Consider the following 115,343-nt stretch of genomic DNA (forward strand, 5'->3'; position numbering starts at 1 on the left):
GCCGCAACATTTACAACAATAGCTGAGCGAGGACTTTCACAAGTTCCAATAGTTTGACTCACATAATAGGTCGTGGTACCAACAGTCGTGGTAGAAGGAACGGGCTTCGTTGCAGAGGCAGTACCCCCGGTTGCCGCAGTACCATACCAGTTTAAGGTCGCGCCAGAAATGGCAGTTGCAGTCAAGTTGCCCGTTTCACCAACCGTATAATCCAAGGGCGTTGCCACAACAGGCGCAGAAGGGGCAGTATTTACAGTGACAGCAGCACTTGGTGTACCCGTAACAATTGGAGACGGTGCTGTGACCCGAACTTTGTATGCGGCGCCAGCTGGCGTTCCGGCAGGAATAGTTGCAGACAAAGGGCTTGCAGTTCCAGTACCAATTACATTGGGAGTCGTTGGGAATGTTCCGGTTGCATCCGACAACTCAACAGAAAAAGTCGGAGTTCCTGCGACAGCAGCAGAAGTTGTATAAACAACTGTAAAAGAACCTCCCACACAAATGGCTGTTGGCGTTACAGTTCCTGTATTAACCGTTTGAGCAAATGAAGAAGCTACTCCAAGAATAGCGGCAATGCATGTAAAAATTCCTTTTTTAATAAATGTTTTTTTCATGTATATCTCTAAATATCTTTCCACTAACCTTATTTAAAGGTAAAGTTAGAGATATTTTTGAAATACATTTGTAACTGATTAATGAAGAATGCTTTTCCTTTCAAGAAGCGAAGTATATACTACATCGTGAATTTTACGGCGCGTCCGTTGTGTGGTAATACTTGTGTTTTCCGGATCAGGATTGATGCGGTTTGATAAAAATACAAATAACAAATCTTCATCCGGATCCATCCAAACGACAGCACCGGTAAATCCGGTATGTCCAAACGAGTTAACAGATGCTTGCGCGGATACATACGAGCTATTCCCATCAGCTGGTGCTTTATCCCACCCTAACCCGCGGTGATGCGCTTCGTCGTACATTCTTGCAAATAACTGAACCGTTCCCGGCTGGAAAAACAGTTTCCCACCATAACGGCCCTTCCATAAGTCCATTTGGAAAAGTACAGCAAGATTTGTTGCTGTCGAAAAAAGCCCGGCATGTCCGGAAACTCCTCCCAGGATCGCCGCCATTTGATCATGAACGGTACCCTGTAATAACTGACTGCGGAAACGATAATCTTGTTCCGTCGGGGCAATTTGCTTTTCAGGAAAACGGCGTAACGGATTAAATCCGGTAAAATTTAGCCCAAGAGGCTCATAAATATTGGTTGTCACAAAAATATCCAGAGGCTGCCCCGTGATTTTCTCAACAATTTTCTGCAAAGTCAGGAAGCCAAGATCGCTGTATAGGTATCCATATTTTCCGGATTTATCCTTTGTATTATTCATTGGCGATTTAACTACCCATTTCCAGACAGAATCACGCAGAGCAGGTTTTGCGAACAAACGCGGTGCAACCTGAATATTATAAATACTATCCTGTTTCGAACTGTAATATTCAGGCAATAAACCTCCCGCGCTCGTTTTCGTTCTGTCCCACAAAGTTGGATAAAAGGAAACCAGCCCCGAACGGTGCATCAAAAGATCACGAACGGTAAAATTTTGTTTGTTCGTCGCGTGTAATTCCGGCAAATAGTGAGAAGCGCGCTCATCCAGATTAATCAGTTTCCGGTCGTATAATAACATCACCGATTGCAACGTCGCTGCCATTTTTGTCACCGAAGCAACATCATAAATGGTTTCGGAATTAACACGTTCCGGCGTACGGTAACTTAGCCCTCCAAAAGATTTGTCATATACTACTTTCCCTTTTCTGGCAACAACCACCTGGCATCCCGGAAAAACGTGATCGTTCACCGCAGCATTTGCTATTTCATCAATTTTTTTTAGCGTTGCCCCGTTCATCCCCACACTCTCAGGTGTTCCAAAGCTGATTCGGTTAATAGTTTCCGTAGTCACGCCGTCACCAGCTTTATAATTCAGTACCGAAACCGGAAGTCTGCCTTGCGAAGCCAATGCTCCAAAAATAATCTGCGGAACAATTTCCTGCTGGTCCGTACCATCCTGGTTTGCACAAATCAGCGCATCCGTTTCCGGGAAAAACTGGATACTATATGGCGTCCCGAACAAACAAAGAATGACTTTTTTCCCTTGTTGTTTCAATTGCCTTACAAAGTCTGCAGTGCCGGAAGCAACTCCATAATTTCGCTTAGGGTTTGAAGCAATTCCATGTACCGCAACAACAACGGTTTCATAAGGTTGCAGATAATTCAGCATTTCCAGCGTTTGTTCCTGACTGGGCTCTTCAAAAAACGAATAAGGCCGTATGGGCTTATACGTCATCAGCATTTTTTGAAACACTGAGTTAATTCCCTCGCCAATACTCACAGCAGCCATATCCTGACCTTCTATCCCACGAATTGGCAAAATTTCACTTTCATTTTTCACCACCGTCACAGACGCCTCGCCCAACTCTCTGATAAGCTGTTTGCTATCTTCTGTATTCAGATCGTTATATAAATTATTTGTATCAATAGGCCGATACTCTCCAAGGCCAGACCAGTATTTCGCCTGCAGAATTCGTTTCACTTTATCATCCAGAAATTTCTGAGTGATCGTACCCTGGTTTAGTGCATCTTTTATTTTAATGATCGTTTCGGCAACGTTTTCCGGGTATAACAAAACGTCATTTCCAGCAATCAGTGCTTTCAGGTTTACTTCGGCGGCACGTCCTGTTTTCAAAACCCCACGCATATTCATCGCATCTGTAAAAACCAGCCCGCGGAAACCCATTTGTCTTTTTAATAATCCGTTGATCACTTTATCAGAAAGTGAACTTGCTAGCTGCGGAGTATTATCTAATGCAGGAATAAACAAATGACCGCTCAAAACGCCCATCAAACTGTCAGCAATCAACTGACGGTAAGGATAAAGATCCACTTCATTCAACTGTTGCTCTGAATGAGTCAATACCGGTAAAGTGAAATGAGAATCCGCATCTGTATCGCCGTGGCCCGGAAAATGTTTTGCAGTTGCGATCACGCGATTTTGCTGCAGACCTTTCATGTAAGCCACTGCTTTTCTGGTTACGTTTTCCCGATCCTCGCCAAAAGAGCGGATCCCGATGACCGGGTTATTGGCATTACTATTGATATCTGAAACCGGAGCAAAATTAATCTGGATACCCAAACGACGGCATTGTCTGGCAATATCGCTGCCCATTCGATAGATCAGCTCATCATCCTGAATTGCTCCCAAAACCATTTGTTTCGGAAATGAAATGGTGCTGTCCAAACGCATCCCTAACCCCCATTCACCATCGATCCCGATGAATAGCGGCACTTTGGAACGGGCCTGATAATGATTGGTAAGCTGAGCCTGACGAACCGGCCCGCCCTGAAAAAATATCAAACCACCTAAATGATACTCATCAATAAGTCTGTCAATGTAACGGGTCGTTGATTCTTCCCGATTGGAAAACGTGGCGACCATAAACAGTTGACCAATTTTTTGCTCCAGTGTCAGTGAAGCTAATGTACTGTCTACCCATTGATTTTCAGGCAAGACCACAATAGGTTCATGACGCTTTTTAGGAGCACTTTTTACCTGCTTTTCCACAACAGGCTTTATAATTTCCACCAGCGGCTCTCTGGTTTGAATTAATTTCCAGGCAACCGCAACCGTACTAAATACAACAAGAACTACTATACCCGCAACAACACGAAGATGGCTTCCCAACCTTTTTTCCATTTCTTTTTTCCAACTTTAAGAGGAAGTAATATTCAAGCAGTTTTCAGTCGTTGAGTCAAAATATTATTCGATAATCACAATGATAACAATTTTCAACAGCAAAAAATCCGGCTTTAAATTGTTTTAAGGCAATTCTAATTATTTGAAGGCTGTCGGCAATCGGCCTTCGGCTTTCAGGCTTTTACACTTTATTAGATAACAATTAACCCTTTGTCATTAATCATACTGTCAGACTTCGAAAAGTTTCTTCGAGTGATTTCCCTGTCTGTCTTAATGCTTCCAGTGAACTGTCACTTACCACACGTCCTTTGTTGATGATGATCACGCGGTCGCATAAAGCTTCCACTTCCTGCATAATATGGGTTGAAAAAAGAACAGTCTTATTGTGGCCGGCTGTTCGGATCAGCTCCCGGATTTCCTGAATCTGATTTGGATCGAGGCCTGTGGTCGGTTCGTCCAGAATCAAAACGGCAGGATCATGCAGAAAAGACTGCGCTAAGCCTACACGTTGACGATATCCTTTTGAAAGTTGTCCGATCTTTTTTCTTTTTTCAACTTCAAGTCCGCAAAGTGCAATCATTTCCTCCACCCTTGATTTCAACGAAGCACCTCGCATGCCATATAATTTTCCTGAAAATAATAAAAATTCACGTACATACATATCCAGATAAAGCGGATTATGTTCCGGTAAATATCCAATCGCTCTCCGCGCGGGCATAGGCTGCTGATTTACGTCAAAATCTGCTACCGTTGCCGTTCCTGAGGTTGAATTCAAATAACCGGTCAGAATCTTCATTGTGGTGGATTTCCCTGCGCCGTTTGGACCAAGAAAACCTACAATTTCTCCCGGTTTCAGGGAAAAAGAAATCCCGTCTACCGCCCGCTGCGCTCCGTATACCTTCGTAAGATTCGTAACCTGAATTGACATTATAGATTCAATGCGTGAACAATTAAACTTTCAAAAATAATTTATTTCTCCATAACAAATACATAAATGTCCACTGAACCATGATAAATGCAATCACACCACCAACAGCCTGAACAGGTTCGGGGAAAAATTCCAGCCCACCTCCAAAAAGTGCTTCCGCCGTATATTCGAAATTGATATAACGACCAACCATGTAAATCACGATCGAATTCATACCAATCACTACAAAAAAGAATGTCCAGCGACGATAATTCATCACATCAATAATCCAGTAGAACAACGCAAGTAGTAATATACTGCAACCTCCTGCGCAAAGCACAAACGAACTCGTCCATAAATTCTTATTGATCGGAAAAACAATATTCCATAGCTGCGAGATAATTAAACTGACAACTCCCCCTGCAATCAGATACAATACCTTATTATTTTGGGAAAGCTTGGCGGCATCCGTACGCAAAATCTCCCCGGAAAATATTCCCATTAAACCTGTCGCAATTGCAGGAATTGTGGAGATCAGACCTTCCGGATCATGAATTTTGAGGTGTAAACGACCTGGAAGAATCAGTCTGTCAAGATAACTGGTAGGATTACACTCCATCGTCATGGTTCCGACCTCACAGCCTGGAACAGGAAAATACATCATAAAAGCCCAGTAACCCAGCAACAAACCTGCAAACCAAACCCAGCGGCTGGTTTTTCCTGTATATAAATAGATGATCTGCGCAAACATTCCCGCGAGCCCAATACGGCCGAGCACACTCGGATAACGCATGTTATGCCATTCGGTATGAAAAATTCCATTGTTATAAATAATTCCCAGAAGCACAAGAACAATACCCCGCTGAATCACTTTACGAATTAAATCGGAAGCAGGCACTCCCTTTTCCAAACGACTACCCAGGGAAAAAGGAGTTGAGACACCGGCCATGAAAAGAAATGTTGGAAAAATTAAATCGTAAGCACGAAATCCATTCCATTCCGGATGCGTAAGCTGGTGTGCTATTAAAACGGCCCATGACCAGCCGGTAACTTTGGCTAAAACGGCGAAGACATCCTCGCCACCAGAAATCCAAAACATGTCAAATCCACGCAGCGTATCCAGCGATAACAACCGGTGCGAAGTAGAACTTTCTTTCATCGAAAAATCAGGGTGTAGGAAAATAAAATTTGGTACAAACTACTGATAATAAAAGTATTTTTGGCCTCTGCCGAAAACACAATTACAATTACTGGATTCTTATGGAAAAATACTATCAGCAGCCTATCGCAGGCGCTATTTTATTTGAATCGACATATTAAGTACCGGAAAATGAAAGAAGTTTTATTGACTGCTGTCTTTTTTCTATACGGGATATATTCTTTGGAAAACAATCTTCGTTAGTAGCATCAGCATTTCATTCCAAACAAAAAAGTCATCAATGAAAAAATTAATCTTTCTTTTTCTGACCGTAACGGGCTTATTTTTCACAGGTTGTGCATCATCGACGAATCAATCTTCAAAAGATATCGCAGATTATGAAGAAACAACAACTGTTAATCCAAAGCTTAATAATAAGAGGCTTGAAAAAAATCTGGAAAAATTTGCCGAAGATCTTGACCTTTCAAAAAGGCAAGTGAAGCAGATTAAGAAAATCGAGAAGCGCTATGCGAGGAAAGACAGAAAACTGTCGAGAAATGACGAAGCGAAACGACGTGATCACAAACAACTCGCCGAAGCAAAAAGGGAAGAAATTTTGTATGTGTTAACAAACGAGCAGCAACAAAAGCTTGAAGCTCTGGCAAAGAAAAACAGATTTAGCCTGGATCGGATTTTTGGGAAATAAGTCTTCTTAATGCCACGAATGCACTAATTTTTCACGAATAGTCTAAAACCAATTTGGAAAAAATTAGTGTATTCGTGGCAAAAAAACTACTGCAACCTCTCCAAAAAAGCTTGCACCGTCGGTCCTGTTATATCAAACAGTAATCCTGGTAAAATTCCAAGTAAAACAGAAAGAATAGCGAGCGGCACCAAAAGCGCAGTTTCGCGTGTTGTCAAATCTGCCAGAACAATTGAGCTATCCGTTTTATACCAGAATGTTCCGAAAAACATTCGCTGATACGTCCACAGGAAATAAGCCGCGGCAAGAACAATCCCCAAAGTTGAAAGCGCCGGAATCCAGACCGGCAAAGGCCCTGCCTGAAATGCGCCCATCAAAGTGAATAATTCTCCAACAAAACCTGAAAATCCGGGTAACCCCAAAGAGGCAAAGAAGGCAATTCCAGTAAGAATGGTATAACGTGGCATTGGTCCGATAAGTCCGCGGTAATTGTCAATTTCCCGATCGTGGGTACGGTCATAAATGACACCGGCCAAGAGAAAAAGCATTGACGAAAGTACTCCGTGGCTAACCATCTGATAAATAGCTCCGTTAATTCCTTCCGCAGTAAACGCGGCCACACCCAATAACACAAAACCCATGTGTGACACTGAAGAGAATGCGATCATTTTTTTCAGATCGGTTTGTCCCAATGCATTGAAGCCGCCATACACAATTGAAATCATTCCCAGTAAAGCCAGAGGTACCATGCTGTATTGGGCCTCGGCAGGGAAGAATCCATCCACAATCCGGATGAAACCATAGCCTCCAATTTTTAAAAGAATTCCTGCCAGTACGACCGAAATGGGCGTTGGAGCTTCTACGTGTGCATCGGGCAACCATGTATGAACCGGAAACACTGGAAGTTTTACTGCAAAACCAACGAATAAAAACCAGAAAGCGAGTAAACGAACTGGAATACCAAATAAAATAAATTCTGTTTCAGGACTTAAAATCGAGCCGGGAATATAGTTTCCTGCATCAGTTAGGTACGCAAAACGGAAGGTATGAACCAGCTGTTCCGGGGCAATTCTTCCGTCGGCAAGCCATTGTTGAATTTGTAAGATAACATCCGTTTGTACCAGATCTTCCGGACCGATGATACCAACGGCACGAGCCGTTTCCACAGGATCAATTACAGAAAGATATAGTCCGATCATGACGATCAGAATTAATAACGATCCTAAGAATGTGTAAATAAAGAATTTAAGAGCGGCATATTCTCTTCTTGGCCCACCCCATAAACCGATAAGAAAATACATCGGCAAGAGCATAAACTCAAAAAATAGGTAGAAAAGGAAGAAATCCTGTGCCAGAAAACAACCGATAACGCTTCCACTCAAAACAAGGTATAGTGCGAAATAAGCGCGCGTTTTTTGACTGATACTCCATGAACTGATCATCCCCACAAACAATACGACAACGGCCAGGATCACAAGCGGAAAACTGATTCCATCTACCGCAAGAGCATAGTCTATGGAAACAACACCGAGTGAACCAATAGGCAGTGTAATCCAGTCAACGGTTTCGCTCAACTGATAGCCTGTATTCTGATTCTGAAAAAACAGAAATAAAGATAGTCCGGTCAGCAATTCTAAAAGTAAAACGGAAAGTGCGATCAACCTGAAATCGCCCGGACGCTGAGACGGCCAAACAGAAACAGCAACGGCTCCGAATAGTGGAATGGCAATCAGTAAAGAAAGTATATGGTCAATCATTATGTAAACTGAAACAAAAATATATGAGATAAAAGAGCGCAGAACGCTCCAACTATTTTCCTATAACACAATCAACCACAAAATCAGAAGCACGACTCCCAAAGCGGTAACAAGATAATAGGATTGTATTTTTCCATTCTGCAATCCACGGACACCTTGCCCGGCAGATCTAAGTGTAAAAACAGTCAGCTTCACTCCTCCATCAACAATATTTCTGTCTCCCCAACTTAGTATATGAGCAAAAACAACGCTCCATTTCGCGACCCCGTCAACCAAAGCATCGACGATCTGCCGCTCAAATTGTTTTAATCCGCCTGAAATAAAAGCAAATGATTTGATAAAAAACGTGTCTCTTGAAAATTCATTAAGACCAGCAAGCTTTTTCAATACCGGAATTGAGTTTTTAGAATTTCCTGCATAAATCGAAAACGGATCTTCTGATTTTGTTGCACGGAATGCCAGAAAAATAGATAGCAGCGTGACACCTGTTGCTACCAACGGCACCCAAAGGATATGTCCAAATTCTTCTGCTCCTACCAATGCTAAAAACCAACCATGCGAAGCATCAAACGGATTCCATGAAAACCAGATGAAAACAGAAAGTATTGCCAGCAAAGCCATTGGTCCCCACATCATAAAAGGAGATTCGTGCGGATGTACGGATTTAAATATCTGATATCGTTTTTCTCCCAAAAATATCAGCCAGACCTGACGTGTCATATAGTAGGCTGTTACCCCCGCTGAAATCATGATGACTACTGGAAATAAATAGGCCCAGGCCCCGTGTTTTTCCGCCCAGAAAAATGCCTCGACAATTACAGCGTCTTTTGACAAAAATCCTGAAAAAAATGGTAACCCGGCCAGAGCCGACGAACAGATTACAAAACAGATAAAAGTGATCGGTAAATATTCTCGCAGTCCGCCCATGGTACGCATATCCTGCGGATCAAAAGTTTCGTCCGTTTCGGAAGGCGTTACAGCGTGAATTACAGAACCGGCAGAAAGAAATAATCCTGCTTTGAAAAATGCATGAGTAGCTAAATGGAAAAGTGCAGTACGCCAGCTTCCCAGTCCGACAGCAATCACCATCAGCCCTAATTGCGACATGGTAGAATAAGCCAGAACCCTTTTGATATCCCATACCTGCGTCGCCTTTACTGCTCCGATAACCATCGTAATCGTTCCTATGCAGGCAATCACGATTTGAGCTTCGGGTGTAAGTAAAAACGAAATTCTTGCCAATAAAAATATTCCGGCAGCAACCATAGTGGCCGCGTGGATCAGCGCAGATACCGGCGTTGGTCCTTCCATGGCATCGGGCAGCCAGCCAGATAATGGAAACTGCGCCGATTTTCCCATACAACCTCCAAAAAGGCATAAACCGATCGCGGTCAAAATTCCGGGATCGAGTGACTGGATTGAAGCTGCAAGCACCTCAAAGTCGGTAGAACCAATATAGTAAAACAACATTAAAATTCCGGTCAGGAATGCGGCGTCTCCAATTCTGTTTAAAACAAAAGCTTTTTGAGCGGCCCAGACAGCGCGTGGTTTGAAATACCAAAACCCGATTAAAAGATAAGATGACAAACCAACCAGTTCCCAGAAGATGTACATCACCAGCAGACTTCCCGCCAGCACAATACCGATCATCGAGAAAAGAAAAAGCTGTATGAAGGCAAAATAACGGTGAAGATTCTGGTCGCCGTGAAGATAAGACATCGAATAAATTTGCACCAATAGCGCGACAAAATGAACAATGATCAGCATAATTGCCGTCAGCTCATCAAATCTGAAAGATAGATTTATTTTTGTCTGCCCGATGAGAGCCCAGTTGAATGAAACCGTATGGAGCGTGTTGATGTCTGCATAATAAATACTTGTCGCTAGTCCAATGCCCGTTATAAAAGCACCGATCCATCCTGCTGGTTTATTCAGGTTTTTTCCGCCAAGCCACAAGATAAAAAATGCCAGAATTGGTAAACCCAGAAGTAAGGAAGCAGGTACGGTATAAGCAGTTTCTGACATTGAGGTGAGTATTCGTTTAGTCCGGCAAATATCCGGAATTACCGTCCGATTTCAAATTAAGCTAAAGGTCTTTCTCGATATCTTCAAGTTTGTCGCTTTCGCTGCCGTGCAGCACAGTTAACAATTCCTTGATATCGTAAATATTTCTGTTATATGAATTTCCCAGAATAATAATAACCGCTTCGTCTTCCGGACAAATCCAGAACATGGAATTGTATCCTTTCCACCATCCACCGTGATAAATAAATCGGGTCGAGCGATCTGGCTTGACATGCATCCGGAAGCCATAACCATAATTTCTGATCCCGTCACGCTCAAAACTTCTTGGTGTCCAGGCTTCTGTCAAAAGTTTTTTATTGATCAACAAACCGGAGGTTAGCCCTGCATAAAACCTGTAAATATCACCCGTTGTTGAATATAAACCTTTATCACCAACAACATCATCATAATAATCTTTCGCCAGCATCCTGCCATATTGATGGCCAACGGTTCGGTACATCATTGCCGCCTCCGATGTGTCCGTCACCAAAACCGTGTTATTCATGCCTAATGGAGCGAAGATTTCGTTATGCAGATACGTATCAAAAGAAGCGCCGCTTACTTTTTCAACAATTGCTGCCAGGACACAGTAGTTTGTATTGCAATAATTAAAAGAGCGACCCGGTCGGTTATAAGGATGTGGAGTGGGTACCACTTTCGCATACCAGTCCATCACCGTCATATTGGTCGGAAATTTTTTGCCATGCCGAACACTATCCGGGAAAGAATAAATATAATTTGGCAAACCGCTCCGATGGCTTAACAGCATATCCACTTTTACACCATGATATGGAAAGTCCGGAAAAAATCTTTGTACTGAATCTTCCAGATTTACCTTTCCATCCTGAATCAGTTTTAATACCGCAACGGCAGTGAACGGTTTCGACAACGACGCCAGCTGAAATTTAGAATGGCTTTGCAGAGAATCTTTATCTTTCAAATGCGCATAACCGAAAGAGCCCTGATACAAAACCTGACCTTTCTGAACAACCAGTACATTTCCATTAAAACCTGCCCTTCTTTTCCTCCTGAAAATATCTTCTATCTGTGTTATTTTAAGAAGCGTTTTCGCATCAGGATTTCGGATTTCCTTAGGGTCCAGATTCGGGTTGGATTTGGCGTTTCTCTTGAAATTTACAAGATCATGAGACTTGCTGTTACTGACCCAAACCCAGGAAAGTACAATCACTACTACGGCAAATATCGCCGCCCACCACATTTTCGGCTGCACTTTTTTCAACATAGGCTTTTAGCCATTAAGATTTTCTAACGTGATATGCCAACGAAAAACCATTAGCATTTTTTATATTTTGTCTTTTAATTTCAATCTAATCCGGAGCCGACAATCCGGGATATTGCTTTTTCGTTTTCTATTAAAACAATATACAAATCTGAGATTCCCAGGCTTACAAAGATATAAAACAGAAAGTAATGACCCTAACACAGGTTAGATTGATTCCAAAATAACTTAGCACCATACATTTTTCGCGAACTAAAATGACGACTCCCTTAGAGCAAAAATCAACAATCCAAGAGATTCAGACGCGGTTTGACAATGACGTCGAGCGATTTAGTAAACTTGAAACAGGACAACAGGCAACCATCGACGCGCCGTTGGTTCTCGATTTAGTAGCGCAGACAGCTGCTTTACATTTGAAACCAAATGACACAATTCTTGACCTTGGCTGCGGCGCTGGCAATTTTACCTTGCGGGTTTTGCAGGAAATTCACCCGCTGGAATGCCATCTGGTCGATTTGAGTCAACCGATGCTGACCCGCGCCAGCGAACGTATTGAAGCATCCGGCGTCAAGTATGTACAAACATATCAGTCTGATTTGCGCGAGCTGGATTTCGATGAAAATACTTTTGACTGTATTCTGGCAGGAGCTGTTCTGCATCATCTCCGCGATAACGAGGACTGGCAGGAAACATTTGAGAATCTGTATAAATGGCTGAAACCGGGTGGCAGAATTTACGTTTCCGATCTGGTTTCTTTTGATGAACCGGGCGTTCAAAAACTAATGTGGAAACGGTACGGCGATTATCTTGAGTCTTTGGGCGGAACGGAATATAAAGAAAAAGTCTTCGCTTATATAGATAAGGAAGACTCTCCGCGCTCGTTGCCTTTCCAGCTCGGTTTGCTGCGTTATGCCGGCTTTTCTCATTATGATATTCTTCACCGCAATAGCGTTTTTGCCTGCTATTACGGTGAAAAATAATTTCAGGAAGCGCTGATTAAAACTCAGCGCTTTTCGGATATCTTGGGAAAGGGATCACGTCGCGAATGTTGCTCATTCCTGTTACAAACAATACCAGACGCTCAAAACCCAGACCGAAACCGGAGTGAGGTGCCGTACCGAACTTACGTGTTTCCAGATACCACCAGATTGTTTCAGGATCGATTCCTACTTCGTGAACACGTTCCAGCAATTTCTCGTAGTTATCTTCACGCTGACTTCCGCCAATGATTTCGCCGATACCAGGAAAAAGGACATCCATCGCGCGAACCGTTTTCCCATCATCATCAAGCTTCATGTAGAAAGACTTAATTTCTCGTGGGTAATTGGTCAGGATCACCGGTTTTTTGAAATGTTTTTCAACCAGATAGCGTTCGTGTTCGCTTGACAAATCAATTCCCCATCCCACCGGAAACTGGAATTTCTTTTCTTTATGTGGTTTTGATTTTAACAAAATATCAATTGCCTCAGTGTAAGTCAAACGCTCAAATGCATTTTCCACGACAAATTTCAGTTTTTCAAGAAGCGGAATCGAACGTTCATTCTGTGGTTTGTTTTTATCTTCCTCAGCCAGACGATTTTCAAGAAAAGCCAGGTCATCTTTGCAATGTTCCAAAGCATAACCGATCACATATTTGATAAAATCTTCCGCCAGATCCATATTATCTTCCAACTCGAAGAAAGCCATTTCGGGCTCAATCATCCAGAACTCGGCAAGGTGACGTGTAGTGTTTGAATTTTCAGCACGGAAAGTCGGGCCGAAAGTGTATATTTTAGAAAGTGCCATTGCTCCAAGCTCTCCTTCCAATTGTCCGGAAACAGTCAGGTTAGCTTCTCTCCCAAAAAAATCTTCTTTAAAGTTGATCGCACCTTCCTCAGTTCTTGGCAATTTTTCAAGATCCAACGTAGTTACGCGGAACATTTCGCCAGCTCCTTCTGCATCAGAAGCGGTAATAATTGGCGTATGCAGATAAAAAAATCCTCTGTCGTTATAATATTTATGAACCGCAAAAGCCAGTGTATGACGGATACGTAAAATCGCGCTGAACGTATTCGTACGCGGGCGCAAATGTGCAATCTCACGTAAAAATTCCAGCGAATGCCTTTTTGGCTGCAAAGGATATGCTTCCGGATCGGCAACGCCGTAAACGTGCAAATCATCGATTTTGACTTCCACAGCCTGGCCAGAACCCTGAGATTCTACAAGCTGGCCCGTTATTTTTAAACAAGAACCGGTAGTGACAGTCAGTAAAAGTTCAGCAGAGAATTGTCCGGGAGCTGCAACGGCCTGTATATTATGAATGGTTGACCCGTCGTTAAGCGCTATGAAAATCGCATTTTTGCTTTCACGCTTCGTACGTACCCAACCTTTCAGGGTAACGGATTGTCCATCCGGAGTCTGTTGTAATAATTCTTTGATCTGCAAAGGTCCCATCTTAATATAAATTCAATCCTTATATAAAACTCAACTGTAAACTTCCTTTTCCTATTTATGAGGCGCAAAATTACAAAATACCCTACGAAAACCTATTCTAAAACACCAACTTACTTTTATGTTTTGAAAGACATTGACTGAACTGGTTTATGGATTAAATTTGTTTCTTACAAACTATGACTAACACATTTCCAATTTTGAATACCCGTATCGCGACTTTTTTATCCGTAGTATTTCACCCTCTGATCGTTACTACATACCTTTTTGGAGTTCTTTTTTTGATCACTCCCGACCTTATAGGTGTCAGCGCACTGGAACTTACGGGGATAGGCAGTCTATTGCTTTTAATCTTTTTAAACACTTTTGTGGCTCCCACAATTATCATATATTATTTCTATCGTCTGGGGATCGTGAGCACTTTACACGTCGATTCGCTTCGTGAAAGAAGGCTGCCTTACCTGGCTTGTGCAATTATCTATGCCATCGCGACTTATTTATTCGGCTGGCAGCTTCAACCCATTGCCGAACTGGCTCCACAAATTGCGATACTTTTAGGCAGTGTCACAGTATCGATGATTGCGATAGCACTTGTAAGTTTGTCCTGGAAAATAAGTGCTCACGCAACCGGAATGGGCGGAGCCATCGGCATAATTACGGGTATGATCATTCGATTCGATGAACAGCTTTTATTAATTCCGCTCCTAATTATCGTTTTGATCAGCGGTTTTTTACTGAGCGCGAGATTATATTTAAACGCTCATACACCAGCCCAGATCATAGCCGGATTAGCTTGCGGATTAACGATCAGTAGTTTAACGGTCTATTTTTTCTTTTGAAATGGCTGTCGGCAATCAGCTCTCGGCAATCGGCGGCTGACAGTTAAATAGCTTTAGAAAAACGAATTGGCTTACTTTTTGAAGCCGCTGATTTCCAGCCGACCGCTGATTGCTGACAGCCGACTGCCACATAAGAATTATTCATCTCAAACCGATAAGCCATGTACCAGAATCTTCTTTTTGATAATAACGATGGCGTGGTCAGGATTTCTTTGAACAGGCCGGCTGTTCACAATGCTTTAAGTCTTGATTTGATCGGAGAAATTACTGCCGCGATTCAGGAAGCAGAAAAAGATCCTACCGTTCGCGTGATTGTTTTGACCGGTGAGGGGGATAAGGCATTTTGTTCAGGAGCTGATTTGAAAACGGCTATGGAATCGGGGAAATCAGCCGGAGAAATGCTTCGTGACGGATATAACCCGATGATTGAAGCGCTGAGAAATATTCCCAAACCTGTCATTTGTAAATTGAATGGCCTGGCTGTTGGCGCCGGATGCTCGCTCGCTTTGGCTTGCGATATCATTATTTCCAGTGAGGATGCATATTTGAGTCAGATGTTTGTCCATATTGGTTTAATGCCGGACGCTGGTGCATCTTTCTTCCTGCCTAGACTGGTCGGAATGGCAAAAGCTTTTGAACTGGCATCTACTGGCAGAAAAGTTTATGCGCCGGAAGCTGTTCAGATAGGTTTAATCAATAAATCTGTATCCAGAGAAAAATTGGAGGAAGCAGTGGAGGAAGCAGTTTCTTATTATCGCAACGCTCCTACCGCGGCAATTGGTGCGATGAAAAAAGTTTTAAACAGATCTTATGAATCAAATCTGTCTGAAATTCTGAATCTCGAAGCAGAAAATCAGGATATACTATTCAAAACCCGCGACGCGGCAGAAGGGATTTCATCTTTTTTTCAAAAGAAAAAACCTGATTATCAAGGTAGATAAAAAAATATTTCAAAATATTTCAAAAATACTTGCCCCCAGATTTGCATAAATCAAAGTCATCTTCTACCTTTGCAGTCCGATTCAAGGAATGGATTTGTAGCTCAATTGGATAGAGCACCTCACTACGGATGAGGAGGTTTGGGGTTCGAATCCCTACAAGTCCACAGAAAAGCACTTATCAATGATGATAAGTGCTTTTTACTGAAAAGAATAATTCTTGTTTCGGGGAGTGGCGCAGCCCGGTAGCGCATCTGGTTTGGGACCAGAGGGTCGCAGGTTCGAATCCTGTCTCCCCGACAAAAAAGTCTTTGAAATTTTCAAAGACTTTTTTTATGCCCTATTGGAAAAATTGCCAACTCCTAATTGTCAATCTCGCTGGCCAAAGCCAAATCTTTTTGCGCGTCAAGTGCTTCTAATCTTGATATCAGAGAAGCTCTCATATCCCGGTAAGCATCAAGTCCCAACGCAAGCCGTCTTGGTGCGGGTTCAATTTCCACGGAATCTATCATGGCCTGAACCGTTTTATTTACATCACCATTTATTGGAAATGTTCCATTATAAACAGCACGTCGAACGTCACCTGCCGGTGTCTGATCATATACATGCATAGTCGGCGCAGTAGCCATAGCAGTGCCAAAAGAAGTTTTGTGCGCTCCTGGTTCAACAATCGTTACACCAATATTGAAAGGTGCGATTTCTTGCGCTAACGTTTCACAAAAACCTTCCACCGCCCATTTGGTAGTATGATAAAAACTGAAATTAGGATACGTAGTCTGACCTCCTGCCGAAGACAATTGAAGAATACGGCCATATCCCTGAGCCCGTAAAAAAGGTAAAGCTGCCCGTATAACCTGAATGGAGCCGACGATGTTGGTATCTATTTGAAGACGTATCTGATCGTCATTTGCTTCCTCAGCCGCACAGAATAATGCATATCCGGCATTATTGACAATCACATCTATTCTTTCAAATTCTGTAAAAGCTTTGCTCACAACCTGGCGGATTGCCTCTGTATCTGTTACATCCAGAATTTCAACTACCAAATTATTTCCAAAACGCTCTTTGAGATCCTTCAAAGCATCGGCCTTTCTAACCGTTGCAAATACTCTGTTTCCTTGTTCCAATAATTTTTCAGTCAGTACCCGGCCCAAACCTGAGGAAGTACCTGTTATAAACCACGTTTTCATGAATATCATTTTTTTTATAATTACTTCACAAAAGTAGGGCGTGGACCTCCCGGAATTTGACCATTTTCAAACGCATGATGACGTAAATCAAACCAATTGACGTAACGCGGAAGGCGTTTGACCTGTATGTTTTCGAAATGCCTGAGTGAAGTGTGTAGGCTCATCAAAACCCAGACTGTGACTAATTTGACTGATGGGCCAGTTTGAATGGATTAATAATGCCCGGGCCTCCTGCATGATACGCTCGGAAATAAGTTGCGTGGTCGTTTTGCCCGTTTCCAATTTCAAAATCCTATTCAGATAATTGGTATGAACCGCCAGTTTATCTGCAAAAGCCTGTGCATTTCGAAGTTCGATTTGTTGCGACGTCGATACCAGCGGAAACTGATTAGCGAGAAGAGCCTTGAAGGAATTTGTAAGACGTGTAGATGCTGTCTGCGAACGAAATGCCAGTTCCGGGCTCAACTTTAAAGCTTCATGAATGCATTCAAGCACATACAGAAAAAGTAAATCATATTTATGCAAATAGCTAGTTGCCTGTTCCGCAATCATTTTCTGAAATAAACTGATAAACCTATTTTTCTCTTCAATGCTGAGAAGAAAAACAGATTGCGCATCGGAATCAAAAACCGTCCAGTCCGTTGGACGTTGGTATGTATGCATCGGTAAAAAATCTTCGGTAAACATACAGCTATACCCACTGCATGAGCCGCTGTGAACTTCCCAGCGATAAGGCACATCCCTGTTTGTAAAAACCAGCGCGCAAATACCCGGCTCAATTAAATATTCACGATCTCTGTAATAATAGCTGGCATGACCTGTGATCAGTGAGATTTTATAAAAATCTTTACGGCTGTATACTGTCGTTGATTTTAAACTTTCTTCTGAAAAATCATCCAGCCTTACAGCAGCAAAATGGCCTCCGCTTCGCCGATTGCTTACAGCTTGTTCAGGTAAACTCGACGAGTAGTCAGCTAATGTTTGTTGTTGAACCATAAGTAAAAATTACAAACAAATTTCAATACAGAGGCAGCAGTATTCAGTTAGTGAGTGAGTAGAATTTAGATTCAAACATTTTCAGAGTATCTCAATCATTCATCGAACCAGTAACACCGTCCCACTTTTACGAATAACTTCTCCTTCTTTTGTAACCGCTTCCATTTTCCAGACATAAGCACCAGCAGCCACTTTCATGCCTTTCAAACTTCCATCCCATCCTTCATTCAATTGATCTGATGAGAATACTGCCTCTCCCCATCGGTTGTAAATTTTAAGATAATTTAAGGATGCGATATGATTGCTGATTGGTTTCAACAGTTCATTACTATTATCTCCGTTCGGTGTAAAGACATCAGGAAGATTTATCGAGGCTGGCGGAGGTATTGATAATTCAACTCTGCCCGTTCCCGTGCATCCCTGAGGAGAAATGACTGAGACAGTGTAAATTTGACTAAAACTAAGTGTTGCTTTGGGATTGGATATAACCGGATTATCAAGCCCGGTGGGTGGGCTCCACAAATAGCTTACATTAGAAATACCTGTCAACTCATCCGAAGATGCATTTAACTGATAGGCTACGTTTGGTGGAATTGTTGCATCTGGTGTAGTGTTCACCTTGATTTCAGGAATTACCTTAACCTGTACCGTATCTCTTAAAACGCAATTTTCCATGGCTGCCGTTACAATATAATCCGTAGTCTTTGCGGGAGAGGCATATGGATCCTTAGTTTTTGGATCATCAAGCCCAATTGCCGGAGTCCAGGTATATGAAGCAGCATCGCCCGTTGTCACAAGCTGAATTTCCTGACCTGCACATATAGTGGTATCCGCAATTGTTCTAAGGCTGGTACTTTCAATAGCTTTGATCACGATAGACGTATCCTTAACACAGCCATTGTTATCCTTTGCAAAAACCTTATACTTACCTGCCGATAGGTTAAAAGTCTCAGATGACTGGAAATTGATTGAATCCAGTGAATACTGGTAAGGAGAAGTCGCGTTTGAAGCTTTTATGGTCAGAGTCGTTTGATTCTTACATTGATCTGTATCAAGAGCAACTGCAATCTCAGGAACTGAACCAATCGTAATTCTTTTTGTATTCTCAATTTTCGCCCCGCAAGCACTGTTGACGATCGCTAGCGTTACGAATTTTTGCCCGGGTGAATCCCATTTTATCAAAAACGGACCTTTCCCTGACCCACTTATTATTTTCGATGCTCCAAAAGCCCATTGAAAGCCATAAGTGCTCTCGGAAGGAAGCTTTCCTGTATATTCTACCCTTGCATTTCCATTGTTGCATAACGGATTTGGATCAATGAGAAAATCAGCCATAGGATTAATCGTGGAAGTAGCACAGATATCTGCAAATTCCCGAACAATCTCTGATTTCTCTAACGGTTTATTCCTGACAGACAGATACGCAAAATTAGCCTCGCCCGACTCGCAAGAAACAATATTATCATCTCGATAGAAATAAATCGGAGTTCCGGCCTTGCCCACATATTTCTTACCCGCATCATCATAAGTTGAAAATAATGCTCCGTCGGCATATAAGCTGACGAGGCCCGTCGCAGCATTACGGGTTATCGTAATCAGGTAATATGTCTTATCGTTAAAATAAGGACAGGTACCAACAGTACCGCCATCAAGTTCCAAACACCGGCCACTACTTCCCGCAGTGCTTTTGAAATAAATCCCTTCATCCTTTTGTCCGTTTGAAAAGTCTATGATCCGGGTTCTGCCACTTCCCCAATTTGTATTTCTCACATATAATTGAATCGTATAACTTTCTAAGATAGCGCCATCTGCATTAGCGTACCGCAAGCCGTAATTTAGATTACTGTGATAGACTTTTCTTCTGAACCCACAGGTTAAGACGTCTTCAACAAACGCACCTTCAATAGCTGATACTGTACAAGAGCCTGGATTCTTTACTGATACAAGGTTCGGAGCACAGGTAGGTTCGGCAACTTTTAAATCATCTGTGAAACGATAAGCATGTTCCACAGTCTGCGCCTGTGAAGTACTGCATATAAAAATGACAATAATCGCTTTAAAAAAAACCGATTTCATGATGAGGGAGAGCTAAAATGCTAATGTCAAGTAAGAAATATTCGATCCTCTCGAATTATTTCTACATCTTAAAATTACAAGAAAACCTCGCAAATCTAGTCCCGGAAAAAATAATTTATTATAAGGAAAAGCTGAGGACCACCTACGTTTCCTGTTTCAGAGCTTAGCCGATGGCCCACCAGTCCACAGCATTACAGAAGTGCTGTATCTTTGAGAATACAATTCCAAACCGTTATTTAAATTCCCGCTCGGCAATTGCCTTAACGGCGCGTTTTAAAATTTCTTCATCTTCGGTTATCCTTTTAACCATTCTCGCAGCCTCAGCATACACGCTCATAGGATATTTGGGAACAAAATTTTTGTCCATTTCTACCATTGGCACCTTCAACCTGGCATGTTTAATACTTTCCAGATGTTCGATCGATACATAACTAAGCTCCGTCAGGCCCTGTCCAAGATCGCAAAGACCAAAGGCAATATTATTGGTTGAATCCAATTCTGACAAAAGCCAGATTGCCTTACCATACTGTGAATATAATTTTACGACGGGTGCGTGGTCTTTCCCAAGTTCATTCTGAACTTCGTAGGCATTCTGGATCATGACCTCCCTGAGATCTTCTGTTATCATTTTTGACATGGTTCAAATATACTAGCTATGTCAATATTTGACAATTAATAAACACGAGAAACGCAAGCAACTAATTTCCTGACTAATAAAAAAGAGGAAATCACTTGCGTCGATTTCCTCTCGTGCGTCCCGGAAGACAATTATGATAAAAGCATTATCGGATGATATTGGATAATCTCATCATTAAACTTTTCTGAGTTTTTAACCCACCATTTCACCCATTTTTGGTAAGCTTTTTTACGCAGTCTCTTTTTCATATCACAATCAGTTTAAAGTAACACATAAGCTGAATTTGAAATAGAAATCGTAAAAACCCGTAAATTCCTATATCAATTCGTCCCTGCAAATATTTTGAAAACGTCGATTATGCTAATATAACCAGATATTTATCAAATTATTGCACGTCACAAGAAACCCATAGTCACAAAAAAATACAATATTAAAGCCAGTGAATCTCAGGACCATAAAATTCCGGATTTTTCATTCCGCAATTCCCCAAATCAAAATTAATTTTTGATCATTCCTATCAAAAACTGCGCTAGTTTTTCAACCTGCTTTTTGTCTCGTGACAAAATATAGGTTTGCCACAAACCTGTAAAGTTGGCTGCAATAAATTCTGCAAGTAACCTTGGATCTTTATCAGCCGAAATCTCCCCTACTTCCCTGGCATCGGTCAGCAGTTGTTCAAAAAAATTGACAATATCTTTCCAGTTGTTATTGATTATGGAATGAACACTCTGATCAACTGTTGCCAGTTCAAAAGTAGAATTCACGGCCATACAGCATTTTCCGGTGTTCACAGTAGCTTCAACAACACTAAGAATCATATTTTCAACCTTTTCAATGGGGGAAGTCCCCATAGCAGCTTCTTTATGTTCTCTTAATTTTTCAGCAGCATAATTTCCCAAGCATTGTAAATAAAGACTATGCTTGTCGCCATATGTATCATATATACTACCTCTGTTCAGCCCCATAGTCTGTACGAGGTCCTCCATGGACGTAGCGTTGTAACCTTTTTGCCAAAAAAGATCACGCGCTTTTTCCATTCTTTCTTCCGGATCAAACTCTTTCTTACGTGCCATGATGCAAATTTACTATTTAGAACGTTTGTTCCAAAATATTTCAAAATTAAATCTCGCTTACAAAACAATTGTTCCAGGGGATTAGTGCAATAGTTTAAATAATAAAAAAATATCCTCACGTATAGTAACTTATGCCCATTTGCAAGGCACAATAAAAATAAAGATCCGACACCTATTTCGATGCCGGATCTTCTTATTCTTTTGAAACAACTACTTATTATATTTGAGATATGGGAACATAAATTTTCATAGCGAATAATTACGTTATTTATTTTCCAAGCCCCCATTCTTTATTCGGTTTCGGTCCCATTTCAAGTTCCAGCGTTCCCCCTGCCGTTAACTGATCGTGCGTGAAGGAAGGCACATTTAATACTTTTCCATCAAACTTTGCACTTTGGATATATTTATTGACAACCGAACAATTACTCGCGATCATTTTAAATTTCTTGCCATTTGGAAGATCGATCGTCACTTTTTCAAATACCGGGCTTCCTATCGTATACTCTGGTTTTCCGGGCGTGATCGGGTAAAAACCCATGAATGAGAAGACAACGAACGCCGTCATTCCACCTCCATCTTCATCTCCCGGAATCCCAAAAATGTTGTCTTTGAACCACACATCCAGCAAAAAACGAATTCTTTTCTGCGTTTTCCAGGGCGCATCCGTATAGTTGTATAAATAAGGAATATGAAAACTTGGCTCATTCCCCATCGAATATTGTCCAACCAGACCCGTTGCGTCAGGAAATTTACCCCAGAACTCATATTTACTACGCCCCAACCCTTCTCGGTAAAGTTGATCCAGCCCCTCTTCGAAACCTTTTTTACCACCCATCAAACCTATCAGACCATTAATATCATGCTGAACCTGCCACTTGTAGGTCCATCCGTTGTTTTCATCATAAAAATCACGGCCACCCATGCCGCCATCAAATTTGGGATCAATCATAATCCATTCGCCCTTACTGTCTTTGGGAAGGAACATGTTTTTATCTTTGTTCCAGAGATTTTTATAATTATAACCGCGAGCGCTGAATTTTTTAAAATCCTCTTGTTTCCCGAGATCTTTTGCAAATTCTCCCAGCGCCCAATCGTCATAACTTCCGCCCAAAGTCACAGCCACAGCCTGACGTTTTTCAAATGGATCAACAAGTTTCACAGTTTCTTTTTCATTTAAACGCAGTGCCGGAAAATATCCTTTGGTATGATAAATCTCATCCAGCTCACATTTAGCTCCGTTTCTCCAAGGAAGCATCGTTGCTTCCGTAGCATTTTTATACATGCCCGCATAGGCTTTGGAAACATCAAAATTTCTCAAACCCTTACGATATCCATCCAGAAATGTAACCGAAGAATGGAAGCCATTCATACAGGCGTGATCGCCAAAAAGTACTGGAAAAGTAGGCATCCAGCCACTTTGCTCATACATATTTACAAATGAATTAAGCATATCCTCTTCCTGTTCCGGATCAAGGATAATTCGCAGAGGATGGTGCGCCAGATAGGTATCCCAGGTCCAGTCATCCACATAAAAGGGACGGTTGCTGTTATGGATTTTCTTATCAAAACCGCTGTAATACTGATTATCTTCCGAAATATCCACCATCCGTTCGTAGGTGCGGTAAAGCGACGAAAAAAAACTGCGCTTTTGCGCTTCGGTACCGCCTTCGACCTGAATTTGATTGATCACATCCGACCAGGCCTGCTCGCCGTTTTTTCTCAGATCTTCAAAATCAGAGGTTTTTAACTCTTTGTCGAAATTTTTCTTAGCCTGCTCCTGGCTGATGTATGAAATCGCATATTTGAATTCGATTTTTCCGCTTTTGTTCTCAGGAAAATTGATCCAGGCTTTAACTTTTTCGCCTTTCACGGTTTTTTCTGTTAGTGCTTTTTCACCGTTCAGAACTCCGGTTTTCCCATTTTCGCTGAAAACGCCATACATGTAGACAGGAATGTCGTCATGATACGTCTCTGTTCCAACAATTTCGTTGTCTGAAATAAATTTCCACGATCCTTCCCCGCCATTGTACAAATTAAATAAAAGACTTTTGGAAGAATTTGCAGGAAATCCGAAACGGTAAATTCCTGTTTTTTTGCCAGGTGTAAATTCAACCTGAACCTCATCGTCAACCAGATATGTAGCATAATACCAGGGCCGGGTTACTTCAAGATCATGATCATACGCCAGTTTTTCATTGTAATTGACAGAAGTGATCTGCTTACTAAAAGGTTTGATCGAAAATGCCTGTCCCAAGCGATGAGAAACTACGATCAGTGGAAAACTCGTGATCTGATCATCTAAATAATCCTTGCGCTCGGGGAACATTCGAACCATTTGATTTGGCAGCTGGATAGTCGGCCGTGTGGGTTCTAACAACTGACCAACATTTCCTACGCGAAGATCTACATATTTCAGGTTTCCTGAGGCTTCGTTTTTTTGTGCTTTTGAGCTAAAACTTAAACAACAACTAAGTAATAAAATACTGGAAAATTTTAACGTTTTAAAGGATTGGATCATGCTTTAATGAAATTTTATTTACCGCTAAGGTGCTTATGATTTTAAGGAATTATTTTTCAGGAAGTATAGATAGCACATTTGAGGTTAATCTTTTTAATCATCGGAAATCGTTATTAAAAACACTAACTATTGTTTAACTTTAAATCAATAATGTCATATTTGAGACAGATAACCAAAAATGCCAATTACGTGCGATACGATTAAGAAAAGATTAATAATAGATTAACAAAAACCCTAATGATTGCCTGAGGGAAAATTATTTCATTTCTCTCCATCCTTTTCCTATGAAATTCAAATTTCCGTTTCTCTTTTTCGTTTTCCTGATTTTAACTGGCATGGCAAATGTTAGCCTCGCTCAGTCTTACGGGCTTGGTTTTGATAGCTATGAAGTGGTGCAAGATAAAAGAACAGGACTTGATCTGAGCCCTGAAAATACGTTCTGCCTTCAAAAAGATTTTGAATTATCCTTCGACCTTTCCTTTTTACCAGACAAAAAAACCTACTTCGGATACATTGTCCGGCTGATCGAAAGTGACAAACAAAATATTGATATTATTTATGATAACAGCACCGAAAAACAGCACTTCAAATTAGTCGTCGGAGATAAATTCGCACCTTTTTCTTTCGATTTTCCCAATAGCGACCTTTATAAAAAATGGAACAGGATTACTTTAAAATTCAACAAGAAACAGAAAAATGTCCTTGTCGTTTACGGGGACAAAAGTTTTTCCCAGCCACTTAACCTTTCCAGTAACGGATGTTTTAAAATTCTTTTTGGGGCAAACCGGTATAAAGATTTTAAATCGACCGATGTGCCGCCAATGAAAATCAGAAATGTTACCATTTCTGAAGACAACACAGTAAAGTTTCACTGGGCGCTGGACAAAACAGATGGTTCCAAAGCGACTGAAGAAATTCAGGGAAAAGATGCACTGGTATCTAACCCAGTTTGGATAAAAAAACTGCATTATCAATGGAAGCTTGACCGGACATTGACTTTGAAGAATTATACCCGGCTGGGCTTTGACGAAAGTAAAGGTATTCTTCATATTGTTTGCAAAGATTCGCTGATCAGTTATAATGTCGCAGCCAACCGATCGACTTCCATAAAACATGAACCAGGTTTACAGCCGGTTTATGTTGATAATCAGGTACTGTTTGATCCGACAAATAAAAAACTTTACCATATTTACATTGACGAAAAAGAGGTTTCAACTTTTGACTTTCAAACAAATTCATGGGATAAAAGCGCGATAAAACCGGTTCCTAAAACACATTTTGTACATGCAAACAAGTTTTATTCTCCTTCCGATTCGTGTATTTATATCCTTGGTGGTTATGGGCATTTAGCCTATAAAAAGAATGTCCAGCGGTATCATATTCCTTCCAAAACCTGGACGGACCTTTCCCTGAACGATTCTATTTTCACCCCGCGTTACATGGCTGCGCTTGGTGCAGGAAAAAAAGGTGCTTACATTCTTGGAGGATACGGGAGTTCTACCGGGCAGCAGATATTAAATCCGCGAAACTGGTATGACCTTTTATTTTTTAACACAGAAACCAGGACCTTCAAAAAGCTGTATGAGTTGAAACTGCCTAAGGAGGATTTTGTTTTTTGTAATTCGATGATCATTAATGAAAAGGACAATTCTTTTTTTACATTGATCTTTCCAAAAGACAAATTCAACACTGAATTACAACTGATTAAAGGTTCGCTGACCTCACCTGATTTTTCATCCGTTGGCTCCAAAATTCCCTATCAGTTTGTAGATGTCCTTTCTTTTGCCGATTTGTTTTTTGATTATTCAAGCAACCGTTTTGTTGCCGTGACTTTATATCTGGAAGACAACAATCAAACCAAAGTTGCAATTTATTCTTTGAATGCTCCTCCGCTTGCAACCCTTCAACCCGATACGCCCATCGAAGCTGGCGCTGATCCGATTTTCTGGCCGATCGGCGGTTTGTTTGTTATTGCGGCGGCTGCATATGTTTACATGGTTTATTTCCGGAAGAAAAAAGCATTCGCAATCCCGGCGGATTTTCCGGTTATAGCATCTACTTCCGGAGATGCAACAGCGATATCTTCTTCAAGCCAAATTGTAAAAGCTGACGCTTTACCGCTTCATAGCAGCATTTTTCTTTTTGGGAATCTTCAATTGTTTGATGAAGAAGGCCGTGATATAACCAAACAGTTCAGCCCGCTTGTTAAAGAGCTGTTTTTGGTCATCCTTCTTTATTCCATTCGCTGGGAAGGTATCAGTTCGGAGAAATTAAAAGAACTGCTTTGGTTTGACAAATCATCAGAAAGTGCCCGTAATAACCGTTCGGTTAATATCGCAAAGCTGAAAGGTATACTTGAAAAAATGAAGTTTTGCCAGGTTTCGAAAGAAACAGGTTACTGGAAAATCAAGATCGATTATGACAAAATCCATGTGGATTACACATATTATCTCTCGTTGATCAGGAATAAGAAGGATTTGAATAAAGAAAATATTTCGGAGCTGGCAGAAATTACAAAACGGGGAAATTTTCTTTCCAACGTTGAATATGAGTGGCTGGATACGTTTAAGTCAGAAATTTCAAATGAGATTGTCGATACCTATTTACGTTTCGCATCCACAACAAAAATCGCGGACGATCCTGAATTTTTGATTCAACTGGCTAATTATATTTTCTATTTTGATCCGGTTAACGAAGAGGCGATGATTATCAAATGCAAGGCATTGGCACATCTGGGAAAACATTCTCTGGCAAAATCTACGTACGAGAATTTTGCCAGAGAATATAACCGGATCTATGGAGAGGATTTTCAGAAGGATATGCCGGAAGTTTTACATTCCTGAAAGGCTAGTCATATTTCATCTGAATGGCTTTGATTTCGCTTTTGCCTGATTTAGTCCCGGCAACGTTAATTCCTACACGGGGCGCTCTGTCCCAACGAGGTAACCAAGGCGCCTCAATCTGTACAGCATTGATCAGTGAGTCAATTTTCTGGCCCTTGATATCCCAGCTGAATTCATAAAAACGTCCGTACCTCGTTTGCAGTTTTAGCTTGATGTCTTTGTACTTTTCAGGAATTTCCTGTTTTTTAATTACCTCAACAACACCATCTTTAATCTGCCATAGTTCGATATTATCTTTGTGGACACCATAACCAATGGCGTTGTTAGCATCTCCGTAGACAATAATATTCTGTGTTATGTCATTCTTAGAAATCACTTCTGCTGTAAATGTATAGTTCCCTTTTTTAACTGTTAGTCCCAGAAAATTCCCGGTATTGGTGTGGTTGCTGTTCTCAATTTGAAGTGAGCCATTTTGTACAACATAATCTGGTTTCGGAAAACTCACATCGTATACCCACGGTGCCTTCAAGGTATCCTTGTCATAATTGATGAAAAGATTGGAATTAATTACTGCACTTGCTCCGATCGGGGCTTCCGCCTGGGCGGGCGGGGTTTTTCCATAGCGAAACGCAGGCCATTTTGAAGCTTCGTCCCAGACAAGTTCACTCAGAATGCCCTGTCGCCCGGAAAAAGTAAAATCGACTCCGTTATATGCGTGATGCAGATAGAAGTAGCGATTGTCCGGTGTAATTACTACCGTTCCGTGCCCCGGACATTTCCAGGTATCATCACCAAAAAGAACAGGATTTCCTGAATATTTTATCCACGGGCCCTGAAGCTTTTCGGCTCTTGCAAACCCGACCTGATAATCACATTTATCTCCGCAGCAAGCGTTTCCGGAATAAAGCATATACCAGTAATTTCCTCTTTTGAAAATCGCCTGACCTTCTGCCCCACCAGACTCCCAGCCAGCCGGATCAGCTTTAATCAAACTGAATTCTTTGCCAATAACTTTTAAGCCATCCGGCGAAAGTTCGGCGCCGAGGATTTCAATTCCTCTGTCCTTGTCCAAACCATATGCTTTCCAGGTAATGAATAATTTCCCTTTGTCTTCTACGATAAAAGCGTCGATGGCTTCTTTTGTCCATTCAATTATAACGCCATGATCCTTGAAACCTTTCTTCAAATCTTTTGTCGATGCTACACCGATGAAAGATTGTTTGTCGGATTTGCGGCGGGCTGTATAATAAACGTAGAAAGTACCGTTGCGAAAGAACAGTTCCGGCGCCCAGAAACTACCCATCGTCCACTCCGGCAATTCCGCAAAAACAGGCCCAACATATTCCCAATCTATTAAATTCTTTGAACTGTAAATTGGATAGGCGGGTCCCCATTCCGAGGATGTTCCGGCAGCATAATAGGTATCGCCCACACGAATCACAGACGGATCAGCGAAGTCGCCCGAAATAACCGGGTTTCGATAAGTTACGACTGGTCCGGGATTAAGCTTTTGAGCAATAGTATTTCCGGAAAAAATCAGGGAAAGCGAAAACAGGAAAAGGAAAAATTTCATTCTTTCATAGATTGGTTGATCCGGCTAAGAAAACGATTTATTTCAATATTAGAAACCAATGACCACTACTATTTCGACCGAACAGGTTTTTGCATGCTGTACCCGCTCGCACCATGAAACCATTTCGCCCCTTCTCCCGTAAGCCATAAATAAAAATCAGAATCTAAATCTGGTTCAATTCCGACAAACTTCCCATCGCCATTCAAAGGCGTTTGTCCTTCTTTTTTTGTTTTAAAAATAGCAGTTCCCTCGTCAACCTCATCAAACATGGCCACGTATAAAGCCTCTGCACCAGACAATTTTGCTCCTGCAATCTGCTGCCAAAGGAAATCCCCTTTGGCTCTCGGAATCTGATTATACAGCGATTTGTCATTTTTTAAATTACCCCAGCTAAATCCTGGAAAAACCAACGGCGCGTAGTCAATTTTGTTGGTTTTGCACCAGGCAATATCTCCCGGCAAAGTTGTGCCGGCTACGTCAGTATAAGTGGATGCATCATATCTGCCAACGGCCCAAGGCATAATGACGTCTGCTGTTTTGATTAATGTGTGCAGATCAGTTGAGTTTTCGGTATCCTTTGTTAGCGTGCGCCAATAGTACGGAACCCCCAGCAAAATGGATGTTTTCTTCGTCGGGCCTTTGATCGAATCAACGAGTTTCCGGATATCGGCAATAGTATACTTCCGTCCGTCATTAAATCCTACACCCCAGATCGCCAGCAGTGGACGGCCGTGATGCCTCAGATAAGTAGGATTTTTTTTATTGTCATATATTTTGAAAAGCGTCTGTAATTCTTCCCAATCTTTCATAATGAATGCCATATCAGCCGAAGTTGAGCCACTGAGATCATACATTATGCTAATGGCACGTCCGTATTTTTTCGATGCTTTCAGTGCATTCTCTAATACTTTGTTAAAATGTTTTTTCCCGCTTTCTCCCTTAACCTCACTCACAAAACGCTGCATATATACACCGTCAATGTTATGTTCCTTCATCCATTTAAAATGCAGATCAACACTTTCCTCATCGTAAGGACTGTACACTTTTGCATTTTCTCCATTTTGATATTTGAAAGCTGTTGGATATGTTTTGCTATATTCTGTAACGTCTGGCCAGAAATCGATCGAAGCAAAACCCGGCTCAAACTTTCCAGCCTTTTGGTAATGATGCCAGCCACGTCCGGCTCCGTCGCCTTCCGCTGTGAACCAACCCTGATAACCAGCCATTACAAGGCCTTTATAATTTGGAAACAAAACTCCGGTTTGATCATATTTGACCTCTTCAATGGGTATCGGAGTATCTGTTATTTTCTCCTCATTAACTTTGCAGCTGATGGATAAAACAGAAAAAAGGCAAATGAATTTTAAGATTTTCATTATTGAATACTATTAAACTTCAGTTTGTGAAATTATTAAAAGACAAACTGCCGGCCCGGAAATTTCCCGACCGGCAGTTTGTCTATAAAGTTAGTCTTACCGCTTTGGCATAATTAAACTTTGATTCCGGTGCATCAATCAGCGCGCCGACACGGAAGAAATATTGATTCCCTGTTTTCAGATTACTACTGTTGGATGGTACATCGATTTCGAGCCGATAAATTTTGTTTGGGTCGCTAACTGTATTGATTTCCTGGTCTGCCAGAACTGTTCGGATCGGCTCTCCAACGGCTGGCTCCGGATGCGCATACAAACCGATTTTTTTAACCTTATTGATAACCGTTTGTTGTAATTTAAAAGTGGCAACAACCTTGGTTCCAACTTTTTCAATCTTCACATCTTTAACACGAATATAGGGCTGCACTTTAAAGTCCAGTTGTGTTTCACCTTTAACAGTCACTTCCTGCGGCTCGGTCGGAACAAAATTTCCACGTACCGGCGTAATTGTATACGTGTTCGCAAAGATCAGGTTGTTACGATAGGTTCCATCATTTTTCACGATCATGACCTGCTTGGTTTGCGAAGCATATCCGTGCTCAATAAATTCAATGGTGCTGCCACGAATGATATCCTGTTCAACCGGCTCATTGGTTTCCGCATCCAGAAACGTTCCGTACAGCTGAGCGTCGGTAGCCGGATAATTGTCTATTTTACAAGCGATTACAGTCAATACAAGAAGAAAAACAGGTATATATAGTTTTATCTTTTTCATGATTTTCAATTTTAATATTGAGGATTCTGAACCAAACCATTTGAACCAACGCCAGGGATATACCGGTAATATTGTTTGTAATCGAACGTGGCCGGATTCAGGCGCTGGATCGTTTGACGAATGAAAATGTACTTGGCCGGCGAGACCCGTAAATCCAAAACTGGTATCAAGGCATGACGAACAGAGTTATTAAAAAGTGTGTGATACTCACGGCGTCTGACCAGATCCCAGAATCGTTTGTTTTCAAATGCCAGCTCCACGCGTCTCTCGCGAATTACATTGTCAATTGTCAAGGGAATGTCTTTGGTATGACCAGCACGCCGGCGAATATCATTTAAAGCTTTTGCTCCTTCCTCGATTTTTCCCGATCCACTTTCCACAATTGCTTCTGCGTAAATCAAAAGAATTTCAGCATATCGAAAATCAGCCCAATCTGACACGGTCTGATTCCATCCTGGTGCAACATTCACGCCCTCATTCAGGAATTTTTTGAAACTCACTCCCGTCCGGGTATTGTTTCCTCCCCAGGTATCAAAGCCGGAATATTGTGTCCGGTCTGCGGCTCCAAATGGGTAATATGTTTTACCATTTGCAGTGATTGGCTCGCCTCCGAAAAGCTGAGCACTTCCATCCGGCTTAATAAATCCGGCCTGGATAATAATTTTTTGCCCTTTCCAGGCAGTGCCTGGTAAAACAGCCGTAGCCCAGAGCCTGGCATCTTTATCTTTATAAATACCCGCGGGATCATCGTATCGTTTATAATTTTTCGAAGCGCTAAATCCGTTATAGTCATTAATATCATTTCCAGCTTCCGTCGTCATCACCGGCGCACTTTTCCCTGGATCCGTGTAACTTTCATACGCATCGATCAGGTCAAGTGTCGGATTCATACGTCCGGGATGCGGCCAGCCGTTTGCTGTTTGGTTGGGCTGATACCATATTCCGTAATTATGTCCGGTACCTGCCCCTGGCCGGGCAAAACCTTTGATGAAAATCACCTCGTTCAGCGCAATGTTAGGATCTTCAAATAACTTCCTGTAATTCTCTGCGGCTTCTTCCGGCGATGCTGGCGAAGGTTTATAGAGAGAAAACTTGCCGGAGTTTATAAGCGTTTCTGATGCTTCAATAGCAGCTTTATAATATTCGGCAGCTGCTGATTTATCCAGTCCCACAAGTTTTTGATCGACCGCTGTACCTGAGATTGGAGCTCTCTCACCATATTTCGACAAGGAAGCTGCATGCAAAGCTACTCTTGATTTCAATGCATAGGCAACCCATTTCGTGGCTCTTCTCTCGCCGCCCGGCCACGATTCTGCCAAATTCTGAATCGCCACATCACACTCTTTTAAAACAAAATCCCAGGTTTCTTTTTCTGTACTTCTTGGCACTTTCAAAGACTCGACATCGCCTTCGTATTTTTGTACGGACGTTATCAGTGGAACTCCGCCATACCTCTTCGCCAATGCGAAATAAGCATATGCCCGAATAAAAGCACTTTCGCCAACCAACGCCTTGGTCTCATCTTCCGACACGCTTAGCGTCGGAATAATATCAATAAGTATATTTGTATCACGGATCAGCTTGTAACCCTGATCCCACCACTGAAAATCATCGTTACCAATGAAGTCGCCAAACTCAGTGTGAACTGCTTCATCCGTTACCATCGCAGGAGCAAAACCTCCATTATTCGGATCGCCTGTGTTCCAGTTAAAACCTTGCCTGAAAAATGTAAAATCTTCAATAGGAAGCTGGTAATAGAGATTTGCCATGTAAAGCTTCACACCTTCGGGATTGGAAAATAAATTTTCTCCCTGTAATTTGTCCAAAGGCTGTTTGTCGAGTACGTCTCCGCAACTCAGGGAAAACAAAACAGGCAGTAAGAGTATACATCTGAATAATTTCATTTTTTCTACACTTAGAATTTAACGTTAATACCAAAGTTGTAACTTCTCGTGACGGGGTAAGTCAATCCGGCACCAAACAAGCCTTCGATTTTCTCAGGATCAAACGGTTTGACGAAAGGATCTGCCCAGGTGAAAATGTTGTGCGCATTTCCATAGATCCGGACATCATCTATACCAATTTTCTTCAGCCAGCCTAGTTTGAAAGTGTAGCCTAGCTGTGCGCTTTTGAATCGTAGATAAGAAGCATCTTTCCGCCAGGCAGCGCTTTCTGCGTACATGGCGCCAACATTGTAGTTGAAGCGTGAAGCCGGCCACTTTCCTGGAATCCATTGATTATCGTCCGATAGATGCCATCTGTCGTAGAAGTATTCCGGTGTATTTCCGCGAAATGCAAATACTTCTGCATAGACTTCCCGGAAACGTACACTGTATTTGCCGGATCCCTGAAACAAGGCGGTGAAATCAAAACCTTTATAAGAAGCATTCAAGGTAACTCCATAATACATTTTGGGGTCTCCGCCAAAGAATAATGGTATGGCATCATTTCCATCAATTACACCGTTCCCGTCAACATCCTTGTATTTAAAATCACCGGGAAGTTCGCGTGTGTTACCAAGATCGCCATTTTGAATGGGCGCGTAAACAACCTCATCCTTATTCTGAAACTGACCTTCCAACTGATATGCCCAAACGACATCATTCCAGCGATTGGCACCTCCGTTACGCCATTTATCCATACTACTCAAAAAATCGCCTCTTTCAACATAGCGGTTCATGGTCCGGGCAAAATTGAAGTTTCCGGAAATACCATATTTGAAGTCACGGATCTGGCCGCTGTATCCTGCTGTAAATTCGATACCTCTTACCCGGTCGCTGTTCAGGTTTTCATCAGGCAACGTCCCGCCAAAAGTATTTGGCAAAGACACATTTCTTCGCGCCAATAATCCCTTGCGATCTCTCTGATAAATGTCAAAAGTCAGGTCAATTTTATTATCCCAAAGGCCGATATCAATTCCTACATCCTGAATTTTCGATTTGAACCAGGTAAGTTTTTCGTTAACAATTGCTGGTGAAGCTGCTCCCGTAGTATAGTTTCCATTCGTGAATTCATAACCGCCTCCTCCGCTGAGAGAAAAACCTGGCACATATTGAAATGGCGCGCCTGCATCAGATCCAACCAAACCATAAGAACCTCTCAGTTTAAGTGTCGAAATGAATGGAATGTTTTTCATGAACGCCTCTTCGGTTACCCGCCATCCGGCAGAAACAACGGGGAATAATCCCCATCTGCGATCCGGATGATATCGGTAAGAACCGTCGTAACGAGCCGCAACTTCCAGCAGATATTTTTCTTTGAAGTCATAATTCAAGCGCCCAACGTAAGACTGGCTTGCATATTCACTTTCCGAACCACTTGTCGTCTGGTTGTTCAGACCAGCCTGATCGATCTGGTCATTGGTAAAAAAAGCATATTCACGCCCCAAACCAGCCCATCTGTTTTTAGATTCCTGCTGTTCATATACAAGCGTCGCGCCAATGTTATGATTTTTAGCTATAACCGTATTGTAAAAAAGTTGTCCCTGAAACGTTACCCGATTATTGTCAGAATAGTTATTACCGATCCGGGATGGATTACGTTGTTGATGTGCAATATATTTATCAGTCGCAGCTTCATAGGTATACAAATTGTAGCTTTTTGAAACCGACTTCGCCCGGTAATTATTGCTATCATAAGCTACCAGACCTTTCACTTTTAGTCCCGGAACAAAAGGAACGGTATAAGTCAGTGCGAATGTCGATTGGAAAAATTTATTGGCTTCTTCATTGTACCCCGTCAGGTTCCCATCGGCCAGGGCAACCGGGTTATAACCTCCGCTCAATAACGCCGGATATTTTGGATTATCATTGGCGAATGGTCTTTCCGTTGGCAGAGCGATGCGGGTTCCCTTATAAATATTGAAGAAATTATCGCCAGGCTGGTTTCTCTTATCAAAAAGCCCGGACAAAATCAGGTCCGCTTTCAGATTTTTAGTCAGATCGATACCGACATTGGTACGGAAAGTATATTTCTTGTAACCCATGTCACTGCTTTTCAAAAGTCCGTTTTCATTCTGATAACCAAAACTTGTAAAATACGTCGCCGCCCCTTCTCCGCCGGAAGCTGAAATAAAATGCTGTGTCTGTGAAGCCGATTTATTTAAAACCTGCTTATACCAATCTGTACTTTCATAACCGGGTGCTCCGGTCCGAAATTTTTCAATTTCTTCAGACGTGTAGACAGGATTTTCTCCAAGATTTTTGGCGGCATCGTTACGCATTTGAGCCCATTGAAAAGCGTTGGTCATATTGGGAACGTCAGTTGGACTTTGCCTTCCGTAAACCGCGTTATAGCTGAACTTCGGTTTGCCTTTAATTCCCTTTTTTGTGGTAACGATCACAACCCCATTGCCGGCCCGGATACCAAAAATCGCTGCGGAAGCATCCTTTAATACCGAGATACTTTCGATATCATCCGGATTTATTTTTTGGAATTCATAACCTCCGTCACGCGCAACACCGTCGACCACATATAACGGTTCGCCAAATCCGCGGATATTTATACTGGTGCTGAATGAACCGGGTTCTCCCGAATTCTGACGTATCTGGACACCAGCTACTTTCCCCTGAAGACTTTGTGCCAAACTGGTGTGAGTAGTCGTTTTGATCGCGTCCGAAACGATATTGGAAATTGCACCAGTCAATGTCTGCTTGCGCTGCGTACCATAACCAACGACTACAACTTCCTGAAGTTCGCCGGTGCTTGGTTCCAGTTTGATCTGTAGATAGGTTCGGTTTCCTATCTCCACTTCCTGCCTTTTATAGCCGAGAAAACTGACAACAAGTATTGAACCCGATTCAGGTGTTGCAATAGAAAATTTACCGTCGGCGTCCGTAGTCGTTCCTTTCATTGAACCCTTCAAGACAACACTGGCGCCCGGTACAAATTGTCCCTTTTCATCTGCGATTTCTCCGGAAACAGTGACGTCATCCGTACTGGTTGGTTGACTTTGTGCAAAGACCTGACTGCAAAATAACACAGCAAACAGTATCACAATATGCTGTAAAAGTTTAGTGCAGATCTTTATTCCATTTTTTAATAAAGATTGATTTCCCATAGAATTTAATTGGTGAGTAGTAATCCCGGTTAAGAATTATTAAGGCTCGATTTCGTGGAATAAAATTTGTAGTTATTGTTTTTCATACCTGAATTTTGACAATCTGTTCGGCCGAACTATGGAATCAAAGAAAGGGTGAGGCTATTAAGAAATCGTTAATAAATGATTAATAACAGTACTGAAACAATATATTTTTAAATTATATCGATATTTTTTCAATTAAAGGTGGTATCCCGGCGAGAGATCGTACCTTAAATTATATAGTATGGAAGAGGACGATTTGAAATATGATGAGCTTAATCTGGCTGAGGCGAAGGCAATTCAGAACGAACTGCGGGAAAGAACACGAATTGAACCACTTCAGAATGAAATTACGACGATCGCAGGCGCTGACATTTCTTTAAATCGATTCAGTGAAGTAATTTTTGCTGGTATTGTAATGCTTCGTTACTCAGACATGCAGCCGATTGCGTATTCCATGGTAGAGAGTAGGACAAGTTTTCCATACGTGCCAGGGTTTCTCGCATTTCGGGAAGTTCCGGCTCTGGTCCAGGCTTTGGAGCAAATGTCTGTTAAACCGGATGTCATCATGGTAGACGGGCATGGAATTGCCCATCCAAGAAGAATGGGTATCGCCGCTCACTTTGGAGCGCTGACGGGAATGGCCACCATGGGATGCGCCAAAAATATATTGTTTGGAAAATGGCAGGAGCCGGGAATTCAGAAAGGAGAATTTTCGCCAATCATGACAAAAGAAGAAATTATTGGATATGCCTTTCGTTCCAAATTGAAAACCAATCCGGTGTTTGTCTCACCTGGAAATAAGTTGAGCTTACAGAATAGTCTGGATATTATGCAGCGCTGTTCAGGAAGCTACCGCCTGCCTGAGCCGACACGTCGGGCACATGATTTTGTGAATTTATTCCGGACAGGAAAATTAGAAAGCGGATACCATGAATTGAATCCTACACTGCTATTTTAAAGCGATCGTTTTCGAATTCTTTTTTGCAGCACCCGATACTTTTATCTTAAACAGAGTCGGCCAGTTTTTCCCGGTTATATAAAATGCGTTTTCAAAAGGTTGATAAGCAATTCCATTCAAAACGCTGGATCCTGTCTGATCAACTTCACCTGGAATTATATTTTTCATATCCATACTCCCCACGACTTTCCCAGTCGCCAGATCAATTTGAATTATTTTATCTGTTTCCCAGATATTGGCAAATACATAGCCATCGACGTACTCCAACTCATTTATTTTCAAAACCGGACCCTTATTGTCATAAACTTCCAACTCACCGGTTTTTTGAAATTCGGCGTTGAAGTAATATAATTTATTAGAACCATCTCCCATAATGATGCTGGAATCTGTGTGCGTCATTCCCCAGCCTTGTGTATAATAAGTGAATGTTTTATCCAGGGTAAAGTCCATATTATAACGGAATCCAACTCCGGTTGTCCAGGTCAATTGATAAATTTTATCGTTGAAAATGGTTAAGCCCTCGCCAAAATACTGATCCGCAAGCGGTACGGACTTTATAGTTGCACCCGTTTTTAAATCAATTTTTAATAACAAAGATTTTCCATTTTCTCCCGTACTTTCATACAATTCCCCTTTGTAAAATTCCAGTCCTTCTGTGAAACTTGTTTTTTGATGCGGGAATGACGATAAAACAGAATAGGTCATTTCCTTTGGTGAAATATCTGAAAGAAGTTCCACTGACAATGTATCAGCAAAGGTCTCGTTTGACTTCGTAGTTCCGTTCACGATTAATTGCTTCCAGCCTGTCTTTTCAGATACAGCTTTAATTATAACGGAATCAGAAACTTGCTTGGCCCCTGAAACAATGGTTCCATTCCACATCACTTGAAACTGCGCTACGGGCTGTGAAAATCCTATCGAAATAGAATCCCCGATTGTATATCTGGTTCTGGCCAGAACAGCTGTGGCAGCTTTTTGTTCAATTTCCGGACTTGTCTCTGATTTCTTCTCTTGTTTGCAGGAGAAAATAACAAGACATGTTAAAATGACAAGAAGGAAATTTTTGTAACTCGAATTCATAAACGGTGTTTTACAATTTGGCTGCAATATCCGCAAAAAGGCTAAAACCATTTCTTCTTTATTGGGATAAATAAATAGAATGTGCCAAAAAATAGATTTTGATAGAAAAATAAACTTTCCAATATTCCAGCTAATTAATTTTAAGCGCATCTTCGGGTATATCCACATATCACCACTGTCTTCTCTCACGTTTGTATTACTTTTTTAGATACTTGTTAAAATGTGAAATAGTATGGGCAGAGATAATACCGTATACATCAGAAAGAGAACATTTTCCCGACGACCTTACAACAGTTGGCAATGAAGAGAAATCTTGGTGCCCGGCAGAGTCAATTTTTACAACTTTTTTTGTAGCATTAACCTTGCTTAAAAAGTTGAATATAGAATCCTTTTTTGGAATCTTAGGCTGAGGATTACTCTCTAGGCGCAAGTAAGGTACAGATAAGAATGCCTTCTTGAAGAAAGATGTATTGATTGTTTTATCAAAATCTTGATCCTCTGAATTCGAATAACCGTAATGATGGACTTCGGACCCATCAAGTGAGACCATAGCATCTATATCATGACGTTCCTGCATGGCAAGCAGTACCCCAGCCAGCCCTCCCCAACTGTATCCCAAAATACCTATTTTAGTTGTGTCAAATCTATTTTCCTGCTTTAAGTGATTCAAAATTTGATCGGCGTCCCTAACCTGTTCCATCAAATCAGCATTCTTCATCGTCATATCGCCCGGATATCTTCCAATTGAATTTACGCAGGCGACAATGTAGCCTTGCCTAACCAATGACTCAAACAGCAGGTAATTTTCATAGCCCATAGAACCGAAACTTGCGAGGTATAGTATTAGGGGAAATCGTTTAGATACTGCTTTGGCCTGATAAAATGTACTGGTGGGATTTTGTAAAAGAAGGTCTGCCCGAGAACAGCCAAATCCAGTACAAAATGACTTTGCTATGGTTATTGGTAAACTGTCAAACTGCTGAGGAGCACTGTAGAAATTGGCACGATCCTGTAGCAATTCGAGAAAATGAACAAATCGTAGCGTTGAATCCGAAACAACCGACTGAACCGGATACCAGAGATCAATTTCAATTGGCCTAAAATACAACGGATCGCATGGTTCAACCTTCGGTTTGTAGGCTCGGGAACTATCGACAAATGAGATGACCCTGTATCCGACTTTGTAAGCCATTGAACTGTCAGCGGATGTCTGACTCTTATTTTCGTTCGAACTACAGCCCGCAATTATTGCTGTAAGCACACAAAGAAAGAAATGAAGAATTTTCTGCATATGCGCTTATTTGTTTGGTTAAAGATTCAAATTACGATGTCATTAAGATTCGTCAACAATTTTTTGTTAAGTAACTTTCATGGATATCAATTTAATTTTTTAGATGAATTTTTATCTTACACAATTCAAATTTGCACCAATTCTATATATCCTTTTACTTTTAAATATTACCTCTGTTTTAAACAATTAATTTCTAAACCGTTCTTTAGCAAGAAATCCTGCCACCCAAGTTTAGAGCGGCAGGAATTAAACCAAAAATTATTTGCACATCAGGCCTCTCCGCCAGGTCCACCGAAACTAATCGGGAAGTTGAAGGACGGGTCCGCGTCATGATTGCTCTGGATCGGACCGTATTGATCCTCGTATTTTTCAATATTATCTTTTAAAGCAGCGACCAGACGTTTTGCATGTTCAGGTGTAATGATGATACGCGCCTTCACCTTGGCACGGGGAACGCCAGGCATCAGGCGGATAAAATCTAGTATAAATTCGCTGTTTGAGTGCGCAATCATAGCAAGATTGGAGTAAACACCTTCGGCCATTTCTTCCGAAAGTTCTACATTAATCTGCTGCTCGTTTTCTTTGTTGTTGTCTTCCATTGTTAAGGCTTTCGGTAGTTATTCCGGTGCTGGATAATTACTTATGGTTATTCATAGGTTTCAAAAGTGAAAATTACTAAAATAATATAGCATCTAAAAACAAAGAGTCGGTTCCACTTGCGCAGAACCGACTCTTTTATTGTATTAAAATTCCGACTAAACTAATTCACGTTTTTTACGTGATTGTTTTTCGCGGGATTCAGCTAAGGCATCATATTCTTCTTTCGAACCAACAATGATGTCTATGTATTTACGCATACCTGTACCGGCCGGGATTAAGTGACCTACGATTACGTTTTCTTTCAAGCCTTTCAATTCGTCACGTTTCCCGCGAACCGCAGCTTCGGATAATACTTTGGTTGTTTCCTGGAACGAAGCCGCAGAAACGAAACTTTCTGTACCTAACGAAGCTTGTGTGATACCCATCAAGGTAGGTTTCGCCACAGCAGCCTGTGCATCACGCGCAGCGACCAGTTTAAGGTCACGACGTTTCAAGCTTGAATTCTCATCACGTAAACGACGTACTGAAATGATCATACCTGGTTTAAGTGTTTCCGAGCTACCTGCATCTTCAACAACTTTCATGTCAAGTATCTTATCGTTTTCTTCACGGAATACAACGCGGTCAACCGCTTGCATTTCCAGGAAGTTGGTATCACCTGCATCAAGAATTTCTACTTTCTGCATCATCTGGCGTACGATACACTCGATATGCTTATCATTGATCTTCACACCTTGCAGACGGTATACCTCCTGAATTTCATTCACAAGATATTCCTGCACTGCAGTAGGTCCTTTAATCGACAAGATATCAGCTGGTGTAATCGCTCCATCCGATAACGGATCACCTGCTTTAACGAAATCACCATCCTGCACAAGAATGTGTTTCGAAAGAGCAACCATATAGCGGCGCTGTGTACCATCTCTTGATTCGATATGAATCTCGCGGTTACCACGTTTAACACCTCCGTATGAAACAACACCGTCAATTTCAGAAACTGTCGCAGGGTTCGATGGGTTACGTGCTTCGAATAATTCCGTTACACGTGGCAGACCTCCCGTAATATCGCGGGTTTTTCCAACCACACGTGGGATTTTTGCCAAAGGCTGACCAGCTTTGATGTTGGCACCAGCCTTCACAACCAAACGAGCTCCAACCGGAAGGTTATAACCTTTCTCAGTCTGATCTTTCAACAACGTGCTCTTACCTTTCACCACGATAGCCGGGTTTTTAGTTTTATCACGTGTTTCAATGATTACTGATTCCTGGAAACCAGTTTGCTCATCAAATTCTTCACGGTATGTAATTCCTTCTTCAATAGCGTCGAATGAAACAACACCAGTAAATTCAGAAAGGATTACTGCGTGATATGGATCCCAAGTACAAAGTTCCTGTCCTTTTGTTACTTTCTCACCGTCTTTTACAAGAAGTTGAGCACCGTAAGGAACGTTATTAGAGATTAGCAACTGACCTGTTTCAAGGTTAACGATTTTTACCTCACCTGAACGGCCCATTACTACTGTAATTGGATCTCCTTCTGAATTCACAGAATCAACCAAACGCAACTCTTCAAACTGAATTGTTCCGTCAAACTTCGCTTTGATGTTGGCATCAACAGAAATGTTGGATGCCGTACCACCCACGTGGAACGTACGAAGTGTTAGCTGCGTACCTGGCTCACCGATTGACTGCGATGCAATTACACCCACAGCTTCACCGATGTTAACCATGTAAGCTGATGCAAGAGAACGTCCGTAACATTTCGCACAAACACCATTACGTGTTTCGCAAGTAAGTACTGAACGAATTTCTACGCTTTCGATGCTTGTTTCATCAATGTAAGCAGCGATTTCTTCTGTGATTTCCTGACCAGATGTAAGGATGATTTCTCCTGACAAAGGATCAAAAACATCGTGAACACTTACACGGCCCAGGATACGCTCAGATAGAGGCTCAACGATATCTTCGTTGTCTTTCAATGCTGAGATCTGGATACCACGAAGAGACCCACAGTCGTTTTCAACTACTACAACATCCTGCGCTACGTCATGCAAACGACGGGTCAGGTAACCTGCATCCGCTGTTTTCAAGGCTGTATCTGCAAGACCTTTACGTGCACCGTGTGTTGAGATAAAGTATTCCAAAACGTCAAGACCTTCTTTAAAGTTAGAAAGAATCGGGTTTTCGATAATTTCACCTGCACCACCAGCCATGTTTTTCTGAGGTTTGGCCATAAGACCCCTCATTCCACCCAGCTGACGAATTTGCTCACGGGAACCACGCGCACCTGAGTGCATCATCATATAGATGGAGTTAAATCCACCCTGATCCGTTTCCAATTGCTTCATCAACGTTTCTGTGATACGTGAGTTAACACGTGTCCAGATATCGATAACCTGGTTGTAACGTTCGTTTTCAGTGATAAGACCCATCAAGTAGTTACTCCAAACGTTTTCAACGTCTATTTTGGCCTGCTCGATCAGTTTTACTTTTTCGTCTGGTACCATTACATCATTAAGCCCCATTGACAAACCACCTTTGAAGGCCATTTGGAAACCGAGTTCTTTGATCTCATCCAGGAATTGCGCTGTACGGGCAACACCTGCAAGTTTGAATACCAGACCAATGATCTGCTGTAATTTTTTCTTTGTAAGCAGCTCATTAATATAACCTACCTCAGCTGGAACCGCCTGGTTGAACAGGATACGGCCGGCAACTGTGTCGACTAATTTAATTTCAAACGTTCCGTCATCGTTACGTACACGCAGACGGCATTTGATATTGGCATGCTTAGAAAGTTTGCCTTCGTTAATCGCGATGATAACTTCATCCGGACCGTAGAAAATCATTCCTTCACCAATAATTGGATACTCCGGAGTACTTACACGACCTTTTGTTACATAATACAGACCCAAAACCATGTCTTGTGATGGTACCGTAATCGGTGCACCATTCGCAGGGTTAAGGATGTTATGAGAAGAAAGCATCAACATCGAAGCTTCCAAAACGGCTTCCTGACCTAATGGCACGTGAACGGCCATCTGGTCACCGTCAAAGTCAGCGTTGAATGCAGTACACACAAGTGGGTGCAACTGGATCGCTTTTCCTTCGATCAACTTAGGCTGGAACGCCTGGATACCTAAACGGTGAAGCGTTGGAGCACGGTTTAGAAGAACAGGGTGTCCTTTCAAAACGTTTTCCAAAATATCCCAAATCACAGGATCTTTACGATCTACGATTTTCTTAGCTGATTTTACAGTTTTAACAATTCCACGCTCAATAAGCTTGCGAATGATAAACGGCTTGAATAATTCAGCAGCCATATCTTTCGGCAAACCGCACTCGTGCAGTTTCAATTCTGGTCCTACAACAATTACAGAACGACCAGAATAATCGACACGCTTACCAAGTAAGTTTTGACGGAAACGTCCTTGCTTACCTTTAAGCATATCAGAAAGTGATTTCAAGGCACGGTTCCCTTCAGAACGTACCGCGTTCACTTTACGGCTGTTATCAAAAAGCGAATCAACCGCTTCCTGCAACATACGTTTTTCGTTACGCAAAATCACCTCAGGTGCTTTGATCTCGATCAAACGTTTCAGACGGTTGTTACGAATGATAACGCGGCGATACAAGTCATTTAAGTCAGAAGTCGCAAAACGACCACCATCAAGAGGTACAAGCGGACGAAGTTCTGGTGGAATTACCGGAACCATTTTGATCACCATCCATTCCGGGCGGTTTTCAACACGCGTGTTCGCATCACGGAAAGCCTCAACAACTTTCAGACGTTTAAGCGCTTCCGCTTTACGCTGCTGAGAAGTATCAGTTGCAGCCTGGTGACGAAGTTCGTATGAAAGCTCATCCAGTTTGATACGGTTCAAAAGCATTTCAAGGGCATCAGCACCCATCTTCGCGATAAACTTGTTTGGATCCGTGTCCGGAAGCAATTGGTTTTCACGAGGAAGTTTATCGATGATGTCAAGATACTCGTCTTCTGTAAGGAAGTCAAGATAGCTCACGCCATCTTCTTCTTTAACACCCGCCTGAACTACGGCATATCGCTCGTAGTAAATGATTTGATCCAGTTTTTTGGTAGACAATCCAAGCAAATAACCGATTTTGTTCGGTAAGCTACGGAAGTACCAGATGTGTGCAACAGGAACCACAAGTTCAATGTGTCCCATACGCTCACGACGTACCTTTTTCTCAGTAACTTCCACACCGCAACGGTCGCAGATGATACCTTTATAACGGATACGTTTGTATTTTCCACAATGACATTCCCAGTCCTTAACAGGACCGAAAATACGCTCACAGAACAAACCACCCATTTCCGGCTTATAAGTCCGGTAGTTGATAGTTTCAGGCTGGGTTACTTCACCGAATGAACTTTCAAGTATCGATTCAGGTGATGCCAGACTGATTGTCATTCTGGAAAAATCACTATTTAGTTTTTTGTTCTTTTTGAAAGACATAATTAAAGAGTCGTTTGTCTGTTAGTCGAAACTCAATTTGTATTGCATTTCTAAGCAGAGCAGCATTTCTGCCGCTCTGCTTACGACTAAAAATTAGTCCAGCGTAATTTCCAATGCCAATCCACGAAGTTCGTGAACAAGTACATTGAATGACTCCGGAATATTTGGTTTCGGAAGGTTTTCACCTTTTACGATAGCTTCGTATGCTTTGGCACGTCCCACTACATCATCCGATTTCACGGTAAGGATTTCCTGAAGAATGTGAGATGCACCGAATGCTTCAAGCGCCCACACTTCCATTTCTCCAAAACGCTGACCCCCAAACTGAGCTTTACCACCCAACGGCTGTTGTGTAATAAGCGAGTATGGTCCAATCGAACGAGCGTGCATTTTATCATCAACCAAGTGACCCAGTTTCATCATGTACATAAGTCCAACTGTAACAGGCTGATCGAAACGCTCTCCGCTAAGTCCGTTGTATAGATAAGTACGTCCCCAATCCGGCAAACCAGCTTCTTTCAATTCAGCCGCAACTTCTGCTTCCGTAGCTCCATCGAAGATGGGAGTAGCGTAGCGACGACCAAGTTTAAGACCTGCCCATGCAAGAATTGTTTCGTAAATCTGACCGATGTTCATACGAGAAGGTACCCCAAGTGGGTTCAACACGATGTTCATTGGTGTTCCATCTTCAAGGAATGGCATATCTTCATCACGTACGATACGGGCAACTACCCCTTTGTTACCGTGACGACCCGCCATTTTATCCCCTACTTTCAATTTACGTTTCTTAGCGATATATACTTTCGCAAGTTTCACGATACCGGCAGGAAGTTCATCTCCAACTTCAAGAGCAAAACGGTCACGTTTGAAACGGCCCATTAATTCGCTGCGAGCGTTAAGATAATTCTTCAATGCAAGAGAAACCTGGCGGTTTGTATGCGCATCTTCAGTCCATGAATCTGTCAATACATCACCGATCAAGTTTACTTCCTCAACCACTGCATACTGGCTTTCATCACGGTATGGGTTGTTTGCAGGGAACAAGTTTTCAGAGATATTTCTCACGTTGAACTTCATTCCTTTGCTGATCAACTCATCACCAAATTTATGCTTAACACCCTGACTTGTTTTGCCATCTGTAAGAGAAACTAATTTCTCGATAATACGTCCGCGAAGAGATGTCAAATCACGGCCATATTTCTTCATAAGCAACTTCAACTCGTCTTTGTGCTTAGCACGCTCTTCTTTCGTAGGACGAGAGAAAAGTTTAGTATCGATAACAACACCTTTCATAGATGGTGGCGCTTTTTTCGAAGCGTCCTTTACATCACCAGCTTTGTCACCAAAGATTGCACGCAGAAGTTTTTCTTCAGGAGTTGGATCCGACTCACCTTTTGGTGTGATCTTACCAATAAGAATATCTCCTTCTTTTACTTCTGTACCAACTTGTACGATACCGTTTTCGTCAAGATTTTTAACAGTTTCCTCGCTTACGTTAGGAATCTCTGCAGTAAGTTCTTCTTCTCCACGTTTCGTATCACGTACTTCCAATTCAAATTCTTCAATGTGAATAGAAGTAAAGATATCATCACGAACCACTTTCTCAGAGATTACAATCGCATCCTCAAAGTTATATCCCTGCCAAGGCATGAACGCAACAAGAAGGTTACGGCCCAAAGCAAGTTCTCCACCTTCTGTACCATATCCCTGACACAAAGCTTCTCCTTTTTTAACCTGCTGGCCTTTAAGAACCATTGGTTGAAGGTTTAAACAAGTATCCTGGTTGGTACGACGGAATTTTACAAGGTCGTAAGAAACGCTGTCTTCAATAAAGCTGACAAGACGCTCTTCATCCGTTCTTTCGTAGCGAACAACAATTTTCGTTGCATCGACATACTCAATCACCCCGTCACCCTCAGCTACTACCAATGCACGTGAATCCATCGCAACACGCTTTTCAAGGCCCGTTCCAACGATTGGCGCTTGTGGGCGCAACAATGGAACACCCTGACGCTGCATGTTCGATCCCATCAAAGCACGGTTGGCATCATCATGTTCAAGGAAAGGAATAAGAGAGGCCGCAACCGATACAATCTGGTTAGCCGCAACGTCCATGTAAGACGCCTGAGAAGGATCAACCATCGGGAAATCACCTTCAAAACGCGTTTTAATTTTATCTACCGTAAAGTTTCCTTCGGCATCTACCGAGGCGTTGGCCTGAGCGATGTATTTGGAATCTTCTTCTTCGGCAGTCATGTATATAAGCTCGTTCGTCAATTTACCTGAACCATCGATTACGCGGTATGGAGTTTCGATGAAACCCATTCCGTTAACTTTGGCAAATACGCAAAGAGATGAAATCAAACCAATGTTCGGTCCTTCCGGAGTTTCGATTGTACACAGACGACCGTAGTGCGTGTAGTGAACGTCACGAACCTCGAAACCTGCTCTTTCACGCGAAAGACCACCAGGCCCAAGCGCAGACATACGTCTTTTGTGGGTAATCTCAGCCAATGGATTTGTCTGATCCATAAACTGTGATAACTGGTTGGTTCCAAAGAAAGAGTTGATCACAGAAGAAAGCGTACGCGCGTTGATCAAATCAACAGGCTTGAAATCTTCATTATCACGAACGTTCATACGTTCCTTGATGGTACGCGCCATACGAGCCAAACCTACACCGAACTGTGCATAAAGTTGTTCACCAACGGTACGAACACGGCGGTTTGACAAGTGGTCAATATCATCGACAACAGCTTTCGCGTTGATAAGACCGATCAAATACTTAACGATTGAAACGATATCACCAGTTGTCAGAACGCGGACGTCAAGACTTGTGTCAGAACCTAATTTTTTGTTGATACGGTAACGACCAACATCACCAAGGTCATAACGTTTATCACTGAAGAACAAGCTTTGGATTACGTCTCTTGCAGTTTGTTCGTCCGGTGCTTCTGCGTTACGAAGCTGGCGGTAAATTTGCTCAACGGCTTCCTTGTCGGAGTTTGAGCTATCTTTTTGCAGCGTATTATAAATAATGTTATAATCCGCAACATTCATGTCTTCTTTGTGAAGGATCACTGACTTCTGGCCAGATTCCACGATAACTTCGATATCCTCAGGAGTGATTGTTGAATCACGCTCAAGCAATACTTCGTTACGTTGGATAGAAACTACCTCGCCGGTATCTTCATCCACAAAATCTTCTGTCCAGGTGCGAAGTACTCTCGCAGCCAAACGACGGCCAACAGCTTTTTTCAAGTTTGTCGGAGTCGCTCCGATTTCCTCAGAAAGTCCGAAGAGATCAAGAATATCCTTATCAGAACCAAAACCGATGGCTCTTAAAAGCGTAGTAACCGGGAATTTCTTCTTACGGTCAATATATGCGTACATGACATTATTCACGTCAGTAGAGAATTCAATCCATGAACCCTTAAACGGAATAATACGTGCAGAATATAACTTAGAACCGTTTGTGTGCTTGCTCATAGAGAAGAACACACCCGGCGAACGGTGTAACTGAGAAACAATCACACGTTCAGCACCATTGATCACAAATGAACCTCGGTCCGTCATGTAAGGAATATTCCCTAGGAATACTTCTTGTTCAATGGTTTCAAATTCTTCATGATCGGCATCATTACATATCAAACGTAATTTTGCTTTAAGCGGAACTGCATAAGTTAACCCACGATCAATTGATTCATCGACTGAATACTTTGGTGGCTCTAATAAATAATCGATAAATTCGAGCACGAAGTTGTCGCGAGAATCGGCAATAGGAAAGTTTTCAGCGAAAACTTTGTACAATCCTTCATCAGAACGATCTTCTACTGATGTATCAAGACTGAAGAAATCCCGGAATGATTGTACCTGGATTCCCAACAGATCCGGATAATCAATAATTTGATTAATCCTGGAGAAATTTATTCTGGGAGTTGCTTTAATTGTAGCCAAGGCTATGTCTGATTTTGGGTTAGTAGAACGAAAACAAAGCGACGGTGTAACTCTTTACAACACGCAATCGTACTAATTAGTTTTAAAACCTTAATCGTTTGCCTCGTAGAGATTTAAGAATAACAGTCCCTTTTCTTCTTTTCTACGAGTAAAGAAGTGTTTCAGACCAATTATCCGGAAGGAGAATTAGTTTACCGAAAACAGATTTTTATTTTCGGCCATATATACCAAACGAAAAGAAGTGCAAATTGTTTGGTCTATATGAAAAATAGGAAAAGACCTGACGAAAGTCAGGCCTTGTTCCCAAGATTTTATTGATGATTGGTATAAAGCAAATTACTTCACTTCAACTTCTGCACCAGCTTCTTCAAGTTGTTTTTTCAAAGCTTCTGCTTCGTCTTTAGCAACTCCTTCTTTAACTGGTTTCGGTGCACCGTCAACAAGTTCTTTTGCTTCTTTAAGTCCAAGACCTGTAAGATCTTTAACCAATTTCACAACAGCTAGTTTACTAGCACCTGCTGATTTCAAAATTACATCAAAAGACGTTTTTTCTTCTACTGCCGGAGCGTCACCGCCACCTGCTGGACCTGCAACCATAACTGCACCTGCAGCAGCTGGTTCGATTCCGTATTCGTCTTTAAGAATTGCAGCCAATTCGTTCACTTCTTTAACCGTAAGGTTAACAAGCTGTTCCGCGAAAGCTTTCAAATCTGCCATTTTTATTTTTGATTTTGTGATTATACAATAAGATGATTTTAAAAGCTCTGTTTATATACCCGGAGAGCTCAACCTGGTTACTTATATAATTAGTCTTCTTTCTCAGATAAAGTCTTAAGAATACCAGCCAATTTGTTTCCACCGCTTGAAAGCGCAGAGATAACATTTTTGGCAGGCGATTGCAACAGACCGATAATCTCTCCAACCATCTCTTGTTTAGACTTAAGAGCGATCAGAACGTCAAGCTGGCTTTCACCAACGAAAACAGATGAATCGACAGAAGCTCCTTTAAATTTAAGCTTGTCACTACCTGCTTTTTTCTTGAATTCTTTAATCAGCTGTGCAGGAACTTTACCTGACTCCGGGTGAAACATTACACCGGAAAAACCTTTCAAAACTGTGTCGAAAGAAGAATAATCCGTATCTAGTGTTTCTAATGCTTTCTTAATCAGAGTATTCTTAACGACACGATACTCGATACCGCGCTCGAAGCACAGGCCTCTAAGTACGTTAACCTCACTTACAGTCATTCCTGCAGCACTGGTGATATAGAAGTATGGCGTGTTCGAGAATTTCTGACTTAGCTCGTCAATAATTACTGCTTTCTCTTCCCGTGTCATATTATAATCCTGGAATCGTGTTTTTGTCAATAGTCACACCCGGGCTCATCGTTGAAGATAAGTGAATGCTTTTTACGTAAGTACCTTTTGCCGATGAAGGCTTTAGGCGGATCAAGGTGTTAATAACCTCAGTCGCGTTCTGTGCAAGTTGGTCTGGTCCAAAAGAAACCTTTCCTACGCTTGTATGGATGATTCCAGATTTGTCAACCTTGAAATCAATTTTACCTGCTTTAACTTCTTTCACAGCTTTAGCTACATCTGGTGTAACTGTACCTGATTTAGGGTTTGGCATAAGACCACGAGGCCCCAATACTTTACCTAACTTACCCACTTTTGCCATAACACTAGGCATCGTGATTATCACGTCGATGTCAGTCCATCCTTGTTCTATCTTTTGGATAAACTCGTCAAGACCAACGAAATCTGCTCCTGCTTCTTTCGCTTCCGCTTCCTTATCTGGAGTACACAAAACCAATACACGAACTTCCTTTCCGGTTCCGTGTGGCAATGTTACCACGCCACGTACCATTTGATCAGCTTTACGAGGATCAACGCCCAAACGAACGTCAATATCAACAGAAGAATCAAATTTGGTATAAGAAATCGTCTTTAGGACCTCCGCTGCTTGTTCCAAGGTGTAAACCTGGGTTGCGTCGTATTTCGAAAGAGCTTCTTTTTGCTTTTTGGTCAATTTTCCCATGTTCTTAGTTTCTTTAGCGTAATTAAACTACGCTCAGTTGTTTTCTTCCCACGGGGCTTTGCCAGCTACGGTAATACCCATACTACGAGCCGTTCCCGCGATCATTTTCATAGCCGAATCAATTGTAAAGCAGTTTAGATCAGGCATTTTAGTCTCAGCGATCGTACGAACCTGATCCCAAGTAACTGAACCAACTTTTAGACGGTTAGGCTGAGCCGAACCAACTTTTACTTTTGATGCTTCCAGAAGAAGATTTGCGGCCGGGGGAGTCTTAATGACGAAGTCAAAAGACTTATCCTTATAGTACGTAATAACTACCGGCAATACCACACCAGGTTTATCCTGAGTACGGCCATTGAATTGCTTACAAAACTCCATGATATTCAAACCTTTCGATCCTAATGCAGGACCGATTGGAGGTGAAGGGTTGGCTGAGCCACCTTTTACCTGAAGTTTGACGTATCCACCTATTTCTTTTGCCATTGTTTTGGAATTTGTTCGGTTCACTGATCAATTAAACGGCTTACATGCAAGTGGAAGCTTACCCTGCCCGTTCTCTTAATCAATTATCCTTTTCTACTTGTGCGTAACTTAATTCAACGGGTGTATTACGCCCGAATATTTTTACAACTACATTGAGTTTTTTCTTCTCATCGAATACTTCTTCCACCAATCCGATAAATCCGCTGAACGGTCCATCGACAACCTTTACGGTTTCGCCTTTCATGAAAGACATATTTGGTGCTTCTTCGTGGTGCTCTGCTTCGTCAACTCTACCCAAAATCCGGTTAATTTCTGACTGGCGCAAAGGCACCGGTACTTTTGAATTCCCTTCTGCGTTTCCTAAAAAACCGATTACTCCGGGAATACTTGTTATAATATGTAATACTTCTCCTTTTGAAAGATCAGCGGAAATGATAATGTATCCCGGAAAAAAGTTCTTTTCCCTAACCCTCTTCTTACCGTTACGCATTTCGTATATCTTCTCAGAAGGAATAAGAATCTGCGGAACGAATTCTGTGAGCTTCTGCCGTGTGATTTCATTCTCAATGTAGGACTTGATTTTTTTCTCTTGTCCCGACACAGCACGTAATACAAACCAATTTAATCCACTCATACCATTCAGGGGGTGTCGCTAAAAAAAATACCTTAGAAAGACTGATAAAACAGCCTGAGTGCGTTTTCAAAGACAAAGTCCATTATTCCAACCACAAAGGCAAAAATAAGGGATCCAACAAGCACTAATGTTGTGTTCGCCTGAAGCTCGTTAAAGGGAGGCCACGTAACATGCTCGGTCATTTCTTCCCAAGATGCTTTTAGAAACGAAGTAAATTTATCCATTTTTGCTTTTTGCTTATGCACGGGTGGAGAGATTCGAACTCCCATCAACGGTTTTGGAGACCGCTATTCTACCCTTGAACTACACCCGTATTCCGTGCGAACCAATGTTTCGGGCTGCAAAGATACACTTTTTTTATAAAAAACAAGTGCATTTCATAAGAAACGCACTTGTTTTTTAAATTTATCTTGAATTAGTCAAGAATCTCAGTTACCTGACCAGCACCTACGGTACGTCCACCTTCACGAATCGCGAAACGAAGACCTTTTTCCATAGCAATTTTGTTGATCAATTTCACTTCAATTGTGATGTTATCACCTGGCATAACCATTTCAACACCTGCTGGTAGAGAAATCTCGCCAGTTACGTCCGTAGTACGGAAGTAAAACTGAGGACGGTATTTGTTAAAGAATGGAGTGTGACGTCCACCTTCTTCTTTCGAAAGTACGTAAACTTCGCCTTTGAAAGCAGCGTGAGGTTTTACTGAACCTGGCTTACAAATAACCATACCACGACGGATATCTTCTTTGTTAATACCACGAAGCAACAGACCTACGTTATCACCAGCTTCTCCACGGTCAAGGATTTTACGGAACATCTCAACACCTGTTACAGTTGATTTAAGACCTTCAGCACCCATACCCAAGATATCAACAGGCTCACCAGAGTTGATTACTCCACGTTCAATACGACCAGTTGCAACAGTACCACGACCAGTGATCGAGAATACGTCTTCAACAGGCATAAGGAAAGGAAGATCAGTCATACGTGGAGGAATTGGAATGTAGCTATCAACAGCGTCCATCAATTCTTCGATTGTTTTAACCCATTTGTCTTCGCCATTCAATCCACCCAAAGCAGAACCCTGGATAACTGGAATGTTGTCTCCATCGTAATCGTAGAAGCTAAGAAGCTCACGAATTTCCATTTCAACAAGTTCAAGTAATTCCGGATCATCAACCATATCCACTTTGTTCATGAATACTACTAGTTGAGGAACACCTACCTGACGAGCCAAAAGAATGTGCTCACGAGTTTGTGGCATAGGTCCATCAGTTGCAGCAACTACAATGATAGCTCCATCCATCTGAGCAGCACCAGTAACCATGTTTTTCACGTAATCCGCGTGACCTGGACAGTCAACGTGTGCATAGTGACGGTTTGCTGTTGCGTATTCTACGTGCGATGTATTAATTGTGATACCACGTTCTTTCTCTTCAGGTGCGTTATCAATTGATGAGAAATCACGAAGTACTGCTAAACCCTTTTTCGCTAACACAGTTGTGATAGCAGCAGTAAGGGTAGTTTTACCGTGGTCAACGTGCCCGATAGTACCAATATTCACGTGGGGTTTCGAGCGGTCAAACGTCTCTTTTGCCATGTCCTAAGTACGCTTAAAATTTGAATTTATTACGAATTTATTAAACACTATTGATTGATCCCTTTTAGCTTACATTTACCAAGCCCTTCAAAACCAATTAAACTAAATGCAAGGATCAAAATCTTCACTTAAACCAGACCCGTTTTCAAGCCACTTTAAGTTTCAGAATATTTTTAAATATTCTTCCGAGCTATTGAGGGGATTTGAACCCCTGACCTCTTCCTTACCAAGGAAGTGCTCTACCCCTGAGCTACAACAGCAAAATTTCAATTTTTCTAAATGCCACGTTCAGCATTTCAATCTAGTTGCTGATCAACTCGGACAACCCCTGACCTCTTCCTTACCAAGAAAGTGCTCTACCGCGCGGCGGACCGTCCCTGAGCTACAACAGCAAAATTTCAATTTTTCGAAATGCCACGTTCAGCACATTCGCGTGAGAAATTAATCTCAGTTTAAACCACAGCCAAAAGCGACCAGCGAAAGGGCTTCAAAATGAATGTTTTTCGCTGATCGCTTGACGGTGCCTTAATTGAGCGGAAGACGAGGTTCGAACTCGCGACCTATAGCTTGGAAGGCTATCGCTCTACCAGCTGAGCTACTTCCGCATTTGTTTTGTGCCTTTCTTTATTCTGGTAAATCATAAAGAAAACCTTGACACTAACTGTGGGGGCGGATGGATTCGAACCACCGTAGGCATACACCAGCAGATTTACAGTCTGCCCCATTTGGCCACTCTGGTACACCCCCTTTCAACATTTCAACACAACCGTGAAAACCTCTTGTCTCACTTTTGGAGCTGCAAAATTATGTCCTTTTTCAATACGCTGCAACTTATTTGGAAAAATATTTTTAAAAAAATTTAGTGTCTGTTAGAAATAAAAATCTAGCAGACACTAAATCAATAGGTTATACTTAAAATAATTTTATTCCAAAACTTAACATTTTTACGGAAGGCCCATGATTTTTCTTGTAGAGGTCGTTCAAATCGTAGTTCACGAACAAATCAGGAAATCTTCGGATGCCTAGTTCAAAGCCCAAGCCATACCTGACATCATTAGCGAAAAAGTTACGTCGGTCAAAAGTTTTGTCGTCGCTCTCCCTTTCGACAATCTTTGAATAGCTACCCAGGCGGTAGCCGCCATAAACACCGGCTGTGATGTGAGATATGAATGATCGACGAAAGCTTAATGTGGGCATGAGCGACAGATTTACAAATGGAAGCACGTATTTATTTTTCTCTAAGCTTATCTCATTTTGCTCATCATTCAGCAATGGTTCAAAATTTATCATGTCCTGATTTCTGACAATTTTATTATTGCCCTCAAACATCAGGTTGTACCAGGAAAAATCTATTCCAAAATCAAAGCTGAGTCTTGCTTTCTGACCTCTTGCAACCGTTGTAGATGCGATATATCCGAGACTAATATATCTTGAACCAAAAGGTTTTAAATCAGGCATTTCAACCGACGTGCCTGCCATCGTATTTAAAGGCGTATTACTTCCATAGGTATTCAGACCCAAAGCAATATTAAAACCTTTCCGCGGGCTTGAGCCCCAGCTTGGAACATAAGATTTTGCCGTTTGCCCTATTCTGGCGAAATTACCATCCTCGCCGTCATTCACTTCCACGCTACCGCTTTCAATCTCAACTTTCGTATTTCCGTTCCGTATACGCAGGCCCCCACGCTTTCCAATCCGCACATAATTTTTGTCGTCTCCCAAATCCGGCTTATTTTTCAGATAGTCATCACCGCTGAACTCCTCTACTATTAACGTCGTATCCTGTTGTGTGCTGTCCAAACGGATTTTCAGGTCCTTGAGCAAAGCGTTCAAATCATATTTCAGGATTTTCTCCAATTCTCTCTTATTCTCTCCGTAAATAACCATTCTGGTTTTATTACCAAACCTTACGATAATCGAATCATTTTTGGATATTTTTCTGATAGAAGAAGGCACATTATTATTTGCCGATAATTCTGTCAGTGACAGCAGCATAGCAATTACTAAGATGATTTTAATTTTCATGACATAATAGGGTTACCGATTAATTCTTTCTTTCACGTTTTCCTGATATTTTTTCATCATCATTAGTTCGGTCATCTGCTCTTGCAATTATACTTTTAGGATTAAATCCAACATCATCCCAATCAACAGGTTCCGCCTCCCTTACATTTTTAAGCTGACGAAAAACCCGTGACAAACGGGACTTAGATTTGTCTTTACCTTCACTTACAGGCTCCTCAACCTCCACAATAATCGTACGATCTGGCCTTTTTTCTTCTCTGCGCGCCATCTCAACCGTATTTGGCATGACCTTATCAGGAGCAACTGACTGAAGTATTTCTGTTTTTTCAACCTTTAATTCTTCCGTCTTTACAGGCTCAATTTTAGCAACCTGAACCTGAGCAGGGCGTTCAATCTTGTCAATTTCAACCCGACGTTCCAAATTTGGTTTTGTTAGCGGAGCTTCCGTTTTGACTTCCTGTTTTGCCAAAGAGGGTTGTTCTGCCGGCGACGAAATTTTCAATTCTTGTCCCAACAGACCTTTGTCTTTAACAGAAATGGAATCTCCGGGCAGATCTTTCTTCGGAATTATTTGTTCAACCTTGGCGATTTCAGAACTGCCTGGCACCGGAGATGAAATATCATTTTGGCCCTGCCATACAAGATAACCTGTAAGCAATGTCAGAACAACGCTCGCCGCCGCATACCACACCCACGCCACCATTCGCCGCGATTTCGTTTTTTGTCCTTCTCGAATTCGTTTCCAGGCTAATTCAGAAGGTTTTTTCTCCAATGACGCAAGTCTCTTCTGGAAAAGATCATCAACCGGATGCTTTTTCATAATTCAGTTTTTTTTTGAAATCATTTTCCCATGCTCCAACCATCTTTTGCAATAAGGCACGTGCCCGGTGAAGCTGGGATTTTGAAGTACTCTCTGTAATTCCTAACAATTCTGCAATTTCGCTATGCGCATAGCCTTCAATCGCGTATAAATTAAAAACAGTGCGATAGCCAACCGGCAACTGTTCGATCAGATTTAACAACTCCTGGGTTTCGATATTCTGGTCAGCGTAATTGTAATCCGGGATATTTGCAGCCTCGTCAGATAAAATATCCTCAGGCATTTGCTTTCTCTTCCGTAAAAGTCCTAACGCTTCATTAACCATAATTCTCCTGATCCACCCCTCGAAACTGCCCTCGCTGTTGAACTGGTCAATTTTACCAAACACTTTCAGGAAACCTTCCACCATTACATCTTCTGCGGTCATTTCATCACCCAGGTAACGAAAGCATACCCCCAGCATGCGCGGGCCATACTTTTCATACACCTGTCTCTGCGCTCTGGCGTCTTCTTGCCGGAGTGCTTTGATCAGTTGTGCTTCCTGGTTGAAAAATGATAAAATTCGACCCATTCTAATGTTGTTTCACCAGTAAGATGCAAAAGCCTGGCGACGAGGTTGCATGGAACATGATGTTTTTTTTTAATATTTCATTCCTGATAATTTCAGTAAATACTTACCGGTCACAACTAGCTATATATCAACGTTTTAAATAAATTCATACACTAGAAAAATTGTTATTTAAATATATTTGGCATGTTACTGGAAAAAATCACAAAGCTTCATTTAGTTTTATAGCTGATTTGCTAATTATTCCCGATTACCATGTTCGATTCTTCAGCGCCTATTGGCATATTTGACAGCGGCATTGGCGGCATGACTGTCGCGAGTGCGGTCACACGCCTGCTACCAAATGAAAATACCATTTATTTTGGAGATACCGCTCATTTGCCTTACGGCGATAAGTCAACAGCATCCATTCAGGCTTATTCGATCAAGATCTGTAACATGCTTTTACAGCAAAATTGCAAACTTATATTAATCGCCTGCAACTCCGCTTCCGCGGCATCTTTCGAACTCGTTCGTGAATATGTCGGCAGTAAAGCCAAGGTATTAAATGTCATCGATCCTGTCGTCGACTACATCAAAGAGCATTATGACGGAAAAACAATAGGGCTTATTGGAACAAAACAGACTGTTTTATCCAATGTTTACAAAAAGAAAGTGGATGCTCTAAACAAAAATGTCCATCTAAAATCGCTGGCAACACCTTTATTGGCGCCCATGATTGAAGAAGGTTTTTTTGATAATAATATCAGCGAAAGCATAATTGACAGTTATTTGTCAGACCCAACGTTAGATGGCATTGAGGCACTGATTCTAGGCTGTACGCATTATCCCCTTATCAAAAACCAGATCAGTAAATATTACGAAAATGATGTGGAGATTTTAGATACGTCTGAAATTGTTGCGCACTCGTTACGTGCCTGGCTTGAACAACATTATCTGGTCAACGAAAAGGGTACGGGGAAACGCCAGTTCTATGTTTCTGACTACACACTTTCTTTCGAGCAGTCCACAAACATATTTTTCGGTCAGCAAATCCAACTTGAACATTATCCTTTGTGGGAATAATTGTCTGCCACGAATACACTAATGTTCACGAAGAAGATTTGCGAATATTAGTGTATTCGTGGCGAAAAAAATTAGTATAACAAACGAATCGGTCCCAGCAAGCCGGATGGCATCGGCTCCCAGTTATCTGCATTGAATTTTTTATATGTTATATCAACAATATTGATATCATAAAATTTCTTCCACTCAGGAGCCTGCCTGTCGCGCAGGCGCATGTAATTAGCTGAAAGGTTTGTTACTTCAATCTCGATTTTATTTCCCTTTTCTTTTAGTATGTCCGGCATTAGTTTTAACTGAAAGGGAATAGACCACGCCGTTCCAATTTCTTTTCCATTAAGCTTCACCGCAGCAACCTCACGAACATCTCCTAAATCCAGAATAATTGAGTTGGATGACAGCAATTCCTCAGTGACGTCGAAGTCCAGAGAATATCTGGCAGTTCCGGAAAAATACCGGGCCGTATCAGATAATGAAACCCATGACCCCGCTTTGATTAATTTTCCGGAAGCGGGCAGTGATGGTTTCCCTTTCAAAAACTCAATATTCCATGCTCCATCAATCACTAGTTGCTTTTCAGCTTTTGAAATAAACGGACTTTCGGCCTTTTTTACAGAGCTTCTCAAAAAACAGGATTCTCCCGGAAGTAACTTTAAAAAAACCTGACTTTCTCCTTTCTCAGTACGTCTGGACATCGGGACAGATTCATTTGTCAAAGGATCATATCGCTCAATGTCCATACCTAATTTACCGGCATGAATCCACCCTTCTTTGAATGTATCCCCCAGATTAGTGATAAAGTAAAGAGACTTATCAGCCGATTTCTTTCTGATAAAAGTCAATCCCTGCCTGGCCCATTGCTCCTTGACAACTCCATGCTTTTGCAAGGCTGCCAGCCAATCCTTTGACACGATAACACCCGCGTTTTTCGCTTTCAGGTCATTAAGTTTTGTTAAGAATTCCTTCTGCCGTGGGACGTTTAAATGATAGCCAGTAACATTTGTTGGCAAATGTTCTGCGAAAATAATGTTAGCGCCTAATCTTGCCAGCCGGGTCAGCTCATTTAATGTTTCGTCAGGCATATACTTTGAGGGCGGGACTATAATCGTTTTATAGGTTGATTTTCCTGACGACACTTCTCCACTCTTTAAAGCAGATAATCTTGACAACTGTCTGTCTGAAACATAATCAAAAGCGTATCCTTCCTTCCACAATTTCGTAGTGAGTTGTCCAAAAGGTAACTGTAACAACCAGCGGTCCACATGATGCACTTCCAGCAAATGAACTCCTCCACCTGATTTTGCGGGTGTCGACCAGAGATCATGAATAGGGAAATAAACCAGGATATCATTATCCGGCTGACTTTCCTGTAACAGTTTCTGACAACGCTCTACGTATTGATTTAATAATGAAAAGTGCTCAGCAAAATGTGAAGCCGGCCCAAAGTTGGTTGATGCATAGAATAGCCAGCCCGGATAGGTTTCCTTTACCGGCGAATAAGTTGTCCCGTGGTAGAAAATATGATTTATTCCACCCGTAAATAATTCATCAATTTGCGGCTTTACCTGAGACAAAGAAACTTTAAAATGATTCGCAAGCCAGGTACCTGTTTCCGAACTCACTAACTTTTTACCAGAAAAATGTGCCGCAGAAGAAGCAAATTTCATTGCAAGAGGATTCGGCGTACCAAATTGTTTGATCGAATAATCCGAATCGATTCTCAGTCCAGGAATTGCAAATCGGCTTGTGCCGAATGATTCGGTCTCCGGAATATCCGCCTCATCATAAAGATCCAGTAAATTCCCCGGAGATCCATGCGCCTGATATCGCGTCAGAAATCCTTTTTCCTTACTCCATTTCGTCCATTCGTGCGCGTAACGCTCCCGAAGAAGTTCCGATAAAGTCTGGTGATAATCTATTTTGACTAAAACAGATTCTGACTTTCCTGTCGTATCAGTCAAAAGTGTTGGCTCATTTTGCAGATCATACCCCCTGCGCTTTTTAAATTCTTTCAAAAAATCATCTGTCCAGTTCGCTCCATATGCTTCATAAGAGTCCATGTACATCGCGCGGGGCAATTCTTTTGCATGTACAAAAGCAGAATCAAAACGTACCAGATAATCGGCCATCGCTGTCGGATGGAAAGGGTCAAAAACTAATCCTTCACCACCTGGTGCTGCACGTTTCACCTCTTGCTTTGTCGGTAAAATCGTCCACTTACCATCTTTAAAAGAAATGTTTTTAGCTGCCATCTGCTTCGTTACATTCGGCCCGCCAAAAGGCCAGCCAGTTCCGGTTGTCATATCAACTCCAAGTCCCAATCGTTTTCCCTCGCTGACCGTGTGTTCCATAACCTTTAACCAATGGTCTGTCAGAAAAGGAACGAAATCATTTTCGTATCCCTTCACGCCATAAATCGGAATGATATGAACGCCTCCTAAACCCGCTTTTGCGAAACCTTCGAGTTGTACAGTAATATCCTCCTGCGTAACGGCACTTCCCATCCACCACCAGTAAGTCCAGGGTTTTGAAGTTGAAACAGTCTGCGCCTGACTGGACAAACAAAAAAGAAGTATTATAAAAATGGCAATTGATCGCATTACTAAAACTGTTTTTTCTTGTAAAGACTCCATCAGGGCTTTCTACACCTACAAAGTCAATTTATTTTAAAAACATCTTCAACCGGTTTTCTTCTACGATATCTTTAAAATAAAAAAGGCGAAACCAATAGTTGATTTCGCCTCAATTAAATCCTCAAATATTATTTGTGATGCAAAGCCTGCTGAACACGGGCCGTGACAAACTGACGTTCCTGCTGATTTTTCTTGCTGCTTCTGTACCACATGTATCCAATTACGGCAACTAATATGTAGGGCATTAGAAAAAGGTAAACGATACCTGTGTTCAGCCCTACCCCCACATTATTTCTTCCATTTCCCATAGAACTTTCAACACTTCCTCTGCACATTGCACATTGCGCCATTGTAGAAGGAACCGTTAACACTAAGAATGCAATTACAAACCCACAAATCGCCAGAAACTTTTTCATACGTAATAGGGACTTATCAATAAATAAACAATTACACCGCTTACACTCACATAAAGCCAAATCGGAAATGCCCATTTTACGGCTTTACGATGTTCTGCCAGCTGGTTACTATAACCAAAATAAACAGCTCTTAATACAAACCAAACGACGACAATTGATAACAAGATATGTGAAATCAATAAAAAATAGTAGATCGGCCTGATAAAGCCCGAACCTCCAAACGGCGTCGATTCATTTGAAATATGATAAAGGATATAACAAACCAGAAATATTGCACCGAGGATAAAGGCAAATGTCATCATCAGCCGGTGCAGATTTCTGTTATTAGTTTTTATAAAATAAAAGCCCATAAGAAGTAAAATCGCTGTCGCTGTATTCAACATACCAATGACATGCGGTAAAACTTTCGTCCATGAGCCCAAATCAATCTTCTGCCTGATACCGATCAGCACGGCCACTGCAACCGGGATTGCTATGGCAAGGACATTAATTATTTTCCGGTATTTCTTATTCTCTTCAACCAATACAGTTGCCATAACAATTCGTATTAATTTGATTTTTTCTCGTAATCCAAAATTTTAATTTCACCCATCAATCTATCCGTTTCTTCCAAATCAGATAAATTATAATATCCTCTGATCTGACCTTTTGTATCTACTAATACTAACTTAGATTCAAGGGAATTGGTTTTAGCTTTCGGCACTTTTGTTTCCATTTTCAAAACCCTTTTACAGATACCTTCAATCTCCGCCGTCGGCCCCGTAAGGACTAGCCAGCTATTTGAGTCCATTAAGGATGGATAATTCGCCTTCTTACCATCCCAATTTTCCGCAAGAGTTATCAATTGAAGATTTGGTATAGTTTCGGTCAAAGCAGAAACTCTTTCTATCTGCCCCAATACGATTTTACAGCTGTCATCACATTCCTGTGGCAGGAAGTTCACCACAGTGATCTTGCCATTTTTGAATTGCTCAACGAAAGGCTTTCCGTTGGTATTCTTCAAAGTAATTTCTGGCAGCTGATAAAATACGGTATCACCGTCGCTCCTTACTATTTCACCAGTTGATGTGACCTGCGGGTGGTAATAGGGCAAATCGTAGTGATTTGTTGCGAATAACTTAAGGAACACAAAAACCAAAGCCGGAATTACTAATGTTAATATTAGTAATCCGGCTTTACGGAAGTTTATCATAACGAATAGCCTCTACTTAAAAATGGCTTCAAAAATAGCATTACCTTCCAGAAGAAGTGCAAGAATCAGCCAGGCTACGAAAATAACCGGAACGATGATAGACCAAATCAGCGACTTGGTTTCATGCTTAAGGTGCATAAATTCACCTACGATATAAAATGCTTTTACAATCGTCATCACAATGAAAATTGTAACTTTCAAAGTCCCGTGGGGTACAGTGAATGCAATAAGGAACTCTAGTGCTGTCAGAACAAGCAGAATCCAGAAAGTTTTCCAGATAGCTTTACGCTGTTCCGCACCTGCGTTCGGATCCTGTTCGTGTATATGATGTACTTCTGCCATGTGATTTAGAATTAAAGAGGTCTACGATTAAACCAGATAAAAGAATGTAAATACAAATACCCAAACGAGGTCTACAAAGTGCCAGTAAAGACCAACTTTCTCAACCATTTCATAACTTCCGCGTTTGTCATAGAAACCAGTCGCTGAACGGAAGAAGATAAGGATATTCAAAATAACACCACTAAATACGTGCGTTCCGTGGAAACCTGTGATGAAGAAAAAGAAATCTGCAAAAGCAGGAGGTCCATATTGATTTTCAGTGAGGTTTGCGCCGTGGACTAATTTCTCAACCCAAGTTCCATTTTCGATAACTTTCATCACAGTACCCGAGTCTGTCCCATGGATAAAGTGAGCCCACTCCCAAGCCTGGCATCCAAGGAAAGTAAAGCCACCAAGAATAGTCCAAAGCATATATTTCTCAACATTTGCACGGTCCATACGGTGCCCAGCTTCCACAGCAAGTACCATCGTAACACTACTTGCGATAAGAATAAAGGTCATGATGCCGACAAAAACCAATGGCAAAGAAATTCCGTGCAAAAATGGCACTGCTTCGTAAACCTTTTCAGGAATAGGCCAGTACATGTTTGAGAAGGTGAAATTCGCAGCATCTCCAACATAGGAAGGGAAACTAAAACGTTGCGTCCCATATGCTACAAGTAATGCAGAAAATGTGAACGTATCTGAGATGAGGAAAAACCACATCATCAATTTCCCGTAACTTGCTTTCATCGGCTCGATTCCGCCCATCCACATTTTGGGTTCTACCGTGCCTGGTGTTGTTACATGTGCAGCCATTGGTGAAAAATTATCAATTAAAAGTCAATAAAAAAACAAAAAGGTATAACCAGAGTAAATCTAAAAAATGCCAGTAAGTAGCACAAATCTGTATCTGTCGTAAATTCTTGGCATGCACTTTCTGCTTGAAAACAGCAATCCATGCATAAATTAAAACAATGATACCACTAATAATATGGAAACCATGAAGTCCTGTAAATACGTAAAAAAACGAACCGGAAGGGTTACCAACGAAATAGACATTCATTGCCACCAGCTGTTTCCATCCCTCAAACTGCATCCACAGAAACGTCAGACCAAGTACAAAAGTAATAGAAATTGCTATTTTCAATAATCTGAAATCATCTTTTTTTGCAGCGAAATAAGCGGTCTGCATGGCAAGGCTACTTACCAGCAGCACACCTGTACTGTACCAAAAAATCTTTGGCATCTCAAATTCGAGCCAGTTACCTTCTGCTCTCCGTACAAGATAAGCACTGGTCTGCGATGCAAAAAGCATTATAATACTGACCACGAACAACCAAAGAATGAATTTCATCGGGTCCATAGAAAGCGTAGCCTGAGGCTCCTTATCTACTTTCAAATGTTGAATGTTTTCCATTTCACTAAATTACTATATCACAATTTATCCAACAAAAACGCAATCTGAACAATAGGCAAATATATGAAAGAACCGAACATAAGCTGCCGTGCTGTTTTATCCGTACACTTTCGCATCAAATGAAACGTCTGAGCAAGGAACAATACCCCGAAGACAGTTGCTATAAAAGCTGAGTTAATTCCAGTCATTCCCAGTTTATAAGGCAACCAACCTACTGGCAACAAAAACAACGTGTAAATCATAATCTGCATGGTTGTGTCCGCATCTTTCAAACCATTGGCTGGTAATAATTTAAAACCAGCACGTTTATAGTCGTCATCCAAAACCCAAGCAATTGCCCAAAAATGAGGGAACTGCCAGAAGAACTGGATCGCGAACAAAATACCAGGCTCTAATCCAAAATGATTTGTCGCTGCAACCCATCCGATCATCGGAGGAAATGCTCCTGGAAACGCACCTACAAAAACCGCAACAGGACCGACGCGTTTAAGTGGTGTATATACAAATCCATACAATACCAGCGAAAGAAGCGCCAGCAATGCACTAATCATATTAAAATAAACTACGAATATGAAAAGCGACGAAATACCCAAAAAGACTGCCCAGACAATCGCCTGCTCCACTGAAATCCTTCCACTTGGTAGCGGACGATTTTGCGTTCTTTTCATCATTTTATCCAAATCCTTTTCAAGAATCTGGTTAATAATATTTGCAGCTCCGGTAATACCTATTGAAGCAATACAGAAAAGAACCATCTTTATCCAGCTAACATCTGAAGCGCCAAGACAATATCCCATCGCACCTGAAAAAGCAATCAATGATGCCAGTCTGAATTTTAATAATTCAAATAGGGCTTTTACCTTATCTCCAACTTTACTAAAACCTAAGCTTTCCTCTGCTGATGTCATTACTTTACTCAATTTCCAGTCTACACTAAATCTTCTCTCAGTTTAACTATTTCTTTATGCCAGGAAAAGCGATCCGCATTCATTAGCAACCACATCATGAACTGCAATCCAATCATTATGACGGCTAACGTAAGGTGTACAGGTTGAGCAAATGCAGGAACGCCGAAATAAGCCATTATAATTCCTGTAAAAATCTCCAAGCCTAAAATCGCCAGGCATCCTTTCCCCATCTGCTTGATTCTAGATCCTCCGGCAATCGAATGATCTGTTTTATTTATCCAAAATATATTCGCAGCAAGAACCAATATCGAAAACGAACGATGAATATAAAACGGAATCCCCAGCTCACTAACCCATTCGGAACGGCCTTCATAGCCAAGCGCACGAATCGCTTCATCCATCATTTCCCGAACCTGTGTGCCTATTAGAATCTGGATCAGTGACAATGTCAGGACTAGGAAACTCAACTTATTTATAAGACTCTTATTACTGATCAGTTTACCATCTCTTTCCTCTGAATAAGAGGCTCTGATAAAAAGGTAAATCAATATGAATACAATCACGATCGCCAAAAGCATATGGACTGTAATCATCACAGGATGCAGTTCAGAAGAAACTACTTTTGAGCCAAGCCACCCCTGCAACCCCACCAGAATAAAAGCTAATAAACTATAAACGAATAAGCTTTTTCTATTCGATTTTAAATAAGGAATTGAAGAAAGCAGCGTTACGAAGATCATTATCCCAGTAAAAGCCCCGAAAAGTCTGTTTACATATTCAATCCAGGTTTTAACCGGATTAAATATTACTTCTCCTTTCAGTTTAGCTCCGTAGATTTCCTTATAATTTAATGGTAGCTGCGAAACCTCTGTTGGAGGTATCCAGCTACCAAAGCATTTTGGCCAATCGGGACAACCCATGCCAGCGCCTGTACTTCTCACAACCCCACCAACCATAATCAGGATGTAGAGTGTAATGACAGTATTCAGTGTCAACCGCCGGAACCGACGATTGACACGTGAATCAATGAGCTGTGTTAAATTGGTCATTAAAATTTTGAGCCTCAATCTCTTTTTCTGTGGCAATCAACTCATTCTCATGTGGGAAATTAGATTCCAAGGTCTGAGAATAAGGAATATTTTGAGGTATGAAATCCTCTTTTGCACCAGGCTTGCTATAATCATATGACCAACGGTACACGGCAGGAATCTCACCTTCCCAGTTACCATGACCAGGAACGATTGGTGTAGTCCATTCCAAGGTGTTCGATCTCCATGGATTTTTCGGAGCCGTTTTGCCTTTGAAAATGTTCACGAAGAAATTATAAAGGAATATGAACTGTGCAAGGAACGATAAAATCGCAGCGACGGTGATGAACATATTCATGTCCATAAACTTGTGCGTGAAATCATAACTTGTAAACTGGTAGTAACGACGTGGGAAACCAGCGATACCTACATAGTGCATTGGAATAAAGACAAGATAAATACCAATGAATGAGAACCAGAAATGGATCTGACCCAACGTATTGTTCATCATTTTTCCAAACATTTTAGGGAACCAGTGGTAGACTCCGGCAAATAAGCCAAACGCTGATGCAGCACCCATTACAAGGTGAAAGTGAGCAACTACGAAATATGTATCGTGAAGTTGAATATCAAGCGCACTGTTACCCAGAATAATACCAGTCAAACCACCGGAAACGAACAATGACACCATACCAATCGCAAACAGCATAGCCGGCGTAAATACGATGTTACCTTTCCAGAGCGTAGTGATGTAGTTAAATCCTTTCACCGCAGAAGGAACTGCAATGATCAAGGTAAGGAACATAAATACAGATCCAAGGAACGGATTCATACCTGTTACGAACATATGGTGGGCCCATACAATAAAGGCAAGGAATGCGATACCAAGCATAGAAGCAATCATCGCGCGGTATCCAAAGATCGGCTTACGTGCATTTGTTGCGATAACCTCAGAAGTAATTCCAAGACCTGGAAGAAGTACAATGTACACCTCTGGGTGACCAAGGAACCAGAATAAGTGCTGGAATAATATCGGACTACCACCTACATTAGGTAATGCTTCGCCATTGATATAAATTTCTGACAGGTAAAAGCTTGTTCCAAAATGACGGTCAAAGATCAAAAGCAATACTGATGATAAAAGAACCGGGAATGAAATAAGTCCAAGGACAGCTGTAATAAGGAATGCCCAGATTGTCAAAGGAAGACGATCAAATGACATACCGCGTGTACGAAGGTTAATTACAGTTGTGATGTAATTGATACCACCTAAAAGCTGAGATACGATAAAGAAAGCCATACTAGCCAACCAAAGCGTCATACCCATTCCTGAACCTTGATGCGCTTGCGGCAATGCACTTAATGGTGGATAAATTACCCATCCACCCGCAGCAGGCCCCGTTTGCAGGAACAAAGATGCAAACATGACTACACTGGCCAGGAAGAAGAACCAGTAAGATAACATGTTCATAAATCCTGATGCCATATCACGCGCACCAATCTGTAGTGGTATAAGGAAGTTACTGAAAGTTCCACTTAAACCTGCTGTCAGTACAAAGAATACCATGATGGTACCGTGCATTGTAACCAACGCCAGGTAAAAATTAGGATCCAATTTTCCGGAGTCACTGATCCAGGCACCTAATATAGGTTTCAACCAAGACAGGTTAGAATCCGGCATACCCAACTGGATACGGAAAATAACTGACATGGAAATTCCGATAACTGCCCACATGATACCAGTTATCAGGTACTGTTTAGCAATTACCTTGTGATCTTCACTAAATACGTATTTCTGCCAAAAGCTTTGTGGCTCGTGATGGTGCGCATGTTCCTCGTGGTGTCCAGCGGTGTCCAATCCTTCAATAGCTGACATATGCTTGTTTTGAATTTAAAGTAATAAAATTAGCGAAGAGCCGCAGTTGTTCCAATTCCTCCACCTGTCGAAGCTGTTTTTGCAGTATCAGCAGGAGTTGCTGTATCAGCTGGCAATCCTTTCATTGCCTTTGCTTTCAAATTGTCCGGGACTTTCGCAAGATATTCCGGGTATGTCTGAAGAAATGTTGATTGTTCTGCACACCATTTCTTATATGACGCCTCGTCTTCAACAACCAGATTAATTTTCATTGAGAAGTGACCTTGTCCGCAAACTTCTGTACAAGCGATCTCGTATTTAAAATTTGGGTTACCGGTTTCAGCGCGCATATCCGCAGTTGTCTTATCCGGAACAAACCAGAACTTGGTCGGCATACCTGGAACGGCATCCATCTTCACACGCATGTGTGGGATAAATACACTGTGCAAAACGTCACGTGCACGAATTTTTAAAAGAACCGGACGTCCTACCGGAATGTGCATCTCTGTAGGATTTAAAAAGTCATCGAATGAATTTTCGTCTGACAAGTCAATTCCAACTTCGTTTTGAGCATCAATCAATTTATAATTATAGTTCCCAAGCTTGTTATCATTCACACCGCCGTAACGTACAATCCAGTTAAATTGTTTACCAGTGATTTCAATAACTTCTGCGTCAGCAGGAGCATCAGATGTAATATCAGACCATGCCTTCCAGCCCGTAAAGACCAGCATAGCCATTACAATTGCAGGAATGATTGTCCAGATTAACTCCAACTTGTGGTTATCAGGATAAAAAGAAGCCTTGTTTCCTTTTTTATATTGATACTTCCAGGAGAAAAAGAAAATCAAGAAGTTAACGAAGATGAATGGAATCGTAAGCACACCCATTGAGAACCAGAACAAATCGTCGGTCCTTCTTCCATGCACCGACGATGCAATCGGAAGAAAATGTTCACGGGCATGCATGTAAGACCATGTAGTACCGACAGCCGCAGCAATAATGATCACAATAAACATTGCGCCATTCCAACTGTTTCCCGAAGGAGCTTCGTCAGCCGACTCAGGTTTTTTTACACTTTTAAGAACATCTTGTAGCCGGGATACCACGATAACCGTGAGAACCACAAAAACTAAGGCAACTAATGCGATGATAAAATACATGATAATAACGGGTTAAGCAAATTATGCGATATCGTGATGCAATGACTCTTCCAACATAGGATGGTGCTTTGGAATCAAGTTTGCCTTTTCCAATTGAGTCGCCATTGACCAAACAAATCCACAAATGAAGACAATGAAGAATCCCCATTCTAACGGGCCAAACCCCGCTGTATTTCCAGCACTACCTGGCATGATGTTCGTGTAAAAATCCATATAATGGCCTAAAATTACACTCCAGCAAGCAACTTTCAGAATCGAATGCGTAAACTTAGAATCTCTTGTCATCAATACCAGGAATGGCAAGAAGAAATTAAGGAATAAGGTGATAAAGAATGGAGCTTTAAAAATGCTTCCGTGTCCTCTAAAACGTTCTATGAAATAAATAATTTCTTCCGGCTGGTTGGCATAGTAAATCAAAAGAAACTGAGCAAACCAAACATAAGTCCAGAAAATACTGAATGCGAAAACAAATTTACCAAGATCACGAAGATGGCTTGAATTAACCGCTTTCAAATAACCTCTTTCTCTCAACATCACGACAGTAAGTGTGATAACTGCCAAACCTGCAACGTGCCAGCTTGCCAATGTGTACCATCCAAACATTGTACTAAACCAGTGAGGATCTACTGACATTACAAAGTCCCAGGCAGATGTAGAAGATGTCACTCCAAATACTACAAGAAATGCTGTTCCTAAACGTATTGATTTATCATATAATTCTGTTCCTCCGATTTGATCTTCTTCCAATGAGAACTGACGGATCTTTCTCCACATGAAATACCATGCAACAAAGTAAAATATCATTCTTCCCACAAAGAAAGGAGTGTTCAAATACCCACTTTTCCCGGCAAGAACTTCGTCATACTCCGGTCCACCAACTTCATATACCTCACTATGCGTCCAGTGAAATAAATCATGACCGCCAAGGAAAAACACAACCAACATTACAATACCAGTAACTGGCAAAAATGCAGGCATTGCTTCCGGTACTCTTTTAAATACTGCTGACCATCCCGCCTGAGCAAGATAGTTATATGATATAAAAAACATACCTACCACAGAAATCCCAGTAAAATATACTGCGTTCACCCAAAGGTTTGCCCAAATACGTGTCAACCAGCTAACATGATGTTCAGCATGACCTGCTTCATGTCCAGCTGCGGCGTGACCCGTTATAGCATTCACTGCACCATGTGCTGCTTCTGCTTCATGATGTCCACCTCCACCGGTAGCTGCCAAATAAACACCCACTACAACCAGAGCCGCACCAATTGCGCCTCCAATTATCAGGTTTCTTTTAGCTCCCGAAGTGAATTCAAACCGTTCTTCAATAGAAGGAATCGAATGTGCTGATGCCATTATTCAAATATTATTTCTCAGTTATCAAAAATAGACTATGCTCCTTTTTGCAGCTTTTGTACATAATGTACAATTTTCCAGCGCTCCTCAGGATTAATTTGGGAACCATGAGGCCACATACGCGCTTTACCATAGGTAATAACGTGGAAAATATGTCCTTCATTAAGGTTCTTGTAAGCATCACTTGCGTAGTTAGGAACCCCTTTGTAAATAGCAGCTACCTTACCATCTCCGGCTCCTGTTGCTCCATGGCAATGCTGGCAATATCTTTCAAATAAGACTTTACCTTCAGCCATTGTTTTTTCATTAAGAGGAACCGGATTTTTCAGAACTCTTTCTGAGATAGATATACTGTCTGCCGGAATATTGTAAACCATGAGGTCAACCTGAGCTGAGTCACTGTCACCAAATGATGTCTTATAGTTACGGCGCGCAACAGTTCCTTCAACCGGCAAACGCATTGTCAATCCCATTGGGTTGATAGGGTTCGCTTTTTCTTGTCTGTATGGTTCGTAGCCTACAGGCAAGTACATATTCGGAGCATATTCTTTACCAGGGTTGCTAGGATCACGCTTACAACTAACTGCTGCAATCAGAATAATAGCAAAGGCTATTGAATACTTATATAAACTTTTCAATTTCATCGATCCAAGCACATTAAAATTGTTTGATGTTAACCTCTTCTGCACCGCTGTCTCTCAGTGCACGGGAAATCTCATCTTCACTCATTGAATTTCTACCCAAGTTGATTGCCATTACAAATTTATTGTCCGTTGCGCGAACGTCAAATCTTTCATGGAAATGTGTACCGGGCCCTAGTCCATTCGAGATAAAAAACGTGATAACCATACCAAATGCTGTGAAAAGTACGGTTAACTCAAATGTAATAGGAATATAGTTTGGCAGAGAAATTGAATCTTTACCACCTACAATCATTGGCCAGTCAATACCCATAGTCCAGATCATAAGGGTTAAAGCCACGCAACATCCGGTAACACCGAACATAAATGCAGCAATCCCGATTCTTGTACGAGGGTGGCCTAAAGCATCATCCAATCCATGGATAGGGAATGGTGAATACACTTCCTGTATTTTAACCCCAGCCTTTCTCAATTTTGGTACTGCATGTAATACAGTATCGTCATCGTCGTAGACTCCAACTAAATATTTACCAGATAATTCTGCCATATTTATACTATTATTAAATATTGTTCTTTCGCCCGAAGCGATTTTTTACTTATTCGATATCCTTGTTAAATAGCGGTGAAGCAGCTTCACGTTGTCTGACTTTCGCAACTCCGGCAATTTTCTTAGGAAGTTGAGCGGAAGTTGATCTGATTACAGCTTTAACTTCGGCCATATTCACAACTGGTAAATATTTAGAGAAAAGCAGGAACAGTGTAAAGAACAAACCGAATGAGAAAATGTAATCACCAATATCATAACGAGTAGGGGAGAACATTGTCCAGCTGGAAGGTACGTAGTCACGGTGAAGAGACGTAACAATAATTACGAAACGCTCGAACCACATACCGATGTTTACAATAACAGAGATAAAGAATGTAAAAGTAATGCTGCGACGTAATTTGCGAGACCAGAACAACTGTGGAGAGATTACGTTACAAGTCATCATCGCCCAGTACGCCCACCAGTAAGGTCCGGTAGCACGGTTGATAAATGCATATGCTTCATACTCTACTCCGGAGTACCATGCAATAAAGAACTCAGTGATATAAGCAACCCCAACAACCGAACCGGTAAGCGTGATTACCTTATTCATTGTTTCAATATGTTCAAGCGTGATATAATCTTCCAGCTTGTAAACTACACGAGTGATCAACATAAGGTTTTGCACCATGGCAAATCCAGAGAAAATCGCACCAGCTACGAAATACGGAGGAAAGATTGTTGTATGCCATCCAGGAATTACCGAGGTAGCAAAGTCCATACTTACAATTGTATGCACTGAAAGTACAAGCGGTGTTGATAAACCAGCAAGGATTAAGCTGATGTACTCATAACGAGACCATGTTTTAGCTGATCCATCCCATCCCATTGCGAAAGTTCCATACATGAAACGAGAAACTTTGCTGGTTGCACGGTCACGAATTGTAGCTAAATCAGGAATTAAACCGATATACCAGAAAACAAGTGATACTGAGAAGTAAGTACTGATCGCAAAAACGTCCCATACAAGAGGAGAGTTGAAGTTTACCCAAAGAGAACCGAATGCGTTAGGTAATGGTAGCGCCCAATATGCCATCCATGGACGACCCATGTGCATCAAAATGAACGATGCGGCACAAATTACAGCAAAAATTGTCATCGCTTCCGCTGCACGGTTAATGGATGTTCTCCATTTCTGACGGAAAAGTAAAAGAATAGCAGAGATCAATGTACCAGCGTGACCAATACCTACCCACCATACAAAGTTGGTGATATCCCAGGCCCAACCTACTGTCTTATTTAATCCCCACACGCCCAGACCTTCCCACCAGGTCCATGCCAGACAACACGTTCCATAAGCCAGAACAAGGAGAGAAATCCCAAAAGCAATTTTCCATTCCTTTGTAGGCTTTCCTTCGACATGTCGGCAAATATCTTCCGTTACGTCTGCATACGTTTTCCCGCCTTGAATAAGGGGCTCTCTTACGGGTGAAGTAACATGCATACTACTGTAATTTATAATGATTTAATCTTCAAACAAATACAAAACTATCAACTACTCAGGCGTGCTCTTTATGTTCTTTCTTAGCTTCCGCCATCGGTGCTGCATCCTTATTTCTAACCTTCGTAAGATATGACACTTGCGGACGAACGTTAATTTCTTCCAACATATGGAATGCACGACCTTCTCTTTCTACTGCAAGAAGTTTAGATATTTTACTTTCCGGATCGTTCATGTCACCGAAAGTAATTGCGTTAGTAGGGCAAGATGATCCACAGGCAACTGTAACATCACCATCTACCACGCGTCTTCTTTCCTTTTTAGCAGTAAGCTTGGCTTCCTGGATCAAATGTACACACATTGAGCATTTTTCAATAACTCCACGTGAACGTACTGTAACCTCTGGGTTGATAACCATCTTACCCAGGTCATTATTGAAATGATAATCAAAGTTATCATTGTCAAAATATTTGAACCAGTTGAAACGACGAACTTTATAAGGACAGTTATTTGCACAATAACGAGTTCCCACACAACGGTTATAAGCCATCTGGTTTAAACCTTCTGAGCTGTGGGTCGTAGCCAATACCGGACATACCGTTTCGCAAGGTGCATTATTGCAGTGCTGACACATCATAGGCTGGAACGTTACTTCCGGATTTTCCGAAGCAACTTCCATTGCTGTGTAATCTCCAACTTCTGCATCACTTGTATAATAACGGTCAATTCGTAACCAGTGCATTTCGCGACTGTTGATTACTTCTTGACGTCCTACAACCGGAATATTATTCTCTGCCTGGCAGCTGATCACACAAGATCCACAACCAAAACAAGTATTCAAATCAACTACAAGGCCCCATGAGTGGTTCTTGTACTGGTGTCCGTTCCAAAGAGAAAGATCTGTTGCATCTACTGGTCCTTCCGAAGTTTCAATTTTTGGAATGAAACGACCGGCCAATGGATCTTTCTGGAAATGAGACAAAACTGTTTCCTGCAAAACAGACTTACGACCCATTACGGTGTTGTGTGTCTGTGTTTGAGCAATTTCGCGCGTTTCTCCTGTTTTTGTAACAGTAACTTCACCTGGAGCGAAAGATAGGAAGCCACCAGCAAAAGCTGCCAATGGATAAACATTCTTACCAACACCATTCGCAGATTTACCCGCTTTATCACGACCGTAGCCGATAGCAACTGCAACCGTTCCATTTGCCTGACCTGGCTGGACGATAACTGGTAAATCAATTGATTTTCCTTTGAAATCGACCTTAACAACATCTCCCTGCTCAACACCTAAATCTTTGGCTGTTTTTTGGGAGATACTTGCGTGGTTATCCCAACAAGCTTTCGTTACCGGCTCAGGGAATTCTTGTAACCATGGGTTATTTGCAGCAGCACCATTACCGATACCTACGTTTTCAAAGATTGAAAGTTCGATACCTGTTGAAGTTGCTTTATATTTTTTAGCCAAAGCAGATGCAGCTTCATCCACATTACCTGTAAAGGTGGCACCTGCGGCGACAGACGGAGCAGCTTTCGCGTAAACACCATCATGAAGTGACTGTATCCAGAATTTCTCGAAGTCTCCCTGCGTGAAAATATTCTTTCTCCAGTATGCTTTAATATATTCGTGGAAATCAGAAGGTTGTCCAGCCCATTTCAACAAACTGGCTTGCGCCTGACGCGTGCTGAAAATTAAGCTGATGGTAGGCTGAGTAAGGCTGTAGAAACCTGCTTTTGGCTCTGCATCGTTCCATGACTCAAGATAATGAGGTGCAGGAGCAATATATTTTACCAAAGCGCCTGTCTCATCCGCACGGTCATTAAACGAAACGCTCAATGCGACCTTTGGAAGAGCGGCTGCCAATTCAGCACCACTTGGGTGATCATAAACCGGGTTAGCAGAATAGAAGATAACAGCATCAACCTTTCCACCTTTTACTTCCTCAACAAATTCATTCATAGCGACGTCATTTCCCTGACGGAAATAAACAGGCGTATCAAGATTAATTGTAGAAGAATAACTTCCTAGCAAATTGTTAAGTGCGTTAACAACAACCTGAACGGCAGGATCGTTGATTCCGGAAACCACTAATGCATTGCCTTTTGCTGCAATAAGATCAGACGCAGCTTTATCTAAATTTGGTGCGTCAAAAGCAGGTGTAGCGATTGCCTTACCGCCTAATTTTGCAGCAACTTTATTGTATAATGAAGAAACTACCAATCCTAGTTGCGAAGGTTTCACAGCAGAACGGTAATCGGAGTTAGAGCCAGTCAATGAAAGAACTGATTCAAACTGATAGTGACGAGACATGTCCTTTTTACCATCCTTCGCGCTGCTGACCATACGCGTTTCCGCATATTGACGAGAATAAGTATCAGGAGCGATCCATGTACCAAGGAAATCTGCGTCGATACCCACGATCACTTTCGCTTTGCTGAAATCATAAGATGGTAATACTGCTTTACCGAATGAAAGCTCATTTCCCTTTACAATTGCAGAAGAAGAATTCGCATCGTAAACGATGTGACGTGTTGTTGGATATTTTGTAGTAAAGTCAGCAATTACAGCTTTGGTAGAAGGGCTTAGTATTGTTGAAGAAACAATACGAATAGCTCCACCTTTTGCAGCGATCTGCGAAAGTTGACTTGTTATATCTTTGTCAATTGCTTCCCAGGTAACTTTTGTATCATCACCTTTCTTAGGACCTCTTAATTTTTCGTTATCATAAAGACCTAATAACGATGCATGTACACGTGCACTTACACCGCAAGAATCTTTCGCTAAACTATTTCCTTCAATTTTAACAGGACGGCCTTCACGCGTTTTAACTAAAATACTCGCGTAATCTCCACCTTCCGAGTAAGTAGAAGCGTACCAGTTAGCAATCGTTGGAAACTCTCCCTCAGGCTTGTTAACGTAAGGAATTGCTTTTTTAACAGGAGTTTCGCAAGCAGCCAAAGAAACCGCCGCCATACCAAACCCTAAAACTTTCAAGAAATCGCGACGATGCGTACCCGCTCCGTCTACCAAACTTTCATATTGATTCTCTGTTGGTGCATCAGAAAACTCTGAACCTGCGTTTTTAATGAATTTTTCGTCATTACGCAACTCTTCAAGCCCTCTCCAATATCTTTTATTAGTATTTTCCATAAAACTGTTAATACAATGAGTTGTATTCTAGTATCTATTTGCAGTGATTAATAGTGGCACTTCGAACATTCAAGACCACCGATATCAGCTACTTTTAAAGCTTCTTTACTATCTGATGCGTGTAACTGTACCAGCTTGTCATAATACTTGTTATCCTTAGTATTGACATCTGTCTTACGGTGACAATCGATACACCAACCCATTGTTAATGAAGAACGCTGCTGGATCACTTCCATTTTAGCGATGTCTCCGTGGCAATTTTCACACTCCAATCCCGCAACGTTAACGTGCTGTGAGTGATTGAAATAAGCAAGATCAGGAAGGTTATGTACACGTACCCATTCAATAGGAGTGTTATTTTCTATTGATGTGTATATTTTTTGAATTTCAGGCGATTCCTTTTTGATGACACCGTGACAGTTCATACAGATATTCGCAGAAGGGATATGTGCAGATTTACCTCTGTTTACACCCGTGTGGCAATAATTACAGTCAATTTTATATTCCCCTGCATGCAGCTTGTGTGAAAACGAAATTGGCTGTTTCGGAGCGTAACCCTGCTGAACACCAACACTGTAAGCACCATCAAGTGTAGCCTTAACTACAAGAAGTACAAAGATCCAAAGCGTAGCAGAGCGAATGGCTGGATCTCCGGCCACTCTTTTTAGAGATGCACCGAAACGTGTCATGAAGTCACCTTTGCTTGCGTCAGCAGCTTCACCACTTACGGCTTTTGAAAGGATTGTTACAATTACAAGCAAAACGCCTAGTACTAAGAGCATTACAACAACCAAGGCAACAAGGACAATCATAAAAAGATCAGATGGACCACTTGTTTGCGCAGCGCCGGCAGCAGGAGCGGCACCGGCAGCACCAGCTGCGGCAGGAGCCGGAGCAGCAGAAGCCTGGTCAACATAAGCGAAAATGCCTTTGATGTCATCTTCCGAAAGATTCGGGAAAGCTGTCATCTGCGCTTTGTTGTACTCATTATAGATTTTCACAGCGTATGGATCACCAGATGCAATCATAGCTTGTGAATTGTGTACCCATTTCGTAATCCATTCAATACTGTTACGAGTTGTTGCACCTTTCAAACCAGGACCTACAACTTTCTCGTCAGTTACTGCATGGCACTGAGCGCAGTTATTTTTAAACAACGCTTCTCCTTTTGCAGCATCACCTCCGCCAGCAGCAGCGGCAGGCGCAGCACCGGCAGCAGCCGTACTATCCTGAGCCCAGGCCAGGCTACAGGTGCTTAAAAGAATAGCTACAAAAATAGCCAGAAACGATTTTGAGCGGGGAAAGAAGGAACAAAACTTAGAGTCTTCTCGGAATGGTATATTCATAATCAACTATTCATTATACTTCAACAGACAAATCTAGTGCACGATTTTTTATCCACAAAAGTATTTAAGGGATATTTTGGATACCATACTTATTTATAATTCTTCTAATTTGATAATTCCCGCCAAATTCACGTGAGTAATTGATACTCTCTGTATGTCAGGCTCTTAACAAAAAAATACCATTTGAATAAAAGCTAAAAAAAAGCTTTTTCAAATGGTATTTTCTCAAGATATTTCTGACGAGGTTCCGAGCGGATTCGAACCGCTGTAAAAGGTTTTGCAGACCTCTGCCTAGCCACTCGGCCACGGAACCATATCGGGTTAGCAGTAGAGATTACCCGCTAACTGCTAACCCGGGTGCAAAAGTATTAAAAAAATTGACTACTCTTCAGTTTCGTCGTCTTTTTTCGCTACTTTTTTTCCTTTTCTTTCAGTTTCTTCAAATTGCTCCTTCAAAGCCGAAAGAACACTTAGGTCACCAAAGGTAGATTTCTCTCCTTCTTTGGCAGCGCTATCTGTGTTTGAAGCTGTATTTTTCGACTGACTTGCAGCAGGTTTAGCAGCTTTTTCTTCTTTCTTTTCCTCAGCAGCAGGAGTTGCCGATGGCTTCACTTTTGAGTGAGTAAGAACGATTTTCTTTTCGTCTTTCAAGAACTCAAGAACAGTGAAGTCTAAGCTTTCTCCAACTTCGGCAACTGAACCATCTTCTTTCGTAAGGTTTTTCACCGCAGCGATTCCTTCGATACCGTATGGCAATTCCAAAGTTGCGAATTTGTCTCCTTTTGCTACGATTGTAGAACGGTGAACAGATCCAACAGCGAAGATTGTTTCAAAAGTATCCCATGGATTTTCTTCAAGTTGTTTGTGACCTAGTGCCAAACGACGATTTTCAGCGTCAAGCTCAAGAACAACAACTTCAAGTTCGTCATTCACTTTCACGAAATCCGAAGGATGTTTGATTTTTTTAGTCCAAGATAAGTCAGAAACGTGAACCAGTCCGTCAATACCTTCTTCAAGTTCGATAAACAAACCGAAGTTAGTAAGGTTACGTACCACACCTTTATGACGAGTACCAATTGCATACTTATCTTTCAGTGAACCCTGAGTCCAAGGATCTTCAGTAAGTTGTTTGATACCAAGAGACATTTTGCGTTCCTGACGGTCAAGTGTCAATACAACTGCGTTGATCTCGTCGTTTACGTTCATAAACTCCTGAGGATTGCGCAGGTGCTGAGACCATGACATTTCAGATACGTGGATCAAACCTTCAACACCTGGTTTGATTTCAAGGAAAGCGCCGTAATCAGCAACATTAACGATACGTCCTGTTACTTTTGATCCAACCTGGATATCTTCTGACAATGAATCCCATGGGTGAGACTGAAGTTGTTTCAAGCCAAGAGAGATACGTTTTTTCTCTTCGTCAAAATCAAGAACCACAACGTTAAGCTTCTGGTCAAGTGCCAAAAGATCTGACGGGTGGTTGATACGACCCCAAGAAATATCTGTAATGTGCAATAAACCGTCAACACCACCAAGATCGATGAACACACCGAAGTTAGTCATGTTCTTAATAACACCTTCAAGAACCTGTCCTTTTTCAAGGTTATTAAGAATTTGCTGACGTTGTGCTTCAAGATCTTTTTCGATCAGGATTTTATGAGAAACTACAACGTTGTCGTTTGCGTAATTAATCTTAACAACTTTCACTTCCATACGTTTTCCAACAAAAATGTCGAAATCGCGGATTGGTTTCACGTCAATTTGTGAACCTGGCAAGAAAGCTTCGATACCAAATATATCTACAATAAGACCACCTTTGGTTCTTCTCTTTACGTTAGCATCGATTACTACATCCTCGTCAAACGATTTCTGGATGTTATCCCATGCAGTAATTACTTTTGCTTTCTTACGTGAAAGAACAAGCTGACCTTGTGCGTCTTCCTGGTTTTCTACATAAACTTCCACTTCGTCACCGATCTTTAAAGATGGCAAGTCACGGAATTCATTTGATGAAACGATACCATCAGATTTGAAACCGATGTTTAGAATCACCTCGCGGTCTGTAATACCTACAACCACACCTTTTACAACTTCTTTTTCCTGAACAGGAGAAATCGTTGTTTCGTACATTTCTTCAAAACGAGTACGGTCAGCAGCTGAATAGCCTGTACCGAATCCTTTGTCTTCTGCTTTTTCCCAATCGAAATCAGGCAATACTTGTGTTTGTTTTTCCTTAGACATAAATAGGAATTAAAGCTCTTGCTTACATCAACTGGCGAGCCACACAGTCGAAAATTAGTTTAACTGGAAATTTTAAAAATAGGACGCAAAGGTAGGGATTTTCTAAATAAAAATCCATATCTCTAGGATTTGATTTAGAAAAAATTTATAACATGCCAATTCTGGCAAAGTAGGGGAGTTTCAATCAGTTAGCTGCTCTTTCTTTCGAGCCTAAATATGGGAGCCATTCAGCATCTGTGAATCCTGAGAAGTCGCGGATAAACATAAGGAACGACGGGCGGAATGGGCGTTGTCTTAAATGCATTCCCGCTTCTTCAGGCGTATAATCACCCTTTTTCGAATTGCAGCGCTTGCAGGCTGTAGCTAAATTATCCCAGGTTGTTTTTCCTCCTCTCGATTTGGGCATGACGTGATCCAGCGTGAGGTGGTCGTGCGTTCCGCAATACTGACATCGGTTTCCGTCCCTCTTGAAGATATTATGGCGTGTCATAACGACGCCGCGGTAAGGCAGGTGAATGTAACGATTGAGACGAATAACGATAGGCATTGGATATTCATCCCGCACAGTTCTGAGAAAATGAGTCGGCGACTCAGCCAGCAACTCAGCTTTGTTTAAATAAACTAAGAGAAATGCTTTTGGCACTGTGCAAACACTAAGCGCGCTGTAATCTTGATTAAGAACCAGAACTTTACCCATGAGTCTTTACGGCAATTAATTCCCACAATATAGGAAATTTACCTAAAAAAACGTTTCGTAAAATTCAATTATTGTTAAAAAAGACTTTGCGGTAGCGCCTGAGATTTAAGTATATAAAAATTTTATACCCGAGACATCATATACCAAACTCTCGTTCTGATCTTAGCCTAATAATCCGAGCGATCATTTTCACGTTTTAAATCTTTTTCTTTGATACTGTCACGTTTATCGTAGAGCTTTTTACCTTTCGCCAACGCAATGTGTAATTTGGCGAAACCGCGATCTGTTGTGAAAAGACGTACCGGAACAATTGTTAATCCCTGGTCTTTTAAATTCTCGCTTAGCTTTCTCATCTCCCGCTTGGTAAGTAATAGTTTTCGGTCACGTAATGGATCATGGTTCCAGTGCGTTCCCTCGGTATATACGGAAATGTGCATGCTGCGAACAAATAATTCACCATCCATAAAAAGGCAGTATGCATCGGTCAGGTTGACTTTCCCCTGGCGTATCGATTTTATCTCAGTTCCTGTTAAGGATAAACCTGCTGTAAACTCTTCAAGAAAAAAATATTCGAACGACGCACGTCTATTTCGGATATCGACTTTTTTTACTAATTTCTCTGACATATTATAATACTAACACAAAAAGGTCTGTAAAATTAGGGTTTTGCTAAAACTATACCAACAAATGAGAAAAAGCATCTGCCGGCACGTTTTAATATCCGCGCTTTTACCGTTCCTTTTAATAACTATTCCGAATTTTGCCTATTCTCAGTCCGAAGATGCTTTGATAAGAGCTGCGGTTGATAAATTATTTAATGGAATGAGATCAGGCGATTCCTCAATGGTAAGAAGTGTCTTTATGCCGCAAGCAACATTGACATCAGTTTCTAAAAATGAAAAAGATTCCGTCGTGATACATATCAGCAAAGCCGACGCTTTCGTAGCAGCAGTTGGGAAGCCGCATACAGAAAAGTGGGACGAAAGGATTTCAGACGTAAAAATTTCCGCAGATGATCCGATGGCTATTGTCTGGGCTCCGTATAAGTTCTTCCGTGGCGAAACATTTTCTCATTGTGGCGTGAATGTTTTCACAATGGTTAAAGGTAAAAGTGGCTGGAAGATTAATGCAATCACTGATACAAGGAGAAAAACGAACTGTCCTTAATCCGGAAATTTTTAATTCTGTTTTTGCAAGACTTCGATTTTAATCTCTGAAATGTAATTTTCAAAAACTAAAACCACTGTTTCGCGAACGGACGATACGCTTGGCAGTGGCTTTAGTGACTAAAAAAATTCTCGGTTTATTTCAGCATCGTTAATAGACTGCTTAATTTGTCCTTTAAATCTTTGCGATCTACAATAAAGTCGAGGAAGCCGTGCTCCAATACAAATTCAGCACTCTGGAATCCTTTCGGAAGATCCTTACCAATCGTTTCACGTATGACGCGCGGACCGGCAAACCCGATCAATGCTTCGGGTTCTGAAATATTAAAATCGCCCAACATTGCATAAGATGCCGTAACGCCACCTGTGGTTGGATCTGTCAACAAAGAAATATAAGGAATCCCGGCCTCGGATAATAACGCAAGTCTTGCAGAAGTTTTTGCCATTTGCATCAAGGAAAATCCTGCTTCCATCATACGGGCACCTCCAGACTTGGAGATCATCAAAAATGGCTGTTTGTGTTTCAGAGAATAATTAATCGCACGGGCTATTTTTTCTCCTACCACTGAACCCATCGATCCGCCGATGAAATTAAAATCCATACAGGCAATGACAATTTTTACGTCGTTCATTTTTCCGTGTCCCGTACGAACTGCATCTTTCAAACCCGTTTTTAATTGAGTTGCTCTGATACGATCCGGGTATGCTTTTGTATCAACAAAATTGAGAGGATCACCGGAAGTCAGATCGGCGTCCAGTTCTGTAAATTTATTTTGGTCGAATAGTAATTCAAAATAAACATCAGAGCCCACCTTTTCATGATAGTTGCAATGAGGACAAGTGTAAGCGTTTAATTTATGCTCTCTTGTAGCAGTAATTTTCTTACAACTTGGACATTGATACCACAACCCATCTGGAGCTTCACGTTTCATTTCGGTGGGAGTATTGATACCTTTTTCTTTCCGAATAAACCAGGACATATTATTTAGTGGGTTAATATCTTTGATTATAGTCTGTATAACAAACCTTTTAGATGTAATTCATGATGAAATTAGGGGTCAAATATACTAATAAATGTTTGGTATCATCAAAGAGTGACGGAGTTTGCATTCCTACTATTTAATTTTAACCTCGGTTTAACAAATTGGGCATGAATTAAATTTATTTTAACTTGTAGCCTCATTCGCTCAAACAAGAATTCAAGATGGGTTAAAATCTCTGGATTTCGATTCGTCCTTTAAGATATGACAACAACTTCTTCTATTGTGATAATCGTTGGTACCAACAGACCAAACTCTATGTCACGACGCGTCGCAGAATATTACCAAAGGCTTCTTAATCAATATAATACAGCAAGCACCATTCTTGATCTGGTTGATTTACCTCATGATTTCACCTTTACTGCACTTTATGGAAACAGCGGAAAAAATGATGAATTCAACACATTAAGAAGTCAGATTGATGGGGCAGAAAAATTCATTTTCATAACTCCTGAGTACAACGGCTCTTATCCAGGTGTATTAAAAGCATTTATTGATGGTCTTCCTTATCCCAATAGTTTTACGAATAAAAAGGCAGCACTGGTAGGTTTATCTTCTAACATGCAGGGGGCAATAACCGCTTTAAGCCATTTAAACGACATTTTCAGTTATCTTGGAATGAATACGTTGGCACTTCGCGTGAAGCTCGCGCAAATTCAGGCGCACTTCGTAGACAATGAAATAACCAATCCGCTGTATAAGGAATTATTGGAAATACAGGCAGAACAGATTATTCGTTTTTAAAAGAAAAAGGAGCCTTATCAGCTCCTTTTTCTTTTTATTTTAACCAATGCTGTTCCATTTCGTTTGCCGGAATAGTCGGTCTTTTCCATAGTTCAATATGACTGCGGCGGTAAGCCGGCCCTTCCAGATCGCCCCATTTGACAAGGCCACTCTGAAATGATTTCACCATAGCTTCAATCTTAGCTGTCTCTTCATTTGACCAATCATTATTTTCGCCAAGCTCCACATAAGAAACATGAGTAAAAGATGATGTGTTGTCAATAGCAAGCACATTTGGATCAACCATGAAATCGATCGAGCCTGTTGCCGTATTTTCTTCCAGTTCCTGAGTTAATATCAACTCAGGTTGAACGTGTTCCGGAATTTCAGGAACCTCAGGAACAACTTCGTGAGGGTTTGTTTTTCCATTAAATCCATTTTTCAATGCAATTCCCGGGATTGGTGATTCGATGCTGTCAAAACCGGCAGCGACAATAGTAACACGTAATTTATCACTTAGCGAATCATCTGTGATCGTACCAAGCTTGAACATTCTCGCTTCGCCACCAACCTGGGAAAGTACATATTTCCAGATTTCACGCTGCTCTTTCATCGTAGCCTCTCTCTTTTTGCTCGTTGCCAGCGTCACAAGGATACGTTTCGCACCTCTGATATCGCGATCGTTCAAAAGAGGAGAGTCCAGTGCTTCTTTAATGGCTACCTGAGCACGGTCAAGACCAGTTGCCTCAGCAGTTCCCATCACAGATTGTCCTGCATTTTTAAGAACCTTTTCAACGTCTTTAAAGTCAGTGTTGATATTCCCGTTCGTCGTGATGATTTCAGAAATACTTTTTACTGCATTAAGAAGAATTCCATCAGCCTCGGCAAACGCCTGGGTCAATGTCATATCTTCATAGAGTTCTTCAAGTTTATCATTCAGTACGACCAGTACGGTATCACTGAATTCTTTCAATTGTTCGATACCTTCAAGTGCCTGCTCTTTTTTATCAAGACCTTCCCAGGTATATGGAGCTGTAACTACTGCCACAGTCAGTTTTCCCATTTCCTTGGCAAGCTGTGCAATAACAGGTGCTGCTCCGGTTCCCGTTCCACCGCCCATACCGGCTGTGATGAAAACCATCTGTGTAGACCCTCCCAGCAAAGCTTTGATCTCTTCAATTGTTTCAAGAGCCGCTTCTTTTCCTTTTGTTGCATCTGTACCAGCTCCCAAACCTTGGGTCAATGTAGCACCAAGCTGAATTTTTACAGGAACCGGACTATTGGCCAATGCCTGCCTGTCTGTGTTACAAACCGCAAATTCTACATCTTTGATTTTCTTTTCAAACATGTAGTTGACGGCATTACTTCCTCCTCCTCCAACACCTATCACTTTGATGATAGCTGGTTCGGTCATGGGGTCCTTTACGATTTCGTTCACTATGTAGTCCTGGTCTAAAGAGTGCAACAAATTTTTATTCATAGTCCGGGGTGGTTGATATAAGTGCAATTCTTCCAAATAATTTCAATAATCTCCTATGCTGTCGTCTTTTCTGCCAATGATACGATCCCAAAACGAGCCATCATCCTTGGGTAATCTTTTCACTTCTTTTGGTTTAGTGGGTGTTTCTCTTAACGGGGCACTTTGATGTACAGGAGGTTTACATATTGATTTTACGCGTGGATCTATTGACTTAATACCAGCCCAGGCTAATCCTATCGCAGTTGAATACGAAGTATTGCTAACAGCATCAGCTTTTGCAGTATGCGCCAGACGTTCAGGTAATCCGACCCGAACAGGCATATTGGTCACTTTTTCAAATAATATTTCTATCTCAGGAATATTGGCCGTTCCGCCAGTCAGAACGAGGCCGCCAATCAGATGTTCTTCATATCCGGACTTAATAATTTCGGCATATACCATAGCCGCAATTTCTTTCAACCGTTCTTCGATAATCAGCGCAACATTTTTCTTTAAAACTTGCTTTGGCGCACGTCCTGCAAGGAAGTTAACCAAAATTTCAATATTAAGCGGTACATCGGCAGAAATTGCCACGCCGTGTTCCTTTTTCAACTTTTCAGCATTTGGCAATTGAATGCCGCATCCCGTCTTCAGGTCAGCGGTGATTAGCCTTCCAGCGACTGGGAAAGACGCAATGTGCCTGATAATTCCTTCCGAATATATCACAAGATCCGTGGTGTGGTCGCCAATATCGACCATAGCGATACCGGCTTTCATTTCACCTTCATCCAGCACAGCCAGGCTGGTTGCGAGCGGTGCGTAAATCATCTTGTCGCATTTCAGATGCGGGTCAGCTTCGACAAGGCTTTTTCTTGTACGCTGAATCGACTGATTATTTGCAGAAACAATCAGGAAATTTCCTCCAAGCTTAATTCCGGTTCTTCCAACAGGCTGACGAACACCCATGGAGTTATCCACAACAAATTCCATAGGCAAAACGTGAAGCACATCATAATTTGCTTCTGTCTTCGCCCGGTACATATCGTCAACTAACTGATCTACATCTTTTTGTGTAACTTCATCACCTGCCGAAGATGTTGGTCGTATACTTCCGTCACTCTGAGGTGTAACCCTTACATGACTTCCGCTAAAACTTACATTTACAATACCAATATCCAGATCAGAACGCGATGAAGCCTCTGCCAGTGCTTCACGTAAAGCAGTTCCAACCTGCATTATATTTTCCACCGAACCATTTATTACGGCTCCTTCAGGCACAAGAACCTCACTAAATCCCAAAATCTCAATATTGTCAAAACGAGATCCCGTTGCTTTGCCCTGTGCTGCGATTACGGTAATTTTCGTGCTTCCAATATCTACTCCTACTACAATATTATCCTGTGCCATGTTGATGGTGAATTATTATTCACAAACTATTTGATCTTGAAACTTAACACTAATTTTCGAATATCTGCTCCAGTCTTTGCTAAGCACTTTGTCATAAAAAATACGCAGCTTATCAAATTTTGGCACAAAATCCTCCGGCATTCCCAGCTCGATACGCTGGTCACCCAGCAAAGTCATTAACTGTACTTCGCCGTCTTTATCGACGAACATTTCAGCAATCTGGGCTTTCCAGAATTCATCCGTATTTAAAAAACGGATCAAATCCATCAGCATCAACCCTTTTTTACTTTTCAATTGTTTTGAATTTATAAAAAAAGGCCCTGAAACTAACAATGTCCGTGCTGAATAACTATCAGACAACGGAAAAAAAACGCCTTCGTCGTTAATATAGTATCCAGATGTATTTCGCCACTCTCCGTTCTGCGATGTGTTGATCCATCTCGCAAGTGGTTTCTCCTGCTCAACTTCTACGACAACATTGCCTTTCAGGTCACGAAAAACCTGACATTTTTTTACAAGTTTATTTTTCCTGACCCTGTTTTCAAGGTCGGAAAGATGAACATCCCGTAATCTGCTTCCCAATAATGGATCACTTCCGTTCTCCGTAAGCAGCATCTGAATATCTGTTTTATCCAGAAAATGCATCCCGGAATCACCGTCAATAGAGATGATTATATTGTTACATCGCTGATTACCAAGGCGGCTTTCGGCCATACCAATGCCAATAATAGGCAGTATGAGCCACAAGCTACGTTTAAACAAATGCCAAGAATAGTCAAATTTACGTAACATCTTAGTAATTTTAAAAGCGCTGGTACTAATTATTACTAAAAGGGTTTTGTAGAATATTTTTGATAGGGCCTACAAGGGTATCAATATCACCTGCCCCTATTGTCACCACAATATCCGTATTTAATTTCGGTAAAAGGTCCAAAACATCTTTTTTACTGACTAAATGTTTATCCTCGATCTCTACTTTTCCTAACAACATCTCAGAATTTACTCCTTCAATCGGCAATTCTCTGGCAGGATAAATGTCGAGTAATAGTAATCTGTCGACTAACGATAAGCTCTCTGAAAACCCATCGGCAAAATCCCTCGTTCGTGTAAACAAGTGGGGTTGAAATATCCCCGTGATATGCCGTCCCGGGTAAAGAGCCTTCACCGAAGATAGAAACGCTTCAATCTCAGAAGGATGATGCGCATAGTCGTCAATATATACTTTTGCAGGAAGTTCGACCTGGTATTCAAAACGTCTTTTTACTCCTTTATAACTTTCAAGGGCTCCTTTGATACTTTCACCCGAAACACCAAGATGGAGAGCTACTGCGCTCGCAGCTATCGAATTTTCGATGTTATGATATCCCGGGATTTTCATTGCAATATCCTTGATCATTCCTTCCGGATAAATAATGTCAAATACAAAACGGGCATTTTCAATTCTTATGTTTCCCGCATGATAATCTCCGCTATCCAAAGAATAAGTAAACACATTTGCCTTCGTACTATCAGCAAGATCTAATCCTTCTCTCATAAACAGTGCCCCCCCTTCATCGATCTGGCCAACAAATTCCCTGAATGACGCCAATACATTTTCATGCTTGCCATAAATATCCAGATGGTCTGCATCCGTTGATGTGACAATGGCAATTTCAGGAAACAATGTTAAGAATGACCGGTCAAATTCATCGGCCTCAACTACACAGACGACTTCATTTAAATTTTCTGTTGGGGCATTTAACAACAAATTGGTACCATAGTTCTGGGTTATTCCACCCAAAAATGCAGTACAATTAACATCAGAATAACGAAGTATGTGCGCAACCAAAGACGAAGTCGTTGTTTTTCCGTGTGTTCCGGCTACGCCTACCGTTTTTAAATTTTTTGTAAGCAAACCTAATACTTGTGATCTTTTCAGGATCATAAAATTTTCCTGCCTGAAATAATTCATTTGCTTATGCTGGACCGGAACAGCGGGCGTATAAACAATTAATGTTTCTGACGGATCTGCCAAAAATGCTGCTGGAATGCTTTCTATTTCGTCTTCAAGTGTCACAGGAATTCCCTCAGTAATCAGGTTTTCAACCAGTGGGGTTAATGTTTTATCATAACCTGCTACCTGAAATTCATTGGCTTTGAACCATCGTGCCAATGCGCTCATTCCTATTCCGCCTATTCCTACAAAATATATGTACTTCCAGTTATTCATAAAGTCTCGGGGTAAAAAATATATTATCGGTAAATGTAAAAGCTTACTTGACTAATTTTAAAACCTCTGCTGCGATGTCGTAAGCTGCTGTCGGCTTTGCCAATTTTTGGATATTTGATTTAAGTACATCCTGCCTTTTTTGATCTTCCAGTAAACTCAATGCTGCCGGAATCAATTCTTCTGCTGCATTCGAATCTTTAATAAAAATCGCAGCATCCTGCTGAACAAGGTTCATCGCATTTTTCGTCTGATGATCTTCTGAAGCAAAGGGAAAGGGGACAAGAATCGATGGCTTGATAGCCAGACACAATTCTGAAACGGATAATGCGCCAGCTCTAGACACCACAACGTCTGCCGCTGCGTAAGCCAGATCCATTTCGTAGATAAACTCAAATGCTTTCGCGCTAGTTGATTTTAACCCCGAAACAGTTGCCTGAGCTGTTGAGATAAATCCTTTTCCAGTCTGCCATAAAACCTGATAGCCGGATTCTACAAGATTGGCGATTCCTGCGTTTATACTTTCATTAATCGACTTCGCTCCCAGGCTTCCGCCCATAACGAAAAGCGTTTTCCTGCCATCCTGAAATCCAAAATAATCAAGTGCTTCCTGTCTTTTAGAAGCCACATCCACGATATCACTTCTCACCGGATTTCCGAAAAGTCTGACTTTTTCTTTTGGGAAAAAAGCTTCCATTCCCGGATAGGCGACACAGATCTTACTGGCTCTTTTTGCTAAAAGTTTATTCGTTATTCCCGCGTAAGAATTTTGCTCCTGAATCAGCGTCGGGATACCAAGGAGCGAGGCAATCATCAATAGGGGACCACTGGCAAAACCACCAACACCAACAGCCACATCCGGGCGAAAATTTTTAATTACAGATCTGGCCTTCCATAAACTATTAGTCAGTTTAAAAGGGAAGGCGAGGTTATCCAAAGAAATTTCACGCTTTATTCCTACAATTGGAAGGCCTATGATTTCGTAACCTGCACGCGGCACTTTCTCCATCTCCATTTTGCCTAGGGCACCCACAAAAAGAATCTCTATTCCGGGTTCAATTTCCTTTAAAGCATTAGCAATGGCAATAGCCGGATATATATGCCCGCCTGTTCCACCACCACTAATAATTACTCGCTTTGACATAAAATTCATTAAATCTTTTTCTCATCCATTTTTTCTCCTCTGCTTACGCTCAGGATCATTCCCATTGCCACACCTGTAAATAATAGAGATGTTCCTCCCTGGCTAAAAAATGGAAGTGTCTGACCCGTTACAGGAACCAGACCGACTGTAACTGCCATCGCAGAAAATGCCTGAGCGACGACGACAAAAGTCAGACCCGCTGAAAGCAATCCGCCAAATGGTCTTTTTGTGGCTTCGATGGCTTTAAGGCCGCGGTAAAGAAGAATTAAATAAGCGATCATCAACGCAAGACCACCTAAGGTGCCATATTCCTCAACTACTACCGCGAAAATAAAATCTTTCTGAGGTTCGGGTAAGAACCTGCGCTGGCGGCTTTTTGCCGGCCCTTCTCCATATAAACCACCCCGGGCCATCGCCATATAGGATTGCTGAGATTGATAAACTACTACGTCTTTATCCAAAAATGCGGTGATACGATTTTGTGCAGTCCCTGACCTCTGCGTAGAATTTAATAAAATTGCAACTCCCGCAAAAAACACAAGCCCCATGGCTGTAAAAAAGAGATAGTGGATCGGTACCTTGCCCACAAACATTAACAGGAAACATATTCCTGCAAGCATAATTGCTGTGGAGACATTACTGGTAAAAATTAATCCGCAAACCACCCCCACCAGCGCCAAAGGCTCCATAAAAAGTTCACGCGTGTTCCATCCTCCCTTGATATGTCGTGCCAGAATTAATGACAAATGGGCAATGAGGGCAACTTTTGCCCATTCCGAAGGCTGAAATCTCTGCCCTATGATTGGTATCTCAATCCAACGTGATGCTTCATTAACGGACCTTCCAAAAAACATCGCAAAAATGAGCAGAAGAATTGAACTCCAAACCGCCATCCTGGTTACATACACAAACTTTATGTAAGGAATTTTATGAACCCAATACATAATGAGTAGTGATAAAATACAAAGGACAGAATGCTTAAAAAGATAATATTCGGTGTCTCCCTGCTTTAAACTATATGCGTCTTTTACGCTTGCACTATATACAACGACGATACTTGAAAGCAACATCCCAACGCAAATACCCCAGATCCAGCGATCACCTTTGAGGTTACCTGCAAACCATGCCTGTGTTTCTTCCCTTACTTTCTGAATAGCTTCCATATGCAGTAATTAGTCGGCTAGGTTGATAACGGCTTGCCTGAATTTATCACCCCGGTCTTCGTAATTTTTAAATAAATCGAAACTTGCACAGGCGGGCGACAGCAATACAATATCTCCCGGATTGCTTAACATCTTTGCTTTATTAACGGCATCCTGAATATCTTCCGTTACGTATATCTCAGGAACGATTTCTCCGAAATATTCTTTTAGTTTTTCAAATTTTGGCGTTAAAATGATCAAAGCCTTGACTTTCTGACGAACCAGTTCTTCAATTTGCCCGTAATCATTTCCCTTGTCCACGCCACCGGCTATCAGGACAATTGGCTGTTGAAAACTTCCAAGCGCATAAAAAACTGAATCAACATTTGTCGCTTTGGAATCATTTACATAAGTTACTCCATCAAGCACAGCAACCTGTTCAAGGCGATGTGGTGCGTTTTTGAATGATATCAAGCCCGTTTTAATTACGTCAGCAGTCAATCCTACGCATTGAGCGACCAGAATGGAAGCAAGCGCATTTACGGCGTTGTGAGGACCTTTTATCGGTAATTCTGAAAAACTTTGTTCGTAAGTAAAATCATCCTTGATCGAAACCAGTTTATGTCCCTGGTAAAATCCTCCTTGCGGCAAACTTTCGTCCAGCGATATCCCCCATTTTTTCGACGGAATTGCCCGCTTCGTTAATTCGAGACTTATCACGTCGCTGTCGGCAAAATAAATGAAATTGTCATCTGCGGTCTGTTTTTGAACAATTCTGAATTTTGAGTCAACATAATTCTGAAAATTGTAGTCATAGCGGTCCAGATGATCCGGCGTAATGTTCAGCAATACAGCTACGGACGGATGAAAATCAAAGCTGTTATCTAATTGAAAACTACTGATTTCCAATACATAATAATCAAAGTTTTTTTCAGCAACCTGCCATGCGAAACTTTCTCCGATATTGCCCGCCAAGCCAACATTCAACCCGGCTTCCTTGAGCAAATGATATGTAAGAAGGGATGTTGTTGTTTTTCCGTTACTACCCGTAACCGCGATTAGTTTAGCATCTGTATAACGCGAAGCAAATTCAATCTCTGAAATCACCGGAATACCTTTCGAAACAAGCGCGACAATAATCGGAGCCTTATCAGGTATGCCCGGACTTTTAACAACTTCGTCTGCACCCAGAATGAGCGAATCAGTATGAAGTCCTTCTTCAAAACTTATATTTTCACGAAGTAAAACCTCGCGGTATTTTTCAATTATCGGGCTGCGATCTGATAAAAAAACATCAAATCCTTTTAATTTACCAAGTATTGCCGCTCCAATTCCGCTTTCCCCACCACCTAATACGACGAGTTTTTTCTGCACCATATTTTCACATTTTAACTAAGAAGTAAAGTACGCAGTTTAATCCCTTTCTATGAAGTATTTTTAACGCTTTCTTGAAAAATACTTATTTAAAAAAAAGAGGCATGAAATCATGCCCCTTTGAACTATACATATATCTTAATCTTTATGCTTCCTTCTTATCTGACTCTGAAAGCTTTAAGCGATTTGCGACCTTTACAATTAAGAAAATCACCCAAGCGATGATCAGGAACTGAATGAGCGTCTGGATGAAGTTGCCATATTTGACAGCAACCTCCGGTGTTTCTCCGACAGCCTCTTTCAATACGATTTTCAGCTCAGTGAAATCAACTCCACCGATCAGAATTCCTAAAATTGGATTAATGATATCCTCAACCAGGGAAGTTGTAATTTTCCCAAAAGCAGCTCCGATAACAACACCGACAGCAAGATCCAGCACATTACCTTTTGCAATAAAAGTCTTAAATTCTTGAAGCATAAGTTTGTAGTTTAGATGTAACGTCCGATAAATCTAACTAAAACGTATATAAAAAACCAATACTTAACCCCTGGGCAAACTGGATATCGTCTACCTGAGTTTTGTTGTATACTACAATCGCTCCCAAATTCACGTTAAAATATTTGGCAATTTTTGCCGTCAGCATCGCATCAAGTCTGTGATCGTTTTTGAATTCACGTTTTTCCGTGATCTGGTTTTTATTGTAAGCCGTGAAAAGTAAATATCTGAATTTAAGATTTATATTTTTTGCAAGATCCTTGTCAAAGTTCGCTACTAACTGTGCAATTCCGACTTCATTTCGAATTCGTCTCCCAATTTTGACGCCATAATTTTCAGGAATGGTTTTATAGAGATTCCTGTCCGAAACAATGGTTTGGCGAATGGCGCCAGGGGCAAGATCGATGAAGAAGTAAGGAGCTGGTTTATATTCAATACCGATTGCTTCCGTTAAATATGCTGGTGCAAAAAGACCTGAAACTTTCGTTTTAAACCCAACTGAGTCCGGAGCCTCAGAATAGTTATATCCATTTGCAAATTGAGACAGCAGGTTGAAATTTGCAAACAAGCTCCATTTTTCCGTCAGCTCGTAGTTGTATTTGGTATCAAAAAATAGCCTGTCAAGATTTTTCCTGCTTCCCTGAGCCTGATTTTTCACGATCCCATATTGCGATTGAAAATCGTTCCGCCATGAATTCCTACCTGTTTTCTTTTCGCTGAGCGCATTAAAAAACGCTCCGAGTGCAATGGATGTGACACCTCCGCCGGTCCAGTTTGAACTGAAAGAACCCTGGGTCAGGTTAACTCCGAATTCTATCTTTTTCCATGCAGTGTCTCCTTTAACTTTAAGTATTCCGGTATTAAGAGAATTGGTAAGATCAACCTTCTTTTTAATGTCATCTTGTGCGAAAGCCATTGAAGAACCCAGCAGCAAAAGGCCTATCATAAGTGGAGTAAATTTCATCGTTCTTCTCATGCTCATAGAATTTGTGTTCATTTTAGTTAAAAATTTCCACCTGCCTTGTTTGAAAAAATTGAAGAGGCAAAATGGTAGTGGTGTTGTCATTTACTATGGTTACTGTTGTGTTATCAATTTTTGTAATCATGCCTTTGATGTCATCAATCTTTATTACCTGGCCCTCTCGGTAATTCTTCCGGCTGTAAAATGATGAAATGATGTTCGACAACACATCTTTGGAGGCGATCCCATATCCCAAAGAAAAAGCAAGGATTACGCCCCCTATCACAAGAAGAAAGCTTGATTCGAGCAGCGTTGTCTCTATACCAATCTGGCCTAACGCACTGATAAACGTAATGATCAGGAAAAACACAAATGCGATATTTCCGATCAGTTTTGCAGAAGGAATATTGAATGACTTACAAGTCGCAACGACAGCGCCTTTGATCGCATCTGAAATCATAATACCGATCTGCAGCATAACAGCAGCGGCGATAAGTTTCGGAATAAAATTCACAAGTGATAATACCATACTGGTGATGGCATCAACACCAAGGGTTTCCGTTGCAGCAGTAAGGAAAATCAGCAAAATGAAGTAATAGACAACTTTTGCAACGATATCGCTCAGTTTTATTTCCGTTTTTAGCTGTTTGATCAAGCCAATTTCATTGAGTTTGTCGCCGATTTTATCAAATCCGATGGTAACCAGTACTTTACGGATAACAATTGTAATTCCTTTTGCGACTAAATAGCCGATGGCTACGATGATAAAGCAGCCGATCACACGTGGAACGAAGATTACAAACTGATTTATTAACGTATTAAACGTATTAAGTAGAATTTCGGAGATATTTGGGAGGCTGTTCATATGTTAGAGTAAAATGTGTGTTGTTGCGAAAAAATCCTGAGTTTTGATCAGCCTCAGTCTGTATCTCCTACGGATAAACTTACCACCAAAGCACCCAGAAAATGCTCGGTGAAATGAGTAACTACATTCATGGTATCACGAATTGTATTTACTTCTGAGACAAGTGCCCTTTTTAAATATTCAGGCACTTCCTCCGTAGGTTCAAGGTCCTTTAAAACTGAGTTTCCAGAAGGCATATATTAGAAATTTATCAAATACTTAATCAATTCAATCAATTTGATAAAGAATATACCCAGGAAAATCATTGTTTCCAGATACTTCTTCCGTAGCTTTTCTCTCGATCTGAGAAGCCGCATTTTAACCGCACTTTCTGTTATTTTAAAAATATCGGCGATGTCTCTTATACTCAGATCGTCGGTATATTTCATGAATAAAATACCCTTCTCGTCTACGGTTAATGTATCCAGGGCAGTTTTGAGATTTCTTGCTTCAATGTCATCGCCGTCGAAAAGATTGTTTAAGTCAATATCATCAGGAACCTCCATTGGCTCATCCTGATACACTTCGCCTCTTTTCTTGTTGGAACGCAGTTGATCCATACAGTGGTTGTATGTAATCGAATACAACCATGTTGAAAATTTGGCATCCTCCTTGAAGGTCCCGAGTTTGAAAATTAATTTTAAAAAGATGTCGTGTGTAAGATCCTCGGCTTTCGCGGAATCTTTGACAAAAGACAGGCACTTGTGATATACCTTATCGGCATACCGACCGTACAGTTTCTCGAAATAGTGGTTACGCTGCGTATCCACAAATAGCTTAACTAACTCTTCGTCAGTATAACTATTTTCTTTGAGTTCTTCTTTAAACGTTTTGACCGCCATACATGCAAAAAGTAACAGAGCGAGGCCTATGTTGTGTGTAAATATTTTTTTCTTGCCGGCAAATAACAAAAACAACGCCTGGTATACAAGTATACGTCAGGCGTTGTTTTTATTTTTTTACTATTTTTTTTTAATTATGCTCCAATCGCTACTCTTTTGAATGACTTTACAGCCAAACCTTTACCAGTTTTTTCAACCAATTGACGGATAGTCAAAGAAGAATCCTTAACAAATTCCTGGTTCAACAAAGTATTGTCTTTGTAGAATTTCTGTAATTTACCCTGAGCGATTTTTTCAAGCATTGCTTCAGGCTTGCCTTCTGCACGAGCTTGTTCTTTACCAACTTCGATTTCACGCTCCACTGTTGCAGCGTCAACTCCGTCTTTATCAAGAGCAACTGGTTTCATCGCAGCAATCTGCATTGCAACGTCTTTTCCAAGTTCGCTAACATCAGTTCCGTTAACACCTTCGAACGCTACCAATACACCAAGTTTCCCGTTTGAGTGGATATAAGAAACAACTTTATCAGCCGTTACGTTTTCGTAAGCAGCGATAACCAATTTCTCTCCCAATTTACCAACAAGATCAACGATGTTTTCACTTACAGGACGGCCGTCAGCCAAAGTCGCAGCAAGTAAAGATTCTTTATCCTGGATATCATCAGCAACAGCCTTATCCAAAATGCTCTGAGCAAGGTTTTTGAAATCTTCAACGTTAGAAACCGGTTCTGTTTCGCAAGCGAAAGCAACAAGTTTACCGTTGGTTCCGTCAGCACTGATTGCTACCAATACTGTTCCTTCAGCTACTTCGTTATCAGCACGTTTTGCAGCTACTTTTTGTCCTTGTTTACGTAGAATATCAACAGCTTGTTCGAAATCACCATCAGCTTCCTGAAGTGCTTTTTTACAATCCATCATGCCTGCGCCAGTCATCTGGCGAAGTTTATTAACATCTTGAGCGGTAATTGCCATGATTTATTTCTAAATGGTTAAAAACTTTTTTACAAAACAGTTCAATTCCCGTGATTAACACATTAAGCAAATGTTAACGAATGGAAGAAGAACCAATTTTCAATTTGAATTTTAAAAAACTATAGCCCATAGCAAATGGCTATGGGCTACTTTATCTATCAGAAAGAACAAGAGTAATTTAAAAAACCCTGTTCATATCGCCCTGACTATTCTTCGTCACTTTCAATAGCTGGAACCTCAGCACGTGGTGCTGCAGCAGCTTCCTCTCCGCCTTTGTCAACCTGACGTTTGGCTTCTTCTTCCTCAACAAGACGCTGATCGTCTTTATCCTGCTTGCGTTCCATCAGACCTTCTTCGATTGCCTTACCGATCGCCAAAGTAATCAATGAGATAGCTTTGTATGCATCATCATTACTTGGAATTGGGAAATCAACCAATTCAGGGTTTGAGTTTGTATCACAGATTGCAAAAATAGGGATGTTCAATCTTTTTGCTTCTGCTACCGCAATGTGTTCACGTTTCACGTCAACGATGAAAAGTGCAGCCGGAAGGCGCGTTAAGTCAGCTACACCACCTAACACTCTTTCCAATTTGTCCTTTTCACGTGTAAGCATCAGGCGTTCTCTTTTCGCGATATTGCTAACCGTGGTTTCGTCTTTTAGCATCTTCTCAAGAGTCTGCATTTTTTTCAAAGACTTGCGAATTGTGCCGAAGTTTGTAAGCATACCACCTAACCAACGATCAGTTACGTAAGGCATTTTAAGGCGTTTTGCCTCTTCCGTTACGATTTCCTGCGCTTGTTTTTTAGTAGCCACAAACATGATCTTACGTCCTGAACGAACGATCTGTTTCAAAGCAGCCTCAGCTGATTCTACGCAGCTAAGTGTTTTGTTCAGGTCAATGATGTGAATACCGTTTTTTTCCATAAAGATATATGGAGCCATACGGGGATCCCACTTGCGGGTAAGGTGACCAAAATGCACACCTGCATCCAATAGGTCTTTATATTCTATTTGTGCCATTGCCAAATTTGAATTTATAAGATTAATGATTTTTTACGCAGCACAGCACATCGGGCACGATAAGTACTGTCTGGACATCTTTCTGTCAAGGGTTGTCATTTGTTGACAGGGATTGTCATTTATTGTTTTGCTTCTAAGCCGAAACGATACCTGACTATTTCCTGACCATACCTGACTATTCTTGACAAAGAAAATATTAACGTTTCGAGAATTGGAATCTTCTACGAGCCTTAGCACGACCGTATTTCTTACGTTCAACCATACGAGGGTCACGAGTAAGGAATCCTTCTTTTTTCAACGCTCCACGGAATTCTCCGTTGTATTCAACCAATGCACGTGAAATCGCCATACGAACAGCCTCAGCTTGTCCTGAAATTCCACCGCCTCTAACGTTTACTTTAACATCGTATCCGTTGTTACCGCTAATAGTAACGAAAGGCATTTGCAAAACGATCTGGTGAACTTCGAAAGGGAAGTACTCCTTGTAATCGCGGCCGTTTACTTTAATTTCTCCTTTACCTGGCGTTAGGTAGATGCGCGCCACAGCTGTTTTTCTTCTACCAATTGTGTTGATAACTTCCATGTATTGCTTTTGCGTTATCAGTTTTAAACCTCAGAGGCTTAGAACTGTATTTCTTTAGGTTGTTGAGCACTATGCGGATGTTCCGCAGCGGCATAAACGAACAAATTAGTAAACAAACGACGTCCCAAACGACTTTTTGGAAGCATACCTCTCACGGCTTTCTCGATCACACGTTCCGGGTGTTTTTCAAGCAATTCGCGAGGAGTTTGAAAACGCTGACCTCCTGGGTATCCAGTGTGACGAACATAAATCTTGTCTGTCAACTTCTTACCTGTCAACTTTACTTTATCGGCGTTGATAATGATAACATTATCACCACAGTCTACATGAGGAGTATAACTTGCTTTGTGCTTGCCTCTGATAATTTTGGCAACTTCACTGGCCAAACGACCAAGAACTGCACCTTTGGCATCCACAACAACCCACTCCTTGTTCACTGTGTTTTTGTTCGCCGAGATGGTTTTGTAGCTTAACGTATCCACGATTAACAAAAATTTTAATTGATTTTCAATAAATTACACTGTTATAGAACAGTCCCATCGCAAAATGGGAGTGCAAATATAGAGTTTAACAAATTGAATTACAAGTATGTTTGTAATTTTTCCCGGATGACGTAGTTTTTGCAATACTTATGATATGGGCGATCGATACAGAAAATTGCTTTTTAAAGATGATTTGCCAAGTTTTTTGGTGACTGTCAGCACCTAAGCAAGTATTACCAGAACTGAAAATACTTTGATTAAATAATTTTCAGGATCAAATCAGATCCTGAAATATCCTAAACTTTTAATTATGAATATTGAAAATATATTTACAAAACACGTCATTCATACGTCCCGGCTTTGCCATATTATCATTTTCTCATTACTTTTTATCCCATTAGCTTACGCACAGGATTCTGAAAAGATTGAATTTCGGCCTTTGTTTAATGGAAAAAATCTGGATGGATGGGTTGACGTCAATACCTCCAAAGAAACCTGGAAAGTAAAAAACGGAACGCTGATTTGTTCAGGATTACCGATCGGGGTAATGCGGTCGGACAGGCAATATGAAAACTTTATTTTGGAAGTAGAATGGAAACATATGACGGCGGGCGGAAATTCCGGGATTTTTGTCTGGAGCGAAGGAACGCAGTTTAAAGACGATCCACTGACAAAAGCGATCGAAGTACAGATGCTAGAACTGGATTATGCCAGACAAAATAATGCTACCGACGATTATGTCCATGGCGAATTATTTCCAACCATGGGCATGACCGCAATTCCGGATAATCCGCGCGGAATACGCAGCAAATCCCTTGAAAAACGCTGCAAAGGAAAAGGAGAGTGGAATAAATATGTGGTGGTTTGTGTCGATGGAACCGTAAAATTATCAGTCAACGGAAAATTTGTGAACGGGCTGCGGGCCTCCGAAAGGAAGAAAGGCTATATCTGCCTGGAAGCGGAAGGTGCTGAAATTCACTTTCGTAATATGCGCATCATGGAATTGCCATCCGGTATAACTTCCGCAGAACAAACGGCACCAGTTGTAAACTGATTTGTGAAGTTGGCTATGCCTTAATAACTTACGCAGGTTATCACAATGTTCACTACAAAATGAAAATCTCCTTTATCGGTGCCGGAAATGTTGCGTGGCATCTTTCTCAGGCATTTGAAGATGCTGGTCACGTTATTTGTGAAGTTTACAGCCGCGATACGCAAAAAGCCAGACAGCTTGTTTCGTTGCTATATGATTCAGAAATTCAGCCGGATCTCAATTTTTCAGAAAGCGATACGCAGATTATTTTTATAACGGTTTCGGATGACGCTTTAAAATCGGTTATTGAGCGCATTGTCTTACCAGAAGGCGTGATCGTCGTGCATACTTCCGGTACCAGATCTTTGGCGGAACTTCAAAATCTGTTGGAAATTTACAGTGATGTCCCCGTACAGACCGGCGTTTTTTATCCTTTGCAAACTTTCACCAAGGAGGTTCCGATGGATTACAAAACCTTACCGATCTGCGTGGAAGGAACCAGCGACATTGTGGAAACCAGGCTTACAAATCTGGCCGACAGCATCAGTAAATATGTTCGTCACGTTGATTCCGATGAACGATTTATTTTACACGTCGCGGCGGTTTTTGCCAGTAACTTTACGAATCATCTATTGAGTATCTCCCACGATTTACTCGCCAGGGAACAAATGAGCTTTGATCTGTTAAAGCCGCTTATCAATACAACAATTCAAAAAGCACTGCAATCAGAAGATCCGGCGTTAGGCCAAACAGGCCCGGCAAAACGCGGCGACTGGGCTACAACCGGGCGGCATCTCGAATATTTACAGGAAATTAATCCCGACTGGACCGATATTTATCGTTTAATGACCGAACGGATTAGAACCCGTCATATGGTAAATGAATGACCGGTACTTCGCCGGGAAAAAAGTTAGACTATCTTTGCACACAATTCCAATCTTGAAATTTTATGAGTTCAGCCTTAGAAGAGCGTTTCAAACAGATTACAACCTTTATTTTTGATGTGGACGGCGTCATGACCGACGGCAGTGTTATCGCGCTGGAAAGCGGAGAACAGCCCCGGATATTTAATGTTCGTGATGGTTACGGTATCAACCGCGCCGTCAGACTTGGGTATAATGTTGCCATTCTTTCTGCACAAAATCAGGTTGGCGTTCGTAAAAGGCTGGAATATTTGGGAGTAAAAGACATATTTATTGGTACTACCCCAGATGGGAAACTGCCAATCTTTAAAAAATATCTTCAGGAACGCGGTCTCACTGAAAATGAAATTGTATTCATGGGTGACGACCTGCCGGATTATGAAGTGATGAAAACTTCCGTCTTAGGTGCTTGTCCTGCCGATTCCGACCAGGAAATTCTTGCAATCGCGGATTATGTTTCTCCTGCAAAAGGCGGTTACGGAGCAGTTCGTGACGTAATTGAGCAGGTGATGCGTGCGCAGGGGAAATGGATGTCGTGGTTTGAATCGAAGTAAGAATTATTATACGTGGCACACTCGGAAAACAAACGTTACTTCCCCAACTTAAATGGTATACGCTGCATCGCAGCACTTTTGGTGGTTTTTCATCATTTGGAGCAAGCCAAACACGCTTTTGGTATTGATAATTTTTATGATGTGACGATCATAAAACATGCCGGAAGGCTAGGCGTAGGTTTATTTTTCGTATTAAGCGGATTTTTAATTACCTATTTGCTTCTGGAAGAAAAAGGCCGTTTCGGCGATGTTGACGCAAAGAAATTCTATCTACGCCGCGTTTTCAGGATCTGGCCGATTTATTTTTTGATCATTGGTCTTTCGTTTTTTGTTTTTCCACATATTGACCTGCTGTATTTTCCGGGTGCTAATGAAAAGCTAGCGCATGATGTTGCTCCAAGGCTTGCGCTGTTACTTTTGGTTCTTCCCAATTATGCTTTCGTGTTGTACGATCTACCTTACTGGTGCGCGCAAACCTGGTCGATTGGTGTGGAAGAGCAATTTTATTACTTATGGCCGTGGATTATCAAATATCCGAAAAAGAGTGGGCGAATTGTTTTTCTTTTCCTGTTCGTAACGGCGGTTTTGCTATTTGGTGGTGCTTATCTTCTGGATAAAACGGACGAGGAAAAAATATCAGCAATCACTACTTTCCTAGGTCAGTTCCGGATTCAGACGATGGCTTTGGGCGGTCTTTGTGCTTACCTTGTTTATTCACCAAAAACCAAAATTCTGGATTTTGTTTTCAGAAAAGATGTGCAAATTGTAGTTTATAGTTTGCTGGCCATTCTGTTTTTTTCCGGCATACACTTCACTGGTTTTCTTGAATTATACGCGCTCTTTTTCAGCTTTTTTGTGTTGAATGTTTCTTGTAACAAAAACACAATTATCAGTCTTGAAAATAAGGTGATGAGTTATCTCGGGAAGATTTCTTACGGACTTTATATTTATCACGTTTTTGTGATTGTTTTTATAATCAATGCTTTAAGAACTTTTGCACCACAAATTTCCGGCACTCCGTATCATATAATTCTCTACGTTCTGACTTTCGTATTGTCCGTGGCAGTGACGGCCATTTCTTATAATTATTTCGAAAAACCTTTACTGGCTTTCAAAGACAGACACTTCGGACGATAAGTTTTAAACGCAGAGTTAGGAGAAGTTTTCGCGGAGTTTTGGGAGTTTTATTTTGAGCTTGGAAGTTCGGACATGGTGTAGAATTTAAGGTTTTGGGCTTTTGCTTCTTTCAGGATCGTTTCTAAAAATGCTACGCTGAATCCATATTGTCCGTTTTTTGGTTTTTCGTATAATGGCTGATGACCAAAAAGCATAAGGGTTGTGTTTGTGTCTTTTGCCTTTTTTATTGCTTCCTTTATTTCCTTTTCGCTGATATTCGTTCCTTCATCGATCATCAGCGCATCGACGATTTTTTCATTATCGAACTGATAATAAATCCAGCTCATGACTCTTGGAGCAAAATGATAGACAGGTATTCCGAATATTTTCCGTTCCGCTTGTGCTACGTCTCTGAGAATTTTAAATCCATTTGCCAATAAAATTGAATCTGCCTGATCTGTATGATTTCCACCCGGATGCGCATAAGAAGTAGGTTTTATACCAATTTGTTCCAAATGTCTTAAGCCTGGTTCAAGTTCGGTTTCTATATATTTTTGCGGGCCTTGGGATTTTAACATTTCTGTTGCATTTCCATGTATCGTTCCGTGAAAACCGATTTCGTGCCCGTCTTTTTGCAGTTGTTTTATCTTGATAATTTCTTGCGGAGTAAACTTATCAGGGCAGGTCAGGAAAAAGGTGACTTTGGTATTGTATTTTTGAAAAAGCGGCCTTAATGCATACCAATCATTGATAAAATGATCATCGAAAGAAATGGCTATGCCGGCATTTTCCGAGCTCGCTGGTTTTTTCTGACAGGAGATTATCGACGATAAGATGAAGGCAAAGAATGCCCACATCCTTATGTTTTTATTTATTTTTTGGAAGCGATTGATCAATGCAGTTGAATTAAATATTTCAAATGTATTCAAACGAAGTATTAATTTCACTAAAATAATTACCCAAAATGAAAATTCTCCACACCGCAGACTGGCATATTGGAAAAAAGCTTGACAACTTTTCCAGATTGGAAGAACAAAGGCTTGTATTGGACGAAATTTGTGAGATCGCCGATCGTGAAGAAGTCGACGCGGTTGTTGTAGCCGGTGATCTGTTCGACAATTTCAATCCTTCGTCAGAGTCTACCGAGTTATTATACAGTACTTTACACCGATTATCAGCACATGGAAGCCGTGCTGTGATTGCCATTGCCGGAAATCATGATTCGCCGGAGCGGATTGAAGTGCCGGATGCTTTGGCAAAAGTTTGCGGGATTATTTTTGTTGGTTTTCCCAATGCGGAAATAAAACCTTTCCGCACACAGGCCGGACTTGAAGTTACGAAATCAGACAAGGGTTTTATTGAAATCAAACTCCCAAATTCAGATGTTCCGCTCCGTGTTTTACATACACCTTATGCAAATGAACAGCGTTTAAAAACGTTTATGGGCCTGGAAGATTCGGAAGAAAATTTACGGACACATTTGCAAAAACACTGGCAGGAACTGGCTGAAAAATATCTGGATAATAATGGTTTCAATCTGCTGATAACGCATTTGTATGTCATGAAAAAAGGAGATCCGGCACCGGAAGAAGAACCGGATGAGGAGCGTCCGATTTTACATATCGGTGGTGCGCAGGCGATTTATACAGAAAACTTTCCTGAACAAATTCATTACATCGCGCTCGGCCATTTGCACCGGTATCATCGGGTCGATAAAATTCCCGCGCCTTCCGTTTATTCGAGTAGCCCGCTGGCTTATAGTTTCTCAGAAGCCAACCAGACAAAGTATGTCATTATCCTTGACGCAGAAGCCGGAAAATTAAATAATTACCGCGCTATCGAACTGACGAAGGGCAAGAAACTTCGCCGTGGAAAGTTTGATTCCATAGATGAGGCCATAAACTGGCTCCACGAGCATTCAGAAGATTTGATTGAACTCACGATCGTTTCGGATAATTATCTGGAAGCCTCCGATAAGAAACGCCTGAACGAGGCACATTCCGGTTTGGTGCAGATTATTCCCCAGATCAAAAAAATTACAGAAGAGGGAAGTGCTTCAACTATCGACCTTACTTTGAGTATGGAAAACCTTTTTCAGGAATATTTTAAAAGTAAAAATAAAGGGCAGGAACCGTCAGAAGGATTACTCAATGTTTTCCGGGAGGTTTTGGGAACGGAGGAATAATCCGGAAACTTATAAAGACAAAAAGGCAAGCTTACTTTTTTGGGTAAGCCTGCCTTTATTTTTTGTATAGTACCGGAGTAAAGTTTTTTCAGATGAAATTAGTTTACCCGTTTCAATTTCGCTTCAATAGTTTGCTGTGTGTGAGGTACAATGCGTAACCTCTCTTTTGGGATCAGTTTACCTGAATCAATACAAATGCCATAAGTGCCGTTTTTAATACGAACAAGGGCATTTTCCAACTGGATTGAATATTTCTGCAATCTGGCAGCCAACTGGCTCAGATTCTCACGCTCACTTGCATCTGCACCATCTTCAATCGACTTGGCCGTACTGGCTGTGTTATCTGTACCGCTATCGTTTTTTTTGCTCAGACCTCCTTTAATATAGTTGAGTTCTTCGAGAGTACCTTCCAATTTGCCGCGAATCAATACCTCAAATTCCTTTAATTCTTCCTCAGAATATCTCGTCCTTTCTTCTTGCATAATCTTAATTGATTTGAATCCGTATTAAGGTCTTTTATAAAACAAAAATAATAGTAATCAACTTCCTTTTTAACAATAAATTCCGGGAAAAGCTCCCCGCTACACTGATATTACTCAAAGAGTTTACGTACTGGCAAGATAAAACACTGGCACTTTTAAATAACAAAGCCACAACCTGCGGCGGGAAATGGCTCTGTTATTTAATATTATTTTATTTGTACAAAACGCTTTTAACGGCTTCAACAACACGTTTTACACTTGGTAAAATCTCTTCAATAAGCGTCGGAGCATATGGAAGCGGCACATCACGGTTTGTAACTCGGATTACCGGTGCGTCCATATAATCAAACGCATTACGCTGGATATGGTATGCAATTTCAGTTGAAATAGATGCCAGCGGCCAGGCTTCTTCGACAACCACACAACGGTTTGTTTTCTTCACAGATTCAATAACCGTAGCATAATCGATTGGCTTAACAGTTCTTAAATCGACAAGTTCCACGTCAATTCCTTCTTTTTCCAATTGCAAAATCGCCGGGTTAACCACTCGTGGGATCATTTTACCAAAAGAAACTATGGTAACATCTTTTCCCTGGCGTTTTACATCGGCTTTTCCAAGTGGAATAAGATATTCTTCCTCAGGAACCATCATTTTATCGCCGTACATAACTTCCGATTCCATGAAGATCACCGGGTTATTATCACGAATGGCAGATTTCAAAAGTCCTTTGGCGTCATATGGATTTGAAGGCACAACCACTTTCAAACCTGGCGTGTTAGCGAACCAGTTTTCAAAGTTTTGTGAGTGCTGGGCACCCAGCTGACCTGCATTTCCAGTTGGTCCGCGGAAAACGATAGGCGCACCGTACTGTCCGGCAGACATAGAAAGAATTTTCGCCGCGCTATTGATGATCTGATCGATCGCAACCAGCGAAAAGTTGAATGTCATAAATTCAATGATAGGACGAAGACCGTTTCCGGCTGCTCCAACCCCAATTCCCGCAAAACCCAATTCGGCGATCGGTGTATCAATCACACGTTCCGGTCCAAATTCATCAAGCATTCCCTGACTGGCTTTATAGGCGCCATTATATTCTGCAACTTCCTCGCCCATCAGGAATACACTTTGATCCCGGCGCATCTCTTCCGACATGGCGTCGCGAATGGCATCTCTAAATGCTATTTCTTTCATCCGTAATTTTATGATTATTTAATGTTCCGTGGTTCCCCACCGGGATGTTACCAGGCAAATTTGTCCAAAGAGGGTAAAATTTTATAACGCCTGCTTTCATCAAAATAAGGTTATCAATACTGGTTTCGAAAATGATGTGGTAAAATTAGAGAAACAAGGTCAATTCTCAAATTGTTTAAACAACCATTATCAGAAAAGTAAAGATATATTACAATTTTAAGTCTTAATCCATCGGAATTACATCTACCTCAACGGATAATGTATGTTTGCCCGAGCTGAAAATAATTCCTTTCAACGGCGGCACGTCGCTGTAATCTCTTCCCCAGGCTGTAATAATATGACGCTCACCAGGAACAACGTTATTTGTCGGGTCGAAATCACACCAGCCATAATCAGGAATAAAAACCGAGATCCAGGCATGTGAAGCATCCGATCCCTGCAACTTTTGTTTGCCAGGAGGCGGCAGTGTTTCCAGATATCCGCTTACATAACGCGCAGCAAAACCAAAGCTGCGGATACAGGCAATCGCCAGATGTGAAAAATCCTGACAAACCCCTTTTTTCGCTGCCAACACTTCTCTGATCGGCGTATGAATGGTTGTAAAATCAGGTACGAAATCAAATTCAGTAAATATTTTCCGGCTCAGCGCATTAACACATTCGTAGAGCGGACGATCATCCTGAAAACAATCTTCGGCGAAATGGATAATGGCCGGATCCCATTTAATTAAGGGACTTGGCAGCAAATATTCCAGCAACGAAACTTTCAGCGAACGATCATTCATAAAACGTGAACGCGCCTCCGCACAGGTAACATCCGAGCGGATCGGCGCACCGGTTGTTTCCGTCAGACATTCAACGATACTGGTCGTTTTCACCGTGAGTTTCTTATGTGGTGAATGCAGCGAAAAATAGTGCGTTGTATTTCCATAATAATCTACGCGCTCCTCAATTTCAGCCGGCGTCGGCGTCACTTCCATCGTAAAATCCTGACAAAGCTGTTTAGGCAAAGTCCTGGGCGTAAGGCATACAAGACTGTGATAAGTACTCACAGGCTCAACGTAGCGGTATTCCGTTAAATGGGTCAGCTTATATTTCATCGTTCTCTATCGGTTTAAAAAACGAATGTTGCATAATGGTATGGCTGAAATACATATTCGTCAGCGCCATGGATACCGACGAAATTAATCCGGAAACCTCTGACATCAGCTTGAATAATTCTTCTCTTTCCAACGTCACGGGATCGTATTGACTTAATTCCTGAACGCTCGCCAGTTTAATTAAAGTTGATGCTTTCAAAACAGCTTTTTGCGCCTCGTTCATTCTTTCACCAGACGTTCCCGGCAAAGATTCCAGATTTGCTTTCAGCGAGTCCAACAGATAAACAATCGAATAAGGAAGCGTTTTTTCAAGCAAAACCATATCCAGCATTGCCTCAACGCTAAGCTGTGATTTATATATCTGGCGATAGTTGACCAATAAATGATGATTAAGCAAAGTCGCTTCTATCAACTCATTCTCAACATTTGCTTCATTTTTTACCCCAAAATTGGACTGGATAATACTCAGTTTGGAAAGAATACGTTCGATTATTTTTCCCGTGTCAAGCAGCAGATAACTATTATCCCTTGGCATCGTTTCAGACATGACACCCAGAAAAGTCAGCATGCTGTTATAAAGCTTGTCCAGCGTTTTCTGGATATTACTGCTGTTCATCGTTGCCGCATTTCTGATCTCATGAAAACTATTTTCAATCAGATCAACAATCCGCCAGATTTCAATATCCCACTGATTTCTAACTGCACTGACCGCGTGCAAAAATGACGAAACATTGGAAGCAATAGTACCTGGGCGATAAACATCGGAAGCCAGTTTTATAATTTCGATGTAAGGTTTTTGCAGCAATTCCTGATTCTCGTCCCCCAAAAATCCGGGATACGTTGAGGACAAATGTGTCAGTGACTGAAGCAATATTTTAATATGTTCCTGCTTGGAAGAGCCGCCAAAATTCCGGTCGATATTAAGTACATTGATCACAATGTTCATAAATTTAGTAACCGCCATCGTCCGCTCACAATAACGCCCCACCCAGAAAAGATTTTCCGCGCTGCGGCTCGGTACTGAAACCTGTTTTTTATACGATGGTGTTACCGGAAGAATTATTTTTTCCTGCGGCTGATCTGTTTTATCAGAAACGATCCAGGTATCTTTTGATAATCCGCCATGCTGATTTGATATAACAAACCGGTCTTTAACAGGAGAACTTCGTGTAAGCCCACCCTGCATCACATGATAACCTTTTTCATCCGAAACCAGAAAAGCCCGGATAGCAGCATATCTTGGTTCGATCAGACCGTCAACCAGGGAAGGCGTAGTACTCAGACTAACTTCTTCCTGCGCGATATATTCATGAGGACGCTGCATGAGCGCCTTTTTTAAATCTTCCTTATCTTTTGGCGTAAGCAAACGACCATATACCGACCGGAATTTTGATTTCCGGTTCGCTTTTTTAATGATCAGTTTGTCAATATTATTTAAAACAAAATTCAGCTCTTTGGGTTGTCCGCACCACCAGGTTGCGACCGATGGCATAATCAGGTCTTCGCCTAAAAAATACCGGCAGATATTATGCATGAAAGCCAGAAACGCGTGATTTTCCAAAACGCTGGTACCCGGCGGATTCAAGACTTTTACATTTCCTTTACGAATGGCATGAAGCAAACCCGGAACGCCCAGACGCGAATCTTCACGAAGTTCCAGCGGATCACACCAGTCGTCATCGATACGACGGATAATGACATCCACACGCTGCAAACCTTCAATCGATTTCAGCCAGACATAGCCGTCGCGAACCAATAAGTCGTCTCCCTGCGCCAGAGTATATCCCAGATAAGACGCCAGATAAGCATGCTCAAAATAGGATTCATTATTTGGGCCAGGCGTCAGATATACAATATTCGGTGCTTCTTTTGTTTTTCCCGATAACCTTAAAACGGTACTCTGGATATTGTTAAAAAACGGCGATAATTTGCTCACGTACATGCCATCGGCAAGCTCGGGAAGCAGCTTACTCATCACCACACGGTTTTCCAGAGTATAACCAGAGCCGGAAGGAGCCTGGGTACGGTTATCCACAATCCACATTTGTCCGTCCGGACCGCGCGCCATATCAGCGGCGTAAAGTACCAGTTGGTTAGGCACAGGCATTATCAAATCGGCACAGGGACGGGAAAATCCTACATTATCGAAAACAAGTTCCGCCGGAATGATCGCGTCCCTGACCAGATTTCTCGGACCATAAATATCCCGAAGTATCAGATCAAGCAAAAGGGCTCTTTGCTGCAAGCCCTTTGCAATGGTATTCCACTCTTTTTGTTCGATCAAAAAAGGAATCGGATCCAGCTGCCACGGACGGTTCAGTCCATCAACGCCGTCATAGACATTATAGGTAACTCCGTTTTCGCGAAGTTTGTCAATAATTTCCTGATTCCTAGTTTTTAACTCATCAATACCAAGCTTTTCCAGCGTGGCAAAAAGGGCTTGCCAATGTGGTTTCACACGACCTTTTACATCCAGGATTTCATCGTACGAATTTAACCCGCTGCGATAGGTTTGTAAAAGATTCACGGAAGCTTCAGTAAGCATAATAATTTAACTAAATAATTTTCAAAAAGAGGCGGTTATTTCGCTTTCCAGTATTTTCTCAAATCCAGTGTGTTTGGATATTCGGGGTCAATCAATTCAACCGGCGTATCACTTCTCAGGTCTTTCTTCGTTTCTGCAACAAAACGGGAAACGGCTGGTGAGGATTTATCCAGAATAGGAACTTCCTGGCCAAAAGAAGGCGTATGACCAAAACCCTGGAACAAACTGATCTTTCTTGATTCTGCTTCAAAACTGTTCACAGGATGCGTATCGAAACTGCGGCCACCCGGATGGGAAACAAAATAAGTACATCCTCCTAAAATACGATTGTTCCAGGTATCCACAATATCAAAAACCAATGGCGCATCTGCTCCGATGGTTGGATGTAATGCGGACGGCGGATTCCACGCTTTGTAACGTATACCAGCCACAAATTCGCCTTTAATCCCCGAACTTCTCAACGGCACGCGGCAACTGTTGCAAACCAGAATATGACGACCTTCAATAAATCCGCTCACTTTTACCTGAATTCTTTCCAGTGAAGAATCTACAAACCGGGAAGTTCCTGAATTGGTTAATTCTTCACCCAAAACATGCCATGGTTCAATACCCAAGCGGATTTCAAGCTGAATATTATCAACCGTAATTCCTCCATAAAACGGAAAACGGAATTCAAAGAACGGATCGAACCAGGAAATATCAAAGTTATAGCCGGCGTCTTTCAGATCGTTCACCACATCAACCATATCCATGTATGCGAAATGCGGCAGCAGGAAACGGTCGTGCAATTCGGTACCCCAACGGATTAATTTATGCTTGTAAGGTTGTTTCCAGAATTTAGCAATCAGCGCACGAACGAGCAAGGTTTGCACCAAATTCATATGTTTGTGCGGCGGCATATCAAAGGCACGGAATTCCAGAATACCCAGTCGGCCCGTTGACGAATCCGGAGAATACAATTTATCCATACAGAATTCCGAGCGGTGGGTATTACCGGTAATATCTACCAGTAAATTCCTGAAAATCCGGTCGACCATCCAGAACGGAATTTCTTCACCATCCGGAATTTGTTCAAACGCAATTTCTACCTCATATAATTTTTCATCGCGACCTTCGTCGATACGCGGTGCCTGACTTGTAGGGCCAATAAAAGGACCGGCAAACAAATAACTAAGCGCCGGATGGTGCTGCCAGTAGGTTACCAGACTTCTCAGCAAATCCGGTCGGCGCAGAATCGGACTGTCCGCAGGTTTTGCACCACCGATGGTCACGTGATTTCCTCCACCTGTTCCGGTATGGCGACCGTCAACCATGAATTTATCAGTTCCTAACCGGGAGAAAAATGCTTCCTCATACAAAGCGCTGATGTTATCCACCAATTCCGTCCAGTTTTTCGCCGGATGAATATTTACTTCAATTACACCAGGATCCGGCGTAACGATCAATTTTTGTACACGATAATCTGACGGCGAAGGATAGCCCTCAATCCGAACCGGCATTTGCAGTTTTTCAGCGGTTGCCTCGATGGATGCCATCAAGTCCAGATAATGTTCCAGATAATCCGTTGGCGGAAGATAAACATAAATAATGCCGTCACGCTCCTCTACGCAAAGCGCAGTTTTGATGATCGGAACTTCAAAAAGCAATGCCTGTTCCGGCGCTTTTTCTTTCTTTACCTTTTTATCTTTTTCCTCATCCTCATCTTCAATTACCTTATTATCCGGCGCAACGTACGCTGGTGCAACCGTTCCATATCTCGATTCTACAACCGATTTGTATTCACCTAGCGGCGGTAAATCTTCAAACGGACTGCGCTCAATCGGCTGCTCTCTTTTGTCTTTTGCAACTTCTGGCAAAGAATCAAGTGGAAGCCTGAAACCCATCGCCGAATTTCCCGGAATTAGGAAGCAGTTTTTACGACGGAATTCCCAGGCACAGCTCGACCAGTTTTCATCTTTTACATTATATTTCAAAGGCAAAACATAGCCGGTTGGATTGTTCAGGCCTTTTTGCAGTAATTGGGCCAGTGTTCTTCTTTCAATTGAATCTTTAAGATTTACCTGCAACGGATCAATATTGACAGGTAATTTCCCTTCTTCCATCGCCCAATAAACCGGATCTTCATAAGCCGGTGTGATATTATTGGTATCGATTCCTAAATATTTTGTCAGCTCGGTTGTGAACATTTCTGCGTCACGGAAAGTGTATTTTGTCTCACCTTCTTTCGCAACCAGCGCATCGTTTTTCCACATCGGCAAACCGTCATTTCTCCAGTAAAGCGCATATTGCCAGCGAGGAAATAATTCACCCGGGTACCATTTTCCTTGTCCGAAGTGAAGCAAACCACCATGTGCAAAACGGTTTTTCAATCGCAAGGCAAGATCATAAGCCAGTTGCCTTTTCAAAGGACCATCCGCAGCCGTATTCCATTCAGCACCTTCAAAATCATCAATGGAAATGAAAGTTGGCTCTCCACCCATGGTCATCCGCACATCACCTTCCTGCAAATCTTTTTCCACATCGTGGCCGACCTGCATGATTTTATTCCATTGCTCTTCTGTATACGGTTTCGTTACCCGCGGATCCTCATGGATACGGAAAACACTGTTATCAAATTCAAAAGTCACTTCGCAAACATCCGTCGCTCCCGAAACCGGCGCGGCACTGGCATAGTCAGGCGTACAGCAAAGTGGAATATGGCCCTCACCGGCTAAAAGTCCGGACGTAGCATCCAGTCCGATCCAGCCCGCACCCGGCACATAAGCTTCAGCCCATGCATGCAAATCTGTAAAATCTTCTTCCGGACCAGACGGACCATCCAATGATTTGATATCAGAAGCAAGCTGAACCAGATAACCAGACACAAATCTTGCGGCAATGCCCAAATGTCTCAAAAACTGGACAAGCATCCATGCAGAATCCCGGCATGAGCCACTTCTTGTCGTCAGCGTATCCTCGCAAGTCTGCACACCTGCTTCCATCCGGATGTTATAACCAATAGAATTAAAAACGCGCTGATTTACATGGACAAGAAAGTCAACTATTTTGGTGCCATTTGCTGGTTTGTTTTGCTCAATCCATTCCATCAGCTTCGGGCCGGATTCTCGTGGTTCAAGGTAAGGACCAAGTTCCTTTTTTAAACCTTGTTCATAAGCAAACGGAAAATTCTCGGCATACTCCTCCACAAAGAAATCAAAAGGGTTAATCACCTGTAATTTGGCAATTACTTCCACCTCAATACTTAGTTCTGTCGCCTTTTCCGGAAACACAACCCTTGCCTGGTAGTTACCAAAAGGATCCTGCTGCCAGTTTATAAAATGATTTTCGGGTGTGATCTTAAACGAATATCCTTCGATGGCCGTACGGGAATGCGGCGCAGGACGTAATCTGAAAACATGCGGTGACAATGCAACACTCCTATCAAACTTGTACTTGGTCTTATGTGAAATAGCAACTTTTATAGCCATAGTTGGAGAATTACAATAATCTATGATAATTTGGCAGCAATGAATCTTGCTTGCTCTAAAAAAATGTATAATACGTATTTTTCAAAATATATCTCCACAAGAATTTATTTTAGCAGAATTTCCTGTGATTTTAATTTATTTAAATACAAATTTTTCGAAACCGAACCCGAAGGTAAGAAGATAAACTACGAAATCGGCTGTCGGCAATCGGCAGCCGGCCAAAAAGTCGCTCTTTCATTGTTTGAAGGCCGAAAGCTGATTGCCGATAGCCCTATGATATTCAACTAAAAGGTGCGTAATTCGTCATGGCTAATGCATAATCCGGGGATGATTCTCCGGTATATGTTTTCCCAAATTTTCTTTGTACCCTGAATTTAATACCAAATACTTTTATAAAAATGAAAATTGCAATCATTGGCTGCGGAAACATGGGACTTGCCTTCGCCCGCGCATTCCTGAAATTTGATCTTGTCAAAAAAGAAGATTTTTTACTGGTTGAAAAAAGCGACGACCGCATGGAAAAGCTCAGCAGCTTTCAGCCCGGCGTAATTACCGGCTCCATAGGGCCGCAGATCGGAACGTATGATCTCATCATTTTATCCGTCAAACCACAGGATTTCGCTTCGGTTCAGGAATCTTTGCGCGCAGTGATTACGCCAAAACAGGTCGTATTATCTATTATGGCTGGTGTTACCATTGCCAATATTCAAACGGTACTGGATCATAAAGCTGTGATCCGCGCCATGCCAAATACACCGGCCATGCTCGGTATGGGCATTACTGCGTATACGGCTTCACCGGAAGTTGATATGACCCAGCTTCGTAAAGTCGAAAACCTGATCAACGCCACCGGCCGTTCTGTTTTTTTGGAAGAAGAAGAGCAATTAAACGCCGTAACCGCATTAAGCGGCAGCGGACCAGCGTACTTTTTCTACGTAGTAAAAGCAATGATTGAAGCAGGAAAGAAAATGGGTTTCGAAGAATCCGTAGCCGCGCTTTTGGTAAAACAAACAATGCTGGGTTCTTTCCATTTAATTAACACAGCTGACAAATCTTTGGACGAATTGATCAAAGCGGTTGCTTCAAAGGGTGGTACTACGGAAGCGGCTTTGAAACAATTTGAAGCTGGGAATTTAGATGGGGCTTTGATTGGGGGGATTTTGGCGGCGCGGGAGAGGTCGGAGGAGTTGTCGAAGGGGTGAGGTGGAGGTAATTTAATTATAAAATTAATTTGTAGGCGCTATAAAATAGATTCAGTCTTTTGCCCTAGGTTTAGTTAAAAACATAAAGTCGGAAATTATTACTTTAAGATTATAATCCACTTCAACGGACTAACAATATGCAAATAGACATCAGAGGAAAAATTCACGAAAAAAGACTTGCTTTTAACAATACCTTGCTTCCAGTATATGAAGCAATTGTAAACTCAATTCAAGCAATTGAAGAAGATAGTGCTACCGAAACAGGCATAATTCAAATCGATATTATCCGTTCAGCTCAAAAAGAAATTGATTTTGGTAAAACCGATATTTTACCTGAAATAGTTGACTTTCAGATTAAAGACAATGGAATTGGCTTTAACGAAAAAAACTACGAATCATTCAATTTCGCCCATTCTACTTACAAATTCAGCAAGGGAGGAAAAGGAATTGGACGATTCACATGGCTACGAGCATTCGGTAAAGCTGAAATTGAAAGCCGATACTTCGAAAATGATATTTGGCATTTACGTCAATTTAATTTTGAGCCGACAAAAACAGGTATTGAGAAACACAAACTTGAAGAAGTTAACGGAAAAGCTGAAAGATATACGACTGTAAAGTTAAAAGGGCTAAAAGAAGAGTATAAAAAATGGTGTAATAATCATGCAGAGGATATAGCCTTGAAAATTATTGAACATTGTTTCATTTATTTTTTAAACAAGGAATGCCCAAGAATAGTAATAAATGACTTTGGAAAAAAAATTATTGTAAATGACTTATTCAATTTGTTTACCAAAGGACAGGTAAAAACTACACAAATTTCAATAAGAGAAAACATATTTAAATTAAATCTAGTAAAGCTTTATAGTAATAAATTAGATAATAAAATTCACTACTGTGCTAATACACGAGAGGTTCTGGATGACAAAATTTCCATTGATATTCCTGAATTGGATAATTTTCTCGTTGACAGCGAAGGCAAACCATTTTCTATTGCAATTTATGTTGAAGGGGATTTCTTAAATCAAAATGTAAACGACGAAAGAACAGCAATTTCATTCTCAAAAGGAGAAATTGAATTTCCTGATCAAACAACACAGGAAGAATTACGGAATGCTATAACAGAAAAAATATACTCAGAATTCACGGAGCAAATTGAAGAACTTTCATTTACAAGAATTGCCAAAGTCAAAGAATTTGTAAATCATCATCCAAGGTACAAACAGCTTTTAAAATATAAGTCAAATGAGTTGAAAAGAATACCATCAACTCTGTCGGATGAAAAAATGGAATTGGAACTTTTCAAAATTCAACAATCCCTAGAGCTAGATGTAAAAAAAGAAGCATCAGCAGTTCTAAAATTCATTGACAATGAGGAACATCGAGAGAAATTCAATCAAAATCATCAAGAATTATATCTTAAAATTATTGAAGTAGGGAATTCTAAACTTTCTGAATATGTAATTCATAGAAAATTAGTTTTGGACTTGTTTCAGAAGTTATTAAATGAGAAAGCAACAGAAAAAGCAGTTCATAATTTAATTTTCCCATTGCAGACACTTTCGGACGAAATCGGATTTGAAGATCATAACCTTTGGATGATTGATGATAAATTGTCCTATCATAAATATTTGGCTTCAGACAAGAAATTTAAGAAAATAGACCCTGTAAATTCTTCCTCAAACGAAAGACCTGATATAATCGTCTTTAATAGGCCATTTGCATTC

93 protein-coding genes and 7 tRNA genes (1 of these 100 running past the window's edge) are annotated in these 115,343 nt (G+C 41.4%); 18 read left to right on the forward strand and 82 right to left on the reverse strand.

All coding sequences use genetic code 11. The features are described from left to right. The 4 genes from BMY70_RS25205 to BMY70_RS25220 form a co-directional block, all read right to left on the reverse strand. Positions 1–614, reverse strand: a 614-nt coding sequence (locus BMY70_RS25205; protein ID WP_445438683.1) for an Ig-like domain-containing protein, incomplete at its 3' end; no start/stop codon positions are given. 78 nt (positions 615–692) lie between these two features. Beyond that, entirely contained in the window at positions 693–3,746 is a 3,054-nt protein-coding gene (locus BMY70_RS25210) for a serine hydrolase domain-containing protein (RefSeq protein WP_090339880.1), read from the reverse strand. Between the two features lie 220 nt (positions 3,747–3,966). Further along, on the reverse strand, positions 3,967–4,674 hold the full coding sequence (locus tag BMY70_RS25215; RefSeq protein WP_090339883.1) for an ATP-binding cassette domain-containing protein: 708 nt from the start codon (positions 4,672–4,674) through the stop codon (positions 3,967–3,969). 22 nt (positions 4,675–4,696) lie between these two features. After that, positions 4,697–5,812 (reverse strand): acyltransferase family protein, encoded by a 1,116-nt coding sequence (locus tag BMY70_RS25220; protein ID WP_090339886.1) that lies wholly within the window; start codon positions 5,810–5,812, stop codon positions 4,697–4,699. A 280-nt stretch (positions 5,813–6,092) separates the two neighbouring features. Between BMY70_RS25220 and BMY70_RS25225 the strand changes: the two genes are divergently transcribed. Continuing rightward, positions 6,093–6,497, forward strand: a complete 405-nt coding sequence (locus BMY70_RS25225) for a hypothetical protein (RefSeq protein WP_090339888.1) — start codon at positions 6,093–6,095, stop codon at positions 6,495–6,497. Between the two features lie 86 nt (positions 6,498–6,583). On the opposite strand, the gene BMY70_RS25230 is transcribed toward BMY70_RS25225, so the two are convergent. The 3 genes from BMY70_RS25230 to BMY70_RS25240 form a co-directional block, all read right to left on the reverse strand. Further along, positions 6,584–8,251 (reverse strand): complex I subunit 4 family protein, encoded by a 1,668-nt coding sequence (locus BMY70_RS25230; protein WP_090339890.1) that lies wholly within the window; start codon positions 8,249–8,251, stop codon positions 6,584–6,586. A gap of 60 nt (positions 8,252–8,311) precedes the next feature. Further along, positions 8,312–10,276, reverse strand: a complete 1,965-nt coding sequence (gene nuoL / locus BMY70_RS25235) for an NADH-quinone oxidoreductase subunit L (RefSeq protein WP_090339895.1) — start codon at positions 10,274–10,276, stop codon at positions 8,312–8,314. Positions 10,277–10,337: 61 nt separating this feature from the next. Continuing rightward, entirely contained in the window at positions 10,338–11,558 is a 1,221-nt protein-coding gene (locus tag BMY70_RS25240; RefSeq protein WP_090339898.1) for a serine hydrolase domain-containing protein, read from the reverse strand. Between the two features lie 254 nt (positions 11,559–11,812). Here BMY70_RS25240 and BMY70_RS25245 point away from each other — a divergent pair, with 254 nt between their 5' ends. Next, a complete protein-coding gene (locus BMY70_RS25245) occupies positions 11,813–12,535 on the forward strand; it encodes a class I SAM-dependent methyltransferase (RefSeq protein ID WP_090339901.1) in 723 nt (240 codons plus the stop codon). 16 nt (positions 12,536–12,551) lie between these two features. On the opposite strand, the gene asnS is transcribed toward BMY70_RS25245, so the two are convergent. After that, positions 12,552–13,988 carry an asparagine--tRNA ligase gene (asnS, locus tag BMY70_RS25250; protein ID WP_090339904.1) on the reverse strand — a complete coding sequence of 479 codons (1,437 nt, stop codon included), beginning with the start codon at positions 13,986–13,988 and terminating at the stop codon, positions 12,552–12,554. Positions 13,989–14,164: 176 nt separating this feature from the next. Between asnS and BMY70_RS25255 the strand changes: the two genes are divergently transcribed. The 4 genes from BMY70_RS25255 (at position 14,165) to BMY70_RS25270 (ending at position 16,062) form a co-directional block, all read left to right on the forward strand. After that, entirely contained in the window at positions 14,165–14,824 is a 660-nt protein-coding gene (locus tag BMY70_RS25255) for a hypothetical protein (RefSeq protein ID WP_229209775.1), read from the forward strand. A 161-nt stretch (positions 14,825–14,985) separates the two neighbouring features. Continuing rightward, a complete protein-coding gene (locus BMY70_RS25260) occupies positions 14,986–15,765 on the forward strand; it encodes an enoyl-CoA hydratase/isomerase family protein (RefSeq protein WP_090339906.1) in 780 nt (259 codons plus the stop codon). 90 nt (positions 15,766–15,855) lie between these two features. Then, a tRNA-Arg gene (locus BMY70_RS25265) sits at positions 15,856–15,929 on the forward strand. A 59-nt stretch (positions 15,930–15,988) separates the two neighbouring features. Beyond that, a tRNA-Pro gene (locus BMY70_RS25270) sits at positions 15,989–16,062 on the forward strand. A 62-nt stretch (positions 16,063–16,124) separates the two neighbouring features. Here the strand turns inward: BMY70_RS25270 and BMY70_RS25275 are convergent. The 6 genes from BMY70_RS25275 to BMY70_RS25300 form a co-directional block, all read right to left on the reverse strand. After that, on the reverse strand, positions 16,125–16,952 hold the full coding sequence (locus tag BMY70_RS25275) for an SDR family oxidoreductase (RefSeq protein WP_090339909.1): 828 nt from the start codon (positions 16,950–16,952) through the stop codon (positions 16,125–16,127). 87 nt (positions 16,953–17,039) lie between these two features. Beyond that, complete coding sequence (locus tag BMY70_RS25280; protein WP_090339912.1) at positions 17,040–17,948, reverse strand: helix-turn-helix domain-containing protein; 909 nt, start codon at positions 17,946–17,948, stop codon at positions 17,040–17,042. A gap of 99 nt (positions 17,949–18,047) precedes the next feature. After that, entirely contained in the window at positions 18,048–20,024 is a 1,977-nt protein-coding gene (locus BMY70_RS25285) for a T9SS type B sorting domain-containing protein (RefSeq protein ID WP_090339916.1), read from the reverse strand. Positions 20,025–20,256: 232 nt separating this feature from the next. Continuing rightward, positions 20,257–20,652 carry a DUF2958 domain-containing protein gene (locus tag BMY70_RS25290; protein ID WP_229209776.1) on the reverse strand — a complete coding sequence of 132 codons (396 nt, stop codon included), beginning with the start codon at positions 20,650–20,652 and terminating at the stop codon, positions 20,257–20,259. 506 nt (positions 20,653–21,158) lie between these two features. Then, a complete protein-coding gene (locus BMY70_RS25295) occupies positions 21,159–21,734 on the reverse strand; it encodes a TetR/AcrR family transcriptional regulator (RefSeq protein WP_090339921.1) in 576 nt (191 codons plus the stop codon). Positions 21,735–22,002: 268 nt separating this feature from the next. Beyond that, positions 22,003–24,252: a GH92 family glycosyl hydrolase gene (locus tag BMY70_RS25300; protein ID WP_090339924.1), complete on the reverse strand. Its 2,250-nt coding sequence runs from the start codon at positions 24,250–24,252 to the stop codon at positions 22,003–22,005. A 284-nt stretch (positions 24,253–24,536) separates the two neighbouring features. Here BMY70_RS25300 and BMY70_RS25305 point away from each other — a divergent pair, with 284 nt between their 5' ends. After that, positions 24,537–27,095: a Kelch repeat-containing protein gene (locus BMY70_RS25305; RefSeq protein WP_090339928.1), complete on the forward strand. Its 2,559-nt coding sequence runs from the start codon at positions 24,537–24,539 to the stop codon at positions 27,093–27,095. A gap of 4 nt (positions 27,096–27,099) precedes the next feature. Here the strand turns inward: BMY70_RS25305 and BMY70_RS25310 are convergent, their stop codons facing one another. The 5 genes from BMY70_RS25310 to BMY70_RS25330 form a co-directional block, all read right to left on the reverse strand. Continuing rightward, complete coding sequence (locus BMY70_RS25310) at positions 27,100–28,668, reverse strand: glycoside hydrolase family 43 protein (RefSeq protein ID WP_090339931.1); 1,569 nt, start codon at positions 28,666–28,668, stop codon at positions 27,100–27,102. 68 nt (positions 28,669–28,736) lie between these two features. Then, entirely contained in the window at positions 28,737–30,044 is a 1,308-nt protein-coding gene (locus BMY70_RS25315) for a glycoside hydrolase family 99 protein (RefSeq protein WP_090339934.1), read from the reverse strand. 82 nt (positions 30,045–30,126) lie between these two features. Further along, positions 30,127–30,816, reverse strand: coding sequence for a DUF3823 domain-containing protein (locus tag BMY70_RS25320; RefSeq protein WP_090339936.1), 690 nt, complete (start codon positions 30,814–30,816; stop codon positions 30,127–30,129). 11 nt (positions 30,817–30,827) lie between these two features. Continuing rightward, positions 30,828–32,720 (reverse strand): RagB/SusD family nutrient uptake outer membrane protein, encoded by a 1,893-nt coding sequence (locus tag BMY70_RS25325; protein WP_090339938.1) that lies wholly within the window; start codon positions 32,718–32,720, stop codon positions 30,828–30,830. Between the two features lie 11 nt (positions 32,721–32,731). Next, positions 32,732–35,875 (reverse strand): SusC/RagA family TonB-linked outer membrane protein, encoded by a 3,144-nt coding sequence (locus BMY70_RS25330; RefSeq protein WP_090339940.1) that lies wholly within the window; start codon positions 35,873–35,875, stop codon positions 32,732–32,734. Between the two features lie 265 nt (positions 35,876–36,140). On the opposite strand from BMY70_RS25330, the gene nfi reads away from it, so the two are divergent. Further along, positions 36,141–36,857 carry a deoxyribonuclease V gene (gene nfi, locus BMY70_RS25335; RefSeq protein ID WP_177197135.1) on the forward strand — a complete coding sequence of 239 codons (717 nt, stop codon included), beginning with the start codon at positions 36,141–36,143 and terminating at the stop codon, positions 36,855–36,857. Here the strand turns inward: nfi and BMY70_RS25340 are convergent. From BMY70_RS25340 to BMY70_RS25430, 19 genes are all read right to left on the reverse strand, one after another. Continuing rightward, positions 36,849–37,937, reverse strand: a complete 1,089-nt coding sequence (locus BMY70_RS25340; RefSeq protein WP_090340807.1) for a glutaminyl-peptide cyclotransferase — start codon at positions 37,935–37,937, stop codon at positions 36,849–36,851. The two genes, nfi and BMY70_RS25340, sit on opposite strands and share 9 nt — an antisense overlap. A gap of 196 nt (positions 37,938–38,133) precedes the next feature. Then, the gene (locus BMY70_RS25345; RefSeq protein ID WP_090339942.1) at positions 38,134–39,228 is read right to left on the reverse strand and encodes an alpha/beta hydrolase family protein; all 1,095 of its coding nucleotides are present in this window, start codon (positions 39,226–39,228) and stop codon (positions 38,134–38,136) included. 269 nt (positions 39,229–39,497) lie between these two features. After that, on the reverse strand, positions 39,498–39,827 hold the full coding sequence (locus tag BMY70_RS25350) for a DUF3467 domain-containing protein (RefSeq protein WP_090339944.1): 330 nt from the start codon (positions 39,825–39,827) through the stop codon (positions 39,498–39,500). Between the two features lie 156 nt (positions 39,828–39,983). Further along, entirely contained in the window at positions 39,984–44,306 is a 4,323-nt protein-coding gene (gene rpoC / locus BMY70_RS25355) for a DNA-directed RNA polymerase subunit beta' (protein WP_090339946.1), read from the reverse strand. Between the two features lie 93 nt (positions 44,307–44,399). Further along, positions 44,400–48,263: a DNA-directed RNA polymerase subunit beta gene (rpoB, locus tag BMY70_RS25360; RefSeq protein ID WP_090339948.1), complete on the reverse strand. Its 3,864-nt coding sequence runs from the start codon at positions 48,261–48,263 to the stop codon at positions 44,400–44,402. A 336-nt stretch (positions 48,264–48,599) separates the two neighbouring features. Beyond that, entirely contained in the window at positions 48,600–48,980 is a 381-nt protein-coding gene (gene rplL, locus BMY70_RS25365) for a 50S ribosomal protein L7/L12 (RefSeq protein WP_090339951.1), read from the reverse strand. Between the two features lie 89 nt (positions 48,981–49,069). After that, positions 49,070–49,600, reverse strand: coding sequence for a 50S ribosomal protein L10 (gene rplJ / locus BMY70_RS25370; protein WP_090339952.1), 531 nt, complete (start codon positions 49,598–49,600; stop codon positions 49,070–49,072). Between the two features lies 1 nt (position 49,601). Beyond that, entirely contained in the window at positions 49,602–50,300 is a 699-nt protein-coding gene (rplA, locus tag BMY70_RS25375) for a 50S ribosomal protein L1 (RefSeq protein ID WP_090339953.1), read from the reverse strand. 33 nt (positions 50,301–50,333) lie between these two features. Further along, positions 50,334–50,783: a 50S ribosomal protein L11 gene (rplK, locus tag BMY70_RS25380; protein ID WP_090339956.1), complete on the reverse strand. Its 450-nt coding sequence runs from the start codon at positions 50,781–50,783 to the stop codon at positions 50,334–50,336. 79 nt (positions 50,784–50,862) lie between these two features. Further along, positions 50,863–51,417: a transcription termination/antitermination protein NusG gene (gene nusG, locus BMY70_RS25385; RefSeq protein WP_090339958.1), complete on the reverse strand. Its 555-nt coding sequence runs from the start codon at positions 51,415–51,417 to the stop codon at positions 50,863–50,865. A 32-nt stretch (positions 51,418–51,449) separates the two neighbouring features. Beyond that, entirely contained in the window at positions 51,450–51,641 is a 192-nt protein-coding gene (gene secE, locus BMY70_RS25390; RefSeq protein ID WP_090340809.1) for a preprotein translocase subunit SecE, read from the reverse strand. An 18-nt stretch (positions 51,642–51,659) separates the two neighbouring features. Then, positions 51,660–51,730: transfer RNA gene (locus tag BMY70_RS25395), tRNA-Trp, on the reverse strand. 102 nt (positions 51,731–51,832) lie between these two features. After that, a complete protein-coding gene (tuf, locus tag BMY70_RS25400; RefSeq protein ID WP_090339961.1) occupies positions 51,833–53,020 on the reverse strand; it encodes an elongation factor Tu in 1,188 nt (395 codons plus the stop codon). 188 nt (positions 53,021–53,208) lie between these two features. Further along, positions 53,209–53,280: transfer RNA gene (locus BMY70_RS25405), tRNA-Thr, on the reverse strand. Between the two features lie 272 nt (positions 53,281–53,552). Then, positions 53,553–53,625 (reverse strand) — tRNA-Gly (locus BMY70_RS25410). Between the two features lie 59 nt (positions 53,626–53,684). Further along, positions 53,685–53,767, reverse strand: a tRNA-Tyr gene (locus BMY70_RS25415). A gap of 165 nt (positions 53,768–53,932) precedes the next feature. Beyond that, positions 53,933–55,045, reverse strand: coding sequence for a porin family protein (locus BMY70_RS25420; RefSeq protein ID WP_090339964.1), 1,113 nt, complete (start codon positions 55,043–55,045; stop codon positions 53,933–53,935). Positions 55,046–55,064: 19 nt separating this feature from the next. Further along, entirely contained in the window at positions 55,065–55,865 is an 801-nt protein-coding gene (locus BMY70_RS25425; RefSeq protein ID WP_090339967.1) for a hypothetical protein, read from the reverse strand. Then, positions 55,846–56,436 carry an RNA polymerase sigma factor gene (locus BMY70_RS25430; protein ID WP_090339970.1) on the reverse strand — a complete coding sequence of 197 codons (591 nt, stop codon included), beginning with the start codon at positions 56,434–56,436 and terminating at the stop codon, positions 55,846–55,848. The genes BMY70_RS25425 and BMY70_RS25430 overlap by 20 nt, the downstream gene beginning before the upstream one ends. A 252-nt stretch (positions 56,437–56,688) precedes the next feature. On the opposite strand from BMY70_RS25430, the gene murI reads away from it, so the two are divergent. Beyond that, on the forward strand, positions 56,689–57,498 hold the full coding sequence (gene murI / locus BMY70_RS25435; RefSeq protein ID WP_090339972.1) for a glutamate racemase: 810 nt from the start codon (positions 56,689–56,691) through the stop codon (positions 57,496–57,498). Positions 57,499–57,569: 71 nt separating this feature from the next. Here the strand turns inward: murI and BMY70_RS25440 are convergent, their stop codons facing one another. The 21 genes from BMY70_RS25440 to smpB form a co-directional block, all read right to left on the reverse strand. Continuing rightward, the gene (locus BMY70_RS25440; RefSeq protein WP_090340811.1) at positions 57,570–60,095 is read right to left on the reverse strand and encodes a glycosyl hydrolase; all 2,526 of its coding nucleotides are present in this window, start codon (positions 60,093–60,095) and stop codon (positions 57,570–57,572) included. Between the two features lie 161 nt (positions 60,096–60,256). Beyond that, positions 60,257–60,544, reverse strand: coding sequence for a CAMCR motif-containing small membrane protein (locus BMY70_RS25445; RefSeq protein WP_090339975.1), 288 nt, complete (start codon positions 60,542–60,544; stop codon positions 60,257–60,259). Then, a complete protein-coding gene (locus tag BMY70_RS25450; protein WP_090339977.1) occupies positions 60,541–61,080 on the reverse strand; it encodes a DUF420 domain-containing protein in 540 nt (179 codons plus the stop codon). The genes BMY70_RS25445 and BMY70_RS25450 overlap by 4 nt, the downstream gene beginning before the upstream one ends. Before the next feature lie 11 nt (positions 61,081–61,091). Then, positions 61,092–61,736, reverse strand: coding sequence for an SCO family protein (locus tag BMY70_RS25455; protein WP_090339979.1), 645 nt, complete (start codon positions 61,734–61,736; stop codon positions 61,092–61,094). 12 nt (positions 61,737–61,748) lie between these two features. Continuing rightward, positions 61,749–62,078, reverse strand: coding sequence for a cytochrome C oxidase subunit IV family protein (locus tag BMY70_RS25460; RefSeq protein WP_090339982.1), 330 nt, complete (start codon positions 62,076–62,078; stop codon positions 61,749–61,751). A gap of 27 nt (positions 62,079–62,105) precedes the next feature. Then, on the reverse strand, positions 62,106–62,876 hold the full coding sequence (locus tag BMY70_RS25465) for a cytochrome c oxidase subunit 3 (protein ID WP_090339984.1): 771 nt from the start codon (positions 62,874–62,876) through the stop codon (positions 62,106–62,108). Positions 62,877–62,889: 13 nt separating this feature from the next. Next, positions 62,890–63,477 carry a cytochrome c oxidase subunit 3 gene (locus BMY70_RS25470; protein ID WP_090339986.1) on the reverse strand — a complete coding sequence of 196 codons (588 nt, stop codon included), beginning with the start codon at positions 63,475–63,477 and terminating at the stop codon, positions 62,890–62,892. Positions 63,478–63,494: 17 nt separating this feature from the next. Further along, on the reverse strand, positions 63,495–64,385 hold the full coding sequence (gene cyoE, locus BMY70_RS25475; RefSeq protein WP_090339989.1) for a heme o synthase: 891 nt from the start codon (positions 64,383–64,385) through the stop codon (positions 63,495–63,497). Positions 64,386–64,405: 20 nt separating this feature from the next. Beyond that, positions 64,406–65,434: a COX15/CtaA family protein gene (locus BMY70_RS25480; RefSeq protein WP_090339993.1), complete on the reverse strand. Its 1,029-nt coding sequence runs from the start codon at positions 65,432–65,434 to the stop codon at positions 64,406–64,408. Next, positions 65,409–67,289, reverse strand: a complete 1,881-nt coding sequence (locus BMY70_RS25485) for a cytochrome c oxidase subunit I (protein WP_090339997.1) — start codon at positions 67,287–67,289, stop codon at positions 65,409–65,411. Before BMY70_RS25485 ends, BMY70_RS25480 begins: the two co-directional genes overlap by 26 nt. A 29-nt stretch (positions 67,290–67,318) precedes the next feature. Beyond that, positions 67,319–68,431, reverse strand: a complete 1,113-nt coding sequence (locus tag BMY70_RS25490; protein WP_090340000.1) for a cytochrome c oxidase subunit II — start codon at positions 68,429–68,431, stop codon at positions 67,319–67,321. Between the two features lie 21 nt (positions 68,432–68,452). Next, positions 68,453–69,790 carry a quinol:cytochrome C oxidoreductase gene (locus BMY70_RS25495; RefSeq protein ID WP_090340007.1) on the reverse strand — a complete coding sequence of 446 codons (1,338 nt, stop codon included), beginning with the start codon at positions 69,788–69,790 and terminating at the stop codon, positions 68,453–68,455. 35 nt (positions 69,791–69,825) lie between these two features. Next, on the reverse strand, positions 69,826–70,434 hold the full coding sequence (locus BMY70_RS25500; RefSeq protein ID WP_090340012.1) for a c-type cytochrome: 609 nt from the start codon (positions 70,432–70,434) through the stop codon (positions 69,826–69,828). 13 nt (positions 70,435–70,447) lie between these two features. Beyond that, a complete protein-coding gene (locus tag BMY70_RS25505; protein ID WP_090340019.1) occupies positions 70,448–70,978 on the reverse strand; it encodes a DUF3341 domain-containing protein in 531 nt (176 codons plus the stop codon). A 49-nt stretch (positions 70,979–71,027) separates the two neighbouring features. Continuing rightward, entirely contained in the window at positions 71,028–72,461 is a 1,434-nt protein-coding gene (gene nrfD / locus BMY70_RS25510; RefSeq protein ID WP_090340024.1) for an NrfD/PsrC family molybdoenzyme membrane anchor subunit, read from the reverse strand. A gap of 55 nt (positions 72,462–72,516) precedes the next feature. Beyond that, entirely contained in the window at positions 72,517–75,609 is a 3,093-nt protein-coding gene (locus BMY70_RS25515) for a TAT-variant-translocated molybdopterin oxidoreductase (protein ID WP_090340029.1), read from the reverse strand. Positions 75,610–75,656: 47 nt separating this feature from the next. Further along, on the reverse strand, positions 75,657–76,955 hold the full coding sequence (locus BMY70_RS25520) for a c-type cytochrome (RefSeq protein WP_090340033.1): 1,299 nt from the start codon (positions 76,953–76,955) through the stop codon (positions 75,657–75,659). A 242-nt stretch (positions 76,956–77,197) separates the two neighbouring features. Next, positions 77,198–77,268 (reverse strand) — tRNA-Cys (locus BMY70_RS25525). Positions 77,269–77,336: 68 nt separating this feature from the next. Continuing rightward, entirely contained in the window at positions 77,337–79,199 is a 1,863-nt protein-coding gene (gene rpsA, locus BMY70_RS25530; protein ID WP_090340039.1) for a 30S ribosomal protein S1, read from the reverse strand. 184 nt (positions 79,200–79,383) lie between these two features. Then, a complete protein-coding gene (locus BMY70_RS25535; RefSeq protein ID WP_090340045.1) occupies positions 79,384–79,896 on the reverse strand; it encodes an HNH endonuclease in 513 nt (170 codons plus the stop codon). A gap of 167 nt (positions 79,897–80,063) precedes the next feature. Further along, the gene (smpB, locus tag BMY70_RS25540; protein ID WP_090340053.1) at positions 80,064–80,522 is read right to left on the reverse strand and encodes an SsrA-binding protein SmpB; all 459 of its coding nucleotides are present in this window, start codon (positions 80,520–80,522) and stop codon (positions 80,064–80,066) included. Positions 80,523–80,583: 61 nt separating this feature from the next. Here smpB and BMY70_RS25545 point away from each other — a divergent pair, with 61 nt between their 5' ends. Next, entirely contained in the window at positions 80,584–81,063 is a 480-nt protein-coding gene (locus BMY70_RS25545; protein ID WP_090340056.1) for a nuclear transport factor 2 family protein, read from the forward strand. A 136-nt stretch (positions 81,064–81,199) separates the two neighbouring features. Here BMY70_RS25545 and accD read toward each other — a convergent pair whose 3' ends face one another. Further along, positions 81,200–82,042: an acetyl-CoA carboxylase, carboxyltransferase subunit beta gene (gene accD / locus BMY70_RS25550; protein WP_090340061.1), complete on the reverse strand. Its 843-nt coding sequence runs from the start codon at positions 82,040–82,042 to the stop codon at positions 81,200–81,202. A 264-nt stretch (positions 82,043–82,306) separates the two neighbouring features. Between accD and BMY70_RS25555 the strand changes: the two genes are divergently transcribed. Continuing rightward, positions 82,307–82,846 carry an NADPH-dependent FMN reductase gene (locus tag BMY70_RS25555; RefSeq protein WP_090340065.1) on the forward strand — a complete coding sequence of 180 codons (540 nt, stop codon included), beginning with the start codon at positions 82,307–82,309 and terminating at the stop codon, positions 82,844–82,846. A gap of 34 nt (positions 82,847–82,880) precedes the next feature. Here the strand turns inward: BMY70_RS25555 and ftsZ are convergent, their stop codons facing one another. The 16 genes from ftsZ to rplM form a co-directional block, all read right to left on the reverse strand. After that, positions 82,881–84,305: a cell division protein FtsZ gene (gene ftsZ, locus BMY70_RS25560; protein WP_090340068.1), complete on the reverse strand. Its 1,425-nt coding sequence runs from the start codon at positions 84,303–84,305 to the stop codon at positions 82,881–82,883. Between the two features lie 42 nt (positions 84,306–84,347). Beyond that, on the reverse strand, positions 84,348–85,691 hold the full coding sequence (gene ftsA, locus BMY70_RS25565; protein WP_090340073.1) for a cell division protein FtsA: 1,344 nt from the start codon (positions 85,689–85,691) through the stop codon (positions 84,348–84,350). A 15-nt stretch (positions 85,692–85,706) separates the two neighbouring features. After that, complete coding sequence (locus BMY70_RS25570; protein WP_090340079.1) at positions 85,707–86,483, reverse strand: cell division protein FtsQ/DivIB; 777 nt, start codon at positions 86,481–86,483, stop codon at positions 85,707–85,709. Between the two features lie 25 nt (positions 86,484–86,508). Beyond that, positions 86,509–87,900, reverse strand: a complete 1,392-nt coding sequence (gene murC, locus BMY70_RS25575; protein ID WP_090340084.1) for a UDP-N-acetylmuramate--L-alanine ligase — start codon at positions 87,898–87,900, stop codon at positions 86,509–86,511. A 43-nt stretch (positions 87,901–87,943) separates the two neighbouring features. Next, on the reverse strand, positions 87,944–89,041 hold the full coding sequence (gene murG / locus BMY70_RS25580) for an undecaprenyldiphospho-muramoylpentapeptide beta-N-acetylglucosaminyltransferase (protein ID WP_090340813.1): 1,098 nt from the start codon (positions 89,039–89,041) through the stop codon (positions 87,944–87,946). Between the two features lie 8 nt (positions 89,042–89,049). Next, positions 89,050–90,204, reverse strand: a complete 1,155-nt coding sequence (locus BMY70_RS25585) for an FtsW/RodA/SpoVE family cell cycle protein (RefSeq protein WP_090340091.1) — start codon at positions 90,202–90,204, stop codon at positions 89,050–89,052. A gap of 9 nt (positions 90,205–90,213) precedes the next feature. Beyond that, positions 90,214–91,560: a UDP-N-acetylmuramoyl-L-alanine--D-glutamate ligase gene (murD, locus tag BMY70_RS25590; protein ID WP_090340096.1), complete on the reverse strand. Its 1,347-nt coding sequence runs from the start codon at positions 91,558–91,560 to the stop codon at positions 90,214–90,216. Positions 91,561–91,702: 142 nt separating this feature from the next. Continuing rightward, on the reverse strand, positions 91,703–92,035 hold the full coding sequence (gene mscL, locus BMY70_RS25595; RefSeq protein ID WP_090340099.1) for a large-conductance mechanosensitive channel protein MscL: 333 nt from the start codon (positions 92,033–92,035) through the stop codon (positions 91,703–91,705). A gap of 37 nt (positions 92,036–92,072) precedes the next feature. Continuing rightward, the gene (locus BMY70_RS25600) at positions 92,073–93,035 is read right to left on the reverse strand and encodes a DUF3078 domain-containing protein (protein WP_229209778.1); all 963 of its coding nucleotides are present in this window, start codon (positions 93,033–93,035) and stop codon (positions 92,073–92,075) included. Between the two features lie 16 nt (positions 93,036–93,051). Beyond that, a complete protein-coding gene (locus BMY70_RS25605) occupies positions 93,052–93,879 on the reverse strand; it encodes a mechanosensitive ion channel family protein (RefSeq protein WP_090340102.1) in 828 nt (275 codons plus the stop codon). Positions 93,880–93,932: 53 nt separating this feature from the next. Next, positions 93,933–94,115 (reverse strand): hypothetical protein, encoded by a 183-nt coding sequence (locus tag BMY70_RS25610; RefSeq protein WP_090340104.1) that lies wholly within the window; start codon positions 94,113–94,115, stop codon positions 93,933–93,935. Positions 94,116–94,118: 3 nt separating this feature from the next. Then, the gene (locus BMY70_RS25615) at positions 94,119–94,760 is read right to left on the reverse strand and encodes an RNA polymerase sigma factor (RefSeq protein ID WP_090340107.1); all 642 of its coding nucleotides are present in this window, start codon (positions 94,758–94,760) and stop codon (positions 94,119–94,121) included. A 134-nt stretch (positions 94,761–94,894) separates the two neighbouring features. After that, on the reverse strand, positions 94,895–95,731 hold the full coding sequence (gene tsf, locus BMY70_RS25620) for a translation elongation factor Ts (RefSeq protein ID WP_090340110.1): 837 nt from the start codon (positions 95,729–95,731) through the stop codon (positions 94,895–94,897). 206 nt (positions 95,732–95,937) lie between these two features. Further along, positions 95,938–96,753: a 30S ribosomal protein S2 gene (gene rpsB / locus BMY70_RS25625; protein ID WP_090340113.1), complete on the reverse strand. Its 816-nt coding sequence runs from the start codon at positions 96,751–96,753 to the stop codon at positions 95,938–95,940. 196 nt (positions 96,754–96,949) lie between these two features. Then, on the reverse strand, positions 96,950–97,336 hold the full coding sequence (gene rpsI / locus BMY70_RS25630) for a 30S ribosomal protein S9 (RefSeq protein WP_090340116.1): 387 nt from the start codon (positions 97,334–97,336) through the stop codon (positions 96,950–96,952). Between the two features lie 38 nt (positions 97,337–97,374). Then, positions 97,375–97,818, reverse strand: coding sequence for a 50S ribosomal protein L13 (rplM, locus tag BMY70_RS25635; RefSeq protein ID WP_090340119.1), 444 nt, complete (start codon positions 97,816–97,818; stop codon positions 97,375–97,377). Between the two features lie 310 nt (positions 97,819–98,128). Between rplM and BMY70_RS25640 the strand changes: the two genes are divergently transcribed. From BMY70_RS25640 to BMY70_RS25655, 4 genes are all read left to right on the forward strand, one after another. Continuing rightward, on the forward strand, positions 98,129–98,872 hold the full coding sequence (locus tag BMY70_RS25640; protein ID WP_090340121.1) for a 3-keto-disaccharide hydrolase: 744 nt from the start codon (positions 98,129–98,131) through the stop codon (positions 98,870–98,872). A gap of 59 nt (positions 98,873–98,931) precedes the next feature. Further along, positions 98,932–99,738 carry a Rossmann-like and DUF2520 domain-containing protein gene (locus BMY70_RS25645; protein WP_090340124.1) on the forward strand — a complete coding sequence of 269 codons (807 nt, stop codon included), beginning with the start codon at positions 98,932–98,934 and terminating at the stop codon, positions 99,736–99,738. Positions 99,739–99,800: 62 nt separating this feature from the next. Then, the gene (locus tag BMY70_RS25650; RefSeq protein WP_090340127.1) at positions 99,801–100,328 is read left to right on the forward strand and encodes a KdsC family phosphatase; all 528 of its coding nucleotides are present in this window, start codon (positions 99,801–99,803) and stop codon (positions 100,326–100,328) included. 12 nt (positions 100,329–100,340) lie between these two features. Further along, positions 100,341–101,465 carry an acyltransferase family protein gene (locus tag BMY70_RS25655; RefSeq protein WP_090340129.1) on the forward strand — a complete coding sequence of 375 codons (1,125 nt, stop codon included), beginning with the start codon at positions 100,341–100,343 and terminating at the stop codon, positions 101,463–101,465. Positions 101,466–101,512: 47 nt separating this feature from the next. Here the strand turns inward: BMY70_RS25655 and BMY70_RS25660 are convergent, their stop codons facing one another. Further along, positions 101,513–102,301, reverse strand: a complete 789-nt coding sequence (locus BMY70_RS25660; RefSeq protein WP_090340132.1) for a polysaccharide deacetylase family protein — start codon at positions 102,299–102,301, stop codon at positions 101,513–101,515. 107 nt (positions 102,302–102,408) lie between these two features. Here BMY70_RS25660 and BMY70_RS25665 point away from each other — a divergent pair, with 107 nt between their 5' ends. Then, positions 102,409–103,629: a metallophosphoesterase family protein gene (locus BMY70_RS25665; RefSeq protein ID WP_090340135.1), complete on the forward strand. Its 1,221-nt coding sequence runs from the start codon at positions 102,409–102,411 to the stop codon at positions 103,627–103,629. Positions 103,630–103,727: 98 nt separating this feature from the next. On the opposite strand, the gene BMY70_RS25670 is transcribed toward BMY70_RS25665, so the two are convergent. The 5 genes from BMY70_RS25670 to BMY70_RS25690 form a co-directional block, all read right to left on the reverse strand. Then, positions 103,728–104,114, reverse strand: coding sequence for a TraR/DksA family transcriptional regulator (locus BMY70_RS25670; protein ID WP_090340138.1), 387 nt, complete (start codon positions 104,112–104,114; stop codon positions 103,728–103,730). Between the two features lie 208 nt (positions 104,115–104,322). Beyond that, entirely contained in the window at positions 104,323–105,303 is a 981-nt protein-coding gene (locus BMY70_RS25675; RefSeq protein WP_090340142.1) for a pyruvate dehydrogenase complex E1 component subunit beta, read from the reverse strand. A 223-nt stretch (positions 105,304–105,526) separates the two neighbouring features. After that, entirely contained in the window at positions 105,527–106,402 is an 876-nt protein-coding gene (locus tag BMY70_RS25680; protein ID WP_090340144.1) for a transglutaminase family protein, read from the reverse strand. Continuing rightward, the gene (locus BMY70_RS25685) at positions 106,392–108,947 is read right to left on the reverse strand and encodes a circularly permuted type 2 ATP-grasp protein (protein ID WP_090340146.1); all 2,556 of its coding nucleotides are present in this window, start codon (positions 108,945–108,947) and stop codon (positions 106,392–106,394) included. Before BMY70_RS25685 ends, BMY70_RS25680 begins: the two co-directional genes overlap by 11 nt. Positions 108,948–108,982: 35 nt before the next feature. Then, positions 108,983–112,414 carry a transglutaminase family protein gene (locus BMY70_RS25690; protein ID WP_090340149.1) on the reverse strand — a complete coding sequence of 1,144 codons (3,432 nt, stop codon included), beginning with the start codon at positions 112,412–112,414 and terminating at the stop codon, positions 108,983–108,985. A 398-nt stretch (positions 112,415–112,812) separates the two neighbouring features. Between BMY70_RS25690 and proC the strand changes: the two genes are divergently transcribed. Beyond that, positions 112,813–113,616, forward strand: a complete 804-nt coding sequence (gene proC / locus BMY70_RS25700; RefSeq protein ID WP_090340154.1) for a pyrroline-5-carboxylate reductase — start codon at positions 112,813–112,815, stop codon at positions 113,614–113,616. Between the two features lie 137 nt (positions 113,617–113,753). After that, on the forward strand, positions 113,754–115,343 hold the 5' portion of the coding sequence (locus BMY70_RS25705) for a hypothetical protein (RefSeq protein ID WP_090340157.1). The gene runs 387 nt beyond the window's last position; 1,590 of the gene's 1,977 nt are visible here — the first part of the coding sequence; it begins with the start codon at positions 113,754–113,756; the stop codon falls past the right edge of the window.

This window comes from Dyadobacter koreensis (genome assembly GCF_900108855.1).
Classification (GTDB): Bacteria; Bacteroidota; Bacteroidia; order Cytophagales; family Spirosomataceae; genus Dyadobacter; species Dyadobacter koreensis.

What these genes read in the sequence shown, in the direction of transcription:
- proC (WP_090340154.1), top strand. Translation starts at nt 112,813, where the DNA reads ATGAAAATTGCAATCATTGGCTGCGGAAACATGGGACTTGCCTTCGCC.
- BMY70_RS25305 (WP_090339928.1), top strand. Translation starts at nt 24,537, where the DNA reads ATGAAATTCAAATTTCCGTTTCTCTTTTTCGTTTTCCTGATTTTAACT.
- BMY70_RS25585 (WP_090340091.1), bottom strand. Translation starts at nt 90,204, where the DNA reads ATGGAAGCTATTCAGAAAGTAAGGGAAGAAACACAGGCATGGTTTGCA.
- BMY70_RS25340 (WP_090340807.1), bottom strand. Translation starts at nt 37,937, where the DNA reads ATGAATTCGAGTTACAAAAATTTCCTTCTTGTCATTTTAACATGTCTT.
- rplJ (WP_090339952.1), bottom strand. Translation starts at nt 49,600, where the DNA reads ATGACACGGGAAGAGAAAGCAGTAATTATTGACGAGCTAAGTCAGAAA.
- BMY70_RS25535 (WP_090340045.1), bottom strand. Translation starts at nt 79,896, where the DNA reads ATGGGTAAAGTTCTGGTTCTTAATCAAGATTACAGCGCGCTTAGTGTT.
- secE (WP_090340809.1), bottom strand. Translation starts at nt 51,641, where the DNA reads ATGGATAAATTTACTTCGTTTCTAAAAGCATCTTGGGAAGAAATGACC.
- BMY70_RS25505 (WP_090340019.1), bottom strand. Translation starts at nt 70,978, where the DNA reads ATGGCAGAATTATCTGGTAAATATTTAGTTGGAGTCTACGACGATGAC.
- BMY70_RS25230 (WP_090339890.1), bottom strand. Translation starts at nt 8,251, where the DNA reads ATGATTGACCATATACTTTCTTTACTGATTGCCATTCCACTATTCGGA.
- BMY70_RS25605 (WP_090340102.1), bottom strand. Translation starts at nt 93,879, where the DNA reads ATGAACAGCCTCCCAAATATCTCCGAAATTCTACTTAATACGTTTAAT.
- BMY70_RS25445 (WP_090339975.1), bottom strand. Translation starts at nt 60,544, where the DNA reads ATGAAAAAGTTTCTGGCGATTTGTGGGTTTGTAATTGCATTCTTAGTG.
- BMY70_RS25495 (WP_090340007.1), bottom strand. Translation starts at nt 69,790, where the DNA reads ATGGCATCAGCACATTCGATTCCTTCTATTGAAGAACGGTTTGAATTC.
- BMY70_RS25315 (WP_090339934.1), bottom strand. Translation starts at nt 30,044, where the DNA reads ATGAAAATCTTAAAATTCATTTGCCTTTTTTCTGTTTTATCCATCAGC.
- nrfD (WP_090340024.1), bottom strand. Translation starts at nt 72,461, where the DNA reads ATGCATGTTACTTCACCCGTAAGAGAGCCCCTTATTCAAGGCGGGAAA.
- BMY70_RS25520 (WP_090340033.1), bottom strand. Translation starts at nt 76,955, where the DNA reads ATGAATATACCATTCCGAGAAGACTCTAAGTTTTGTTCCTTCTTTCCC.
- BMY70_RS25220 (WP_090339886.1), bottom strand. Translation starts at nt 5,812, where the DNA reads ATGAAAGAAAGTTCTACTTCGCACCGGTTGTTATCGCTGGATACGCTG.
- nfi (WP_177197135.1), top strand. Translation starts at nt 36,141, where the DNA reads ATGGAAGAGGACGATTTGAAATATGATGAGCTTAATCTGGCTGAGGCG.
- asnS (WP_090339904.1), bottom strand. Translation starts at nt 13,988, where the DNA reads ATGGGACCTTTGCAGATCAAAGAATTATTACAACAGACTCCGGATGGA.
- BMY70_RS25425 (WP_090339967.1), bottom strand. Translation starts at nt 55,865, where the DNA reads ATGAAAAAGCATCCGGTTGATGATCTTTTCCAGAAGAGACTTGCGTCA.
- nuoL (WP_090339895.1), bottom strand. Translation starts at nt 10,276, where the DNA reads ATGTCAGAAACTGCTTATACCGTACCTGCTTCCTTACTTCTGGGTTTA.
- rplA (WP_090339953.1), bottom strand. Translation starts at nt 50,300, where the DNA reads ATGGGAAAATTGACCAAAAAGCAAAAAGAAGCTCTTTCGAAATACGAC.
- BMY70_RS25285 (WP_090339916.1), bottom strand. Translation starts at nt 20,024, where the DNA reads ATGAAATCGGTTTTTTTTAAAGCGATTATTGTCATTTTTATATGCAGT.
- murC (WP_090340084.1), bottom strand. Translation starts at nt 87,900, where the DNA reads ATGAATAACTGGAAGTACATATATTTTGTAGGAATAGGCGGAATAGGA.
- BMY70_RS25555 (WP_090340065.1), top strand. Translation starts at nt 82,307, where the DNA reads ATGACAACAACTTCTTCTATTGTGATAATCGTTGGTACCAACAGACCA.
- BMY70_RS25300 (WP_090339924.1), bottom strand. Translation starts at nt 24,252, where the DNA reads ATGATCCAATCCTTTAAAACGTTAAAATTTTCCAGTATTTTATTACTT.
- BMY70_RS25600 (WP_229209778.1), bottom strand. Translation starts at nt 93,035, where the DNA reads ATGAGCATGAGAAGAACGATGAAATTTACTCCACTTATGATAGGCCTT.
- rpsB (WP_090340113.1), bottom strand. Translation starts at nt 96,753, where the DNA reads ATGGCACAAATAGAATATAAAGACCTATTGGATGCAGGTGTGCATTTT.
- rplL (WP_090339951.1), bottom strand. Translation starts at nt 48,980, where the DNA reads ATGGCAGATTTGAAAGCTTTCGCGGAACAGCTTGTTAACCTTACGGTT.
- BMY70_RS25470 (WP_090339986.1), bottom strand. Translation starts at nt 63,477, where the DNA reads ATGGAAAACATTCAACATTTGAAAGTAGATAAGGAGCCTCAGGCTACG.
- BMY70_RS25240 (WP_090339898.1), bottom strand. Translation starts at nt 11,558, where the DNA reads ATGTTGAAAAAAGTGCAGCCGAAAATGTGGTGGGCGGCGATATTTGCC.
- BMY70_RS25455 (WP_090339979.1), bottom strand. Translation starts at nt 61,736, where the DNA reads ATGATAAACTTCCGTAAAGCCGGATTACTAATATTAACATTAGTAATT.
- murG (WP_090340813.1), bottom strand. Translation starts at nt 89,041, where the DNA reads ATGTCAAAGCGAGTAATTATTAGTGGTGGTGGAACAGGCGGGCATATA.
- BMY70_RS25290 (WP_229209776.1), bottom strand. Translation starts at nt 20,652, where the DNA reads ATGATAACAGAAGATCTCAGGGAGGTCATGATCCAGAATGCCTACGAA.
- ftsZ (WP_090340068.1), bottom strand. Translation starts at nt 84,305, where the DNA reads ATGAATAAAAATTTGTTGCACTCTTTAGACCAGGACTACATAGTGAAC.
- BMY70_RS25610 (WP_090340104.1), bottom strand. Translation starts at nt 94,115, where the DNA reads ATGCCTTCTGGAAACTCAGTTTTAAAGGACCTTGAACCTACGGAGGAA.
- BMY70_RS25420 (WP_090339964.1), bottom strand. Translation starts at nt 55,045, where the DNA reads ATGAAAATTAAAATCATCTTAGTAATTGCTATGCTGCTGTCACTGACA.
- BMY70_RS25215 (WP_090339883.1), bottom strand. Translation starts at nt 4,674, where the DNA reads ATGTCAATTCAGGTTACGAATCTTACGAAGGTATACGGAGCGCAGCGG.
- ftsA (WP_090340073.1), bottom strand. Translation starts at nt 85,691, where the DNA reads ATGGCACAGGATAATATTGTAGTAGGAGTAGATATTGGAAGCACGAAA.
- BMY70_RS25490 (WP_090340000.1), bottom strand. Translation starts at nt 68,431, where the DNA reads ATGTATTTTATCATCGCATTAGTTGCCTTAGTTTTTGTGGTTCTCACG.
- BMY70_RS25615 (WP_090340107.1), bottom strand. Translation starts at nt 94,760, where the DNA reads ATGGCGGTCAAAACGTTTAAAGAAGAACTCAAAGAAAATAGTTATACT.
- nusG (WP_090339958.1), bottom strand. Translation starts at nt 51,417, where the DNA reads ATGAGTGGATTAAATTGGTTTGTATTACGTGCTGTGTCGGGACAAGAG.
- BMY70_RS25225 (WP_090339888.1), top strand. Translation starts at nt 6,093, where the DNA reads ATGAAAAAATTAATCTTTCTTTTTCTGACCGTAACGGGCTTATTTTTC.
- BMY70_RS25320 (WP_090339936.1), bottom strand. Translation starts at nt 30,816, where the DNA reads ATGAAAAAGATAAAACTATATATACCTGTTTTTCTTCTTGTATTGACT.
- BMY70_RS25350 (WP_090339944.1), bottom strand. Translation starts at nt 39,827, where the DNA reads ATGGAAGACAACAACAAAGAAAACGAGCAGCAGATTAATGTAGAACTT.
- BMY70_RS25485 (WP_090339997.1), bottom strand. Translation starts at nt 67,289, where the DNA reads ATGTCAGCTATTGAAGGATTGGACACCGCTGGACACCACGAGGAACAT.
- BMY70_RS25645 (WP_090340124.1), top strand. Translation starts at nt 98,932, where the DNA reads ATGAAAATCTCCTTTATCGGTGCCGGAAATGTTGCGTGGCATCTTTCT.
- BMY70_RS25330 (WP_090339940.1), bottom strand. Translation starts at nt 35,875, where the DNA reads ATGGGAAATCAATCTTTATTAAAAAATGGAATAAAGATCTGCACTAAA.
- rpsA (WP_090340039.1), bottom strand. Translation starts at nt 79,199, where the DNA reads ATGTCTAAGGAAAAACAAACACAAGTATTGCCTGATTTCGATTGGGAA.
- tsf (WP_090340110.1), bottom strand. Translation starts at nt 95,731, where the DNA reads ATGGCAATTACCGCTCAAGATGTTAATAAACTTCGCCAGATGACTGGC.
- BMY70_RS25545 (WP_090340056.1), top strand. Translation starts at nt 80,584, where the DNA reads ATGAGAAAAAGCATCTGCCGGCACGTTTTAATATCCGCGCTTTTACCG.
- rpsI (WP_090340116.1), bottom strand. Translation starts at nt 97,336, where the DNA reads ATGGAAGTTATCAACACAATTGGTAGAAGAAAAACAGCTGTGGCGCGC.
- rplK (WP_090339956.1), bottom strand. Translation starts at nt 50,783, where the DNA reads ATGGCAAAAGAAATAGGTGGATACGTCAAACTTCAGGTAAAAGGTGGC.
- rpoC (WP_090339946.1), bottom strand. Translation starts at nt 44,306, where the DNA reads ATGTCTTTCAAAAAGAACAAAAAACTAAATAGTGATTTTTCCAGAATG.
- BMY70_RS25640 (WP_090340121.1), top strand. Translation starts at nt 98,129, where the DNA reads ATGAATATTGAAAATATATTTACAAAACACGTCATTCATACGTCCCGG.
- murD (WP_090340096.1), bottom strand. Translation starts at nt 91,560, where the DNA reads ATGGTGCAGAAAAAACTCGTCGTATTAGGTGGTGGGGAAAGCGGAATT.
- BMY70_RS25665 (WP_090340135.1), top strand. Translation starts at nt 102,409, where the DNA reads ATGAAAATTCTCCACACCGCAGACTGGCATATTGGAAAAAAGCTTGAC.
- accD (WP_090340061.1), bottom strand. Translation starts at nt 82,042, where the DNA reads ATGTCCTGGTTTATTCGGAAAGAAAAAGGTATCAATACTCCCACCGAA.
- BMY70_RS25690 (WP_090340149.1), bottom strand. Translation starts at nt 112,414, where the DNA reads ATGGCTATAAAAGTTGCTATTTCACATAAGACCAAGTACAAGTTTGAT.
- cyoE (WP_090339989.1), bottom strand. Translation starts at nt 64,385, where the DNA reads ATGACATCAGCAGAGGAAAGCTTAGGTTTTAGTAAAGTTGGAGATAAG.
- BMY70_RS25570 (WP_090340079.1), bottom strand. Translation starts at nt 86,483, where the DNA reads ATGTTACGTAAATTTGACTATTCTTGGCATTTGTTTAAACGTAGCTTG.
- BMY70_RS25450 (WP_090339977.1), bottom strand. Translation starts at nt 61,080, where the DNA reads ATGGCAACTGTATTGGTTGAAGAGAATAAGAAATACCGGAAAATAATT.
- BMY70_RS25310 (WP_090339931.1), bottom strand. Translation starts at nt 28,668, where the DNA reads ATGAAATTTTTCCTTTTCCTGTTTTCGCTTTCCCTGATTTTTTCCGGA.
- BMY70_RS25295 (WP_090339921.1), bottom strand. Translation starts at nt 21,734, where the DNA reads ATGGCACGTAAGAAAGAGTTTGATCCGGAAGAAAGAATGGAAAAAGCG.
- BMY70_RS25280 (WP_090339912.1), bottom strand. Translation starts at nt 17,948, where the DNA reads ATGGTTCAACAACAAACATTAGCTGACTACTCGTCGAGTTTACCTGAA.
- BMY70_RS25660 (WP_090340132.1), bottom strand. Translation starts at nt 102,301, where the DNA reads ATGTGGGCATTCTTTGCCTTCATCTTATCGTCGATAATCTCCTGTCAG.
- BMY70_RS25685 (WP_090340146.1), bottom strand. Translation starts at nt 108,947, where the DNA reads ATGCTTACTGAAGCTTCCGTGAATCTTTTACAAACCTATCGCAGCGGG.
- BMY70_RS25515 (WP_090340029.1), bottom strand. Translation starts at nt 75,609, where the DNA reads ATGGAAAATACTAATAAAAGATATTGGAGAGGGCTTGAAGAGTTGCGT.
- BMY70_RS25210 (WP_090339880.1), bottom strand. Translation starts at nt 3,746, where the DNA reads ATGGAAAAAAGGTTGGGAAGCCATCTTCGTGTTGTTGCGGGTATAGTA.
- BMY70_RS25255 (WP_229209775.1), top strand. Translation starts at nt 14,165, where the DNA reads ATGACTAACACATTTCCAATTTTGAATACCCGTATCGCGACTTTTTTA.
- BMY70_RS25680 (WP_090340144.1), bottom strand. Translation starts at nt 106,402, where the DNA reads ATGAAATATAAGCTGACCCATTTAACGGAATACCGCTACGTTGAGCCT.
- BMY70_RS25325 (WP_090339938.1), bottom strand. Translation starts at nt 32,720, where the DNA reads ATGAAATTATTCAGATGTATACTCTTACTGCCTGTTTTGTTTTCCCTG.
- BMY70_RS25440 (WP_090340811.1), bottom strand. Translation starts at nt 60,095, where the DNA reads ATGCGATCAATTGCCATTTTTATAATACTTCTTTTTTGTTTGTCCAGT.
- BMY70_RS25650 (WP_090340127.1), top strand. Translation starts at nt 99,801, where the DNA reads ATGAGTTCAGCCTTAGAAGAGCGTTTCAAACAGATTACAACCTTTATT.
- BMY70_RS25675 (WP_090340142.1), bottom strand. Translation starts at nt 105,303, where the DNA reads ATGAAAGAAATAGCATTTAGAGATGCCATTCGCGACGCCATGTCGGAA.
- BMY70_RS25260 (WP_090339906.1), top strand. Translation starts at nt 14,986, where the DNA reads ATGTACCAGAATCTTCTTTTTGATAATAACGATGGCGTGGTCAGGATT.
- murI (WP_090339972.1), top strand. Translation starts at nt 56,689, where the DNA reads ATGTTCGATTCTTCAGCGCCTATTGGCATATTTGACAGCGGCATTGGC.
- BMY70_RS25500 (WP_090340012.1), bottom strand. Translation starts at nt 70,434, where the DNA reads ATGAAATTGAAAAGTTTATATAAGTATTCAATAGCCTTTGCTATTATT.
- BMY70_RS25245 (WP_090339901.1), top strand. Translation starts at nt 11,813, where the DNA reads ATGACGACTCCCTTAGAGCAAAAATCAACAATCCAAGAGATTCAGACG.
- mscL (WP_090340099.1), bottom strand. Translation starts at nt 92,035, where the DNA reads ATGCTTCAAGAATTTAAGACTTTTATTGCAAAAGGTAATGTGCTGGAT.
- BMY70_RS25480 (WP_090339993.1), bottom strand. Translation starts at nt 65,434, where the DNA reads ATGACCAATTTAACACAGCTCATTGATTCACGTGTCAATCGTCGGTTC.
- BMY70_RS25465 (WP_090339984.1), bottom strand. Translation starts at nt 62,876, where the DNA reads ATGGCTGCACATGTAACAACACCAGGCACGGTAGAACCCAAAATGTGG.
- BMY70_RS25460 (WP_090339982.1), bottom strand. Translation starts at nt 62,078, where the DNA reads ATGGCAGAAGTACATCATATACACGAACAGGATCCGAACGCAGGTGCG.
- BMY70_RS25430 (WP_090339970.1), bottom strand. Translation starts at nt 56,436, where the DNA reads ATGGGTCGAATTTTATCATTTTTCAACCAGGAAGCACAACTGATCAAA.
- BMY70_RS25345 (WP_090339942.1), bottom strand. Translation starts at nt 39,228, where the DNA reads ATGCAGAAAATTCTTCATTTCTTTCTTTGTGTGCTTACAGCAATAATT.
- smpB (WP_090340053.1), bottom strand. Translation starts at nt 80,522, where the DNA reads ATGTCAGAGAAATTAGTAAAAAAAGTCGATATCCGAAATAGACGTGCG.
- tuf (WP_090339961.1), bottom strand. Translation starts at nt 53,020, where the DNA reads ATGGCAAAAGAGACGTTTGACCGCTCGAAACCCCACGTGAATATTGGT.
- BMY70_RS25275 (WP_090339909.1), bottom strand. Translation starts at nt 16,952, where the DNA reads ATGAAAACGTGGTTTATAACAGGTACTTCCTCAGGTTTGGGCCGGGTA.